Raw genomic sequence first — 115,343 nt, forward strand, 5'->3', positions numbered from 1 at the left:
AGACCGGCCTTGATCCGAGCCACAGCGCGAGTGATCTTGCGCGTCACGAACGTCTCACCACGACGCGGCGACTCATGGTTGAACAGGATGCCATTCACGGCGAACATGCCATAGGCCTCGCGGTAGTTGCGGGTCACCCAGTAGCTGTAGACCTTCGCCGCCCCGTACGGGGAGCGCGGCCAGAACGGCGTCTCCTCGTTCTGCGGCGGCGGCGTCGCCCCGAACATCTCGGAGGACGACGCCTGGTAGAAGCGCGTGTGGATGCCGGACATCCGGACCGCTTCCAGCATGCGCATCGAGCCCACGCCCGTCACGTCCCCGGTGTGCTCCGGCTCATCGAACGACACTCGAACATGCGATTGCGCCGCCAGGTTGTACACCTCGTCGGGCTTCAGCTCACCGAGCAGGCTGACCAGCCGCGCACCGTCCCCGAGGTCCCCGTAGTGCAGGAACAGCTTCGCGTTCGGATCGTGCGGATCGACGTACAGGTGATCGATCCGAGAGGTGTTGAACGTCGAGGCGCGCCGGATCAGCCCGTGCACCTCGTATCCCTTGCGAAGGAGCAGCTCGGCCAGGTAGGAGCCGTCCTGCCCGGTGACCCCGGTGATCAGCGCTTTTCTCGCCATAGTCTCCCCTAATAATGATACGAGTAAATTTGAAGTATTAAATGCTGGTCGCGTTCACCGGCCCGAGGGCGCGGACCACCCCACCCGTGAACCGAGCGCGGTACGCACGTTCGTTATTCGAAACGCTAGCGCACCCGCTTTGACTGGCGTTGATTTCCGGGAGCGCGAACATCCGGGCCGCGTGTCTCCGACGCTCGAATCCGCTGCGACCCACGACGCCCAAGTTCGCAGCACCGTAGGGGGCCGACCTGCCTAACTGGCAAAACGACGAGGGCATGGCTATTCGAATAAACTCGCACGAACCGCACCACGATTCCACGATCCGATCGCGGCCCAGGGGGGTATTCCATAGCGGAGTACCCGAACACGGTGCCGAATCGCACGGTAGGTGACATCGCCCAACCGAGCACAGGCCGGACCTTGACCCGCGGTGAGGCGCTCGACAAACAAGTCGGGACAACGACGATCGACCAAGCAACTGTGGACCGCCTAATACTGATGAACCTCTTCAACCGCTTCTCGCAGAGCTTGACCGGCACGCAGCATGCGTGCCGATGCCGCGCCCGACTCGTCCTTGCTTAGTCTGAAACCGCGACGTTCTGCCACCTACCGGTCCGCGCTAGCCCCCATACCCGACCCCATCTGGACCTGGCGTCACCCACGCCGCAGTGGTTCTGGCCCCCCAGCGTCTCGCACAGCCCCAACGACGGATCTCACTTGCCAGCTCGTACGTGAAGCTTCCCCTGCAAGACCTGACCATTGCTGTGCCTGAGAGGAGCGAGGTGAACACCTTGGGTTCCAGGGCTAGGAGGATCGTCACCTCGGCGGACTCTCTTCAGTACGTCTAAGATGACAGCGAAGCGAGGAGCAAATCATCGGCACTAGAACAATAGTTACAGTGACACCAACACGTTTCCTCGCGGGAACGGCAGCCCTCGTATTGATCATGGGCGCATCTAGGTGGGGCACTCAAATTGGACACTCGCCCTTTTACATATCGGACGCGATCCTCGCGTTATCAATAGCACATCTTCTCCTCACCCGCTCCCGACTCGCAACGCGCCCGACGGTGCAACTAACCCCCACGCTTCCCAGTCGGACACCAGGCACACTGCTCGGGGTGTTCCTGGGCTACTCCCTGCTCCGGATGGCATTCTCGTTAGGACAGTCATCGCTCGTTGACTGGGCTCGGGACTCCGCACCTTTCGCTTACGCCGTTCTCGCATTCATCGGAGCGTACTCGGTGTCTACTTCAACTCGCCGCGCACGCGAGGCAACGATGAAGCTCGTTTGGATCGCCTTGATTTTTCACTTGCTTTGGGTTGCAACAATGGTCATCACAAAGAACAATGCTGGAATCGGATTCACTCCACCGCTTTTCGGAGTAGCGCCATTCCAACTTCGTCACGACTTCGACGGCGCTCTCATCGCAATTCTGGCTGGCCTTAGTCTGCGCAGGATGATGCTCGGCCAACGGCCCGTCCTGATGCTTCTTCTGCTCGCTTTCTGCGCCGCGGTGGTTGCAGGGCTACCATCAAGAGCGGGTTTCATCAGCCTGTTCCTCTCACTTTCCGTGGTTGCAATCCTTACATTTTCTGTGATCCCACGGATCTCGAACAAGCGCGCTCTCTTTGTAACAGCGGTACCCGGAGTTGCCCTTGCTGGGCTCTGGACTCTCGTAAGCACGACGCCGGGCCTACGCCTTATCGCGACCATAAACCCATCGCTTGCGACCAACGCAGCGCAGATCAACGCGCTCGGCACACGTAATGCTCGAGAGCAGGCTTGGGCACTGGTAATCGACTGGACGAACCAGTCAGCAACTCGATCAATCTTCGGCGGAGGGTTCGGGAACGACTTCCTCACACAATCCGGAGCGGTGCAAATCATTGAAGGCACTGACTACACCGGCGTTCGCAGTCCGCACGATTACTTCATCGGAGTATTTGCGCGCCTAGGATGGGTTGGCGTAGTGCTGATTGCCCTCATCGTTCTACGCTTGATAGGGGTAATCGTGCGGTCCAGACGCTTGATCGCGCGGGAGCCCATCCTCGCCCTGGCGGCGTTGATTATCGTCACTATTCTTCCGGTAGCGTCTTTCGGAGTGGTGCTGGAAGCACCCTTCGGCGCGATCCCATTCTTCTGGGCAGCCGGGGTGTTGCTAACACTCCGCGGGGAACGCAGGGCTCTCACCTTTGAGATGCACGCACGTGAAGCTCACCATCGATGAATGCGGCAGCACAGCCCTAGATCAGGGGAAGTTGCAACCCATCCCAGATGCTCGCATCAATCTCTTGTTCCACTCTCCGGTGCGACTGAACCTTACAGGACTAGCTACAAAGTGCGCCTTTGACGTCTTCGACCTATCAGACGTCGCAACTGGACGGCGAGCACTACGACCTCCGCCACAACCTCTCCCACAACAGCGCCAGATGCACCCAGGTAATGCGCAAGAATTAGAATGGCGGGGAGTCCTACGACTGCACCAAGAAGAGCACTACGAGTCAAACTTCGTACCTCGCCAAGCGCAACGAGTGCTATGCCACCCGTCGCCCTAGAGGTACAGGTTACAGCGATCACTGCAGCACAAAGCCAAGTCAGATGCATGGGGAGTGGAGTCTCCCCGCTGAACAAAATATCTGCGGCGATCGGGGCCAAGAGGGCAAACGACACGCCGGCCACCAACCCATAGCTCAATGAAGCCCAGATGGCTATTTTCATTCGCCGGACTCGCTCCGGCAGAGGCACAGACCCAACCCAAGGTTGCATCGAGGTTGGAACTGCGTTCAAGACCTGGAGAGTCATGCGTTGCAGTCTCTCAGCAGACGCAAAAATGGCCAGCGAACCAGGGCTCGCTACCCCGACCAGAACGGTAGGCAAGGAGATGTATCCCGCCGTCGCCGCACGACCGCCGAGGGCAACAAGTTGCGCTCTGACAACAAACAGGATTCGTCCCGCTGAGAGCTTGGCGAAATCGCGCTTTCGTACACCGGACCCTACGATCGCCAGCAGGGGCGAGAATAGCGACCCTGCAAGCATGACCAGAGCGATAGCGAGGAGCGAATGAGTACCGTAGCCGACCGCCACTGCCACGACGGAGTAAAGGAACTTCCCTGCGGGATCCGTGAGTACGGCTATCCAAGGCTTCCCGGCGCCGGCGAAATACCAGACAGATGAAAGCCCCCCGAGGGTACTCGCCGCCGCCATAACCGCACTTGCCAAAGGATAGCCCTTGGCCACAGAGAAAGCCAAGATGCCCGCAATCAACACCAAAGGCAATCCTACCACGGCCTTAGAAACAATCGAGATCGCGAAAATACGACGCCGAGCTCGAGCGCTTGCACGCGCGACTCGCATTGGGCCGGTCACTCCCCATCCGAGTTCCAGGACAACTGAAATGGCCATGCCCGAAGAGAGTCCGACCGCGACGCTGCTCCATCCGAGCGACCCAAACAGTGAACTCACTGTAGGGAAGAGGGCGAGCGAAACAAGACCGCTTGTCACCGGTATAGCAATGTAGCCCGCGAGACGTATCGCTCGTCCCTTAGCCGCGCTTGACATTACACTCCCACCCGGCCTCACTCGTCCGATTCACAAAGTTCAAGGAGGGCATCGGCGAATACTCGTAAACGATCGTCGCGTCTTCGCCAATCGATAGACGTAATGTAATGGAGAATCGTGGCGGTCGGCCCGGCCGGACTTAACTCACTTGTCAGCAACTCGCGTAAAACACCTCCGTGTTCAATCAGGTCAAGAAACACGGATCGCGGAGACGCCCCGGTAACTAGCGCCGCAACTGACACCTCATGGTGGATCAAATCGAAACCAGGCGCGAGAGTTCCACTGGCTGACTCCCAGTCGATTAACCATACCTGACCCTCGCTACCGAGAATATTCCAGGGGGTCAAATCGCCGTGCGTGATACGCAGACGAGCAAGCTCCCGCACGAGGCTCGCGATGTCGTAGCGACTGAGAGATGGCCCGTCATCCGGGACAGCACGTGTAATCAACACCTGAGAATTGTTTTCGTGTTCAAAGCTGACAAGCTCGGGGACGCGAAAAACGTCCGAACCACCTTGAAGGCGAGTCAGAAAGTCTGCCTCGCTAGCCAAAGCGCTATCAGCCTCGTCCCCCACCTTTGCAACAAAGACTAGGCGTCGAGATTGATATAATCCGATGATCCATCGCGACATTTTTGACGACTGGTATAAGAAGGCAGAGTCCGTCGATAGCTTCCGCATCATCCGCGTCATCTCCAAGGACGTGTGCATTCTTCTTCTTGCGCCCCAGATGAATAACGATATGACCTTGAGTCGGAGGAGAAACCGGCCTCGCCTCGTCGACGGACGATAAATCGTCAAGGCACTGCGAACACCTGCTTGACCAATTCGCCGTATGTCGCGGCCGAGGGGTACCCTCGAGGACCAAGTAGCTTCGGGTTTCATCTAGATTGATTTCCATCCAGCGAATCGAGCTAGAGCGTCTTCGACGCCCAGCCCGAACGCCTCGCTGACCCTATGCTTCAATGATCCGTAGGTACGACCATTAGTGCCGGACTGGCCCCTAATCGCGGGTCGAGGGTTGAAACGTTCAACCTGTATCTGCTTCATAATCGCCGGTGAGGCAAGGCGGGCGGCGACCACATTTCCTAGGTCTATGCTTTTGTTCTCATTGACGTCACGGCCCATGTCCGCTAGCAGTTCGCGCCAAAGCGAAGCGGTCGTCCCGACTACGCGCATATCTACGCGGGTACGGTCTAGAAAATGTCTCGCCCGCACCACGTCCGCTGACACCGGTACGATAACTTCTTCAGCATTACCCACAATCAAGCGCCCAGTCACTTTATAAAATTGAGCTGTTGGCTCACTTAAAAATCTCGACTCCGCAAGCGCAAAATCGATGAGCTCGGCCTCAGCGGCACCCTTACCGCGCGCGAGAGTTTGAGTATCCGGTGAGTGTCTCAGCACTTCAACCTGCGCCGTGGGCAGAGCAGACAATGCCTCAGCGAACACCGTTGGGTCTGCGCCAGATGATTCGATGATGCATAATTGGCTACCCCGGTCGGCGCAAAACTGAGCCCAAAAGCCGAACGCGTGCAAATATTGCACGAGACGTTCCGACCGGTCCTGAATGGCTACTTGGATACCTGGGTTCGGTTGTATGGCAGCCGTGAGTAGTATCACTGGCTTTGTCTCTTTAAACACCACTTCTACAGCCTTCCTTCCCGCGTCCCGACACCAGGCAATAGCTCCGCGCTGCTCATCGTTTAGTCTCCCGCGTCGATGCAATTAGCTCCGACCAAGCCCGTCGAAACGTTTCTCTTGAGTGGTTCCGCTCGAACGTCAGACGCGCCCCTCGGGACAGTTCAGGGATCGTGAGAGCGTCATCTAATACCTCGGAAACTGCGCGAACCGCATCGGCAATCGCGGGGATAGGCAGGAGCCTCCCATTTTTCGCGTCCACAATCTCCCCGATTGCTCCTACGTCCGACGCCACCACCGGTAAACCGAGGCTAAACGCTTCAAGGATCGTAAGCGGCTGCGCCTCATACCTGTACCGGGACGGGAAAACCAAGAGCTGGGCGCGAGCGAGGATTGCCCACTTGTCGTCACCGAACAACGAACCCAAGAACCGAATACGGTCGCTGTGGCCGGCTTGTGCGACGAGTCGTTCGAGCCGCCCCTTCAGCGATGGATCGGCGGATGCGCCGACAAGAGCGAAGTCGAGCGCCGGATACCGCTTACAGAGCTCGATAGCCATCCCAACGAATATATCAGCGCCTTTTTCCTCTAGGAGATTGGAAAGGAAGAGGATTAACCCTTCAGGATCTCTGACAACGGGGACCAGCGGACTTTCGATCGTGTTGCCAATGATAATCGTGCCGCCGCTGCCGACGAACGGAGAAACGTCTGATATAAGGGCTTCGCTCAAGCAAACAGTCCGCTTCGCATGGGAGAGCAAACGCTTGGTCAAAAAGCGCCAAATGCGCCCCCGGGAAGCCAGACTCGTATAGCCCCTCGTATGGACATAGTTCACCGTTGGAACCCTGAATGCTCGCAAAATCTCACCGAGGATGACATCGACTAAAAACGAAAAAGGGCGACTCGTGCAGAAGAATATGCACATCGAGGGACGACGAGTTAAGGCCATCGCGAGACGCAGTGCGAGCGATGGCGCGGCGATTATCTTGCGTAGCGACAGCGCGCCGATCTGACCGACTTCTCTGCTGAACCGACGCTCAACAATGCAAGTATCTTCTCCAAGCTCATCCAGGACTTCAAGAAGTATCTTCGTCATGATTGTTGACCCGTGCGTGGGCGGAGGCAATTGACTTATAATCACGATGCTTTGATTAGGCATTATCAATGATCCCTTAAAATCGCGCGTAGGAAAACGAAATTCCCGATTAGATAGCGCTTCCAGAGCCGACGGGGTTCGGAGAGTAGCCGGTAGAGCCACTCGAGCCCGACGGACGTCATCCAACGCGGTGCCTCCCGCTTCGTCTTGGCTGTGAAGTCGAACGCAGCGCCAACAGCGCAAGCAACAACATGAAGTTCCGCCGCAAGCCGCTGAACCTCGAAGTCCTGTTTCGGCGTGCCCAACCCGACCCAAACAATATCCGCTTCGGACTCTCTGATCAGTGCGTCCTGCGCCAGAATTTCTTCCGCCGCTAATTGCCTGAAAGGGGGGCTGAAAGAACCGACAAGGAGCACCCCCGGGAATAGGTCGGTCAAGTTCCGCTCGAGCTTGTCTAGCAGGTCCTGCGATCCCCCGAGAAGGAAATGACGGACATCTGACGCGCGACCCTTATTCATCACGTCGAGGAAGAACTGGGGGCCTCGTACTTGATGAAGCGGTTCCGCTGACCAACGTGTTACCCAGCTGAGTGGTTTTCCGTCGGGGAAGTTATGCGCTTCGGTCTGCAGGGTGCTTCGGAACTCTCCGTCGCTCTGTGCCAGAGCCAGTGAGTACGCGTTGAGGAAATGCACCGCTCTCCCTCCTCCGCCCGCTTTGCTCGCTTCAATCACCGCTCGAGAGGCTTGCTCCGGTCTTGCAGCGATAAGTGATAGGCCGCCGAGCGGACGTCTGCGCATCTCCTGAAGATGAGAAGAAGACTTAGCAGTCATTGAGCATTCATACTTTCCATAACAAGGATCCGGTCGGGTGGTTGGTCAATACGCGCCATCACTCTGAGCGACCGCCTTCATGGTCCGCCACAGAATCACAAGATCCCCGACCAGAGACCAGTTCTCGACGTAGAAGAGGTCGAGTCGAACTGAATCGTCCCATGACAAATCCGACCTTCCACTGACCTGCCAAAGCCCGGTCATACCTGGCTTCACCAGAAAACGGCGGTGAACGTGCGAGTCGTAGAGGGCCACTTCCTTCGAAAGCGGTGGCCGGGGGCCGACGAGCGACATGGTGCCCAGCAGCACGTTGAAGAGCTGGGGCACCTCGTCGAGGCTGTATCGACGCATGAAGGCGCCGACCCTCGTGACGCGGGGGTCGTTCCGCATCTTGAAGAGGACGTCGTTGCCCTCCGCGCGGTCGAGGGTGCTGAGCTCCTGCAGGCGCTCCTCGGCGTCCACCACCATCGAGCGGAACTTGACCATGTGGAACCTGCTGCCGTTCAGGCCGACGCGCTCCTGGCGGAAGAAGACCGGACCAGGGGACGTCGTCTTGACGATGAGCGCGAGGACGAGCAGCACCGGCGACAGCATGATGATGAGCAGGCCGGAGCCGATCACGTCGAACGCTCGCTTCGTGTAGAGCTTCCGTCCCGAGTAGGTCGGAGTCTCGACGTGGATCAGCGGGAGACCCTGCACCGGCCGCGTGTGGATGCGCGGACCACCGATGTCGGTGAGGCTCGGCGCCACGACCAGGTGCTGCCGGCCCGGCTCCAGGGACCAACTGAGCTGCCGGACGCGCTCCGGTGGCAGGTCGTCGGAGCTGGTGATGACGACCGTGTCGGCACCGGTCTGGGCCAACGCGTCCGCCAGGTCGTCGAAGCCGCCGTGACTCTCGATGGTCGAGTTCGGCAGGAGGCCGCGGTGTCCGTTCGACACGGCGGCACCGACGACCCGGTAGCCGGCTTCCGGGGAGCGGCCGAGCTCCCGTCCGGTGTGCAGGACGCTCGCGGTCGAGCCGACGAGCAGCACCTTCGCCGAGTACGCCCCCTGCTTGCGCTGCGCGACGAGCCACTGCCGCCACATCCAGCGCGAGAGCAGCAGGACTCCGATCCCCAGGGGGAACGCGATGAGCACGTACCCGCGGGCGAGGTCGACGTGGAAGAGGAACGCGGCGATCGCCAACAGCCCGAACACCCGCACGCTCGAGTCCGCGATGAGTCGGTACTCCACACTGCCGACGCCGATCACCCGGTCGCCACGAGTGTCGTAGAGGGCGAGGGCGCTCATCCACACGATGATCACGACGACGGAGATCCCGAAGTAGCTCAGGCGGACGTCTGCGGTGTTCGTGGCGAGGTTCGACTCCAGCCCCAGCCAGGCGATCTGCACGCCGAACACGACCCAGATCAGGGCGAGCAGGTCGGTGAAGAGCACACGACGGGAGTACGCACGACTCCAGTCCTCGGTGGACCCGAGCGCGGCCGAGGATCGGGTGGTCTCGGCGGTCATGCCCGCCGCCTGGTCACCACGTGACACCACCGTCCGCAGACACCGTCACGTCGTCCCCCGCCCACAGCCAGACGTCCTCGCCGGCGCGGTCGATGGAGACGGGGCCGGAGCTGTCGGCGTCGTCGACGCAGCCGACGGCAGTGGTCGCCGTGGAGGGCGTCACACCGATCGCAGACATGGTCTCGATCGCGACGCCCTGGCACTGGGCGGTGCGGACACGAGCCAGGGTGTAGTCGTTGCCGTCGACGGCGAGTGAGCGCACCCCGCCGACCGGGACGTCCACCCACGCACTGGTCCCCGTCCGCCACTCCAGCTGACCGTCACAGACGACGACGGCTGTCCGCTGCCCCTGGAAGGCATCGATCGGGTCCGAGCACGGTTCGTCGACCGTGCCGGTGGACAGCACGATGCCGTCGGCGGCGATCCCGGCGCCGGCGGCGCCGGACGCGCCGGCGATCCAGGTGGCGCCGTGGTCCGTGCTGGTCCGGACGGTGGTGGTGCAGCCGTCACCGACGCCGGCCAGTACCGACAGACCCGTACTGGAGGCTCGGATCGCCATGAGCGAGCCGACATCCGCCCCGAGATCCACCGGGACCCACGTCGCCCCACCGTCCACGGTGTGCTCGAGCACCGGCTCGTCGACGCCACATGTCCCTGCGGACGCGCGCCATGCCTCCAGGCCGTCCACTGCGGACAGCAGACGGCGAGCGGATGAGGTGGCCGATGCGGGATCCGCGCTGGCGGACGGGGCCGACGTCGACGACGCGCTCGGCGACGGGGCCTCGGTCGTGTCCGGAGTGCTCGTGAACGTGGGGATCGGACCCGCGGGACCGTTCTGCTCCGGCGAGGTGCGGCCGAGCGCGAGCGAGACGAGCACGACGTCGATCACGACCAGGGCCACGACCGCTGTCGTGACCCAGATCAAGGTGGTCCGCGGTAGCCCGCGGCCGAGGTTTCGGGTCCCCCGGCGATTGCTCATGTCCCCCTCAGCCCCCTCAGTGCTCGGCTCGACGCAGGACGCCGGCCTTCTTGCCGATGCGCTTGGACGTCCGAGCGCCCTCCGACGCTGACTCGTCGTCCTCACCGAGGCCGTACCCGTAGCCGTAGCCGTACCGGCCGTAGCCGTAGGCACCCGGCCCCTTGACCGGCATCATCGTGATCACGAAGCCGGCGATCGGGGCGCCGACGTTCTCGAGCGACGTGACCGCGGCCGCGAGCTGGCCCTTGTGCGTCTTGCCCGCCGCGACCGCGAGGATCGCGCCGGACGCCTTCTTCGCCAGGATCGCGGCGTCGGTCACCGGCAGCAGCGGCGGGGCGTCGAAGAGCACGTAGTCGAACTGCTGCTCGAGAGTCGTGATGAGGCCCTCCATCGCCCGGGAGCCGAGGAGCTCCGACGGGTTCGGCGGGATCGCGCCCGACGGCAGCACGACCATGTTGCCGCGCCCCCACGGGTGCGCGACGTCCTCGAGGCTCGCGCGACCGATGAGCACATCGGTCAGTCCGACGCTGCCGTCGACGTCCATGTACTCGGCCACGCGCGGACGGCGGAGGTCGGCGTCGATGAGGATCACGCGGAAGCCGGCGCTGTCGAGGGCGATGGCGAGGTTCGCGACGGTGGTGCTCTTGCCCTCCGATTGCACCGACGACGTCATGACGAACGTCCGCGCACCCGTCCCGATGTCGAGGAACTGCAGGTTCGTGCGCAGGGTGCGGAAGGACTCGGCACGCGGGCTCCTGGGGTCCACCTGCACGATGAGCGGACGCTCCGACGCCTTGTTGTCGAAGGCGATGCCACCGACCACCGGCTTGTCACTGATCTTCTCGACGTCGAGCTCGGTGCGGACACGGTTGTCCAGCGTCTCGCGGAGGACCGCGATGCCGACACCGAGTGCGAGCCCGACGAGCAGTCCGAGTGCCACGTTCACCGGGACGTTGGGGCTGACCGGCGTGCTCGGGACCTGGGCTTGCTTGACCCGGGTGAGCTTCACGGTGCTGGTGCCGTTCGCGTCCGTGGCCTCGATGTCCTGCACGACGTTGGTCAGGCTCTGCGAGGTCGCGTTCGCGATGTCCGCCGCCTGCACCGGGTCGGTGTCGTCCACCGAGATGGAGATGAGCGTCGTGCTCGTCGGCGCGGTCGCGGTGACCATCGTCGCCAGCTGATCGGCGTTCATGTCGAGCTTGAGCGACGAGATGACCGGCAGGAGCACGATCGGCGTGGAGACCAGGTTGGAGTAGGTGAGGACGCGCTGCTGCGTGAACGTGTTGCCCTGGGCGAGGTCACTCGCGCTGCCCGTCGTCTCCGTCGACACGAAGACCTGCGCGGACGCGGAGTAGACGGGCTTCTTGAGGAGGGAGAACCCTGCTGCGGCGGCGACGCCGACGAGTGCGAGCACGAGGATGAGCACCCACCCCTTGCGCAGCACGGTGATGTAGTCGCGGAGCTCCACGCGCTCGCCTTCCCCGATCCGGTCCGTTCCTGTGGTCCCATCACAGGCGCGCCAGGGTAGTCCTGGCGCACGGCATTCAAATACTGCCACAGGTTCGAGCACACCTCGGCTCGCGGCACCGAACTCGGCTACCGGTCCTCTACGGTTGCCCCATGCGCTCCGAGACGGCCCGACCCACCGCCGAGCCAGACACCACACGCCAGCGCGACCTCGTCGTGCTCCTCGTCGGACTCGGGGTGGCCGTCCTCCTCGCCCGGGTCGTGGCCGGGGTGTCGCGCTCCGGGGGCATCCCGTCGCCGGTCCTGCAGGTCCTCGCCGCCGACGCCGCCGTGTGGGTACCGCTGGTCGTCGGCGCCGGGTGGGTCCTCCGGCACACGAGCCGCTCGGCGATGACGGCACGGCTGCGGATCGACCTCGGCGACGTGGTCTTCGGCATCGGGATCGTCATCATCTGCCGTGTCGTCGACGTGGCACTGTCGATCGCCCTCACCGGGAGCACCGGGCTCGCTCCGGCCCCGTCGCTCGGCACGCCCGACACCGGGTTGCTCGTGGTGTCCGCGATCGGGGTCGTCCTGGTCAGCCCCTTCCTCGAGGAAGTGGTCTTCCGCGGGCTGTTCCAACGCCGCCTGGCCGCGGAGCTCACGCCGCGGAGCCGGTTCCTTGCCGTGCTCCTGACCGCCTTCCTGTTCGCGCTCCTCCACCTCCTGCTCGGCGCAGCGTCGACCCCGGTCGGTGGCTTCCAGGTCTTCGTGACGACGTTCCTCCTCGGCGCGCTGACGGGCACCCTCGTGGCGATGACCGACCGGATCGGCGGAGCCGTCCTGGCACACGTGCTCTTCAACGCGGTGGCGGTGGTCGCCACGTGGCCGCGGTGACCTCGCACTGGGGGTGCCACGTCCCGGAACTCCGACCTAGCGTGGACGACGGAGGCGTCGGGTCAGGGCGTGGAACGGAGGTCCGGCGGTGGGCACGGTGAACCGTCTCCTCGAGCGGTGGTCGCTCACGCCGCTGGTCAAGCAGGCGCCGTTCGCACTGCTCATCGGCATGGCCACGGTCCTGTCCGTCACCGTTCCGCAGCTCCGCGTCAGCAACGGCGGCGGGCTGCTGACCGCGATCGCCCTGACCGTCGTCGCGACGATCTGGGCCGCTGCCGTGACGGCCCGTCCGACCGCGGTCTCCGCCCTGGTGCACGTCGTCCCGGCGCTCGACTTCATCGCGCTCGGTGTCCTGCGGTGGGCGACCGGCTCGTCGGCGTCCGTCTTCACCGCCCTCGTCGCGCTGCCGGTCGTGTGGCTCGCGGCGCAGGAGGCTCGACGCTTCGTCCTGTACGCCGCGCTCGGCACCGCGGTCGTCATCCTCACCCCGATCGCCCTCGGCGACGGACTCATCGACCCCACCACGGAACTCATCCGCCTCGGCGTGGTGCTGGTGTCATACGGGACACTCGCCGTCGTGGTGAACCAGCTCAGTCGGCTGCACGGTGCACAGCTGCGACGCTCGCAGCGGCGCGAGGAACGGGTCCGCGCCGAACTCGAGCAAGCGGCCGCGGTCCAGCGGTCACTGCTCCCGAAGGCGCTCGGTCCCGTCCCGGGGTACAGCGTGGCCGGCACCTGTCTCCCTGCCCGGACGGTCGGCGGAGACTTCCTGGACTGGTACGAGACCGACGAAGGCCTCGCGATCACCCTGGGCGACGTCATGGGCAAGGGCGTCGGGTCCGGCCTCCTCGCTGCCGCCGTGCGCGCGGTGCTGCGCAGCTCTCGTGCGGATCCCGATCCGGCTGCCGCCGTCGCACGCGCGTCCCAGGGGCTCGCGATCGACCCGGACGGTAGCGGGACGGTCGCCGGGTTCACGACGCTCTTCCACGCACGGGTCGACGGGGACCGGCTGCTCTGGGTCGATGCCGGTCACGGGCTCACCGTGATCGCCCGACACGACGGTTCCGCGGAACGACTCGCATCGGCACAGCTGCCGATCGGGCTCGGCCTGGGGCTCGAGGAGCACTGGACCGCGAACGAGACCCGACTCGAACCCGACGACGTGCTCGTCTGCATCAGCGACGGCGTGCTCGACCTCTTCGGCGGCGAGCTCGATGCTGTCGACCACGTCGCGGCGATCGCACTCGAGGACACCGACCCTGACACGATCGTGGAGCGGCTCATCACCCTCGCCCGGTCCGTCGACCACGATGACGACGTCACAGTGATGGCGCTCCGACGATCGGCGGTGACGGCGGAAGCAGATCCGCACAGCGCCGGACGGTCGGGGTCGCAGTTGGCCGACAGCCGGTAGCGCACGTGCGAACGCCCCGCCGGAGTGCGACGGGGCGTGGCTGGTCGGGTTCAGGCGACCGGACGGACGACGCCCGGCAGGATGCGGCGCAGGCGCTCCGCGAGGGCCGCCTGTGCCTCGTCGAGGGAACGGAAGTCCCCGACGTACTGCCCGAAGGTGTCAGAGACGAAGAAGTGGGTGCCCTGCCGGTCGACCGTGCCGCCGTAGTACCCGGCGTAGTTCGCGGCCCAGAGGCCGGCGTCCGGACGTGTCCAGGTGAGGTGGGCGCGCTGCTCGGGAGCGACGACCTCTGCCTCGATCGCGGTGATCACGCGGATGGTCTCGGTGTCGAGGGTGACCTCGGCCGGTGCGTGGTGTGTGTCGGTCATGCTCGTGGTGTTCCTTCGCGACGCGGTGCCCTGCCCGGGCGGTTGCTGGTTCTTACGGCCGACTACTCGACGGGGCGGATGACGGTCGGCAGCATCACGTGCAGCCGGTCCGCCAGGTTCGCCTGGGCGTCTTCGAGCGAGACGAACTCGCCGACGACGAGGCCGAAGGTGTCCGAGGCGACGTACCGGCCGTCGCGCTTGTCCACGGAGCCGCCGAAGTAGCCGCCGTAGTTCGCGATCCACTCGCCGGCGTCTTCCTGGGTCCAGGTGAGCTTGGCCCGCGCGGGACGGATGCCGCTGGTCGCTTCGGCTTCGAGCACCGCGATCGTGTCGACCGTGTCGGTGTCGAGGGTCAGTTCACGCTGCGGCTTCGTGCTGCTGGCGGTCATGCTCATGGCGCTGCTCCTGTCGCGTTCCGGGGTACATCGTGCGGTGGTACGACCGTATGGCGTCACCGACCTCGCTCGCCATGGGGCCGCGTCGATTCACGGCTTCCGTTCATGCCGAGCATCGGCTGCTCCCGGTTTCCCGGGGTGGTGCGACGCACTTCCGGGGTACACGTCCCCCGATCGCTCCCGCGCTCAGCGGACAGTCCTCCCGCACTCCCGGAACGGACGAGCCCCTACGCGATCGCGCGGAGCGCGTCGGCGATCGTCGCGACGGCGCGGTGGATCTCGGTCGCCACCCGCTCGTGCGTCGACTCGGACCGTCGGTAGGGGTCGTCGACGTCGTCGTCGGCGGGGTCGGCCGGCGGTGCGACGGTGCCGCGCAGCCGTGCGACCCGCTCGACCAGCTGCTCCGGGGACGTGACGTCGGCGAGGTCGTCGGGCTCGAGCCCGTCGAGCACGCGGGCGAACTGCTTGATGGTGAACGCCCGCTTCGACGCCCGCGGCGACAGGCGCACGACGTCGGCCCGGTGCGAGCGCTCAGCAGTCAGCACGAGGTCAGCGGACGCCGCGATCGACTCGGTGAGGTAGCGCGACGCATGCGGCCCGGGATCGCCACCCAGACGCACCGACTGCGACGCGGCGAAGCCGTCCATCGCGGCGCCGTCCTGGGCGATGGTGCCCGCCGACTCGACCGTGACCGAGTCGACGGCACCGAGCTCCGCGCGGAGGAGCTGTTCCCCGAGCGGCGACCGGCAGATGTTGCCGCTGCAGACGAACAGGATCCGCATGGTCAGGACTCGTCGGTCCCGAGCAGGTCGTGCCGGACCACGATCGCGTCACGGCCGGGGCCGACGCCGATCGCCGAGATGCGGGCCCCGGACATCGCCTCGACGGCGAGCACGTAGTCCTGCGCGTTCTTCGGCAGGTCGTCGAACGACCGCGCTCCGGTGATGTCCTCGGTCCAGCCGGGGAACTCCTCGTAGATCGGCTTCGCGTGGTGGAAGTCCGACTGCGAGACCGGCACTTCCTCGACCCGCTCGCCGTCGACCTCGTACGCCACACACACCGGGATGGTGTCGAGGCCGGTGAGGACGTCGAGCTTCGTCAGCACGAAGTCCGTCACGCCGTTGATGCGCGCCGTGTAGCGCGCGATCGGGGCGTCGTACCAGCCGCAGCGGCGCGGACGCCCGGTCGTGGTGCCGAACTCGAAGCCGTTCGCGCGGAGGAACTCCCCCGAGTCGTCGAACAGCTCGGTCGGGAAGGGCCCGGCGCCGACACGCGTCGTGTACGCCTTGACGATGCCGATGATGCGCTCGAGCTTGCCGGGGCCGATGCCCGAACCGGTCGCGGCGCCGCCGGCGGTGGCGGACGAGGACGTCACGAACGGGTAGGTGCCGTGGTCGACGTCGAGCATGGTGGCCTGGCCGGCCTCGAACAGGACGGTCTCGCCCCGCTCGAGTGCACGGTGGATCTCCAGCGCGGTGTCGGCGACCATCGGGCGCAGACGCTCGGCGAAGGACAGCAGCGACTGGACGACCTCTTCGGGGTCGATCGCGCGGCGGTTGAAGACCTTGACCAGCAGGTGGTTCTTCTGGTCGAGTGCGGCTTCGACCTTCTGGCGCAGGATGTTCTCGTCGAAGATGTCCTGGATCCGGATGCCGACGCGGTTGATCTTGTCCGCGTAGGTCGGGCCGATCCCGCGACCGGTGGTGCCGATCTGACGCTTGCCGAGGAAGCGCTCGGTCACCTTGTCGATGGTGCGGTGGTAGTGCGTGATGACGTGGGCGTTCGCGGAGACGCGGAGCTTCGAGACGTCGACGCCGCGGGCCTTCAGCGCGTCGAGCTCCTGGAACAGGACCTCGATGTCGACGACGACGCCGTTGCCGATGACGGGCGTGACCCCGGGGGTCAGGATGCCGGAGGGCAGCAGGTGCAGCGCGTACTTCTCGCCGCCGACGACCACGGTGTGCCCGGCGTTGTTGCCGCCGTTGAACTTGACGACGTAGTCGATGCGGCTGCCGAGGAGGTCGGTCGCCTTCCCCTTGCCTTCGTCGCCCCACTGGGCGCCGATGATGACTGCTGCGGGCATCTGGTTCTCCTCACGTTCGCGGAGGACCTCACACGGCCTCGGGCCGGTGGTCCACCCGAGTCTATCGAACGGCCGCATGAGCGCGCTTTTGGGACGATCGCTGCCAGACCTCCCCAGAACGGGGGCCAATTTCATTCCATTGTTGTACTAAAGCCGATCCACCGACGTAGCCTCGCCCCACACCCCGCGTTCCCGGCGGAGTGTCCTGCAATGGTCCCGCGTCCCTGCGTGTGGACCATCGTCGCGTGAGATCCGCGCGGCTCAGCTGGCGTGCCCGCACGCCGGCCGCGTTCGGTGTGCCCGCCAAACCAGCGGTCCTGCATGTCCGCATGCCCGAACGCACCACACCGTGCCCGTCGTGGCACAGGAAGAAGTTCGACGATGAACAAGGCTCTCTGGAGCAAGAAGGTGCTCGCCGTTCCGGCCTGCGCCGCGATCGTGCTCGGTGGCGTCATGCTGACCGCGCTCCCCGCCAACGCCGCCGCCGCGGACCTCTCCGTCACCAACACGTCCGTCGACGGTCGTGTCCTGACGGTCACCGGGACCGGCACCCCGGGCGAGAACATCCAGCTCGACGAGAACTTCCGGACGTCGCGCCACGTCATCGGCGACTCGGGCACCTGGACGCTCACGTACACCATCCCCGGCACGGACTACGACTCGCACACCTACACGGTGACGCAGACGCTGCCCAACGGCCTCAACCAGGACGGTCAGACCACGGTGACCGCCGCTGCCGAGAACCCCGTCCCGGACTTCGCGATCACGTCGCACTCGGTCTCCGGCCGCACCGTCACGGTGTCCGGCACGGGCAACCCGGACAACACGGTGCAGATCGACCCGCAGTCAGCGCCGATCGTCCGCCACCAGATCGCGGACGACGGCACCTGGTCGTTCACGTTCGACATCGCCGGCACCGACACCGACTCGCACGAGTACACGGTCCTGGAGGAGAACAACAACTTCCAGATCCAGGCGCAGGGCACGTTCACCGCTGCGGCTGAGGCGACGACCCCGGCCTTCGCGATCACGTCCCACTCGGTCTCCGGCCGCACCATCACGGTGTCCGGTACCGGCAACCCCGCCGACACCGTGCAGCTCGACGTCGGCTACCCCGTCGTCCGTCACGACATCGCCGACGACGGCACCTGGTCGTTCACGTACGACATCCCGGGCACCGACACCGACTCGCACACCTACACGGTGCTCGAGGAGCGCCCGAACCTCTCCATCGAGGAGCAGGGCACCTTCACCGCTGCAGCCGAGGCCGCGACGCCGGCGGCCGAGCTCACGCTGACCACGCCGAAGGACGGCGACACCGTCGCGTCCCGCACCGTGACCTTCACGGGCACCGGCACGCCGGGTGACGCGATCGGCGTCCTCACCGCCGACGGCACGACCCTCGCCGCCCCGGCGACGGTCGTCGACGCGGACGGGAACTGGACCACCACCGGGACCTTCTCCGACTCCGCCAGCACCACGCAGGACCTGACCGTGGCCGAGATCGGCGAGGACCTGACGGTCGTCGACTCGATCGACTTCACGATCACCCTGCCGGCCGTGGCCACCACCCCGGGCGGCGGCACGAGCGACCCGGGCACCGGTACCACCCCGGGCGGCGGCACGAGCGACCCCGGCACCGGCACCACCCCGGCCGACACCACCCCGACTGCGAGCGGCACCTCCACCGCCACGAGCGCGGGCACGACCGTCGGCACCCTGCCGGTCGTCAGCGGCTAGTCGATCCGGTTCCACGACGGGAGCGCGACCATCGGTCGCGCTCCCGTTCACCGTTCCGCGATACCCGTTCCCCTCTCCCCTTCCCCCACGGAGGCACGATCTTGACCACCCGCGTCCGCGTTCGCACCGCCATCGCCGTCGGTGCCGCAGCGCTGCTCCTCGTGCTGACGGGCTGCACCGCGACGAGCTCCGACCACGCCGCGAAGCCGACGACCAGCGCGACCGCGACTCGGTCGGCCGCTCCGTACGAGGCTCCGAGCCGCGCAGCCATCGCAACCCTGCCCGAGGCGAAGTACAACGCCGTGATCGGGGGCCTGCTCCCCTATTACCAGAACGACATCCCGAAGGTCGCGGACGAGTCCTACACGATCAACGCCGACGCCCCGCTCTACGGCGACGAGCACCGCACGCCGGTCGCGCGGTTGGCGGCGAAGAACTTCCTCGGTGACCCGACCGTCGTCGTGCCCGTGCGCGTGTCCGGCGACTGGGCCCTCGTGATGACCCCGGCCCGTCAGCAGCTGCCGTCAGCGGCACCGAGCGGCGCTGCAGCGCAGACCGCCGCCTGGATCCGCCGGGACCTGCTGCACAAGCGCACGACCCTGCAGGACCACCTGGTGATCTCGGTGAGCAAGCAGACCGTGTCGATCGTCGGAGCGGGCGGCAAGGTCGCACACGAGTTCCCCGCGGGCGTCGGCGCCGGCGGCACCCCCACCCCGACCGGCGTCATCGGGTACGTCCAGGCGCGGTACCTCGACCCGGCGCAGAACCAGACGGTGCACAAGATCAACCTGACGACCCTGCACTCCGCAGCCGCGGACGAACCCTACGGCGGCGAGGACGGCGGCCTGATCGGGGTGCACTACGAGGCAGCCGCACGAGGAGCGGTGTCGCACGGATGCGTCCGGCTCGACGGCGATGCGGTCGACGCGGTGAACGCACTCCCCCTGGGCACCGTCGTCCAGATCGTGGCCTGACCACTTTCCGCCAGCGGGCGGGCGGATCCTGACGGGCTTGCCCGAGGCGCCTCGACGAGGCCGAGAAGACCGCGGACGACAAGATCGGGAACGAGACCCGGGACACGACGAACGGGAGGCACGGTGCCCGCTGGCACCGTGCCTCCCGTCGGTCTGTCTGGTGACGTCTCGCGGATCAGCCGCGGAAGAAGTCCGCGTAGCTGGGGTCGCCCACCGGGGCGTGGTGGCCGGGTTCGGCCAACCGGCGCTCGACCATCGCCTGGATGACGTCGGGCGGCGTCAGACCGCGACGGCGCCATTCGGCGGGGTTCTGCCGGAGCTGCGTCAACGTGTTCTGCATGAGGACACCGTGCCACATTTTCACTAGTTCCCCTAACTACCTATCCGTCAGACGCACCACGAGCGGCTACCGCTTGGTCACCTTGGCCGTGGCCTTCGACGTCGCGGTACCGTCCTCGTAGCCCTTCGCCGACGCGGTCACCCGGACCTGGAAGCGGTGACCCGCGTCCGAGGAGCCGAGCTTGTACGTCGCCGCCGTTGCACCCTTGACGGCCGCGCCGTCCCGGAGCCACTGGTACGAGTAGCGGACCCCGCGGGCGTCCCACGAGCCGTGGTGTCCGGTCAGCTTCTTGCCGACCTGCGTCACCCCGGAGACCGTGACAGCGCTGCCCTTGCGGAGCGTCACCGTCGGTGCAGCCACGGTCGCGCTGACCGTGTCGGCCTGGTCACCCGCGGCGTTGTGCAGGTGCAGGAGCAGCACCTGCGCACTCGACGTGGACGCCGCACGCGTGACCGCGAGCGAGCCGCTGTCCGGGTGCAGCACCGACGACCCGAAGGACAGTGCCGGGGCGGACGGGTCGAACGTCGCGGTCTTCGTGTCGTCCACCACGTAGGAACCGCTCGTCGCGAGCGCCGGTGCGTAGGACGACTCGGTGAGCACCGAGTAGTCGAACGCGCCGGTGACGCCGATCGCCTCCTGCGAGACGGTCAGGACCTTCACCGCGCTGTCGAACGTGTTGACGTCCTGGCCGGGCGCCCCGCCGTTCAGCGGCTGCGAGTCGAGCGTGTCGCCGGTGGCGAGGTCGATCGTCGTCGCGAACGTCGCGTCCACCGTCGCCGACTTCGCGTCGTACACCAGGTAGTCCGGCGTGCCGTCACGGTCGGCGTCGATGAGCACCTCGACGTTGGTCACGGCGCCGGGGTTGGCGTCGGGACCGGCCGTCTGCACACCGAACGCGAGCGTGCCGTCGGCGACGTTCGCCCCGTAGGCACGGACGTCAGCGGCCTGCAGGGACTGCTTCGCCGAGCCGTCCGGGAACGACTCCTGCGGGTCCGTCCCACCGAGCACGAACGGCGCCACGAGCGCACCGGTCACACCGCGTCCGGCGAGCGCGATGCTCGCGGTGGTCGCGGAGGCCGGGAACGTCACGTCCGAACCGTGCACGGCGCTCACCGCCTTCGGCGCGGCGTAGGTGCCGAGCCGCAGCGGGTTGAGCTTCTTGTCGGTCGGGGTGAAGGTCACCAGGCCGGTGGCTGCCGAGACGAACTCGCGCTGGTAACCCAGCTCGGTCGACTCCTGGGTCGGGTCGATCGTGCGACCGATCTTCGTCGGGTCGGCGATCCGCATCGTCAGGGTGACGGTGGCGGTGCCGTGCGGGACGACCGTGACGCGCTTCTTGTCGACCGAGAACGCGACGCCGGCCTGTGCCACGCGCGACTCGTACGCCACGTCGTAGGTGTGCGGTCGACCGTCGGTGTTCTTGATCTGCAGGGTGCGCTTCTCGGTGGTCGGCGAGGCGACCTCGACGACGCCGAAGGAGGCCGTGACGAGCTGGTCGTTCTCCACGCTCCGCACCGTGGTGCCGGCGGTGACCGCCTGGAGCGCATCGACGCGGCCGGTGCCCTGTCGCAGCAGGGTCGCGTTGCCGTCACCGTCGAGCACGTCGTGCGTCGCGGTGTTCATCAGGGTCGCCTTGACGTCCGGCGCCGACCAGGTCGGGTGCGACTGGAACGTCAGCGCGGCGATGCCCGCCACGTCCGGCGTCGCCATCGACGTGCCGCTCATCGAGAGACGGCCGTCACCGGTGCCGTTGGCCGCGGAGATCACGTTGACCCCCGGGCCGGCGATGTCCGGCTTGACGATGTCGTCGTACGAACCGTGGACACCCCGGCTGGTGAACTGCGCGAGCGTGTTCACCGCCTCGGCGTCGGTGGCGAGCTCGAAGCCCTTGAGCTCGTCGGCGAAGCGCACGTGCAGCGTCCCGGCCTGAGCAGCGGACTGGAGGCTCGACACACTGTCCGCGGTCAGCTCGGCACCCGGGATGGTCGCGTTCCCCGCGATGCCGGACGCGAAGGTGTTGATCGTCCCGGCGAGGAGGACGCCGACGCCGCCGGCGGCCTCGACGTTGGTGAAGCGGACGCCGGAGCCGCACTCGAGCGCGGCGTCGGTCCACTTCAGCCAGACCACCTTGCCGGCGATCTTCGCGGCCTCGTCGGCGCTGAACGCGGCGCAGCCGTCGACGTTCGTCGTCGGGACGACGACGTCGCCCTCGACGGGCAGCTCACCCTGGTAGTTCTGCGAGTACTGCGCACGCCAGGTCTTCGCGACGTCCGCCGGGGCGGTCGCCTGGACACCGTCGTAGAGGCTCTGGCCGGTGGCGCTCGCGGCGACCGTGAGGGCACCCTCCGCGTTCCCCGGCGAACCGCCGATGTCGGTGAAGTCGTCGGCGTTGCCCGAGGCGATGACGGGCAGGACACCGCGGGCGGTGAGCGCGTCGATCTTCGCGTTGTCGGGGTCGTCCGGTGCGCCGTAGTCGGAGCCGAGCGAGAGGTTCAGGACGTTGATGTCCTTGCCCTCGGTGAGCGCCTGGCCGACCCAGTCGAGCGCGGCACCGGTGAGGTCGGTCGAACCGCCGCCGTCACCGAAGACCTTCAGGGCGTAGAGACCCGCCTCTGGTGCGGTGCCCGGACCGACCCACATGTCCTGGACCTGCTCGGTCGTCAGCTTCGTGTAGTCGCCGTCGAAGGTCTGCTTGTCGGCGTCGAGGCCGTACCCGGCGATCGTGCCGGACACGTGCGTCCCGTGGTCGCCGCCCTTGCCGTCGATCGGGTTCGCGTCGGGGGCCGGCGTCGGGTCGTAGGCGGGGTCGCTCGGGTCCGCGTTGTAGGTCGCACCGGCGAAGTCGTAGCCTCCGAGGAACTTCTCGGGGTCGTAGGAACCCGTTGCCGGGGCGCTCGTGCTCGCCAGGGCTGCGTCGTACGCGGCCGTGGTGCCGGGGCCGCCGAAGTCCGCCTGGGTGTAGTCGAGGCCGGTGTCCAGCACGGCGACGTTGACGCCCTTGCCGGTGTGCCCGGTCTGCTGCCACGCGTCGAGCGAGCGCGTGTAGACGTCGCTCGCCGCGTTCTTCGGGCTGACACCGTCGACGCCCGGCTTGACGGCGTCGGGGTCGACACCGCTCGGGGCCGCGTCGGCGCTGTCGCTGACGCTCGGGTCGACGATCTTCTTCGGGGTGAGCGGGATGATGCTCTCGACGTCCGAGCGGTCCGCGATCTCCCGGAGCGCGGCGACGTCGGCGACGACGGCCACCCCGGGCACGGTGTACTCGGTCGTGTACAGCTCGGTCGCGTCGCTGTCGACGGACTGCACGGCATCGCTGACGTCCGACGTCGTCGACTCGATCGCCGAGACACGCTGCTTCGCGGCGGTCGACGGGGTCTTCGACTTCGTGAGGTCGCCGCCCTTCGCCTTCGCGTCCACGGCGAGCGCCCCCTCGCCCGTGGTGCGGACGAAGGCGGCGACGGTCGTCTGCGACTTCGCGTCCCGCAGGGGGGCCGCGAGCTTCAGGTCCGCGGAGCCGACGCCGGCCGACGCCGCCGATGCCGCGCCGCCGACGGCGAGACCGCCGCAGGCGAGGGCTCCGGCAGCGACGAGCGCCGTCGCGATGCGCGTGAAGCGATGTGGACTGTGGTCGTTCGGGGTGTTCGGTGTTGCACGGTTCACTGGGCGCACCTGGAGCTCCATCCGTGTTGCTTTGGGAATTGCTCAGAAGCTATGTGGTGGTTCACAGACGCGGGAGTCGGCACTTTGGGGGACGTCCCCCGAACGGGGGTACCCCGATCCGGTTAACTTGCACAGGCGTGTGCACGTTATTACGATGGTCGTGTGAGCACCCCCACCACACCGATCCGCGCCCCCCGGCGCGACGCGACCGAGAACCGGGCTGCCCTGATCGACGCCGCGAAGACCGTGCTGCAGCGGGATCCGGACGCCTCGCTCGAGACGATCGCGACCGCGGCCGGGCTCTCCCGCCGCGCGGTCTACGGGCACTTCCCCTCCCGCGACGACCTCGTCCGCGCGGTCGTCACCGCCGGCGCCGCACGCGTCGCCGCAGCCATGCCGACCTCCACCGATCTCGGCGACCTCCCGCCGGCAGCGCGCATCGCGGCCATCGCCGTCACCCTCTGGTCCGAGGTCTCCCACGTCCGCTCGATGGCCCGGATCGCCGTCCGGAGCCCCTACGGGGAGTCCGTGGCCGAGGTCTTCGCGCCGCTCCGTGCCCAGGTCCGTGACGCGTGCGCGCTCGGGATCGCGGACGGATCGATGCGCACCGACGTCGACGCGGCCACACTCGGACGTCTGGTCGAGGGCGCGTGCATCGCCGTCCTCGACGAAGCCACCCGCTCCGGTACCCCGGACCAGGCCGGCCGACGCATGGTCGTCCTCTCCGCACTGGGGATGGCCGGCATCGACTGGCGCACCGCCGCACTGACCGACCCACTCGACCCCGCCCAGGGAGCACCAGCATGAGCACGCTCGAGATCGACACCGCCGGCATCGGCGACGAACCGGGAGCACCGCTGCCCGTCGTCTCCGCCGTCGCCGGGCCGCACCGCCCGGGCATCGTCGCCGTCGAGACCGAGCAGGCCCCCGTGCTCGCCTCCCTCGTCGCCGGCGGCCGGATGAAGCCGGACCGCGGGCGGGTGCTCCTCGACGGGCACGACGACCCCGCGGCGCTCCGCCGGGCGTTCGCGCTCGTGGACACCCCGGGGGTCGCCGAGCCCTTCCCCGTCATGACGCTCCGACGCATCGTGCGTGAAGAGCTCGCGTTCGCCGGGCAGCGCCCCTCCCGCGAGCACATCGACACCGTGCTCGACGAACTCGGCGTGAGCGCGTACGCCGACACCGCCGTGCAGCGCGTCCCCACCGACGTCCGGGTCCGGCTGCTCGTCGAGCTCGCACTGCTGCGGGACGGCGTCACCGGCCTGGTGATCACCTCCCCCGAACGCCACGGCGGCTCGGTCGCGAGCTGGTTCGCCGTCGTCCGCGACGTTGCCCAGCGCGGCATCACCGTGCTCCTCGTCACTTCGAAGGCCGCGGCGGAGACCGCCGAGCGCCTGCTGGCGACCATCCCCGTGCCGAACGACGACCTGCCCGACGAGGGCGCATCCGCAACTGAGGGTCCCGATGACGCGACCTCCCCCACCGGAGGCGAGCAGCGCCTCCCGTCGGACACCCTGGAGACCCGCTCGTGACCACCACCTCGCTCGTCCGCGCCGAACTCGCGCGCCTCACCGCGACCCCGCTCGCCCGCCTGGCGTTCATCGCGCTCATGGTCGTCCCGCTGCTCTACGGCGGCGCGTACCTCTGGGCGAACCGCGACCCCTACGCCAAGCTCGACCAGGTCCCCGCGGCGATCGTGAACCAGGACGCCGGCGCCACGCTCGACGGCGACACCGTGAACTACGGCAAGGACGTCACGAAGCGCGCGATCGACGGCGGCGACTTCGGGTGGGTGAAGACCACCGCGGCCGACGCCCGCTCGGGTGTCCGGAACGGCACGTACGACTTCGTGGTGACGATCCCGCACGACTTCTCGGAGTCGCTGGTGTCGGCGCAGACGAACGACCCGAAGCGTGCCGAACTCGTCATGACGACGGCGGACACGAACTCCTACCTCGCGTCGACCATCGCGGAGCAGGCCGGCAAGACCATGCGCACCGCCGTGGCCGAACAGGTCGGGAAGAAGGCGGCGAAGACCCTGCTCGTCGGGCTGGCCGACGTGCGCGACAGCCTCGGCGACGCGGTCGACGGGGCCGGCGACCTCGCTTCCGGAGCCACCACCGCGTCGAACGGCGCCGACCAGCTCGCCGACGGCACCGGCAAGCTCGAGAGCGGCGCGGCGCAGCTCGCTGCGGGCACCGCGGACCTCCCCGCGCAGACGACGAAGCTCAACGACGGCGCGCAGCAGGTGGCGACGGGAGCCGGGTCGTTGTCGTCCGGGCTGTCCACGCTGCAGCAGTCCACGGCGTCGCTGCCGTCCCAGACCACGCAGCTGGACGACGGTGCCACGAAGCTGCAGAGCGGGCTCCACCAGCTCCGCGACCAGACCGCGACGCTGCCGGCCGACACGAAGACGCTCGCCACCGGTGCCGCTGCAGTGGCCTCCGGGAACGCGACGCTCGCGACGGACGCGCAGCCGCTCATCGACGGGGTCGAACAGCTCGCCGCCGACTCACCGCAGCTCGTCGCGACGCTGAAGCCCGTCGTGCAGGCGTCGACGGTGCTGACCGCAGCGCAGAAGACCGAGCTCCTCGCCACCCTGGACACGCTCCAGACGCAGAGTTCGCAGCTCGGCGCCGGCGGCGCCGCGGTGTCCGAGGCGCTCGGCAAGCTGCAGACCGGCAGTGCACAGGTGTCCGACGGCGCGTCGAAGCTCGCGACCGCCGCGCCGCAGCTGACGTCCGGCGTCCAGCAGCTCTCCGATGGGTCGGACTCGCTGGCCGCCGGCACCGGGAAGCTCGCGGCCGCGGCACCGGCGCTGACCAACGGCATCTCCTCCGCAGCCACCGGTGCGTCCACGCTGTCGAACGGCGCCTCGCAGGTCGCAGCAGGCACGTCGAAGCTGGCGTCCGCCGCACCGACGCTGTCGAACGGCGCCGCGACGCTGGCCACGGGGACCGCTTCCGCCGACGACGGCGCGAAGTCGCTGGCGAGCGGGCTGCACACGCTGTCCTCCGGTGCGTCCACGCTCGCGTCGAAGCTCGACGAGGGCCGGACGAAGATCCCGGCGTCGACCGCGTCCCAGCGATCGGCACAGGCGTCGGTGATCTCGAACCCGGTGAAGGTCGGTGACGACAACGTCGCCGCGGCCGACAACTACGGAGCCGGCCTCGCGCCGTTCTTCATCTCGCTGGCGGCCTGGATCGGCATGTACGCGCTGTTCCTCATCCTCAAGCCGATCTCGAAGCGGGCGATCACCGCCGTGCGGAAGCCGCTGCAGATCGTCCTCGGCGGGTGGCTCACCCCCGTGGTGCTCGGCATCGTGCAGATGGTGGCGCTGTTCTTCATCGTGCGGTTCGCGCTCGACCTGAACGTGGTGCACGCCGGAGCGACGATCGGGGTGATGGTGCTGGCATCGGCGACGTTCGCGGCGGTCCTGATGGCGCTCAACGTGCTCCTCGGGTCCGTCGGACAGTTCCTCGGCCTGGTGCTCATGCTGGTGCAGCTCGTCACCGCCGGTGGCACGTTCCCCTGGCAGACCCTCCCCGGGCCGTTGGCGGCGCTGCACTTCGCCCTGCCGATGACGTACTCCGTCGACGCCCTGCGGCAGACGATGTACGGCGGGTCAGCGGGTGCGGCGTGGTCGGACGCGGGCGTGCTCGCATGCTGGATGCTCGGCGCGCTGCTGGTCACCTTCGTGGTGGCTGCCCGGCAGGGCCGCTCCCGGACGCTGCGCGACCTGCGCCCGAGCCTGATCGGGTAGCGCCCGGCGCCAGCGAGCGCCGCCGCGGCCGGGCGCCGGGCGCCGGCGCCGCCTGCCTTCGCACAATCGAAAGCACTCCGCACCACGTGATCCCGTGGTGCGGAGTGCTTTCGGTTGTGCGAAGCCGCGCCGCACCGCGCTCGCCCGGCGCCCGCGAGCGCCGCGACCTCGGCGCGCGTAGCGTCGCGGACATGGCGACGCTGCTCATCACCGGGGCGGCCGGACGCATCGCGACGGCGTTGCGTCCCCGGCTGCTGGACGCTGGACACGACCTCGTGCTGCTCGACGAGCGGCCCCCGGACCCACCGGTCGGGGATCGCGAGCGGTTCGTCCCCGGGTCGGTGAACGACCGCGCGGCGCTCGAGACCGCGCTGCCCGGGGTCGACACGGTCGTGCACCTGGCCGGCATCCCGACCGAGGACACCTGGGACGCGCTCATCGACGCCAACGTCACCGGGACGAAGAACGTCCTGGAGGCCGCTGCCGCCGCCGGGGTGCTCCGGGTCGTCCAGGCGAGCTCGATCCACGCCGTCGGCCGGGTGCCCGAGGAGACCGACGCACCCGCGAGCGTCCCCGGCGACCGGCTCCCCCGGCCCGACTCGTACTACGGCGTGACGAAGGCGGCGATGGAGCTCCTCGGGAGCCTCTTCGCCGACCGGTACGAGATGTCCGTCGTGTCCGCCCGGATCGGCGCGTTCGGGGAGCGTCCGGACTCGCGCCGGGCGCTGCTGATGTGGAGCTCGCCGGACGACCTCGCCCGGCTGGTGTCGGCGACGGTCGAGCTGACCGAACCCGGGCACCACGTGGTGTGGGCGGTGTCGCGGAACAGCGGCGCGCCCGCGGACTTCACCGCCGGCGAGCGGATCGGCTTCCACCCCGTCGACGACGCGTCCACGGTGCTCGACGCCGACGAACGGGCGGCGCTCCCGCCGGAGGACATGGCGTTCCTCGGCGGCGGCATGGCGGACATGCCCCTCGGACACCCGCGCGACTGACCCGCCCCGTACCCCAGGCACGCCCCGCTACGATCGGGGGACGCAAGCCGGAGGTCGATGCTGACAATGGGAGACGCGAAACCCGCGACGATCTACGACGTCGCTGCCCGGGCGGGGGTGTCGAAGTCGCTCGTCTCGCTCGTGCTGCAACGGTCCCCGCGCGTGAGCGAGCAACGCCGAGCAGCCGTCCTCACGGCGATCCAGGAACTCGACTACCGGCCCTCCACCGCAGCGGTCTCGCTCGCCGGCACCCGGAGCCGCACGATCGGCGTCGTGCTCGACGACTTCCGCAACCAGTGGTTCGTGGACCTGCTGACCGGCCTCCGGGAAGCCCTGCAGGACCAGGGCCACCGGCTCGTCGTCGCGGACCGGTTCCTCAACACGGGACTCGACGCCTCCCCGGTGGAGGGCTTCCTCTCGATGCGCGTCGAGGGCATCGTCATCGCGGGTGAGCCCGACACCGACCTCGCCATCCCCGCGTCCACCCCGCTCGTCATCGCCGGGGGCCGGCTGTCGATCCCCCGCGCGGACACGGTCGCGAACGACGACCGTGCCGGCGGCCGGATGGCGGCGCAGCACCTCCTCGGGCTCGGGCACACCCGGCTCGGCTTCGTCGGCGCGCAGTCCGCAGCGGCCGTCGAGCGGCTCGCCGGCTTCCGGGACGGTGTCGGCGAGTCCGCTGCCGTCGCGGTCTCCAGCCTCGCGGGCGAGCTGACCGAGGACGCCGGAGCACGCGCCACCCGGGCGCTCCTCGACGAGCACCCCGACGTCACGGCCGTGTTCGCCGGCAACGACGTGATGGCGCTCGGCGCGATGTCCGCCCTCGCCGAGCGCGGACTCCGCGTCCCCGAGGACGTCTCGGTCATCGGCTACGACGACACCCCGATCGCGGCCACTCGGTACGTCGGGCTGACGAGCATCGACGACCGCAGCGTCGAGATCGGCCGCGGGTCCGGGGAACGCCTGCTCGCCCGCATCGCCGATCCGGACATCGCGGCGACGGAGACGCTGGTGGAACCCCGCCTGGTCGCCCGGCGCACGACCGCCAGGCGCTGACGCCACCCCGGCCGGGAGGCCCACCGCACCCCCGCCAGACCGGCACCGGCCCGGCACTCAGCGCGCGGGCGCCGCGTGCCGGACGATCCAGGCGTGCATGACGATGGCGGCCGCCGCCGAGGCGTTGATGCTCCGCGTCGACCCGTACTGCGCGATCTCCAGGTGCCCGTCCGCGCCGGCGACGGCCTCGTCGGTGAGCCCCGGCCCCTCTTGCCCGAACAGGAACACGCACCGCTCCGGCACCTCGGCGGTCTCGAGCATCGCGGCTCCGGGGGTGTTGTCGATCGCGATGACCGGCCGCCCCTCGTCGCGCATGGCCGCCAGGAACGACGCCACGTCCGGGTGGTTCCGCACGTGCTGGTACCGGTCGGTGACCATAGCGCCGCGGCGGTTCCACCGACGACGCCCGATGATGTGCACGGTGCCCGCCAGGAACGCGTTGGCACTCCGCACGATCGATCCGATGTTGAGGTCGTGCTGCCAGTTCTCGATCGCCACGTCGAAGCCGTGCCGGCGGGTGTCGAGGTCCGCGACGATGGCCTCCATCGACCAGTAGCGGTAGTGGTCGACGACGTTGCGGGTGTCCCCGTGCTCCAGCAGCTCGGGGTCGAGCCGGGGGTCGTCCGGCCAGGGCCGTGGGTGCGGGCCGACCCCGTGCGTCGTGCGCTCGTGCGTCGGCGCGGGCAGGTCGGTCGGAGCGGGCGACTCGGTCGGGGCGGGCTCGTCGGTCACGACTCCAGGGTAGAGCCGCGGCGGTCAGGCGCGGGCCGGCCCGGACGAGCACGCCCCGGCCGACGCTCAGTACGAGTACGACGGGGCGGGAGCGTTCGCCGCGAGGACCGCGATCAGCACGAACAGCCCGATGTACAGCAGTGTGATCGCCCCGCCGACGATGACCGCGGCGAGCGCGAGACCGCGGCCACCCTCGGACCGCTTGCGGGCCTGCGACATCGCGACGAAACCGAGGACGAACCCGATCAGCGGTGCGACGAACGCGGCGACGAGCGCGATGATCGCGAGTGTGTTCGTTCGCTGGGGGACGGATGCGGAGGGCTGCTGCGTGGCGGGCTGGGGAAACTGGTACTGAGTGGACATCGCGAAAGACGGTATCTCAGATCTTTTTTTGTTGGGAACCGTATCGAAATTCAGCGCACGCGCGACTCGATGCCCGCGAGCAGGACGTCGAGCCCGAGCTGGAAGCGGTCCTCGTACGAGTGCGTCCCGACGAGCTCACTGACGAGGGCGTGCCGTTCCGGTCGTCCGGCATCCGCGTCGCCACGGCCGACCTGCACGCCGGCGTGCCCCACGACGAAGTCGTAGACGACGAAGAACGCGTACATCGCCTCGGCGTCGGGCAGTCCGCCGGTGCGCAGGGCGCCGACGACCGTCCGGACCACGCCGTCGGACTCGTCGGACACGAGCGGCCCGCGGCGGCTGTGCGACTCGAGCACGAGCGGGTGGGTGCGCATCAGGTCACGGAAGGTGGTCGCGAAGGTCCGCACCACCGCCTGCCACTCCGACGGCCAGACGAACGTCGACGCGAACTCGTCCACGGTGCGGCGGACGATCTCCGCGTGCAGGTCGTCGAGGCCGCCGATGGTCCGGTGCACCGTCATCGGTGCGACGCCGAGCCGCTGCCCGAGCGCCCGGAAGGAGAGCCGCTCGAGCCCGTCCTCGTTCGCGATCACCGTGGCGGCGTCGATCACCTGCTCGCGGCTCAGCACGTTGGGGCGTCCCCGGCGTCGTCGCGGCGCCACGACCTCACCCGCGGCGGAGGCCGCAGCCGACACCGCGGCCGCAGCCGGTCGGGGTGTCACGGTCGGGTTTCCGGGTTCGACGAGCACGGGTGGCCTCCTTGTTGCGGTACGTGTCCCGAAAAGCCTAGGGCAAAGCCGAGTGGCATTCGGTGTCTCGACCTTCTCGGGTCCGGAAGCGGCGCGCAAGAGCCGATCGGAGCCTCCCGGCCCTTTCGAAGCCCACCCCGTGCCGGGCCGCCACGCACGCGCACTAGGGTGAGGCCATGGCATCCCGCGACGACGTCGAGTGCTGGCTGACGGACATGGACGGCGTGCTGGTCCACGAGAACCAGGCGCTCCCCGGTGCACCCGAACTGATCCAGCAGTGGCTCGACGAGGGCACCGAGTTCCTCGTCCTCACGAACAACTCGATCTTCACCCCGCGCGACCTCAGCGCCCGGCTCCGCTGGTCCGGTCTCGAGGTGCCGGAGGACCGCATCTGGACCTCCGCACTCGCCACGGCGGACTTCTGCAAGTCCCAGATGCCCGGCGGCTCCGCGTTCGTCATCGGGGAAGCCGGCATGACCACGGCGCTCCACGAAGCCGGCTTCATCATGACCGAGACCGCGCCCGACTACGTCGTCGTCGGCGAGACCCGGAACTACTCGTTCGAGGCGATCACGAAGGCCGTCCGGCTGATCCGTGACGGCGCCCGGTTCATCGTCACGAACCCCGACGCGACCGGCCCGAGCGCCGAGGGTGTCCTGCCCGCCACCGGCGCGATCGCCGCGATGATCGAGAAGGCCACCGGCAAGCAGCCCTACGTGGTCGGCAAGCCGAACCCGATGATGTTCCGCTCCGCGATGAACCGGATCGGTGCGCACTCGGAGAACACCGGGATGATCGGCGACCGGATGGACACCGACGTCCAGGCCGGCATCGAAGCGGGGCTGCACACCGTCCTCGTGATGACGGGCATCAGCGACCAGGCCGAGATCGACCGCTACCCGTTCCGGCCGAGCGAGGTCATCTCCGGCGTCCACGAGCTCGTGCGCACGGAGCCCGTCGAAGTCGAGATGTAGGCATGCGCTGGGACCCGGCGCGGTACGCCGCGTTCAGCGACGAGCGGTCGCGCCCGTTCCACGACCTGGTCGCGCAGATCGGCCAGGAGGCCCCTCGTCGCGTCGTCGACCTCGGCTGCGGTTCCGGGGCCCTCACGGCCACCCTCGCGGAACGCTGGCCGTCGGCCCGCGTCGTCGGGATCGACTCCTCCGCGGAGATGCTCGAGGACGCGTCTCCCCTGACCCAGCGCTCCCCGAACCTGTCGTTCGCGCTCGGCCCCATCGAGGACTGGGCTCCCACCGCGTCGGACGACGTCGTGGTCACCAACGCCGCGCTGCAGTGGGTCCCGTCACACACATCGCTGCTGCCCGGGTGGCTCGCCGCGATGCCGACGGGTTCGTGGTTCGCGATGCAGGTCCCCGGCAACTTCGATTCCCCGTCGCACGCGCTGATGCGTGCCGTCGCGGCCGAGGGCCCATGGGCGGCGGCGCTGTCCGGCGTGCTCCGGGCGGACCCGGTGCTCGACGCGGCCGGGTACCTCGACCTGTTCGAGTCGAACGGCTTCCGTGCGTCGGCGTGGGAGACCACGTACATGCAGCTCCTGCAGGGCGAGGACCCGGTGCTCGACTGGGTCCGGGGCACCGGGCTCCGACCGGCCCTGGCTGCGCTCGACGTCGCCGACCCGTCCGGCTCCCTGACCGCCGAGTTCGAGGCCACCTACGCCGCACGCCTGCGGCACGCGTACCCGGCGGGTCCGCACGGCACCGTCTACCCCTTCCGCCGCGTCTTCACGGTCGCCCGCAAGCGCTGACGCGCGCGCGGCGCCCCCGCGCGGCGCGCCCGCGCGGGTGCGCCCGCGCGGGGCGCCCGCGCGGGGCGGGCGAGGCGCGTCGTCCCCGTCCGGTGAGATCGCACTTCGTGTCGCGTCCCCCGGACGCCGACCGACACGAAGTGCGATCTCACCGGGGCCGGCGGCCGGCGCGCGGCGCGCGGCGCGCGGCGCGCGCGGCGCGCGCGGCGCGCCTACTCGACCGTCACCAGGGTGCCGAGCGGCAGGGCGTTCACCGCTGCCACGGCGTCGGCGTCGAGCCGGACGCACCCGTGCGAGACGGCACCCGAGGTCGCGGCGTTCCAGTGCATCCCGATCAGCCCGCCGTCGTGCCCGCCGTACGGCTCGTCGGCCGCCGCGGAGTGCAGCGAGGTGAGCTGGATCGGGTGGTCGCCGGTGCCCTGGCTCGGGTCGACGTAGCGCTGCTCCAGGTAGCCCGTCACGCCGGTCGGGGTCGGGGTGTCCGCCGTGCCGACCCCGGCCGAGAAGCGCTGCTGGACGGCGCCGGAGGCGGACACGATCGAGACGGTCTGGTCCTTCGTGGAGATCACCACGCGCGACGACGGCGTCGACACCCGCGTCAGCGACGCGGCGGGCACCCAGGCCGAGGTCTGCGCCGCGGCTCCGGACACTCCGGCCGCGGACGGCAGCTGCCGACGGGCGGGGGTGAGCACGAGTTCCCACGCGCCCTCGCGGCGGAGCCCGACGACGGTCGTCGGCTGCTGCAGGAAGTCCTTGCTCGCGAACCGGGCGACGGCCGTGTGGCGGTCCGCACCGAACAGGGGCGCATCGGCGCGCAGGTGGAAGACGGTGTCCTCCGTCACGGTGTGCTCGACCGGGACGAGTCCCGCGATGACCGCGGAGTACTGCGCCTCGGGCAACGCGGCGAGGGCGGCGGCGGAGACCGACGGCACCGCCGGGATCGCGGCGGCCGACGCGGACGGGGACGTGGGCGTGGCCCCCGGAGCAGCCGGGGTGCTGCCGAGCAGCGGGACGGCGAGCGCGCCGGCGGCGACGACGGCCGCTGCCGCGATGCTGACGGAGGTCCAGAGCGTGCGCTTGTGCAAGGGAACGGTCTCTCTCGGGGTGCGAGCCGGCGGGGCGGCGGTGAGCCGAGCCTCCCGGCCGGGTGGAACGGGACCGGTCGGCCGACGTGCCGTGCACGCCGGCCGACCGGTGGTGGTGCGTCAGCCGCTGACGACGGGCAGGTGGATGCCGGTCGTCGGGACGACGGTGGTGCCGGTGCCGTTCCCGCTGCCTGCCGGGGCGGCCGCTGCCGTCACGGTGATCGCGAGCGGGTCGACGAGCGCCGAGGCGCCCGTCGCGTCGACCACGTCGATCGTGTGCGAGCCTGCGGTGGTGGCGGCCGGGATCGCGACGTTGCCGGACAGGGCGCCCGAGGCGTCCGCGGTGAGCGTGCCGACCACGACCGGGTCGCTGTGCAGCACGACCTGGTAGCGCGCGCCGGCGGTGAAGCCGGTGCCGGCGAGGGCCAGCTCGGTGCCGGCCTGGACGCTCGTGCCGTTCGGGGCGGTGATGACACCCGTGACGACCTTCGCCGTGCCGCCGGTCGAGACGACCTGCACGGAGCCGTCAGCGGCGACCGCCACGGTCGCGCTCGTGGCGGCGGCGAGGTCGAGGCGCTGCCACGAACCGTTCGCCGTGCCCGACTGGTCGAGCGGGGAGCCCGATGCGATCTCGGTCTGCGCGAGCACCGCGGTGCGCTGCGCGTCGGTGAGGGTCGGGAACGTGGTGAGCAGGAGGTTCTCCGCACCGGTGGGGACCGACGGTGCGAGCCCCGTCGTGCCGGTCGCCGCGAAGCCGTACGTCATGCGCTCCTCGTAGACCTTCACGGCCGAGGCGCGGTCGGTGATGACCTGCGACGTGCCACCAGGGATCGCCTTGCCGCCGTAGGGGTCGTTCTCGTAGGGCTGCTCGGCGGCGATGCAGTTCGCGAGGGTGTCGCCGCACTTCGCCTCGAGGTAGCTGACGAGCTCCTTGCGGGCCGGCTCGAGGACGTCCGTCCGGTACGCGGTGTCCGACCAGCGGGCCGCCAGGGCCGCCTCGCCGTCGATGCGCCCGCCGATGATGTCGAGCGGGTAGTGCACGCCGAGGACGATGCGGTCGTTGCCGTTCTCCGAGGTGCGCGCGAGGATCTCCGGCGCGAGCTCCGGGACGAGCGTGGCCAGCGTGATGCCCGCCTGGTACGCCGTCGTGGTGTGCCCGCTCGGGTAGGAGCCGCCGGTGCAGATGCCGGCCGTGCCGTACCCGGCGTCGAGGACGACGTCGTTCGGCGAGAACTCCTTCGTCGTGTCGGTGGCGACCGGGACCCGCGTGATCTTCAGCGTGCCGTCGGCGCTGGCGTAGGACTTCCCGACGCGGTTCGGCGTGACGGACGAGGCGTTCACCGTCGTCGGTGCGCAACCGGTCTGGTCGTCGCCCGCGGGCAACGTCGCCGTGGTGGTGGCCGGGAGGTACGGGCGCGGGTAGCTGAAGTGCGCCTTCGCGTCGCCGGTGCTGACGTACGCGCCGGTCGTGCCGTTCGAGCTGTTGATGAGCGCGCTGGTGAGCGGGAGGTCCCCGTCGGTACGGCCGTCGACGTAGATCTTCTCGAGTGCGGCACCGAGCCCCTGGGACACCGTGAACGACTGGTCGTAGGCGGTGTTCGTCGCGTTGTTGTACTCCGAGTCCTGCAGCGCCCGGAACTGTTGCGCCGTCGTGGCGTTCTGGTTGATCCAGGACGCCAGCTCGTCGTTCTTCGCGAGCGTCGCGGCGCCCACGACCGTGCCGTGCAGGTCGTTCGTGCCGCTGGACTTCCAGAACGAGTCGTAGCCGCCCAGGAGCGAGGTCAGGTCCGGCTTGGTGGTGTCGCTCGGGTAGCCGGCGGCGGAGGCCGCGAGCGGGGTGCCGATGACCAGGGACGTCGCGATCGCCGCGACGGTCACCCCCGTGGCCACGGCGCGTGCGGATGTGCGCATGCGTGGTTGCCGCCCGGGGACCCGGGCGGCGCTCCTCTCTGTGTACCGACCGTCAGTTGCTGACGAGAACGGTCAGACGGTAAGGAGGCCCGGTGTCGGTCCGGCGAACGGCCAGCGTCAGGAAGGTGAACCGGACGGGGTGTCTGTGGAGTCTCGCAGGTCGCGCCCGCCGGGAACGGCCCGGCGTGCGTAGACGCCGGGCTGCGGCACGCCGTCACGCTGCGGCACGTCGTTCGGCGGCACGTCCTCGGGCGGCACGTCGTTCGGCGGCACGTCGTCGGGCGGCACGTCGTTGGGCGGCACGTCCCGCCAGCGTCGGCGCAGTCGGCGCGGCCGGTCGTCCCGCCACGCGATCACCCCGCCGGCGACGATGCCGAGCACGAGCACCGCGAACGCCACGAGGCCGAGCAGCCCCGCGAGCGCGATGTCGCCGAAGCCCCGGTTCGCGGTCGCGGACACCGCGATCGACCCGAAGTCCCACACCGCGTGCAGGAGCACCGGCAGGAGCAGGTTCCCGCTGAGCCGACGGGCGACGTACAGGACGGAGCCGAACGACGCCGCGAACACGACCTGGATCAGCGTCGGGCCGATCCCGGCGCCGGCGAGGGCGTTGAGCAGGTGCAGCAGCCCGAACAGCACGCAGGAGACGAGCCACACGCCGAACTCGGGCAGCCGTCGGCGCAGCCCCACGAGCAGCACGCCGCGGGTCATCAGCTCCTCGAAGAACCCGACGAAGAGCACCCCGACCCCGAGCAGCGCGAAGTAGTGCCACGGCAGCGCGGTCCAGTCGACGAGCGGCAGGCGCGCCAGGCAGACGGCGAGGATCAGCGCGGGCGCGGTCCAGGCCCACCGTGGGCGTCCCCGGGTCGGGTCGACCGTCGCGATCCGCCACCAGCCGAGGACCGTGACGACGACCGCCAGCCCGAGTGCCGCGATCCCCTCCGGGATGACGAGCGCCTGCACGACGCTGTCGACCGTGAGCCCGAGGGACGGGTAGTCGTCGCTCGGTCGCGCACGCCAGGCGCTGATCGCGGCGAACACGAGCATCGGTGCGAGGCCGACCAGGAGCGACGGCGGGACGGGCCAGCGCCGTCTCTGTTCGGTCATGCCTGTTTGTACCATTGGGACATGCGCCTTCCTTCGCTCTCGACCATGGCCCGTAGTAGCCACAGCACTACGGCGGCGTGATGCGACTCCCTTCTCTGTCGACCATGGCGGAGGACTACGTCAAGCTGATCTGGAAGGCCCGGGAGCGCGGCGACACCGGCATCGCGACCAGGGACATCGCCGCGTCGCTGAAGGTCTCCGCCTCGACCGTGTCCGGCAACCTCCGGAAGCTCGACCGCGACGGCCTCATCGAGCACACCCCGTACTACGGCGTCGTGCTCACCCCGCTCGGACAGCAGGTCGCCGTGGCGATGGTCCGCCGGCACCGGCTCATCGAGTCGTTCCTGGTGTCCCGGCTCGGCTACACCTGGGACGAGGTCCACACCGAGGCCGAGGCGCTCGAGCACGCGGTGTCCGAGACGTTCCTCGACCGGGTGGACGCCGACCTCGGGCACCCGACGCACGACCCCCACGGCGACCCGATCCCGCGCACCGACGGCACCCTGCCTGATTCCCCCGGGGCGCTCCTCGGCACGATCGCGCCCGGGTCGTGCGGCACCGTCGACCGGGTGTCCGACGACGACCCGTCGCTGCTGCGGTACTTCGACGAGCTCGGCGTGGGGCTCGGCACGCACCTCCGGGTGGAGCAGGTCCGCGACTACGCGGGCGTCATCGCGGTGGCTCGGCGGGCCGCCGACGGGACGGAGTCCCTCGTCGACCTGCCGGCTGCGGCGGCCGACGCGATCTGGCTCGCTCCCGACGCCGACTGAGCCCCGCGCGCGGCGCGCACCCCGCTGAGATCGCACTTCGTGTCGGCTCGCGGTCGCCGCAGGCGACCCGAAGTGCGATCTCAACAGTGATGGATCGTGTGGGGAGGTGGGGGCCGCCCCCGTCGGACTGGAGGCTCGGTGCGGACCCGCGCCGAGCCTCCAGTCCAGAACGGGGCCTGGACCCGGGGCCGAGATCGCACTTCCTGTCGGCTCGCGGTCGTTGCGGCGACACGAAGTGCGATCTCACCGGCCCGCAAGGGGCGCGCGGCGCGGCGCGGCGCGGCGCGCGGCGCGGCGCGGCGCGCGGCGCGGCGCGGCGCGCGGCGCGGCGCGGCGCGGCGCGGCGGGGCGCGGGGCGCGTCGCGGCGCGGCGCGGCGCGGCGGGGCGCGGGGCGCGTCGCGGCGCGGCGCGCGGCGCGGCGCGGCGCGGCGCGGCGGGGCGCGGGGCGCGTCGCGGCGCGGCGCGGCGGGGCGCGGGGCGCGTCAGCGCAGGGACGGGGACGACGGGCGGCGGAAGGGGGCCGCGAGCGTGGGGAGGATGTCCCGGCGGTTGATCCAGAACACCACGAGCGCCGCGACGACGTGCACGATGCTGAGCACCCAGCGCCCGTTCGTGTCCGTCACGGCGAACTGCACCGCGAACAGCGCCGCGAGGGCGATCGCCGACCACCGGTGGAACCGCAGCGCGATGATGATCGCGACCCCGAGCAGGGTCTGCGACGCGGTCAGCATGAACTCCTCGACCTGCCGGCCGTCGAGCGGCAGCCCACCGGTGGTGCCACCGCCGAGCACGTGCGCGATCGGCAGCGAGCCGACGAGCAGCGACCACTGGTTCACCTTCGACGCGATGAGCGTCCCGATGGCCGCGCCGCCCATCCCCCGCAGGGCGAACAGCGCCGCGACGATGAACTCCGGCGCCTCGGTCGCGAGCGGCGCGAGCCACTGCACGAGGAAGTAGCTGTCGATCCCGAGCGCGCTGCCGGACTGCACGAGGGCATCGGCGAAGGGCTCCGCGGAGGACAGGATGACCGCCGCGGCGACGACGAAGAGCGCCACGATCGTCCACCGCCGGGAGCTCTGCGACATCGACGCGATGTTGCCCGCCATCCCGACGAGCTCCTCGTCGTCTTCGTCCCCGTCGTCCGACACCTTCGATGCCCGCCACAGGTACAGCACGAACGCCGCGAGCAGCACGAACCCGAACCACATCGGGATCGACCCCATCAGCGGGATGAGGAACGCGACGAGCGCCAGGAGCGCCAGGAACCCGACGTCGAGCCGTGCGGACCGCTCGAGCTCGAGCACCTTCGTGGCGATCGGGGGCATCGCGCCGGTGCGGACGAACCGCCGGGCGACGAGCAGCGAGATGATCACGACGAGGGGCCAGCCGAACCCGAGCAGCAGCCGGTTCGAGCCGGTCATGTTGGCGGCCGCGAACTGCTCGTACGCGGGGTCGGACCCGGAGCGGAACGCGTAGTACAGGTCGACCGCGTACTCGGGCAGCACGGCGATGAGCGCGAGGATCGCGATGGCGAGCGCGCCGGCGATGTCCTTCTGCGCCGCCTCGGCTGCCCAGGCGAGCAGGAACGACGCGGCGACGACGGCCGCACCGAACACGAGCAGGTCGACGACGGGGTTCGGCGCGAACCCGCCGATCCGGAAGACGACGGCAGGCAGGGCGACGGCGATGCAGATCGCGATGCGTCCCCAGGCGCTGGCGCCCATCCGCGACACCGCGACGGCGGTCGCCGGTGCGGGAGAGAGGGTGTTCGTCATGGTGGTCCTCGTGGTCGAGCCATGACGCTGCACACACCTGAGCGGCTTCGGCCATGGCGGAACGGCCGAAGGTCTCGCTCGCCTCTGCCGTGCTGTGGGCACGGGCCGAGGTGGTGCACCGGGCCGATCGTCGTGATGGCCAGTGTGTCGATGCACGCGCTGGGAGCTACTCCCCTTCGACACCCACCTTGGCGCGCTCCGATCGGCATGCGCAAGCCGATCGGGCTTGTTCGGCAGCCCGAATCCTGAGTGTCGACAACCCGCCCCGCCAAGCCGCGGAGCGGTTCAGCCCTTCGCGGACCGCGTCCGGCCGAGTGCGACCTCGCGCCGCGCCCGCTCCCGCGCGAGCTCCGACCCGGCGGACGGGTCGTGCAGCAGGCGCTCGGTCTCTGCGGCGTGCGCGCGGACGTCCTCGTTCCGGTGCGACGCCGCGTCGCCCAGCACCGGCTCGACCACGTCCGCGCCGAGTCCGACGAGCGCCCGGCTCAGCGACAGCCGCATCTCGGGGTCCGCCTGCCCGAGCTGCACGGCGAGTGCACGGGCGAGCGCGGAACGGGAGTCGTCGGGCACGAGCACCACCGCGGCCCGCCAGGCCGTCCGGACGACGCCCGGGTCGAGGTCCTCGAGCCGCGCTGCGACCTGCGGGTACACCGACCGGTCGTGGATCTTCGAGAGCGTGTGCAGCGCCTGGCTCCGCGCCTTCGCCTCCGGCCGGTCGAGCTCCCGCAGGACGCGCGGCACGACGAGCTCCGCCGGCAGCCGGATGAGCGCCCACGTGAGCATCTCGCGGACCTGCAGGTCCGGCTCGATCGCGCACTGGTCGACGAGCGTCTCGAGGTCGTCCGCCGTCGGCGTCGTCCCCGCCGCCATCACGGCGCGCAGCCGCACGGTGGCGCGGGGGTCGGTGAGGTACGTGACCAGTGACGTCATGTTCCGATCATGCCAAGGGTCGCGGCCTAGCGTGGGCCCGGAACCGTACCGATCTGAAAGGAATCCGCATGCCCCGCATCGGAACCAGCGACCTCACCGTCTTCCCCCTCGCCCTCGGCGGCAACGTGTTCGGGTGGACGGCGGACGAGGCCACCTCGCACCAGGTCCTCGACGCCTACACGGCCGCCGGTGGCGACTTCGTCGACACGGCCGACGTCTACTCGGCGTGGGGCGACGGCAACTCCGGTGGCGAGTCCGAGACCGTCATCGGGTCGTGGTTCGCGAAGTCCGGCAAACGGGACGACGTCGTCATCGCCACGAAGGTCTCGCAGCACCCGGAGTTCCCGGGGCTCTCCGCGGACAACGTCGCGAAGGCCGCCCGCGCGAGCCTGCAGCGACTCGGCACCGACCGGATCGACCTGTACTACGCGCACTTCGACGACCAGGACACGCCGCTCGAGGAGACGGTCCGCGCGTTCGACCAGCTCGTCCGCGAGGGCCTGGTCCGGTACACGGCGATCTCGAACTACTCGAAGGACCGCGCGGCGGAGTGGATCCGCATCGCGGACGAGCACGGCCTGGCGAAGCCGGTGGCGATCCAGCCGCACTACAACCTCGTCACCCGCGAGCCCTACGAGTCCGAGATCGCGCCGCTCGCGCACGAGGCCGGGCTCGGCGTGGTGCCGTACTTCTCCCTCGCCGCCGGGTTCCTCACGGGCAAGTACCGCACGAAGGACGACTTCGCCGGCAAGGACCGCGAGGGGCAGGTGTCGGGGTACTTCACCGACGAGGGCCTCGCGGTCGTGGACGCGCTGTCCACCATCGCGGGCGCGCACGACACCGAGATCGCCACCGTGGCGCTCGCCTGGCTGCAGGCGCAGCCCGACGTCGTCGCGCCGATCGCCTCCGCCCGGAACACGGAGCAGCTGCCGGCGCTCCTCGCCTCCGCCGAGCTCGAGCTGACGGCGGACGAGGTGCGGACGCTCTCGGACGCGTCGGCGAAGGTCCCGGCTGCGGCCTGAGTCACGACCGATGACAGGACGGGAGGCTCCCCACCGGACCGGTGGGGAGCCTCCCGTCCGTCCCGTGGTGACTACGCGGACGGCGCGAGCGACCCCGTCATCGTGCCGCCGCCGGAGCGGGTCACGAAGCAGGACCAGAACCGGTCACCGGCCTGCCAGGACGCGGCGTCCGGCGGGTACACGCTCTGGACCTGGACGTCGCCGTAGGACGACGCGGCGGTGACGTTCAACGCCCCGGTCGACTGGCACTGGTCGGTGGCGATCCGCTGCGCCTCGGCGGTGCCGGGGTAGGCGTCCGCCTCGATCGCGCCGCGGCTGGTCAGCTGTGCGAGGTGCGCGGCGGAGCAGTCGACGACGGTGAAGTCCTCGGCCCAGGCGTTCGTGAACGGCGTCAGGTACTCGCCACCGGCGAGCTCGTACCAGGCGTGCTGCCCGGCCGACGCGGTGGTGGTCGCGAACGAGATCGTCGGGGCCGATGCAGGCGTGGGCGCTGCCGCGGGGGCTGCGGAGGACTTCGTCGTGATCGAGGCGGACGCGGCGGCCGGCGACTTCGTCGGCGTCGTGTGCTCCTCGATGTTGTTCCCGATGATCCACCGGGTGAGTGCGAACACGGCGACGAGCATCACGAGGATGATCACGATCGCGCCGCCGATGAGCAGCTGCTTGCCGCGCTTGCCCTCGCCCCGGAGCTTCGCGAAGCCCTCGTTGATGAAGTTGCCGCTGTCCGCGGGCGGCGGGACCGGCGGACCGGCGGCGTACGCGGAACGGCCGGGCGCCGGCGCGTGTGCCGGGGTGATCGCCGCCGGCATCATCCGGGTCCCCGTGTCGTGCGGGTCGTACCCGGTGGTGCCGAGCTGGTTGACCGCCTGCGTGCCGAAGAGGTCCTTGATGGCGCTCGTGTCGCTGGTCTCGCGACCGTCCCACTCGGACTGGTCGAGGTCGTCCGGCGCGGTGCGCGGCAGCGTCGTGTCCTGCTGGCCGGTGTCCGTGGCGCCGCGGATGCCGAGGATCGCGTCGAGGTCCTCGCCGACGGCGGGCGGGAGGTGCGCCGGGTACACGTCGTTCGCGGACGCCGGCTGTGCGGGCGTCGGCTCGACGAGGGGCGGCACCTGCGTCGTCGGGGTCGGCTGCGCGGCGTCGGGCTCGGCCCACCACGGGGTCTCGCCGGTGCGGACGGCATCGTCGACGAGGGACCAGCTGCCGCTGTCGGTGTCCGGAGCCGACTCGGTGGCCGGCGCCGACTCGGTCTCGGGTGCCGGGGCCGGCGTGGGTGCAGGGACCGCCATGGGTGCCGGGGCCGGGTCGGTGCGCTCCGCCGACGGGATCGGCGTCGCGGTCGTCGTCGTGTCGAACGGGTTCGACGTCAGGGTGGTCGGGACCTCGCCGGTCACGTCGTCCTGAACCGCCCAGTCGAACGGACGGTCGACCTGCGGCGGCTCGGCCGTCGGCGCGATGCGCAGCAGGTCGGTGAAGCTCGGCGGTTCCTCGGTCGGGGGCAGCGCGTTCGGCACGCCGACGGGCTGCGCGATCGGACCGGTCGGTGCGGGGACGCCCGCGATGCCGGCAGGCGGCAGCGGTGCGCCCGTGGCGCGGCCGAGCCAGTCGACGTCGTCACGGCCCTCGCCGCGGGGGTCGGTGCGGCGCCGCTCGTCCTCGATCGCGCGGGTCTGCGCGGCCCGTTCGTCCCGGTGCGCCTGCGCGGTGGGCAGCACGATCGAGCTCGGGTGCGGGGCGGTGGTGTTCGGGGGGACCGGCGCTGCCGCGGGGATGCGGCTGCCGAGGAGCGAGCGGTCCGGGTCGGAGGCGGGCTGCGCCGGCTGCGAGGGACGGGCGAGTTCCTCGGGCATCGAGATCGCCTGGGTGGACTCGTCCAGCGGCGCATCGGGGATCGGCTGCTCGGGCGCTGCCGGTGCTTCGGGTACCGCCGGCGCTTCCGGCGCTTCCGGCGCTTCCGGGGCCGACGGCACCGTCGGCGGCTCGAAGGGCTCCGGGAGCGGCGCGCCGGTCTCGGCGGCGGCACGTTCGGCCTCGCGCCGTTCACGGCGGGACGGCCACTCGTCGGCCGACCGCGGCGCACCGAAGATGTCGGCAGCACTGCGGAGTCCGGGGAACCGAGCGTCCGAGGCGGACGCGGGCGGGGCCTCCTGACCGTCTGCCCCCGTTGCGGGGCGGGCGGCGTCGTCAGGCTCGCGCGCGTCGTCCGGACGCTCCCCGGTCACGCGGTCAGCCCCAGATCAGCCAGCCCGATGGCTGCGAAGTACGGGTAGCCGGCGGCCTCGATGGTCTCCTTGGCGCCGGTGTCGCGGTCGACCACGACGGCGACGGCCGCGATGATCGCGCCCTCGCGCTCGAGCGCCTCCGCGGCCTTCAGCGGGGAACCGCCGGTGGTGGAGGTGTCCTCGAGCACGACCACGCGCTTGCCCGCGAGGTCCGGACCCTCGACCTGCTTGCCGCGGCCGTGGTCCTTCGGCTCCTTGCGGACGACGAAGGCGTCGTAGGCCTTGCCCTGCGCGGCGGCCTGGTGGAGCACGGCGCTGGCGATCGGGTCGGCGCCCATCGTGAGCCCGCCCACCGCGAACACGTCGGGGACCTGGTCCACGAGCTCGGTCATGACCTGCCCGATGAGCGGCGCGACACGGTGGTCGAGGCTCACCTTGCGGAGGTCGATGTAGTACGTCGCCTTCTTCCCGCTGGTCAGGGTGAAGTCGCCGTGGAACACCGCCTCGGCCTTGATGTGGTCGATCAACTGCTCGCGCGCGTCCGTCACAGCGCACAAGGGTAGCCGGTCCCGCCATGACGGCGCTCATCGGGTCCGTCCGGAGCCACGATCGGTACGCTCCGTCCATGCCCTCCGCCCGTCTCCGCTCGCTCGGGCACGAGGCGCTGGGTGGGCTCGTGGCGCTCGCCCTGGCCGTGATCGCCCTCCGCCACGTCATCGCCACGGCGCGGGTCTCGCTGCTCTGGTACGACGGCGACTCGGTGCTGCTGCCGATGGTCGTCCGGTCGATGCAGGCGGGCGAGCCCTTCGAGTGGGCGATGTCCCCGGCGCTGTTCTTCTTCCCCGAGCTGCCGGTCTACCTGCTGTGCTCGCTCGTCACCGGGACCCCGCAGCAGGCCCTGGCGCTGAACGGCGTGCTCGTCCTCGTCGCGGTGTACGCACTCCTGCGGGCGGCGGCGAACGAGCTGATGCCGGCTGCCGGACGCCCGGCCCGCATCGCGGTGTCCGCGACGGCGCTCGGGTTCCTGACCCTCGTCGTCCTCACCGAGTCGAGCGCCACCGCGACCTCGCTCGAGCTCGCGTCCCTGCTGCTCACGACCACCTACTACTACGGGGTGGCCCTGGCGCTGCTCGCGACGGCCGTGCTGGTGCTCCGAGCGGTCCGGACGGGCCGGGCCTCGACCACCGTGCTCGTCGTCCTCGGGCTCGTCGCCGCGTGCACGACGGCGTCGAACCCGCTGTACGTCCCCTGGTCCGGCGCTCCCGTCGTCGTCACGCTCGCCCTGCTCGTGCTCGCCCGGCGGGTGCCGTGGCGGCTGGCGTCGTGGCTCTCGGGCGTGGTCGTCGCGGGCGCCGTCGTCGGGTACCTGGTGCGGATCCCGCTCCGGCCGTTCGTCTCGCTCGACCCGTCGACCTACGTCCACCCCGAGCACGCGGTGACCACGCTCGGCTTCTTCGCGTCCCTGACCGACGTGCGAGCGGGCACGGCCGCGGGCGACGCGGGCCTCGTGCTCATGCTGATCGGTGTGCTGCTCTCGGTCGGCGGGACGGTGTGGGCGTGGCGGGTGCGGACCTCGCGCACCGTCCTCGTGGCGACGCTCCTGCCGCTCGTCACGGTCGCCGCCGTCTCGGTCGGGGTGATCGCGGCCGGGTCCGAGACCCCGCGGTACCTGGAGCCCGTCGTCGTCGCACCGCTCCTCGCCCTGGTCGCGGTGTGCGAACTCACCCGGTCCGCCGTCCGGAAGACCCGCGTGCACCGGCCGCTCCGCGGGGTCCGCGTCACGCTGGCGATCGGCGCGGCAGTGGTGCTCGCCGCCGGGGTCGCCGTGACCCCGAGCACCGTCCGCACCGTCCGCACGGCCGCGTACGAGCCCGCCGACTGCCTCGACCAGTGGGCAGACGGGCGCGACGTGGTCGGCGTCGGTCAGTTCTGGACGGTCCGACCGCTCGCCACCTACGCGGCGACGAACGTGGACATGCTGCAGGTCCGGGACACGTTCCAGGTGTACCCGTGGCTCGTCGACCTCGGTGCCTACCGCGATGTGGCCCCGACCTTCGTCGTGGTGGGGTCCGGCGACGTCTGGTCCACCCCGGTCGAGGACTCCCTCGGCGCCCCGGTGTCGGTGACCCACTGCAGCGGCTTCGACATCTGGGACTACGCGGGCACCGACGGGGCGGACGTGCTCCGGCGGGACGTCGTCGGCAGCGCGACCGCGGTCCTGCAGGAGCGCGGGTTCGCGGCCGGTTCGTAAGAGAGTTCTCCACAGTGGTGCGTCGGCATCGCGCGGTTCCTGTGCGGATGTATAGGCTCGCCGGGATGACTCGCTCCGCCGCCCGCTCCCCGCATCCCCGACCGTCCGCGCGGATGCCGCTCGCCGTGCGGTCGCCGCTGGCCGTGCGGTCGCCGCTGGCCGTGCGGCTGCGCGTCGCCGTGGCCGCGTTCTCGCTCGTCGGACTCGCCGGGGCACTCGTCCTCGACGCTCCCCCGGCGCAGGCGGCGACCTACCCGTCGTGGGACGACGTGATGGCCGCCCGCGGGCAGGAGTCGAAGAAGAACGACCAGATCGCCGACATCGAGACCCTCATCGGCGACCTCGCCTCGAAGGCCGATGCCGCCGTGGCCGAAGCGGAAGCACGCGGCAACGAGTACTCCGCCGCCCAGCGGAAGGCCCAGCGCGCCGCCGAGAAGGAACAGACCCTCCGCGCCGACGCCGAGGAGCACGCCGAGATCGCCGAGCAGAGCGCCGCGCAGGCCGGCCAGTTCGCCGCGCAGATGGCCCGCTCCGGTGGGGCCGACGTCACGACGAGCGTGCTCACGGGTGGTGAGGACGCCAGGGACCTCCTGTACGACCTCGGTGCGCTCAGCAAGCTCTCCGAGCAGGCCGAACGGGTCGAAGCCGTGGCGAGCGCCGACGCCGCCGTTGCTCGGGCCCTCTCCGGGCAGGCGGACCGGGCTGCCACCGCCCTCGCCGAACTCGCCGCCGAGGCAGAAGCCCGGATGGCCGACGCGCAGGCCGCGTCCGACCGGGCACAGACCGCCTACGACGAGCAGCAGGACAACAAGGCCCGACTCGACGCCCAGCTCGCGACCCTGACGTCCGGCCGCGTCCGGACCGAAGCGGAGTTCGCCAAGGGCGAGGCGAAGCGGAAGGCCGACGAAGCACGTGCCCGTGCCGCGGCTGCGGCGGCCGCCGCGGCAGCAGCGAACAGCGGTGGCGGGGGCAGCAGCGGTGGCGGCGGCGGGTCCGGCGCGGTCGGCTCGGGCTCCGGCTCCGGCTGGGTCCGTCCCGCCGGCGGCTGGATCACCAGCGGGTACGGCTCCCGCGTGCACCCGATCACCGGCGCAGTGACCTTCCACGACGGCATCGACCTCGGCAGCGGCTGCTCGACGGCCATCGTCGCGGCGGCAGCGGGGACCGTCGAGTACGTCGGCTGGTACGGCGGCTACGGCAACTACGTGCGGATCGACCACGGTGGCGGGGTGAAGAGCGCCTACGGGCACATCGTGAGCGGCGGCTTCCGGGTCGCGCCGGGGCAGCGGGTCGCTGCGGGCACGCTCGTGGCGCTCGTCGGGTCGACGGGCAACTCCACCGGGTGCCACCTGCACTACGAGACCCACGTCGGCGGCGGCACGACCAACCCGGTCTCCTTCATGGCGGCCCGCGGCGTCGCGTTCTAGCGCGGCACCCGCCGCGTCAGACCTCGTCGACGTCCAGGTTCCAGAGCGCCCGGTACCAGGCGGTGCGCTGTTCGTCGGGTGCGATCCCGTACGCGTCGTGGAACACCGCGTCCCACCCCGGCCCGTAGTTCCACCCGAGCGCCATCGTCGCCACGGCGATGTCCGCCCACCGGTCCGCGACCCCGAGCGCGCCGAGGTCGACGTGCGCGTTCCACCGGCCGTCCGCCCCGAGCAGCGTGTTCGGCGAGCAGGCGTCCCCGTGGCAGACGACCGCCAGGTCCGGCGCCGGGGCGGGTCCGATCACGTCGACGTCGACACCGGCCGCTCGTGCCCGGTCCAGGCGCGCGTCGTCCGACCAGTCGAAGGGGCACTCCGCGACCGGCAGTGTGTCGTGCATCGCCCGCAGCCCCTCGGCGATGCCCACGACCGCGGTGCGCGGTTCGTCCCGCCAGCGCGGGTCGACGGCGCTCCACCCCGGCACGGCCCTCGTACGGAGCCAGGCGCCGTCGTCGTCGACCCCGTGGTCGAGCACCTCGGGCACGCGCAGCCAGCGACCGGCCCACTCGAGCCGTTCCGCCTCCGACGTGATCCACCCCGCGTACCGGCTGGGCACCCACTTCAGGTACTCCTCAGCCGTGTCGGCGCCGCCGGAGCCGCCGACACGGAACGTCTTCCCACCGATCTCGTTCAGCCACACCGGCACGAGCGGCCGACCGGCAGCGAGCGTGGCGACGACCGCCGGCACCGGCACCGCGGCGTCCGGTGCGGGGATGCTGCTGCCGATCGACACCACGTCAGTGCACGCGGTCCGGGCGGGACGAGCCGGCTCCGCCGCGCGCGATCTCCAGCAGCACCGGCAGCTCGTCGCCGAGCAGGGCGTCGAGGTCGGCGACGATGCCCTCCACCCGCTCGGTGATCTCCCGCGGTGCGGCCCCCTTGCGCGGCCGGACCTTGATCCGGACGGCGCGACGGCGGCGGACGCGGTACACGTCGACCGCGAGCGAGGCGACCTGTGGCAGGTCACCGATCGCCGACGAGAGCGCGTGCTGGACCGCGGCGGCGTCGATGCGGACCGCGCCGGGGAGGCTGTCCGACGCGCCGTCGTCCTCGACCACGGTGCCGACCCGTCCGCCACCGAGCGTGGTCAGGACGACGAGCGCGAGGACCCCGAGCACCACGGCGCCGCCGAGGACCCACGTCCACGCGGCGATCGAGGCACCGCGTCCCGCGTCGACCCCGAGGTCGCCGAGGGTGGCACGGGCTGCGCCGTGCCAGAGGTCCGCCGCCTGCGGGACCGTCTGCACGAGGACCGCCCCGACCCCGGCGACGAGGAGCGCGACGCCGACGACGATCAGCGCGATGCGGCCGAGCGCCCGGTTCGTGGCGTTCATCCGTCGACCCGTCCCGTCGGCTGGACCCGGACCCGCGCGGTGACCGCGGGCACGGTGGCGATGTCGGCGAACTCGCGCTCGACCGCTTCGGTCGCGGCCACGGCGGGCACGTCGACGCCCGCAGCGGGACGGAGCACCACGTCGACCGTGCGGCGACCGACGGTGCCGACGGCCGCGTCCGGGCCGAGCCGGGTCGCTCCGCGCGCGGCGCGGGCTGCTGCGGAGGCGAGGACCTCGTCGTCGACCACGACGGCGAGGCGGCGCGAGGCCATCTGGTGCCGCGGACGGCGCTGGGGCAGGACGCCCTGCAGCAGGAACACGAGCCCGACGAAGCCGACGACGGCGCCGACCCCGATGACGACGGCGTCGATCAGCCCTCGAGGGGCACCGGCGGCCGCGTCGACCACCGCTCGGGGGTCGATGCCCGCGACGTTCTGGTCGAGGAACACGAGCGTCGCGGCGAACACGGCGGCAGCGGCGACGACGAGCACGACCACCATCGCGACGACGACCGTCCCCGAGCGGGACACGTGCGTCTCGCGCCGGAGCACCCGGCGGTACAGGGCGTCGTGTTCGGAGGTCATCGGACCCTCCTCGGGGTGTCGATCACGGACGACGAGAACGTCACGTCGACCCGTTCGACCTGGCGGCCGGTGATGGCCACCATGCGCTCGGCGATCGTCGCACGGGCTCGGTGCGCCGTCCGGACCACCGGTTCGTCGGGGACCGTGTGCGAGCCCAGCACGGGCACGGCGAGCGGGGCGGTGATGGTGACCGCGAGGGAACCGCGGCCGTCGTCGGCGACCCGGGCACGGACCTCCCGGAGGGGTGCACGGAGCGCCTCGGCGGCCACCGCCTGCGCGGTCCGGACCAGAGCGGTGGTGCCGATCCGGTCGTACCCGGCCACGCGCGGAACGGGGACAGGACCGGCGGGAACGGGGGCAGGACCGGCGGACGGCAGCGTGGGCGCTCCGCTCACGACGAGCTCCGACGACCGCGGAGCACGTCGAGCAGTCGGCGGAAGTCGATGTCACCGGTCGCGATGCGTGCCACCACGCCGCCGACGAGCATGAAGACGGCGACCACGACGAACGCCCAGAACCCGAGGGTCAGCGCGACGATCGCGAGGAGGGCGCCGACCCCCATCCCGACGACGGTGGCGGTCACCGGACGCGACCCTCGGCCTCGTCGGGAGCCTGGTTGAGCGCCGGGATGTTGACGTCGTTGATGGCGATGTTGACCTCGGTCACCTCGAGTCCGACGAGCTCGGTGACGGCCTTCGTCACGGACGCCCGGACGGCGGAAGCGACGTCCATCATCGGCGTCGGGTAGTCGACGACGATCGTCAGGTCGACGGCGACCTGGGTCTCGCCGACCTCGACGCGGACGCCCTGGCCGAGCGCGCTCGACCCGATCGCGTCACGGATGGCGCCGAACGCGCGTGCCGCGTTGCCGCCGAGGGCGAAGACGCCGGGGACGTCCCGGGCGGCGATGCCCGCGACCTTGGCGACGACCTGGTCGTCGATGATGGTCCGTCCGGCGCTGGTGACCTGCGTGGTGACGCTGCCGGTGGACGTGGTCCCGTCGACGCGGTTGCTCGTCGATGCCATGGTGGTGCTCCTCACATCTGCGCTGTCTGCTCGCTGCTGTTGCTCGCTCCAGGGAACACCATCTGCCCGCACGTCGTCCGGAGCCCCGACCGGTAGGTTCGATCCCATGCGCGTCGCGACATGGAACGTCAACTCCGTCCGCACCCGAGTCGGTCGGGTCGTCGACTGGCTCGTCCGGGAAGACGTCGACGTCCTCGGCATGCAGGAGATCAAGTGCAAGCCGGAGCAGTTCCCGGTGGAGGCCTTCGAGGCAGCCGGCTACCACGTCGAGGCGCACGGCCTGAACCAGTGGAACGGCGTCGCGTTCGCCAGCCGGCTCCCGATGGACGACGTCACGCGCGACTTCCCCGGCCAGCCCGGGTTCCTCAAGGGGCACGAGGGCCCGGAGCTCCCCGTCGAGGCCCGCGCCATCGGCGTCACCGTCGACGACGTGCGGCTCTGGAGCCTCTACGTCCCCAACGGCCGTGAGGTCGGGGACCCGCACTACACGTACAAGCTCGACTGGCTCGCGCAGCTGGCGGACCGCACCACCGAGTGGCTCGCGGAGGACCCGTCGCTGAAGCTCGCGTTGATGGGCGACTGGAACGTCGCGCCCCTCGACGAGGACGTCTGGGACATGCGCGTCTTCGAGGGTGCCACCCACGTCAGCGAGCCGGAGCGCGCCGCGTTCCGGGCGTTCGAGGAGCGCGGGCTGCAGGACGTCGTCCGGCCGCTGGTACCGACCGGGTACACGTACTGGGACTACAAGCAGCTCCGGTTCCCGCGGGGCGAGGGCATGCGCATCGACTTCGTGATGGGGTCGCAGGCCTTCGCGGACGTGGTGACCGGGGCGACGATCCACCGCGACGAGCGGAAGGGCGACGCCCCGAGCGACCACGTCCCGGTGGCGGTGGACCTCGACCTCGAGACCTCGCTCGACGACGACCGCCCGATGATCTTCTGAGCCGCGGGCACGCGCGGACCGGTCGCGACACCGGACGGGAGGCTCGTGGCGGCCCCGCACCGAGCCTCCCGTCCGGTGTGGGGTCACGACACCCCGCTCATCGCTACGGGTGCAGCAGCGCCGCGATCGCGACGAGCACCGGCACCGCGCCGAGCGTCGAGATGAGCACGACGTCGCGGGCCACGGGCACCGCCGCGTCGTACCGCTGGGCGTAGTTGAACACGTTCTGCGCCGCCGGCAACGCCCCGAGGGTCGTCAGCACGAACACCTGCTGCCCGTCGAGCCCGAACACGAACCGCGCCAGCACGAACGCCACCGTCGGCATCACCACGAGCTTGATCGAGGACGCCACGATGACGTCGGTCCGGATCGCCGGGTCCTTGAGCGGCGCCGCCCCGTGCAGGCTCATCCCGAAGGACAGCAGCACGACCGGGACGGCCGCGGCCCCCACCAGTGCGAACGGTTGCAGCACCGGATCCGGCAGCTGCACGTGCAGCGCGGAGAACAGCAGCCCCAGCAGCGACGCGATGATGAGCGGGTTCGTCACCGGTCCGAGCACCCGGCGCCGCCATCCGCCTCCTGATGCCGTCGCGGCGTCGAGGATCGTCAACGCGATCGGTGCCATCACGACGAGCTGCAGCAGGATGACCGGCACGACCGCGGTGGCCTGGCCGAGCACGTACACGGCGACCGGCAGACCGATGTTGTTGGCGTTGACGTAGCTGGCGGCCAGTGCCCCGACGGTCGTCACCGTGATCGAGCGCCGCAGCACGAGCCCGAACACGAGCGCGGTGCCGACGGCGACCAGGACGGCGCTGAGCAGGGAGACCCAGAGCATCGGCGACACCAGCGAGGCGATGTCGGCCGTGGCGATGGTGTGGAACAGCAGGCACGGCATCAGCACGAAGAACGCGAGCCGGCTCATCACGAACTGGGCGTGCGGCCCGAGGAGCCCGACGCGGCCGACGACGTACCCGGTCGCGATGATCGCGCCGATGATCGCGAAGCCGATCAGTACGCCACCCATCGGGTCCATCCTGGCAGACGCGCGAGCCGGCGCGGCGGGCGTGCCGCAACGTCGGCGACATGTGACGTCGTTCAGGGCGGAAATGCGTACGCATCGAATAGCGTTGACGGCATCATGACCAACGCCACGACGCTCACCCGTTCGACCGACTCGAGCCAGCCCCTCGTCCCCCTGCTCGAGGAGCGCTGGAGCCCGCGCTCCTACGACGAGACCGCGACGGTCTCCGACGACCAGCTCGACGCCGTCCTCGAAGCGGCTCGCTGGGCCGCGTCCGCGAACAACTTCCAGCCGCGCCGCTTCATCGCCGGCCGCCGTGGCACCGAGACCTTCCGCAAGATCAACGAGAACCTCATCGGCTTCAACGCCGGCTGGGCCTTCCGCGCGAGCGCACTCGTCGTCGGTGTCCTCGAGACGCAGTCCGAGGAGGGCGACGTCCGCCGCTTCGCCGAGTACGACCTCGGCCAGGCGATCGCCGCGCTGACCGTCCAGGCGCACGCCGAGGGCCTCCACGTGCACCAGATGGCGGGCATCGACGCCGCCGGCCTCGCCGCCGCGTTCGGTCTGCCGGAGCGTTTCGTCCCCTTCACGGTGACCGCCATCGGCACGGTCGCCGACCCGTCGCAGCTCGACGAGAAGGCCGCCGAGCGCGAGGTCGCACCGCGCACCCGCATCCCCCTCGACGAGGTCGTGCTCGTCAAGGAGTAGCTCGCGTAGAATGTCGTGACATGGAGCAGCACGACGAACCCGAGATGAACTTCTACACCCGCAAGTGGGTGCGCCCCGAGGACCTCAACGCCAACGGCACCCTGTTCGGTGGCAGCCTCCTCCGCTGGATCGACGAGGAAGCCGCCGTCTACGCGATCATCCAGCTCGGCAACGGCAAGGTCGTCACGAAGTACATGTCGGAGATCGAGTTCGTCTCCTCCGCGAAGCAGGGCGACATCGTCGAGATCGGCCTCGTCGCGACGCGCTTCGGCCGCACGTCCCTGACGATGCGTGCCGAGGCGCGCAACCTCTTCACGCACCGGAGCATCCTGACGATCGACGAGGTCGTGTTCGTGAACCTCGACGCCGACGGCAACCCCGCGCCGCACGGCTACACCGACATCACGTACGCACGCGACCGGGTTCCCGCACACATCGCGTGAAGCCATGCGGCTGGTTGGAGTCTCCGAGCAGCCGCCTGACAGAATCGGGGACATGACCGCACCTCGCCTCGTCGCCTTCGATCTGGACGACACGCTCGCCCCGTCGAAGTCCTCGCTCGACCCCCGCATGCTCGAGACCTTCGCCGCCCTGCTCGAGGTCGTCCCGGTCGCGGTCATCTCCGGCGGCAACTTCGAGCAGTTCGAGACGCAGCTCGTCACGCCGCTCCGGCACCGCGAGGGGCTCACCCTCGACGACCTGCACCTGCTGCCGACCTGCGGCACGCGCTACTACCGCTGGGCGGGCGACGACTGGGCCCTGCAGTACGCCGAGGACCTCACCGACGACCAGAAGGCCCGCGCCCTCGCCGTCGTCGAGGCGCAGGCGAAGGACGCCGGCTACTGGGAGTCGGAGACCTGGGGCGCGATCCTCGAGGACCGCGGCTCGCAGATCACGTTCTCCGCGCTCGGCCAGGCGGCGCCGGTCGACGTCAAGAAGGCGTGGGACCCGACGGGTGCGAAGAAGGACGACCTCCGTCGTCGCGCCCAGGCGGAGCTCCCCGACCTCGAGGTGCGCTCCGGCGGCTCGACGAGCGTCGACATCACCCGCAAGGGCATCGACAAGGCGTACGGCATGCAGCGTCTCGCGGAGCTGACCGGCATCGCGCTCGACGACATGCTCTTCGTCGGCGACCGGCTCGACCCCGAGGGCAACGACTACCCGGTGAAGGCCCTCGGCGTCCCCTGCCACGCGGTCGAGGGCTGGGAGGACACCGACGCGTTCCTCACGGAGCTGATCCCGACGCTCGGGCGCACGTCCGCCTGACGGCCGGTTCGCACCCCGCCGGGAGGCCCGGTGCGGCTCCGTCAGCCGATGCTGCGGACCGCTTCCACGAACGCCCGGATCTTCGCGGCGTCCTTGACGCCGCGCTCGGACTCGACACCGCTCGACACGTCGACCCCGTCCGGGTCGAGGCTCTCGACTGCAGCGACGACGTTGGCCGGGGTGAGCCCGCCCGCGAGGATCCAGGCTTCGTCGATGCCGTCGGCGATGACGGACGGGTCGATCAGTCGGCCGCTGCCGGGGACGGCGGCGTCGAGGAGCAGCAGGTCGTGGTCGTAGGACCCGCGCTGCTCCGGGGTCTCGCGGAGGTAGTCCTCGGCGGCGACGGCACGGATCGTGAAGAACCCGGCGTCACGGGCGCGGGCGAAGTCGGTCGCCGACTCGCCACCGTGGAGCTGGAGCGTGGTGAGCCCCACCGCGGAGGCGATGCCGACGATCTCGTCGATCTCCTGGTCGCGGAACACCCCGACCGCGTCGATGCCGTCCGGGACCCGCTCGACGAGTTCCTTCGCGAGGTCGGCCGTCACGGTCCGGGGGCTCCCCGCGGCGAAGACGAACCCGACCGCGTCGGCGCCCGCGTCGATGGCGGCGTCGACGGTCTCCGGCGTCGAGAGTCCGCAGATCTTGATCCAGCGCTGGTCGGTGCTCATGCGTTCCATCCTGCCCGACGGGACCGGCGGTCGGGTTCGCTCGGCGCGATCAGTGCAGGGTGCCGGCGACGTAGCTGAGGGCACAGGCGAGCAGCACGCCTGCCGCGGCGAACGACCCGGTGAGGATGTTCCGTCGCCGCCACCGCCGGACGGCCACGAACGTGCCGCGCTTGGCGTGCCGGTGCGCCGCCCGGTGCATGCGGTGGTCGCGCTTGTGCGCGACCCGCTGCGGGCCGAGCGGGACCGGGCCGGTGACCTGGGTGGATCCCCCGCGGAGCGCACGGGCGACGGCCACCGCGGTGGGTCGTCGTGCCGGGTCGCGGTCGGTCATCCGGAGGAGCAGGTCCCGCCAGTCCGGGCCGACGGCGTCCGGGATCTCCGGGCTCCGGCGGAGTCGGGCGAGCGCTGCTTCGACGAGCGTGCCGGAGTACTCCTGCTTGCCCGTCAGCGCCTCGAGCAGGACCAGACCGAGGGAGTAGACGTCGGTCGCGTAGCTGATCGGCTCCCCGGCGACCTGCTCGGGGCTGAGGTAGGCGGCGGTGCCGATGATCGTGCCGTCGTTGGTGAGCCGGGAGCCGTCGACGAAGTGCGCGACCCCGAAGTCCGTCAGCTTCACGGTGCGGGCGAACCCGGAGGACCCGTGGTCGCTGATCAGGATGTTCGCCGGCTTCACGTCCCGGTGCACGATCCCGCGGGAGTGCACGTACGCGAGCGCGTCGGCGAGCTGCGCGCCGAGGTCAGCGGCCTCGTAGTTGTGGAGAGCCCCCTCGGCCAGGCGGCGGAGCAGGGTCGTGTCGGCGATGAGCTCCATCACGATGTACCGGTGCGGTCCGTCGGAGAACTCGTGCGTGCCGGCGTCGTAGAGCGGGATCAGCCCGGGGTGCGAGAGCATGCTGAGCAGCCGGATCTCGCGTTCCTGGCGCACCCGGTCGGCCGTCGTCATGGCCTGCGGTGTCGCGAAGAGCTTCACGGCGACGAGCCGGTAGGTGTGCTCGTCGCGGGCTTCGTAGACCGAGCCCATCCCCCCGGTGCCGATGAGCCGGGACAGCCGGTACCGACCGGAGAGCACCGTCTCGGTCCGTTGGTTGTCGACCAGGGTCATCGTGCGTGTCGTTCCGTCGGGAGCCAGGAGGAGGCGATGGTTGCTCGCGTGGTGGCTCATCCAGTACGGTACGCGTTCGCGAGGCTGAAAGCGCGGGTGTTATGCCTTCGTGACCAGGGGTACATCCCTGTGTTCATGCGGATGTATCGGGGTTTAGGCTCTGCCCACATCACCCGGAGAGGATGACTCATGGCGCTGACGAAGGGCGACGAGGTGCACTGGAACACCTCGCAGGGGAAGACGACCGGCAAGCTCGTGCAGAAGCGCACGAGCGACTTCGAGTTCGACGGTCAGACGTTCAAGCCGACCGACGACGACCCGTACTGGATCGTCGAGTCGGAGAAGTCCGGCAAGCGGGCCGCGCACAAGGAGTCGGCGCTCACGAAGGCGTGACGCCGGACCGCCGGCGGTCGGCCTTCTCCGCCCGCGAGCGACGGACGCGCCGCACCACGAAGACGATCACGACGCCGGCGATCGCCGCGTACATCCCGCGGTCGATCCACTCGGTGTAGCCCTCGATCTTCTCGTACTGGGTGCCGAGGGCCGCTCCGCCGAGGACGAGCAGGCTGTTCCACACCCCGGACCCGATGATCGTGAACACCGAGAACGACACGAGGTTCATCCGGTCGGCGCCGGCGGGCAGGGAGATCAGGCTCCGGACGATCGGCACGAGGCGCCCGAAGAGCACCGCGCTCCGTCCGTGCCGGTGGAACCAGCCGGCAGCCTTCCGGAAGTCGTCCTCGTCGACGAGCGGCAGCTTGCCGAGCCACCGAACGGTCCGCTCGAAGCCGATCACCCGGCCGAGCCAGTAGAGCACGAGCGCCCCGACGTACGAGCCGAGGGTCGCGAGGACCAGCACGAGGACGAGGTTCATGCGTCCCGCGCCGGCGAGGAAGCCCGCGAGCGGCAGGATCACCTCGGACGGGATCGGCGGGAACACCGTCTCGACGAAGAGCATCAGCGCGACGCCCCACTCGCCGAGTGCGTCGATGAGCCGGAGGACCATCCCCGACAGCCCGCCCATCTCCGCGTCGGATGAGGAGGACGACGCGACGGACGTGGCGGCGGCGAGGGCAGTCGTCATGCCGCCATGGTCCCTGAACGGCCTGACAGGTCGCGCAGAGCGACCTGGGGATCAGCCGCCGAGACCCATGTGCGTCGCGCGCACGTGGGTCAACGACCGCGCCAATGCTCCCCGCGCGACGGCGTCCCGTCCGAGCGTGGACGGCACGATCGCGACGGGGTGGCGCAGCTGGGGCCCGACCGCCTCGGCGAGCGCCGCGCAGAACACCTCGGCCGCCGGGGTCACCTCTCCCCCGACCACCACGACCTCCGGGTCGATGGTCGCCACGAGCTGCGCGACGCCGGTCGCGACGTCGGCAGCGAGCGCCCGGACCACGTCCGCGGCGGCCGCGTCGCCCTGCCCGGCCGACACCATGACGGACTCGAGGTCCGCGCCGGACGGGATCCGTGCCTCCAGTCGGGCGGGTGCGCCGGGCCAGCCCGTCGATGCCAGGCCACCCACCTCGCCCGCCGCGCCGCGGGCTCCGCGGGCGAGCGCGCCGTCGATCAGGTACGCGGCGCCGATCTGGCGGCCCATCACGAGGTAGAGCGCGTCCCGGACCCCGCGGAACGATCCCCACATCGTCTCCGCGGTGGCGGCGAGCTTGGCGTCGTTGTCGAAGAAGGTCGTCGCCGTCGGGAAGAGGTCCTGGATGCGGCCGGGCATGCGGCCCTCGACCCACTGCGGCACCGCGATCGTGTAGTCGATCGAGCCGTCCCGGTCGACCACGGCCGGGACGCCGAAGGTCGCGGCGAGGAGCCCGCCGGCCCCGGGCGTCGAGGTGAGGCGTGTCACGACGTCCTGCACGCTCGCCCATGCCTGATCTGCCGATGCCAGGTTCGGGTAGACCTCGTCGACGCGGGCGATCTGCTCGCCACGGAGGTCGGCGAGCACGCCGACGATGCCGTGCAGCCCGAGGTCCACCCCGAGCACGGATCCAGCGGCCGCGTCCGCACGGAACCGCTTCGCCCGGCGGCCGGCCTTGTTCGGCGTCGCGATCGCGTCCGCCTCCCGCACCCAGCCCTCCGCGACGAGGTCCGCCAGCGACGCCTCGACGGTGGGTCGGGACAGCCCGACGAGTCGGCTCAGCTCGGTGACGGTGAAGGTCTCGGTGGCGGACGAGCCGTCGCCGCGGAACAGCTCGTCGAGGATCGCGCGGGAGTTGATCAGCCTGAGCGTGCCGGGCGAGCTTCCCACGACCCCACTCGGGATCGTTGACAGGGTCTCGCTCACAGCCATAGCCTCCACATTACGAAAGATCATTGAGGAATGGTGGACGCCGACATGCTCATCCCCCGCCCGCGCCTGTCGACACCCGGTGTCGGCTCGTTCGAGATCACCCCGACGACCCGCATCGCCGCAGACGACGCGAGCGATTCGGTCCGACTGTACCTGCAGCAGACACTGCGCGGATCGACCGGACTGCCCGTGCGCGACGCCGAGACCGCAGGGCCCGACACCATCGCGCTGCGCGTCGGTGCCGACGACCTGCTGGCCGGCCCCGCCGGGTCCGTCGAGGAGTCGTTCCGGCTCACCGTCACGACCGACGGCATCGAGATCGTCGGCGGGGGCGCCGCCGGGGTCTTCTACGGCGTCCAGGCACTCCTCCAGCTCCTGCCGGCGGACGTGTACCGGAAGGGCCGTGTCGACGCCGGTCCGTGGACCGTGCCCGTCCAGGAGATCGCGGACGCCCCGGCGTTCGCGTGGCGCGGGGTGATGCTCGACGTGGTCCGGCACTTCCGGACCAAGGCCGAGGTCCTCCGCGTGATCGACCAGCTCGCCGCGCACCGCATCAACACGATGCACTTCCACCTCACCGACGACCAGGGCTGGCGGATCGAGATCCGGAAGCACCCGCGCCTCACCGAGATCGGGTCGTGGCGACGCGAGTCCCAGGTCGGCGCCCACGTCACCGACGCCGACGGGGTGCTCCGCCCGCAGGCCTTCGACGGCCGTCCGCACGGCGGCTACTACACGCAGGACGACATCCGGGAGATCGTGGCCTACGCCGCGGACCGGTTCGTCACGGTCGTGCCGGAGATCGAGAGCCCGGGGCACGTCCGCGCCGCGCTGGCCGCGTACCCGGAACTCGGCGTCACCCCGGACCAGCCCGTGGAGGTCTGGACGGAGTGGGGCATCGCCGACGACGTCCTGAACGCCGAGGACGCCACGATCGACTTCTTCAAGGACGTCCTCGACGAGGTCATCACCCTCTTCCCGTCCGCGTACATCGGCGTCGGCGGCGACGAGTGCCCGAAGGTGCAGTGGGAGGGCGACGCCCGCACGCAGGCGCGCATGCGCGAGCTCGGCCTCGCCGACGAGGAACAGCTCCAGGCCTGGATCATCGGCCAGCTCGCGGCGCACATCGAGTCACAGGGCCGCCGTGCGTTCGGCTGGGACGAGATCCTCGAGGGCGGGACCCTCTCCGAGTCCGCCACCGTCGTCTCCTGGCGCGGGCTCCGTGGCGCCACCACCGCGGCCAAGCGCGGGCACGACGTGATCTCCTCCCCGGACGACCAGGTGTACCTCGACTACCGGCAGAGCGACCTGCCGAACGAGCCGATCCCGGTGTCGATCGTCCTCACCGTGGACGACGTGTTCCGGTTCGACCCGGTCCCGGCCGGCCTGACGGACGCCGAGCGGGCGCACGTCATCGGCGGCCAGGGCAACATGTGGTGCGAGCACGTCGACTCCGTCCGGAAGCTCGACTACCAGCTGTTCCCGCGCGTCGCGGCGCTGTCCGAGGCCCTCTGGTCCGCGGACGTCACCGGCCCGCGCGACCTGGCGGACTTCTCCGGGCGACTGGCCGAGCACCTCGCGCGGCTCGAGGCCATGGGCATCGAGTACCGCCACGAGACCGGGCCGTTCCCGTGGCAGGAGCGTCCGGGCGTGCCGGGCCGTCCGCACTCGCGGGAGGAACGTGCGGCCTACATCGACGCGGTGACGGCCAACATCGCGGAGTGACGCCCTCGACATCTGATGTATCAATGTCGTAGGGTCGCAGGCATGCCCATCCCCAGCAGCCCCGGCCTCGACGGCGTCGACATCGAAGCGCTCCTCGGGGACCGGCCGCGGCACGACGAACTCGAACTCGCGGTCGACTTCGTCCGCGGGCAGTCGGTGCTCGTCACCGGGGCCGGGGGCTCGATCGGCAGCGAGCTGTGCCGGCAGCTCATGCGCTTCGAGCCGGCGGAGATCATCATGCTGGACCGCGACGAGACCGCCCTGCAGCACGTGCAGGTGTCGGTCGCGGGGCACGGCCTCCTCGACACCAGGGACGTCGTCCTCGCCGACATCCGGGACGCCACGACGATCCGGGACATCATGCTCGATCGGCGCCCCGACGTGGTGTTCCACGCCGCGGCGCTGAAGCACCTCCCGATGCTCGAGCAGTACCCGGACGAAGGCTGGAAGACGAACGTCCTCGGCACCCGCAACGTCCTCGCCGCCGCGGCCGGAGCGGGCGTCGGGACGCTCGTGAACATCTCCACGGACAAGGCCGCGAACCCGACGAGCATCCTCGGATCCACCAAGCGGATGGCGGAACGGCTCACCGCCTGGACCGCGGCCGAGACGGGCCGCGCGTACGTGTCCGTCCGGTTCGGCAACGTCCTCGGCAGTCGCGGGTCGATGGTGCCGCTCTTCGCGGACCTGATCCGCGCGGGCCGGCCGGTGACCGTCACGCACCCCGACGCCACCCGGTACTTCATGTCCATCCCCGAAGCGTGCCACCTCGTGATCCAGGCGGCGGCGGTCGCGCAACCGGGGGAAGTCCTGGTGCTCGACATGGGGCAGCCGGTGCGGATCCTCGACATCGCGCGCCGGATGGTGTCCGCGCTGGGCGGGTCCTCCGACATCGTGTTCTCGGGGCTCCGGCCAGGCGAGAAGCTGCACGAGGACCTCATCGGCCGCGGCGAGACGGAGCGGCGGCCGGTGCACCCGAAGATCTCGCACGCCTCCGTGCCCCCGCTCGCACCGTCGGCCCTCGACGCCGCGCCGCGCGCGAACGTCGCGCCGGTCCTGCTGGCTGCCTGACACGGCGCGGGCCGCACTGCGGCGCGAGACACCGCTCTGTCCGCGAGACGCCGCTCGGTCAGCGAGACGCGGCCCGGTCCGCGAGACGCCGCTCTGTGCACGAGACGCCGCCGACTCCGGCGGCGTCTCGAGCACAAGGCGGCGTCTCGGTGACCCGGCGGTGCCCGGCCAAGCCAGACCACGGACGGGAGGCCCGGTGCCAGCTGGCACCGGGCCTCCCGTCCGTGGCATGGTCGCGTCCGACACGCTGCGCCGCACGCCGCGCGAGACGCCGCACGCGGTGCGAGACGCCGCCGATTCCGGCGGCGTCTCGCGCACACGGCGGCGTCTCGACGAAGCAGCGGCGCCCCGACGCGGCCCCAGCCGCGATCGCGCTATGCGGCCACCGGCGTGCGCTGGTCGACGGCGTCGCCGGCGAGTGCCGCCTCCTCCGCCCGAGCCGCATCGGCGGCCGGCGCGCGGCGCACCCACTTCTTCAGCCCGACGAGCACCAGCGCGGAGACCACGGTGCCGGACAGGATCGCGACGATGAACATCCCGACGTCCCCGATCGCGAAGAACACGAAGATCCCACCGTGCGGCGCCCGCGAGGTCACCCCGGCCGCCATCGAGATCGCACCCGTGACCGCGGCCCCGACCATCGATGCCGGGATCACGCGGAGCGGGTCGGCGGCGGCGAAGGGGATCGCCCCCTCGGAGATGAAGGACGCGCCGAGCAGCCACGCGGCCTTGCCGTTCTCGCGCTCGGGCTTGGTGAACCCCTTGCGGTAGAGCAGGGTCGATGCGAGCGCCAGGGCCAGCGGCGGGACCATGCCCGCAGCCATCACGGCCGCCATGATCTCGAACGGCACCACGTTCGTCGCGGTCCCGGCTCCGAGCCCGGCGACGGCGAACGCGTACGCCACCTTGTTCACGGGTCCGCCGAGGTCGAACGCCATCATCAGGCCGAGGATGATGCCGAGGAGGACTGCCGACGCGCCGGACAGCGAGTTCAGCCACGCGGTGAGCTCGGTCATCACCCAGGCGATGGGTCCGCCGAGGACGAGCAGCAGCAGCCCGGACGCGATGATCGACGCGAACAGCGGGATGATCACGACGGGCATCAGGCCCCGCAGCCAGCGCCAGACCGGGATGCGACCGATCCAGTACGCGGCGGCACCGGCGATGAGGCCACCGACCAGACCGCCGAGGAACCCGGCGTTCATGAAGACGGCGATCGACCCGGCGACGAAGCCCGGTGCGATACCTGGACGGTCGGCCATCGCGTAGGCGATGTACCCGGCGAGCGCCGCGACCAGGAAGCCGAGGGAGACGCCGCCGATCTGGAACGCGGCGGCACCGAGGTAGTACGCCAGACCCTGGGGCGGCAGGTGCAGCAGCGTGTAGTTCGTCAGCGTGTAGACGGCGTTGTTCTGGCCGGAGTCACCGTGCGCGAGCGCGATGCCGTACCCGGCGAGCAGGAAGCCGAGCGCGATGAGCAGGCCACCGCCGGCGACGAACGGGATCATGTAGCTGACGCCGGTGAGCAGCCAGCGCTTGAGCGACTGGCCGAAGTGCTCGTCCTTGGCGGTGCTGCTGGACGCGTCGCCGACGGCGCCGGAGACGCGGGCGGCGTGCGGGTCGTCGGCGGCTCGGAGCGCCTCGGCGATCATCGCGTCGGGTTCGTCGACGCCGCGCTTGACCGGGCCGGACACCAGCGGCTTGCCGGCGAAGCGGGAGCGGTCGCGGACGTCGACGTCCACCGCGAAGACCACGGCGTCGGCGCGGGCGATGAGCGCGGGGTCGAGGGGTTCGACCTGCGAGGACCCCTGCGTCTCGACGTGCATCTCGGCGCCGGCCCGCTGGGCGGCGGCGACGAGCGCGTCGGCCGCCATGTAGGTGTGGGCGATGCCGGTCGGGCAGGCGGTCACGCCGACGATGACCTTGCGACCGCCGTCCGCGGCGGGGTCCGCCGGTCCGGGCACCGCGGTGGAGGCTCGGGGTGCGCCCGTCACACCGGCGTCGGCGACCTCGCCGGTCACCTCGCGGTCGACCAGGTCGACGATCTCCTGCTGGGTGGTCGCGGCACGGAGCGCGGCGGTGAAGTCGTCGCGGATGAGCGCACGGGCGAGGGTGGAGAGGACCGTGAGGTGGTCCTTGTCCGCGCCTTCGGGCACGGCGATCATGAAGACGAGGTCGGCGTCGCCGTCCGGGGCGCCGAACGGCACCTTCCGGGCCAGCCGCGACATCGCCAGCGTGGGCTCCGTGACGGATGCCGAGCGGGCGTGCGGGATGGCGATGCCACCGGGGACGCCGGTGCCGACCGACGCCTCGCGCTTGATGGCGTCGGCGGCGAGGGTCTCGCCCGATGCGGCGCGGCCGCTGGCGGCGACGCGGTCGGCGAGGACGCGGATCACGTCGGCGGACGTGGCGCCGAGGTCCTCGTCGAGGCCGACGAGGGGGACGCTGATGAGTCCCGGACTCGTGGTGCGCTCAGCGGTCATGGTGTGCTCCTTTGCAGTGACGCAGTGGGTTCAGGTGTGGGGGTCGTGGCGGTGACGGGTTCGTCGGTGGTGAGGCGGACGACGGTGACCGCGTCCGGGTCGGTGTGGTCGAGGGCCGGGACGTCGCTGCCGGGCAGTGCGGCCGCGGCGGCTCCGGTGGCGACGGCCTGTGCGAGCCGTTCCTCGGGTGAGCGTCCGGCGACCTCGGCGAGCAGGTAGCCGGCGAGGGAGGAGTCCCCCGCGCCGACCGTCGACCGGGCCGTGATGCGCGGTGCGGCGGCGAAGAACGACCCCTCGGGGCCGATCAGGATCGCGCCGGCACTGCCGAGGGTGAGCAGGACGGTCTCGACACCGCGGTCACGGAGCCGTTCGGCCGCCGCCGCCGCGAGTTCGTGGTCGCGCTCGTACTCGTCCGGGTCCCCGCCGACGATCTCGGCGAGCTCCTCGGCGTTCGGCTTCACCAGATCGAGGTGCGCTCCGGACTGCAGCAGCGCCGTGAAGGGCACGCCAGAGGAGTCGACCGCGATCCGCACGTCCGCGCCGTGACGGGCACGGACGGCCCGGACCAGGACGGCGAGCGCATCGTCCGGCAGGCCCGGCGGCAAGGAGCCGGCGAGGACGACCCATCGGGCGCGCGGCCCGGTGGGCGTGACGTCGGCGGTGTCGGCGACGAGGGCGGCGAGGTCCTCCAGGCGTCCGGCGAGCGACGGGCCCGGTTCGTTGAGCTTCGTGGTGGTGCCGGTCGGCTCGGTCACGGTGACGTTCGAGCGGAGCGGGGCGCCGATCGGCAGCGCGGCGGTCGGGATGCCACGAGCCGCGAGGCCGAGCAGCACCGGGTCGAGTTCGTCCCCGGGCAGGACCGCGACGGTGTCCCCGCCGCTGGCGACGACGACGCGTGAGACGTTGACGCCCTTGCCACCGGGCTCCGCCGTGGACCGGGTGGCGCGCTGGACCGAGCCGCGCTGCAGTTCGCCGGCGAGCTCGATGGTGCGGTCGAGGGACGGGTTCGGGGTGACGGTGACGATGCGCCCGCTCATGCGACGACCACCTCGACGTCGGCTTCGGCGAGCGCCTCGGCGAGGTCGGCCGGTGGCTCCTGGTCGGTGACGATCGTGTCGACCTCGTCGAGCCGGGCGAAGCGCATCAGGGCCTCGACGCCGTGCTTGGCGGCGTCCGCGAGCACCACGCTGCGGCGAGCGGCGAGGACGTACGCGCCCTTGACCGCGGCCTCGTACTCGTCCGGGGTGCTCAGGCCGAAGCCGGCGGAGAGACCGTTCGTCCCGATGAAGGCGATGTCCGGGCGGAGCGCGCCGATCTGCTCGACGGTTGCGGTGCCGACCGCGGCGCTCGTGACCCCGCGGACGCGTCCGCCGAGCAGGTGCAGTTCGACGTGCGCGCTGTGCTGCAGGGTCGCGGCGATCGGGACGGAGTTCGTGACGACGGTGATCGTCGCGCCCGGCTCCGCGGGCTCCCACGCGGCGAGCTCGGTGGCCACGGCGGCGCAGGTGGTGCCGGCGTCGAGGGCGATCGACCCGGTGAAGGTCGGCGGGACCAGGCGCATCGCGGCTCGGGCGATCGCGGACTTGGCGGTGCCGTGCTGTCCCTCGCGCTCGGCGACGCTGAGCTCGACGACGCTGGAGCGACCGACGGGGACCGCTCCCCCGTGCACCCGGCGGAGGACCCCGGCGGACTCGAGCTGGTCGAGGTCACGGCGGACGGTCTCGGTGGTGACGTCGAAGTGCTCGGCGAGGTCGGCGACGGAGACCCGACCGGCGCTGTGCAGCTGTGCGGCGATGGCGTCGTGGCGCTCCGTTGCGTACATGCCCGAAATCCTTCGTTCCCGTTGGTTTCGAGAACGATACGCCGCGATCCCACACAATCGCAACCGTTTCGCCGCGGAACCAACACAACCGAAGACGCCGAGATCGCACTTCGTGTCGGTCCTCCCCGAAGGCAGGCGACACCAAGTGCGATCTCGGCGGGAGTGTGAGAGGGGTGCGGGGGGGGCGCGGGCGGGGCTAGCCCTTGACGGCGCCGGCGGTCATGCCGGACACCAGGCGGCGCTGGACGATCAGGAAGAAGACGACCACCGGCAGACTGAACAGCACACTCGCCGCCATCAGCCCGCCGAAGTCGGTCCCCTTGTTCGTCGAGAACCCGGCGAGCCACACCGGCAGCGTGTACATCCCCTGGTCCTTGAGCATCACGTACGCGGTGAGGTAGTCGTTCCACGCGGCGATGAACGCGAAGACGCTCGTGGCGATCACCCCGGGCATCACGAGCGGGAACAGCACGCTCCACAGGATGCGGAAGGTCCCCGCCCCGTCGGTCTTCGCCGCTTCCTCGATCTCGATCGGCACCGCGACGAAGAACCCGCGCATGACCCAGATGGAGAACGGCAGGACACTCGCGACGTACGCCAGGATCAACCCGATGTAGCTGTTCAGCAGCCCGAGCGACTGGAACGACAGGAACAGCGGGATGAGCAGCGCACCCGACGGGATCATCTGCACGAACAGGATCGCGACGAGGATCGCCCGTCGTCCCTTGAACCGGAACCGCGAGAGCGCGGCCGACGCCAGGAACCCGACGACGATCGACAGCACCACGGCTGCCACGACGACGATCGCGGAGTTCCGCAGGTAGACCAGGAAGTCGTTCTGCGTGAGCGCCCGGGTGAAGTTCTCGATCGTGGGGTGGAGCGGGAACCATATCGGGGTCATCGTGGTGACCTCGTCCGCGGGCTTGAACGCGGTGTTCACCATCCAGTAGATCGGGAACACCCACACCAGGCAGAACAGCACCGCCAGGGTGTTGGCGAGCACGCGCGGCTTGCGCTTGCGAGCACGCACCGGACCCGGTACCGGAGCCGGTGCCGGGGTCCGCACAGTCGGAGTCGTCACAGGTCTTCCTCCCCGCTCCGGATGAGCCGGCGGATGTAGTAGCTGGTGAGCACGCCGAGGATCGCCGTCGAGATGACCGCGATCGCCGCACCCTGCCCGTAGGCGTTCGAGACGAACGACTTGACGAAGGTCCAGATGCCGAGCGTCAGGGTGGCGTCCTCGGGGCCGCCCCTGGTGAGGAGCCAGATCTGGTTGAAGACGTTGAAGTCCCAGATCACCGAGAGGATCGTCACGAGGAGGAGCGTCGGTGCGAGCGCCGGCAGCGTGATCGATCGGTACATCGCCCACGTGGAGGCCCCGTCGAGCGCCCCGGCCTCGTAGTACTCGGGCGCGATCTGCGACTGCGCCGCGTAGAGCGTCAGTGCGACGAAGGGCACCGCCTGCCAGATCACCAGCGTCAGCACGATCGTGTACGCCTGCCCCGGGTGCGACGCCCAGTTGTCCTGCGTGTGGTTGCCGAACACCCGCACCGAGGTGATCAGCCAGTTCAGCACGCCGTAGAACGGCTGGAACAGCCACTGCCAGACCAGGCTGGACGCCACGTTCGGCATCGCCCAGGCGAGCACGAGCACGACACTGACGACGGTGCGCATCACGACTCCGAGCCGCGTGAGCAGCTGCGACACGGCCATGCCGATCACCAGGGTGCCGAGCACCATCGACGCGGTGACGACGATCGTGCGCAGGATGACCGGCCAGAAGCTGGCGTCGGTCAGGACGTTCGTGTAGTTCGTGAACCCCGCGAACCCGGCCTGCCCGGTGAAGATCGCCCGGAGGCCGTACTCCTGGAACGAGATGACGACGAGCCGGACGAGCGGGTAGACGACGAGCGCGAGCAGGATGACGGCGGCCGGGGCGAGCAGCACGAGCGGTGCACGCGATGCTCCGACGGGACGTCGACGCGGGCGGGGCGGTCGTCCGGACCGCCCGGGGCGGCCGGGTCCGGGGACCCGGCCGGCCACGGGTGGCTGCCCCGCGCCGGCGACCGGCCCGGCCGCAGCCGAACCGGTCGCCGTGTCAGCGGTGGACGCCATCGACTACAGACTCGCGTTGAGCGCCGAGGTGAGGTGCTTCGAGAAGTCCGTGGCGGACTCCTTCGGCGACTTCCGGCCCGTCGCGACGTCCGCGAACATCGACTGGAAGCTCGCGTCGCCCTCGATGGTCGCCCAGCCCGGGGTTGCCGGGGTCGGACGGCTGGTCGATGCGGCCTCGAAGTACGGCTTGTGCAGCTCGTCGACGTCACCGGCGACGGACTTCAGCAGCTGGGTCGAGTTCGGCTCCCAGCCGTCCACGCCGAACACCTGGTCCTGCTGGAACTTCTTCGAGGTCAGGATCTTCAGGTAGTACAGCGCGAGGTCCTGGTTCGCCGCCTTCGCCGGGATGCCGAGGTCCGAGCCGCCGAGGAACACCGGCTGCGTGCCGCTGCCCGATGCGGACGGCATCGGGAAGGTGCCGATCTGGTCCTTGAGCTCCGGCTTGGCCGTGGTGACCGAGCCGATCTCCCACGCGGATCCGAGGAACGCCGAGGTGTTCCCCTGGGCGAAGACGTCGCTCTGCGACGGCTTGTCGGTGTTGATGTCCTGCGTCGACTTCGCCGAGTACGCGTTCTGGAAGTCCTTCCAGGCGGTGAGGCCCTTCACGGCGTCCGCGGAGTCGAGCGTGCCGGTCCACTTGCCGCCCTTCTCCGTCGCGATCTGGCCGCCGGCGTCCCACACCCACTGCAGTCCGCCGTACCAGTACTGGCCGGGCATGTAGAACGCGGAGAAGTCGCTCGCCGTGTTCTTCGCCTTGACCTTGTCGAGGTCCGCGGTGAGTTCTTCGTAGGTGGTGGGCGCCGTGGTGACACCGGCGTCCGCCCACACCTTCTTGTTGTAGACGACGGCGCGGTTGCCGGCGAACAGCGGCGCACCGTAGAGCTTGCTGTCGACGGTGGCCGGTCCCTCGAGCCCGGAGAGCCAGGTCTGACCGCCCTTGAGTTCCTTCTCGTAGGGGGTGAGGTCCATCAGCCCGCCGGTCGCCGCGTACACGGGGACCTGCGTGTTGCCGAGGTCCACCACGTCCGGGGCGTCCTTCTGCGCGAGTGCCGTGGTCAGCTTCGTGGTGATGCCGTCCCACTGCTGGAGCTGCACCTTCACCTTCGCGCCGGTGGCCTTCGTGAACTGCTGCTCGGCGGCGCTGAGCACCTTGTCGCTGAGGTCGCCGTTCATCATCCAGACGGTGATGGTCTTGCCCTTGCCATCGGGTGTGCCGATGGACTTCGTCCCGCTGTCGGAAGCGGCGTTGCTTCCGGCGGAGCACCCGGTGAGGGCGAGCGCGGCTGCCAGGCCGAGCGCACCGAGTGCGGCGAATCGCGTGCGTGTCACGTTGACTCCCTTGGTCCGACCTTTATGAAAGGACGTTGCGTATTCGCAATAGAAGACCTTCGAGCGCCCCTTGTCAACCGTTGGATCGGTCCCTGTGGAGACATTCGATCCGCGTGTTTCCGGGGGATCACGGATGCCGAACGGATCGGGAACATCTCTTGACGAACTGGTCATGACCAGGCATCATCACCGACCCCTGACGACCGCCATCCCGCTTCGTCCATAGCTCGTTGACATGCTGATGTTCTGGGTATTGCATGCTCGCAACCACTCGTCGCACCGACGCGACGGGGAGAAGGAGACGTGATGCGCAAGATCCTGCTCGCCCTCACCACCACGACCGCAGCGCTCATCGCCGTGGGCGCCGTGCCCGGGGCCGCCGCCGCGGACGCACCGGACGGCGAATGGGCCGTCCTCGGTGACTCCTACACCGCTGGCTACTTCGCCGGCGACCAGCTCGAGCCGCGCGACGGGTGCCTCCGCACGAACGGCTCGTACCCGGTGCTCGCGCACGCCGCGGCCCGGCCGGACCTCGTCCTCCGCAACGTCTCGTGCGTCGGCGCCGAGACGAGGAACGTCTGGGAGAGCCAGGTCCCACCCGCGGGCACCGATCCCGTTGCACCGCAGATCGAAGCGCTGTCGGACCGGACCGAGGTCGTGACGATCGGTCTCGGCGGGAACTCGTTCGGCTTCGGCCCGGTCCTCACGAAGTGCCTCGCGCTCGGCATCGCCGTCTCCGAGAAGCCGGCACCCCGTGCACGACCTCGTACGGCGCGGACGTCGCCGGCGGTCGACTCGGGGACGAGCTGGAACAGCGGATGCAGCAGGTCCTCACCGAGTACGGCACCATGCTCGAAGCCGTCCACGACGCCGCACCGAACGCCCGCATCGTCACCGTCGGGTACCCGCAGTTGGCGCCCGCGGACCCGTCGACGTGCACGTGGAAGGAACCGACGCAGTTCTCCTTCGTGACCCGGTCCGACCTGCCGTTCTTCAAGCTCGCCGAAGACCGCCTGAACCTCGGCATCGCCGCGCAGAGCATCGCGCACGGCATCACCCACGTCGACCCCACGGCGGCGAGCACCGGCAACGACGTCTGCGCGGACCCGGCATCGCGCTGGATCGAGGGCCTGCGCTCCGCCGACGGCACCGACACCCTCGTCCACCCGACCCTGCGTGGCCACGCCGGCATGGCGGACCTGGTCGCGGACGCGGTGCTGGCCGGCTGAACCGCGGCACCGGACGCACCGACGGGAGGCCCGGTGCCGGTCCCGCAGACCGGCACCGGGCCTCCCGTCCGGGTCCAGAGCCGTGGTCCCTAGACCGCAGCCAGCGCGCTGGTCGGCGGGATGCGCGCTGCGCGCGCCGCCGGGTACAACCCGGACACCCCACCGATGACGACCGTCGCGCCGAGTCCGCCCGCGACCGCCCAGGCGGGGATCGTCACCGGCCACCCCTGGCCGATCGCGAAGACCATCGTCACCCCGACACCGATCACCACCCCGGCGACACCGCCGAGGAACGAGAGCAGCAGCGACTCGACGAGGAACTGGTCCCGGATGTTGCGTCGTCGGGCACCCAGCGCTCGCCGGACACCGACCTCGGCGCGCCGCTCGAGCACCGTGATCACCATCGTGTTCGCGACCCCGATCCCGCCGACCAGCAGCGCGACACCGCCGATGCCCACCAGCAGCCCCGTGAACGAGTCGTCCGTCGCGTTCTTCGCGGCGAGCGCCTCGGACGGCCGTGTGACTCCGACGTCCTGCGGCGCGTCGGACCGGATGGCTCCGGCGAGGACGTCGCGGGCCTGCGCGACCCGTTCAGGGTCGACCCGCGTGTAGACCGCGGTCGGCGACCCGTCGAACCCGAGGTCCGACGCGAGGGAACGCGGGACGAACACCTGGTTGTCGAGGTCGTCCGCGAGTTCGAGCCGCTCGAGGATGCCGACGACCTGCACCCACCGGCCGCCGATCCACACGCGGGTGTCGTCGCGCACCCGGTCGATCCCGAGCGCCGCCGCGGCATCGGCACCGAGGACGACCTGCGCCGGCGCGTCCGCGGACGAGTCGATCCACCTGCCGGACGCCACGGCTCCACCGAGCACCTCCGGGACGTCGCCCCACGCGGCCGAGACTCCGATGCCCTTCGTCTCCGGAGCGGGGATGAAGGGGTTCCGGTAGACGGCGGTGTCCTCGACCGTACCGACGGCCGCTGCCGACTGCACCTCGTCCTGCCGCAGGGCGGACTCGAGTGCCGACGGAGGAAGGGGCGGGACCTCGCCGAACCCCTGGGCCTGGGTCGCGGTGAGCACGTTGGTGCCGAGCGCGTCGAGGACCTGGTCGAGCTTGGCCTTGCTCGAGGACGAGATGCCGACCACCGCGATCATCGCCGCGATGCCGATCGCGATGCCGAGGGCGGAGAGCACGACGCGGCCAGGGCGGGTCCGGAGGCCGAAGACCCCGAGCCGGAGGAGGTCCGCGCCGCTGACTCCGGACCGGCGGCTCATCGTCCGCCCCGGATCGCGGTCGCGAGGGCCGCCGCGTCGGCCGGAGCGCCGTCGGCGTCCGGTCCGGAGTCCTGTTCCACCCGGCCGTCGCGCATCCGGACCTGGCGCGGGAGGGAGGCGGCGAGCTCGAGGTCGTGGGTGATCACCAGCACCGTCGTGCCGGCAGCGTTCAGCGCGCGGAGCAACTCGAGGATCGCGGTCCCGGACGCCGTGTCGAGCGCTCCGGTGGGTTCGTCCGCGAGGAGGATCGTCGGATCCCCGACGAGTGCCCTCGCGATCGCCACCCGCTGCTTCTCACCGCCGGAGAGCTGGTTCGGGCGGTGGTCCACACGGTGTGCGAGTCCGACCGTGCCGAGCGCATCGACCGCACGTCGATGGCGCTCCTGCCGCCCGGTCGCGGTGTACAGGAGCCCGTCGGCGACGTTCTCCGCCGCGGTCGCGCCGGCCTGCAGGTGGAAGTGCTGGAACACGAACCCGATGTGGTCCGCGCGGAGGAGCGAGAGCGCGTCGTCGGACATCGTCGCGACGTCGTTGCCGGCGATCGTCACCGTGCCCGAGGTCGGGCGGTCCAGGGTGCCGACGATGTTGAGCATCGTGGACTTCCCGGATCCCGAGGGCCCGACGACCGCCACGAGCTCGCCGGCGGCGACGTCGAGTGAGACGCCGCGGAGGGCGCCGACGTCCCCGTAGGTCTTGGTGACTTCCCGGAGCGCGAGGACCGCTGCGCCGGTCATCCCGGCACCACGACGCGGTCGCCTTCGGCGATCTCGCCGGTGATCGCGACCCGACCGTCGGCGATGAACCCCGGGTCGACGGCGACCCGATCGCTCGTGCCGTCCTTCCGGACCACGTCGACGGCGTACCGCCCGTCGCCCCGGGCGACCAGGGCCGAGACCGGCACCGAGAGCACGTCGCGTTCGGTGGTTCCCTTCGCGTCGATCTGCGCCGACGCTGCCGCCGGGAGCTGCCGGTCGCCCGGCTCGAACGACACCTGGACGTCCACCTTCGAGCCGGAGTCCTCCCCGGCACTCGGCTGGACGTCCGTGACCTCCCCGGTCATCGGGTCGCCGGTCCCGTTGATCCGCACGTCGACCTTCGTCCCGACCGCGAGCCGTTCGGCGTCACGCTGGGAGACCGTCGCGGTCACGATGCGCTTCGTGCTCGTGACCGTGACCACGTCGCCGCCCGCCGGCTGACCGAGTTTCCCGGTGACGGACGCGACGCGGACGTCGCCGTCGACGAACACGACGTCGTTCGCGGTGAGCACCCCGGTCACCTTCTGGCCACGGTCCTTCTGCCACTGCCGCACGGCGCGCTGCGTCCGGGGACCGAACGTGTCGTCCTGAGCGACGTCGTAGCCGAGTGCTGCCAGGTTGTCGTTGAGCTGCCGCACGTCGGTGCCCTTCCTCCCACGCTGCAGTTCCCGCCAGAGCGGGACCGTGCCGTGCATGCTGCGCACTGCGCGCTCGTCGACCGCGTAGAGGGTCTCGTCGCGGTGGATGACGGTGCCCGGCTTCGGCAGCCAGGTGAGCGTCCCGGCCGCCGCTCCCGGAACACCGACCGGGGCACCGTAGCCGAGCGTTCCGGCGAAGACCTTCGAGTCCGTCAGGTCGCCCTTGACGACCGGGGTGGTGGGGCGGCGCTCCTTCGTCCCGTCGTCAGCGGCGGCAGGAGGACTCGACGGCAGATCGACGATCGCCCACGTCCCCGTCCCGGCCGCGATCACCGCGACGAGGCAGACGCCGGCGACGGTGGCGCGCTTCCGCGTCCTGGTGTTCACCGCTGTTCCGCCACTCCACCGTCGCCGAACGCCTCGGTGCCGCACTTGTGGGCGACGTCGTCGAACGTCGATTCGTCATCGGGCGTGAACTTCGCCATCGCGGCAGGGTCGTCCGGGTAGTCTTCGAACCCGTTGTCGCGGATGCACTCTGCCATCTTGCGCATCTGCTTCTCCGTGCCGGGCGCCTCCTTGGCCTCCCCTGCCTGCCCCGCGCCGCTCTCGGCGCCGCTCTCGGCGCCGAGGCAGGCTCCGAGATCCTGCACCCACTGGTCTTTGTCGACGCCCTCGGGAACCTGCATGTCCACGCCTTTCGACGTGTCCGGGTCCGCCATGTCGTAGCCTTTTCCCCGCATGCACTCCGCTGCGTTCGCACTCTTCGCACCGGGGGACGTCTCGTCGCTCGTCGGCGATCCGCTCGAGCACGCCGCGAGGAGTCCGGGAAGCAGCAATGCCGCTGCGACGATGGTGGTGAGTTTCGTGGTCTTCTGCATGGTGATCTCCTTGCGTGGTTCCGGCATCAGCCGAGGTCCTGGGTCTGGGTGTCGGGTGCGAACTCGTCCGTGCACTCCTGCATGACCTCCTGGAACGCCGGCTCCTGAGCGCGGGCGTAGCCGTTCAGGTCGATCACGCCCGGCTTCTGCTCGGGGAAGTCCGCGTAGCCGTTCTCGCGGAGGCAGCTGGCGACCTCGGCGGACTCGCGCTCCCACTTCTGCATGTCCGCCTTGCTGTGCCCGGCGATTCCGGCCTGCTTCCTGCACGTGGCACCGGCCTCCGTGAACTCGTCGCCGTCGGCGCCGGACGGCGCCTGCATCATGCCGGACTCGGCCGCGGCGTCACTCGGGTCCTTGACGTCGAACCCGGCGTCGCGCATGCAGGAGCCCCACTTGGCCCCGATGCCGGCGCTCGCGTCGGCGACGGTGTCGGTCCCGGTGGACGTCGAGCACGCCGCGACGGTGAAGGGCAGGGTGCAGATGACGAGTGCGGCCGCGACCAGTGCGGTGCGGTGGCTCCATGGTGTGTGCTTCATGTGACCAGCACACCGGAGAGGCTGTTTCGGCCCGTGTACCCGCCGCGTTACAGCGGCGAAACGTCGACCCGCACGCGCAGCCCGCCGTCGTCGCGAGCGGCGATCGCGAGTTGCCACCCGTGCGCCTGCGCGATCGAGGCGACGATCGAGAGGCCGAGGCCGCTGTGCCGGCCCGAACCGACTCGACTCGGGCAGCGACGGAACGGTTCGACCAGCAGCGGCGCGATCTCGCGGGGCACTGCCGGCCCGGAGTTCTCGACCATGAACCCGCGGTCGTCGGTGACGACCAGGACGAACCCGCCGGGCTCGTTGTACTCGACGGCGTTGCCGACGAGATTGGTGAGGAGCTGGCGGACGAGCGTCGGCTCACCGGTGACACACCGGACGGGAGGCTCGGATCGCGCGGTGTGGGTCAGCGTCACCTCGTGCTCCCGGCCGGTCTCAGCGAGGGCGGTGGTCACCTCGTCGGCGAGCGCTCGGAGGTCGATCGCCGATCCGGCGTCGGTCAGTCCGCGGTCCGCCTCCGCGAGGACCAGCAGCGACTCGACGAGGTGCTCCGTTCGGCGGTTCTGTGCCAGGAGCTCCTCGCGCGTGGCCCACAGCTCCTCGGGGCCGGCATGCTCGTGCAGTCCGATCTGCACCGCCGCTCGCTGAACGGCGAGCGGGGTCCGGAGTTCGTGCGAGGCCTGGGCGACGAAACGCCGCTGGCTCTCGAACGCGGTCTCCATGCGGTCGAGGAGATCGTCGACCGTCCGCGAGAGGCGCCGGAGCTCGTCGTCCGGACCACCGAGGTCGATGCGCTCGTGCAGGTTCGACGCGGTGATCCGGTTCGCGGTCGCCGTGATCCTGTCGATGGGGCGGAGCATCCGCCGGCTGACGAGCCACCCGAGCCCACCGGCGAGGACGCCCGCGCCGGTGACCCCGACCGCGGACCATCGCCACTGCCGAACGGCCACGACGCTCACCACGGTCGCGGCGGTCGTGCCTTCCGTCGCCGACGTCGTGGGTCCGGACCCTTCGGATTCCTCGCGCTCCACCGCCACGGAGGAGACGGCGCCCACTCCCGCGAGGGACATCACGTTCGTGAACACCACGACCCCGGTCGCAAGGGCCATGGCGGCGAGCGCGAAGACGAGGGCGGTGCGGGCACGGATGCTCCACATGCGTCTCACAGGGCGTAGCCCCTGCCCGGCACCGTCCTGATCGGGTCCGGTTCGCCGAGCTTCTTGCGGAGCTTCGACATCGTCACCCGGACCGCCGCGGTGAACGGGTCGATGTTCATGTCCCAGACCTTCTCGAGCAGCTCCTCGGCCGAGACGATGCGACCGTCCGCGCGCAGCAGGGTCTCGAGGACCCCGAGCTCCTTCGAGGTGAGGTCGAGCAGCCGACCGTCCCGGGTGACCATGCGGCGGTTCGTGTCGACGACGAGCCCGACCCGCGACAGCACCGGCGCGACCGGAGCGACGGTGCGCCGTCCGAGGGCGCGGACCCGTGCGACGAGCTCGGGGTACTCGAAGGGCTTCGCGAGGTAGTCGTCTGCCCCGAGTTCGAGTCCGTTGACCCGGTCGGCCAGGGCAGTGGCCGCGGTGAGCATGAGGATCCGCGTGAGGCTCCCCCGTGCTGCGAGTCGACGTGCGACCTCGTCGCCGTGCATCCCGGGGATGTCACGGTCGAGCACGACGACGTCGTAGTCGTTCACCGAGAGGAGCTCGTCAGCGTGGTCGCCGCGGTAGGTGACGTCCACCGCCATGTCCTGCCGGGTCAGTCCCTTCGCGACGAGGTCCGCGAGCGGGACCTCGTCATCCACCACCAGTACGCGCACTCGTATATTGCACGTGATGTTCCTAAGCGTTGGCTGGATCGACATGCACGGCACCGGCCTGTTCATCGATCCGGACCACGAACTCGACGCAGCGGACGCCGGGGACGAAGGAGAACGGGACGGTGTCGATCGTGAGCTGGTCCATGCGCCGAGCTTCGCGAACCGACTGTTTCGCTGGCGTTACGCGGACGGCGTCAGACGTCGAACGGGACCTCGCCGGACCGGCTGACCCCGGCTCGCTGCCGGTACGCCAGGTGCCCTCCGAGGTAGCCGCCGACGCCGACGACCGCGAGTCCGGCGAACCCGAGCAGCTTGCCGGCGCCGTGGTTGCCGTGCTTCCGCTGCAGCCAGGACAGCCCGTACAGCGAGATGCCGACCCAGTTCACCGCCTGGTGCACCCATCCGGTCCGGAGCTGCTCGCGGTCGAGCTCGGACCAGTCGGCGTACCCGGCGGCCGTCGCGCTGCCCGAGGAGACCAGCCCGACGCCGACCAGCGTCTTCGCCGCCCTCGCGTTGCCCTTCCCGCCGAGCAGGTCGAGCACGGCGGCGGAGATCCATGCGCCGAGCGGGACCTGCACCATCAGCGGGTGCAGCGGGTGCCCGAAGGGGACGCCGTGCAGCAGCTTCCGCAGGCCTCGGGGGCGGACGAGGGCGTCGACGACCTTGCGGTCGATGTCGACGGCCTTGTCGAGCACGCTCGCGTGCTCGATGGACTCGGTGACGCGACGGATCGCGGGGATCTCCGGCATGCGCTGGACGCTACTCCTCGACGATCTCCGCGAGTTCGAAGGGTTCCACGACCAGCCCGTTGCCATCCTCGGCGACGTCCACCCGGACGGTGTCGCCGTCCCGGACGTCACCGGCGAGGATCGCGCGCGCCAGCTGGTCGTCGATCTGGCGCTGCATGAGCCGGCGGAGCGGACGTGCGCCGTAGACCGGGTCGTACCCGCGCTCGGCCAGCCAGCCCCGGGCTTCGGGGGTGACCGCGAGCTCGAGCCGGCGGTCCGAGAGCCGTCGTGCGAGCCGGTCGACGTACAGCGACACGATCTGCCCGAGGTCTTCCGAGGTGAGCGCCTGGAACACCACGATGTCGTCGAGCCGGTTGATGAACTCGGGGCGGAACGCCTGCTGCACGAGTTCGCGCACGGCCTCTTCGCGCTGCTCCTCGGTCAGCGACATGTCCGTCGTGAACTGCGAGCCGAGGTTCGACGTGAGGACCATGATCGTGTTCCGGAAGTCGACCGTGCGGCCCTGCCCGTCGGTGAGCCGCCCGTCATCGAGCACCTGCAGCAGCACGTCGAAGACCTCGGGGTGCGCCTTCTCGACCTCGTCGAGCAGGATCACGGAGTACGGGCGCCGCCGGACGGCCTCGGTGAGCTGGCCACCGGCCTCGTACCCGACGTACCCGGGCGGGGCACCGATGAGCCGTGCGACCGAGTGCTTCTCGCCGTACTCGCTCATGTCGATGCGGACGAGGGCCTTCTCGTCGTCGAACAGGAACTCGGCGAGTGCCTTCGCGAGCTCGGTCTTGCCGACACCGGTCGGCCCGAGGAACAGGAAGGACCCGGTCGGACGGTCCGGGTCGGAGATGCCGGCGCGGGTGCGGCGGACGGCTTCGGACACGGCCTGCACGGCGGTGCGCTGCCCGATGATGCGGCGGCCGAGTTCGCTCTCGAGGTGCAGGAGCTTCTCGGTCTCGCCCTGCAGCAGACGCCCCATCGGGATGCCCGTCCACTGCGCGATCACGGCGGCGATGTCCTCGTCGGTGACGCTGTCGTTGACCATCCGGTCGGCCGACTCGGCCTGCTCCGCTGCGGCCAGTTCGGCCTCGATCCGGGGCTTCTCGCCGTACTCCAGCCGCGACACCGTCTCGAAGTCGGCTTCGCGCTGGGCTCGCTGCGAGCGCATGTTGAGCTCGTCGAGCTGCTGCTTCAGTTCACCGATGCGGTTCAGCGACGCCCGCTCCGCCTGCCACCGCGCCTCGAGTTCGGCGAGCCGTTCCTCGCGCGTGTGCAGCTCGTTCCGCAGGATCTCGAGGCGCGCCTTGGACGCGTCGTCCTTCTCCTGCTTCAGCGCGAACTCCTCCACCCGGAGCCGGTCCACGTTCCGCTTCAGCTCGTCGATCTCGACGGGGCTGGAGTCGATCTCCATGCGGAGTCGGGACGCTGCTTCGTCGATGAGGTCGATCGCCTTGTCCGGCAGCTGTCGCCCGGAGATGTACCGGTTCGACAGGCTCGCCGCGGCCACGAGGGCGGAGTCGTTGATCGTCACCTTGTGGTGCGCCTCGTAGCGCTCCTTGAGCCCGCGGAGGATCGCGACCGAGTCCTCGACGCTGGGCTCCCCCACGTAGACCTGCTGGAAGCGGCGTTCGAGTGCGGCGTCCTTCTCGATGTACTCGCGGTACTCGTCGAGCGTCGTCGCACCGATGAGTCGCAGTTCGCCACGCGCCAGCATCGGCTTGAGCATGTTCGAGGCGGCGACGGATCCTTCTCCGCCGCCCGCGCCCATCAGCGTGTGCAGCTCGTCGATGAAGGTGATCACCTGGCCGTCGGACTCGTTGATCTCCTTGAGCACGGCCTTCAGCCGCTCTTCGAACTCACCGCGGTACTTGGCGCCTGCGATGAGCGCGGAGATGTCCAGCGACACGAGGCGCTTGTCCTTGAGCGAGTCGGCGACGTCGCCCGCGACGATGCGCTGTGCGAGTCCCTCGACGACGGCGGTCTTGCCGACGCCCGGCTCACCGATGAGCACGGGGTTGTTCTTGGTGCGGCGCGTCAGCACCTGGGAGACGCGCCGGATCTCGGCGTCGCGGCCGATCACGGGGTCGAGCTTGCCGCTCCGGGCGATCGCCGTGAGGTCGACGCCGTACTGCTCGAGGGCGGTCTTCTGCTGCTCCGCAGAGTCAGGAGCGCCCTGGAGGTTCGCCATGCGTTCTGTCCTTTCCTTGCGTTGGTCCTGAACTTGAGTCTACTGCACTCAACTTACGCCCGGCGGGCCGTATTCCGGGATACGTCCGCGAAACACCGGGAGCGGTGTGCTCTCCACATGATGAACCTCAACACTCGTCCACGGGTCGACGGGCTGGACGTCGCTCGTGGAATCGCCGTCCTCGGCATGTTCGCCGCGCACGTCGGTGCCGCTGCCACGCCCTTCACCTGGGCCGACCCTGCCTCGTGGTCCGCGCTCGTGCACGGCCGTTCGTCGATCCTGTTCGCCTTCTGTGCGGGCGTCTCCCTGGTGCTCGCCACCGCCGGTCGTGTCGACGGGCCGCTCGCGAGGGTGACGGACCGTCGACGTGTGGCCGGCCGGGCCATCGCGGTCTTCGCCCTCGGGGCGGTGCTGATGGTCCTGCAGACACCCATCAACGTCATCCTGCCCACCTACGCCGTGCTCTTCGTCGCCACTGTGCCGTTCCTGCGGGCCCGGCTCCGCACCCTCGTCCTGCTGGCGGGCACCTCGCTCGTGGTGGGGCCGGTCGTGGCCGTCGTCGGCGAGGCACTCACGGGTCCGGGGTCCGGATTCGTCGGCGACGTCCTCGTCCGTGGGTACCCGGCGGTCTCCTGGTGGGGCATCGTGCTCGCCGGGGTCGTGGTGGGCCGGGCCGGCCTCGAGCGGGGCCGTGCGCTCGCGCTCTTGCTCGTCGCCGGCACCGGGTGCGCCCTCGTCGGGTACGGCGGCGGGTTCCTCCTGTGCCTCGGCCTCGGGCTGGAGCCCCCGGCGCCGTCGACGTCGGTGAACGCCGCCGACCTCGGGGGTGACTCCGCAGGCGGCTCCTCCGTCGCCGTGCCCCCGGACGGCTCGGTCGCCCCCATCGGACCGACGGGTCCGCGGGCGTCCACCTGGACTGGGAGCGACTGACCGGGCTCTTCCCGCACGCCGGCTCGACCGCCGAGCTGCTCGGCGGACTGGGCGTCGCGATGGCAGTGCTGGCGATCTGCTGTCTGCTCACCCGCCGTCGACGCCACGTCCTCGGCCCGATCGCCACCGTCGGCACGCTCGCGCTCACGCTGTACTGCGCCCACGTGGTCGCCTTCCGGATCTGGACGGCATTCGGGACCCTCGGCGCCGCGGAACCGGGCGGGCCGACGGGCGGTGACCCGGCGCCCCCGCTCGGCGGGTGGGTTCCGTTCCTCGTGCTGGCCCTCGCCAGCACTGTGCTCGCGGTCCTCTGGCGACGGCTCCGCGGGAGCGGGCCGCTCGAACGACTCACACGGTGGGCATCGCGGCGGTTCGACGACCCAGCGCCGTCAGGGCCGCGGCCGGTCCGGGTTCCGGATGCCGATCGCACTGACGACGGCCCCGGCGACCAGCAACAGCGCCATCACGACCACCGCGCGGTGCAGACCCGCGACGCTCATCTCGCCACCGAGCACCACGCCGGCGAGCGCGACCATCACGAGACTGGCGATCCGGGCGATCGCGTTGTTCACCGCTGACCCGACGCCCGCCTCGGTCTGCGGGACCGATCCGAGCACCGCGCTCGTCAGCGGTGTGACCATCAGGGTGATCCCGAGGCCGACGAGGACCAGCCCCGGGAACACCGCGGGCCAGTACCCGTCCGGCTGGCTCCCCACGGTCACCATCAGCAGCGCACCGATCGCGGCGATCGCGGGCCCGGCCGCCATGAACCACCGCGGCCCGTACCGCCCGGCGAAGCCGCCGACGGTGGTGGAGAGCAGCAGGAGCACCACGGTCGGCGGCAGCGTCGCGAGACCGGCGAGCCAGGCCGGGAAGCCCCAGACCTCCTGCAGGAAGAGCGTCACGACGAATCCGACCATCCCGAGCGCGCCGTAGATCGAGAGCGTGGCGATGTTGCCGACCGCGAAGTTCCGGGCACGGAACAGTCCGAGGGGCACCAGCGGGGCGCCGGTCGTCCGCGTCACGCGGAGCTCCCACGGCACGAAGGCGGCGAGCGCCACGGCGCCGAGGACGAGCGCCACGACGACCACGGGCGAGCCCCACCCGAGCCGCTCCTGCTCGATGAGCCCCAGCACCACGCCGCCGACCCCGACCACCGCGAGCACCGCCCCGACGACGTCCACTCGGGGGTGGTCCCCGGCGACGACGTCCCCGGAGATGCGCCGGACCAGCGGGATCGTCACGGCGATGGGGATCGCGGTGAGCACGAAGATCCAGCGCCACCCGATGCCGTCCACGATCAGGCCGCCGATCACCGGTCCGACGATGATCGCCGCGCTCGACCACGCCGTCCACGAGCCGATCGCCTTCGACTGGGCCGCTCCCCGGTACGCCGCGATGATCAGCGCCAGCGAACTCGGGGTGACGAGGGCACCGCCGACGCCCTGCAGCGCCCGGGCGCCGATGAGGACCTCGCCGTTCGGTGCGATCGCACACACGATCGAGGCGATCCCGAACACCACGAGGCCCCACTGGATGATCCGGACGCGGCCGTACAGGTCGGACAGCGAACCCGCGACGAGGATCAACGAACCGAGCGTCACGAGGTACGCGTCGACGGTCCACTGCTGCACGACGAGCCCGCCGCCGAGCTCCTGCCGGATAGCGGGGAGCGCGACGTTCACGACACTCGAGTCGAGGCCGACCACGAACGACGCCAGGATCGCGACGACGAGCACCACACGCCGGTCGTCACGGAGCGGTGCGGTGTGGACGGGAGCAGTCATGCGCTCATCATGCGCGTTCCGGGCGCTGCGCACACGACGAAGCCCCCGTGTGGGATCACGGGGGCTTCGAGCCCGAAGGCTCGGTGACGGGGCGGGACCGGATCAGTTCCGGTGGTCGGTGGTGGCGTTCGGCTGAACCGACGGGCCCGGGTTCACGACGGGGGCCTGGTTCACGACCGGCTCGGCGGGGGCTGCCGGAGCGGCGGTGTTCTGGACCGTGGTGTCGGTGCCCTTGGCCTTCTTGTCGTCGATGTCCATCTCCTTCTTGAAGATGTTGATCGACTGGCCGAGCCCCTTCGCGAGGGCCGGGAGCTTGGTCGCACCGAACAGCAGCACGACGATGCCGAGGATGATCAGCAGGTGCACACCGGTGAGGTTTCCGAGCATCATGACTCCTTGGTTCTGGAAGTGGTCGCCGTCAGCGGGTCGTCATCGATCCGCCCGGCGGAAGCCGAGTTCGTCCCATCGTAACTCCCGCGGGCCGGGATGCCCAGGCCGCACTCCTGAACGGACACCGTTCGCACAGGAATTCACCCTCAGTACGCCCCGCGCGATCGCAGCACCGAGGGAATCGTCCTGGCGAGGATCACGACGTCGTGCACGAAGGACCAGTTCTCGACGTAGTGCAGGTCGAGCCGGACACCGTCGGCCCAGTCCAGGTCCGAGCGGCCACTGATCTGCCACAGGCCGGTGATCCCGGGGGTCACGAGCAGCCGTCGGTCGGCGAAGTCCTCGTAGAGGGCGACCTCACGGCGCAGCGCCGGGCGGGGTCCGACGAGGCTCATCGACCCGACCAGGACGTTCCAGAGCTGCGGCAGCTCGTCGAGCGACGTCCTGCGGAGGAACGCCCCGGCCCGGGTGACGCGTGGGTCGTCCTGCATCTTGAACAGCGGGCCGGCGCCCTCGTTCTGCGACTGCAGGGCGGCCATCCGACCCTCGGCGTCGACGCACATCGTCCGGAACTTCAGGATCGAGAAGTCCACGCCCCCTCGCCCGACGCGCGTCTGCCGGAAGAGCACCGGTCCACCGTCGTCGAGCCGGATCAGCAGTGCGACGGCGGCCATCACCGGGGCGAGCAGCACCAGCCCGAGGCCCGCTCCGGCGACGTCGACGAACCGCTTGCCGAAGCGACGCCGGTACTCGGGCGTCTCGACGTGCATGAGCGGGAGCCCGTCGACCGGGCGCTCGTGCACCCGGCCCGCTGCGATGTCGGCGAGCGGCGAGGACACGACCAGCTCCACACCCCGGTCCTCGAGCTGCCATCCGAGTCGACGGAGTCGCTCGTGGCCGCCCGGCACCGCCCCGGCGATGACGACCGCCGGGACGCCGGTGGCCTCGGCCAGGGCCAGCACCCCGCCGACACCACCGAGGACCGGGACGACGGCGTCCCCGAGCTCGATCTCGGTCCCGACCGGCAGACAGTCGGTGACGACCGCGCGCACCCGGTAGCCGGCCCCCGGGCTGGCGGCGATGCGGCGCCCGACGTAGCGGGCGTCCTCGGCGTCGCCGACGAGCAGCACGTCCATGAGTTGCTCGCCGGATGCCCGGCGGCGTGCGAGCGCGGCCCGGGTGCTCTTCCGACCGAGCGCGAGCAGCAGGACGCCGAGCGGAAGGGCGATCGCGACGTACCCGCGGGCGATGTCCACCTGGAGGGCGTACGCGACCACGGCGACCAGCGCCCCGGTCAGGAGGCTCGCGGTGAGGAGCCGGCGGTACTCGTCGCCGCCGACCCCGGCGATGCGTGGGTCACGGGTGCGGAACGTGGAGAGCAGCAGCATCCAGAGGACGATGATCGCCGGAGCGACGACGACCTCGAGCCAGCCTTCCCCTGCGATGCCGGTCGCCGCGTCCCAGGGGAAGCGCAGCAGGTGCGCGCCGCCGAACGCAGCGAGCAGCAGTCCGAGGTCGAGCGCGGCGACACCGAGCGCGCGACTGCCTCGGAGTTGAGCACCCCCGGCACGGGCGGACGCGGGGGCGGGTGACGGAGCGGGCGACGGGGTGGGGTGGAGCGCGAGTGACAACGGAGACCTCCTGCTGGCCACCGGCGCGACAGAGTCGCACCGGACGCCGGGTCATCACGGGTCACGACACAGGTCGGCGTCTCCCCAATATATCAAATTGTATGTTGTATATCAACGGTCGAGGACGCGGTCCAGACTCCAGAGCACCGCGGTGCCGGTGAGCTGCGGGACGTCGGCCTCGGTGACCCCGCGCAGCCGGTAGGCCACCCGCTCCCCCGGCAGCAGCGTCATGAAGCCGCGGTCGACCGTGCCCTCGGGCCGGACCCGGTCCGGCTGCAGCAGGAGGTCCCGCACGAGCGACTCGGCCTCGACGACCAGGTCCAGGCCGTCGCCGTCCGCCGCCGGCGAGAACGCCGCCCGGTAGTGCGCCGGCTCCCATCGCATGTCCTTGTCCGGCGCCGGTGTCCAGACGGCGCGACGCCAGTCCATGTCGGCGACGACGAGTTCGGCCGTCGGGTCGGCCACGACGCCGACCGACGACGGCAGCGCCACCACCGCGACCCCGGCACCGTCGAGGTGCACGGGGAGCCCGACCTCGGCGAGCGTGCGCCCGGACATGTCGATCCGGCGGATCCGCACCACGCTGTCCAGCCCGCGACGCGTCGACCGCACCGCGACCTCGATCGGCGACGCACCGGACGTCTCGATGACCGCGGTGTCCCCAGCGGCCGAACCCGCGGCAGGACCCGCGGCACCGGACCCGGCCATGTCGGGGACGGGAAGGGACGCGGTCACCTGCTCCGAGCCTCCCGGCCGCCCTGCCGTGTCCGCGACCGGACCACCCACCGCGACCGTCACGTCGGACGCCGGCCGGATCGTGAGCAGCACGTCGTCGTAGAGCCGACGCAGCTCGTGCGCCAGCGGCTTCAGCCGCCCGGCGGAGTCGATCGCCGACCACGACGAGACCGGCCACAGGTCGTTGAGCTGCCAGACGACGACCCCGGTGTTCCGCGGCCAGTGCGTCCGCCAGTGCTCCACGCCGGTCGCGATCGCACGCGCCTGCTGCAACTGCGTGAGGTAGTGCCAGCGGTCGAAGTCGGTGTCCCAGCCGGTGCCGAAGCGGGGCGCCAAGCCGTTCGCGAGCTTCGCCATGCCGGAGGCGGCCTTCTGGTGGTGCACGACGCCCGGCGAGGTCGGCGTCATCGGTTCGTCCGACACGGCGTCACGCAGCGTGCGCCAGGCCGGCGGCGCCTGCCAGCCGAACTCGGAGACGAAGCGCGGCACGGAGTCGCGGTAGTGGTCGTCGGACTCGCGGTTCCAGACGTCCCACGAGTGGTGCGTCTCGTGGTCGACGTCGTTCGCGAACAGCGACTCCGAGCCGGACCACGGCGATGCGACCGTGTAGAAGCGCGACGGGTCGACCGCGTCGACGATCGTCGGCAGCAGGTCGAGGTAGTAGTCGAGACCCCAGCCTCGGTCGCCGAGCGCCTCGCCCCAGCCGTCGGCGTCGTGGAGCCAGATGTTCTCGTTGTTCCCGTTCCACAGCACCAGGGACGGGTGCCGGGACAGCCGGGCGACGTTGTCACGCGCCTCGGCGACGACCTCGCTGCGGAGCGGTTCGTCCTCGGGGTAGGCCGAGCAGGCGAACGGGAAGTCCTGCCAGACGAGCAGCCCGAGCTCGTCGCAGACCTCGTAGAAGTCGTGCGACTCGTACACGCCGCCGCCCCAGACGCGGACGAGGTTCGTGTTGAGCGACGCGGCAGCCGTGAGCCGGTCCTCGTAGCGCGACCGGTCCACCCGGGACACGATGACGTCGTCCGGGATCCAGTTCACGCCGCGCACGTCGATGAGCGTGCCGTTGACGTGGATGTTGAACGGGCGGCCGATGTCGTCGACCGCGGTGTCCACCCGGGTCGACCGGAAACCGGTGCGGAAGGTGTGCCGGTCGAGGACCTCGCCCTCGACCGTCTGCAGCTCGACGAACACGTCGTAGAGGGGCTGCTCGCCGTACCCGCGCGGCCACCAGAGCCGGGCCTCCGGGATCCGGACCGTGACGACGGTCTCGTTCTCCTTCGGGGTCACCTGCGCCCGCGAACGCTGCCGGGTCTTCGTGCCGTCGGCGGTCTCCCCCGCGACCGTCACGACGAGCACGAGGTCGTCGTCCTCGCCGTCCTGGTCGAGGTCGTTCATGCCGGAGCGCTCGAACGCGATGTGCGCGTCGAGGACGCCCTCGCCGGCCTCGACGTCCACGAGCGGGCGGACGTCGCGCAGCCGCGCGGTGGACCAGCGCTCGATCGCGACGGGACGCCACGGACCGCTCGTGACGGCGGTCAGCCCCCAGTCCCAGCCGAAGTTCGACGCCATCTTCCGCACGTACGGGAACGGCTCGTCGTACGGGCCCGGCATCGCGCCGGCCCGGGCGGCGACGCGGCCGGCCTCGCGGTACGGGGACTCGAAGAGGATCTCCAGGTCGCGCTCCGTCCGCGCGTTGCTGCCGTCCGTCACGTCGCGGAGGTCGAAGCGGTAGCGGCGGTGCATGTTCCGCGTCGCGCCGATCTGCACGCCGTCGAGGGTCAGTTCGGTGACGGTGTCGAGGCCGTCGCAGACCAGGTCGACGCGCTCGTGGCCGCGCGGGTCCACGTCCACCGAGCGGCGGTAGGTCCAGTCGGAACGGCCCACCCACTTCGCGGCGTCCTCGTTGCGGTCGAGGGTCGGGTCCGGCAGGAGTCCCTCGCGCTGCAGGTCGGTGTGGACCTGGCCGGGGACGGTCGCGGGGATCCCGGCGGCAGCTCCGGCCGGTGCGCCGGCCGGCGCGTTCTCGCGCACCATGGACACGGTCCAGCGGTCGCGGAGTTCCTCGCGGTCGAGGGTCATTGCGGTCCTTCTCTTCAGCGGGCCGCTGGTGCGGTCAGCCGCGGTCGGGGTCCGGCGCTCGGTCCGTCCCGGGGCCGGTTCGTACGGCCTGGAGGCACGGCACCGGTCGTCCGGGCGTCGTCGCGTCGCGCGCGCGGAGCGTCGGGCGATCCGCGCACGAGGGGTGCCCCGCGATGCTAGTACGGGTTGCTTTCCGGAACATATGCACGGGCGACCGTGGCAGGTTGGGGTGGTGATCACCGTCGAACTCGCCAAGACCCTCCGCGACGCAGGACTCCGCTGGCACCCGGCGACCGGCGACCGGTTCGTCATCGACAAGCCCGGCGTCGACGACGACGTCTACACGGTGTCGGAGATGACCGTCGAGCGGCACGACCACCCGACGGGCACGACGCTCGGCTTCAACGGGACGACCGAGTGGGCGCTCGACTCGGTGTCCGCGGAGGAGTCGCTGTGGCTGCCCCGCGAGGACCAGCTCCGCGAGCTCCTCGGGCCCTCGTTCGTCGGGCTGACGCGGGTCGCCGCGGCGTCCCGGGTCGTGTACACCGTGACGATCGCGCTGCGGGGCGAGGACCGGACGTTCGCGGCGGCGGACCCGGCCGTGGCGTACGGGGAGGCGTTGGCGGCGTACATCGCGGCGGCGCTGGACTGACACCACGACGGAGGACACCCGCTCGGGGTGCCCTCCGTCGTCAGTCGATCAGGAGCGCGGCGTCGTGGTGTCGTCCCCCTGTCGACGACGCCGGACGTACACGAGCAGCGTCAGTCCTGCCAGCAGGAGCACGATGCCCGCGGGGAGCACCACCGCGGTGATCTCCGACCCGGTGAACGCGAGCTCGTCCGGTTCCGTCCCCTCCGCCTGCTGTGGTTCCAGCTCGGCCTTCGCCACGGTGCGGAGCTCCTGGGAGAACACCCACATCCGGCCGTTCGCCACGGCCGCGGCACGCGTCCGCACGCCGGACTGCGTCGTGTCTGCAGCACCAGGAGCTTCGACGGTCTCGCCGTCAGCGCGCGTGACCGAGCCCTTGACCTGACCGACGGTGACGACCTCGCCCCGCTCGGCGTCGCCCGCGGTGACGGTGTGCGCGGCACTGCTCGCACAGGCGGTGCTCGCGCCGGGCTCGAGCGTCGTCAGCTCGCACGTCAACGGCCCGGTCGAACCGGTGCGCTGGACGTCGTCCACCGTCGTGTTCCCGGTGTTCAGCACCTCGTAGCGCATCGCGACCTGCTCGCCCGGACGGACCGCGCGGCCCTCCGGGATCGGGGACGGCTCTCCATCGGATCCGAGGAGCACCGCTTCGCCCGTCAGGTCGAGCGCGCTGCCGGCCGTGAGGCCGACGCGGACCTCGGCGCGGTCGGTGACCCGTCGCCCGTCCGGCCCGGTGGCCTCCAGCACGGCCGCGATGGTGACCTGGCCGTGGTCGATGTCCGACTGGGTCAGGACGTGATCGGGCACCGTGCAGTCGATCGTGGCTCCCGGCGTCACCGACCCTGGTGCGCACTCGACCGTCATGTCAGCGAGCTCGACGACCTCCGTGGCGGCGTCACGGAGCGTGACGTTCCCGCTGTTGGTGCCGCTGATCGACGCCGAGACGTGGTCGCCCGCCTTCGGGTCGTCGGTGCGCGCACGCTCCGTGTCCGCCAGGTGCGCCGTCAGGTCGAGCGTGACCGCAGCCGACCGCTCGATCGCGACCGACGCGTCCGACTCGGCCGTGACGCGGCTCCCACCGGCACCCGTCGCCGTGGACCGGACGGTGAACCGCGCGGTGCCCGCGTCGACCTCGTCCTGCGTCACCGTCGTCGACGAAGCGCACTCCGCCGAACCGCCCGGAGCGATCGCGTCGGCCGGGCAGGTCACGACCATGCCGTCGCGCCCCTCGACCAGGCCGTCGAGGTCCGTCGCCGTGACGTTCCCGGTGTTCCGGACCGCCACCCGGAGCGCTGCCGTGTCACCGGCGACCGGGTGTTCCCGCCCCGTCGGCTCGAGACGGGCCGAGGTGCTCGCGGCGATCGAGGCCGCTCGCACGATGGTCGTTTCGGTCGACGCGGTTCCCTCGACCCGGGTGCCACCGGCACCGGTGGCCGACCCGACGGCCTCGAACCGGACGGTGCCGGCGTCGACGTCGTCCTGACCGAGTTCGTACGCGGTCACCACACAGGTCAGTTCCTCGCCGGGTGCCAGCGCACGACCGGGGCACGTGACGTCCATGCCCTTCCGGTCGCGCACCGCGGCGTCGACGTCGTCGACCGTGACGTTGCCGGTGTTGCGGACCGTGATCGCCACGGTGACGCCGTCGCCGGCCCGCGGGACCTCGTGCTCGGAGGCGTCGAGGACACTCGTCGCCGAGACCGCGACCTGCGGGGCGCGGGCCAGCTGGACCTCGGTGCCGTCCGTGGCGGAGGCAGTCCCACCGGACGGGGTCGCCGCGGTCATCGTGACGTCGAAGCCCACGTGCCCACGGTCCACGTCGGCCTGCCTGAGCCGGTGGTCGTCGACGGTGCAGGTGACCTCGGCACCGGGGGCGATCGCGCCGTCGGCGCACTCGACGTCCATCGACCGGCCGTCCACCTCGCCGGTCAGGTCGCGGAGGGTGACGTTGCCCGAGTTCCGGACGGCCACGTGGAGGCCGACCGCGTCACCCGCGACCGGGGCGGCTCCGTCGTCGGCGAGGGCCGCGGTGACGGTGGCCACGATGCCGTGCTGACGGTCGAGCGTCACGGTGGCGGAGTCCGACGCCGACACTGCCTGTCCCTTCGGCCCCGTCGCCGAAGCGGTCGCCTCGAACTGGATCTCCCCCCGGTCCAGATCGTCCTGCGTCAGGACGTGACTCGGCAGGGTGCAGGTCGCAGGAGCACCGGGCGCGAGTGCGCCGGCGGGGCAGTCCGCCGCACCGTCGCGGCCGCGGAGGACGCCGCGCAGGTCGGTGAGGGTCACGTTCCCGCTGTTGCGCGCCGCGATCGTCAGCGCGACCTCGTCGCCGACGGCCGGAGCCTTCCCGGCCGTCTCGAGGACGGGCGTGATCGTCGTGGCGAGCGCCGGAGCCTGCGTCTGCGTCTCCTGGGTCGCGGTCGCGGCAGCGGCGACCGGCTTCCCGGCGGTGTCGACGGCGGTCATCGCCGCGTGGAACACGACGGTTCCGGCGTCGACGTCGCCCTGTGTCACGCGGTGCGCGCCCTCGAGCGCGCAGGTGATCGTTGCTCCAGGAGCGAGCTTGCCCGTCGGGCAGTCGACGGTCATCGTCGGTTCACCGTCGACCCGGACCGCGATCCGGTCGAGGGACACGTTCCCGTGGTTCCGGACCTCGACCGCGAGCCGGACGTCGTCGCCGAGCGCGGGTGCTCCGCCGGTCGTCACGGGCGTGACGGTGAGTTCGGCAGCTGATGCGGACGGGGTCGTGGACACCGTCGCCGCGGCGTTGGCCGAGACCGGAACGCCGAGCCGCGAGGACGCGGACGCGGTGACGGCGTCCTCGACGGATCCTCGATCCACGTCCGCCTGCGTCACGGGCCGGGCAGCGGTGACACAGGTCGCGGAAGCGCCGGGGGTGAGTTCCGAACGATCGCAGCGCACGGCGCCCTGCGTCCCGGAGACGCCGAGGTCGTGCACGAGCACGTTCCCCGCGTTCTCGACGACGGTGCGGAAGGTCATGGTCTCACCGAGGTCCGCGACGGCGTCTCCGTTGCCGCCGCCCAGGGTGATCTGCTCGTCGGCGCGCAGCTCGTTGCGCTCGGGAGCGAAGGTCACGCTCGACGCGGCGGGGGCGTCGAGCCCGACCCGCTTCGTGACCGCGTCCGGGGCGACCGTGTAGGTGCCAGCGGTGGCGGCGGTCACGTCGAAGGTCACCGTGCAGTCGGGCGCGTCGATGGCGAGGCCACCGCTCGCGCCCACCGCGCTGGCACCCGCGTCGACGTCGAGGGTCGGCGCCGCGCACGTCGTGGCGGTCTTCGGATCGGCCGCGACGGTCAGGCCGGCGGGCAGGGTCTCCGCGAAGGACCACCCGGGCTTCGCGCCGTGCTCGCTGGTGTTCACGACGCGGACGGTCATCCGCGCGGTGTCGCCGACGATGGTGCCGGTGGAGAACTCGTTCGCGAGGGTCGGGGTCGAGTCGACGATCGTCACGCGGTCGAAGGCGCCGTCGTTGCCGTCACCGGAGCCCTGCGCGTTGCGCAGCCGCCAGCGGAGGCTGTCGCCGGAGAACAGGACGCCACCGCTCGAGACGAACTCGCCGCCTCGCACGGATCCGTGGTCGCTCGACCGCGGGTCGGTACACGGGTCGAGCGGCCGGTCGGACACCGGACGCTCGGTTCCGTCATCGACGAGCAGGAAGTCCAGGAGCGGATGGTTCGAATGGCAGTTCTGAGCCGCTGCGGACACCCCGAACGACACGAACCGTCCGGACTCGCCGAGGGAGAACGCTTCACGGGACTCGATCTGGATCCGGTTCGCGCCCGGACTCGAGCCGTCGGTGTAGGCACTCACGGCATGGTTCGTCGCGGGATCGGTTCCGCTGATCTCCCCGAGTGCACCGGCGAGGGAGCGGAGGCCGGCGTTCGCGGAACAGCCGGCCGTGTCGGAGCTCGACCGGCTCGTGATGATGCCGTTGCACCACGCCGACGAGAGCCACTGGGGATCGGCAGCGTAGGTCTCGCCCGTCGCGCCGACGTACTTGTCGAGCATCCTCGGGGAGGACCCCATCCCGTGCTCGAAGTCCTCCACGAACAGCACCCGCGGGTCCTTCCCCGTGATGGCGCCCGCGGCGGATGCACCGCGAACGGCCGACGGGTTCGGTGCGGCAGCTGCGGTGAGCGGGGTACCGAGGGCCGCGAGGAGCCCGAGGGCGGTGGCCGCCGAAGCGGCGCGAGCAAGCAAGGGCAGAGCGAGTGCAGTCATGGGTCCTTCGTCCGTGGGCAACCTCAGAAGAATATCAGTATTCTGCATACGAACGCGCCGCGCCCGGCTGAACGTCCCCGGAATGACACTCGGGGGTGCGCTGGTTGTCTGGGGTCATGACCGTTCCGAACATCACCCTCAACGACGGCAAGACCATCCCGCAGCTCGGCTTCGGCGTCTTCCAGATCGACCCCGCCGACACGAAGGACGCGGTGCTCACCGCGCTCGAGGTCGGCTACCGCCACATCGACACCGCCGAGATGTACGGCAACGAGAAAGAGGTGGGCGAGGCGATCGCGTCGTCCGGCATCCCGCGCGATGAGATCTTCGTCACCTCGAAGCTGAACAACGGCTTCCACGCCCCCGAGGCGGCGCTGGAGAACGGCAAGAAGTCCGCCGAGCTGCTCGGCGGCTACACCGACCTCTTCCTCATCCACTGGCCACTCCCGACCGTCTCGGACTTCGTCCCGACGTGGAAGGCCTTCGAGGAGCTCTACGCCGCCGGCACCGCGCGCTCGATCGGCGTCTCGAACTTCAACGCACACCACCTCCGCCGCCTCATCGCGGAGACCACCGTCACCCCGGCGGTGAACCAGATCGAGGTGCACCCGTACCTCGCGCAGGACGACCTCCGCGCGGTGAACCGTGAGCTCGGCATCGCGACCGAGGCCTGGTCCCCGATCGCGCAGGGCCTCGTGCTCGACGACGCGACGATCACCCGCATCGCCGCGGCCACGGGCAAGTCCCCCGCGCAGGTCGTGCTCCGCTGGCACATCCAGCGCGGCGACATCGTGTTCCCGAAGTCGGTCACCCGTGCCCGCGTCGAGGAGAACTTCGCGATCTTCGACTTCGAGCTCTCCGACGAGGACATGACCGACATCACGACGCTCGACAAGGGGCACCGGACGGGTCCGGACCCGGACACGTTCGACTACGTCCCGGAGTAGTCCCGCCCTTCGTCATACCGTGTCCACGTCGATCAGGACCGGCGGGACGCCGTCACGGTGAAGCGGTCGGTCCGGGTGATCTGCCGCGTCGGGCCGACGGTCTTCTCCAACACCGGCCGGTACCGCAGGTGCGAGTTCCAGACGCACCACAGTTCGCCACCGGACTGGAGGATCGTGGCCGCGTTCCGGAACATCGCCTCGGCCGCGTCGGTGCTCACGGTGGTGTCCGCGTGGAACGGCGGGTTGCACAGCACCAGCTGCGCGGACCCCTCGTCGAGCTCGTCACCGGCGTCACTCCGCACGGTCCGGACGCGGTCTCCGACCCCGTTCAGGTCCGCCGTCATGCGGGAGCTCGCGACGGCGACCGCGGAGACGTCGGTCGCGATGACCCGGAGACCCGGGCGGCGCCGGGCGATCTCGGTCGCGATCACGCCGTTGCCGCTCCCGAGGTCGACCGCGACCCGGGCGGTGGGGACCGCGGCGTCCATCTCCCCGAGGAGCACGCGGGTCCCGAGGTCGAGCGACGCCCCGGCGAAGACCCCGCCGTGCGCGGCGATGGTCATCCCGAGCTCGTCGAGGTGCACACGCCGCGGCCACGGGTCGGTGATCGCCGCGCGGTTCGCAGCCGCACGGAGCGGGTCCTGCGCGACGAGCAGCCGGGACTTGCCACGACCCCGGGACGCGGCGACCTCCCCGAAGGACCGGCGGAGCACGTCGTTCTGGGAGAGCGTCATGTACTTCGTCCGGCCGCCGCAGAGCAGCACGACGTCGGGCGCGGCGAACCGGGCGACGGCCCGGGCGACCTCGTCGAGGCGGTCGTGCGACTTCGAGAGCCGGAGCAGCACGAGTCGGGCGTCCGTGAAGGCGTCCTCGTAGGTCTCCGGGTGGTGGAACCCCCGTCGTCCGAACGTGCCGGCGATGGACTCGAGCGCACGCTCGCTGACGAGCGAGTCCTGCACGACGCGGACGTCGTCAGCACCGTGCACGGCGAGGACTCCGAGCGTCAGCACGCCGCGCTGGTCGTCGACCACCGTGACCGCACCGGGGTGCCGGAGCGCGTCGCCGTGCACGTGGGGCGCCTCGTCGAGGAGGAACCGATCGGTGCCGTCGATGGTGATGAGGTCGGGCCCGTCGTCGTCGGGCGTCCGTCGGAAGAAGTCGGCGAAGTCGAACGCGGGCACCGGTGCAGCGTAGCCCGTCGAGCCTGGCCTCCTCGACGGCATTGTCAATATGTGAAATACTGAGTGAATGCCGATTTTCTTGCTCCGTCGCGGTGCCACCGTCGCGCTCGTCGCCGCCGTGACGGCGGCGGTCGTCTCCACGATCGTCGTCACCGTCGCGTCCGCGAGTGCAACGGCGTCGCTGGAGTCCGCCGAGGACGGCCCGCTGCCCACCTCGATCACGCGGAGCGAGGACGGCCGGTCGACCACGATCCTCGTCCACGGACTCGGCGACCCGGAAGCCGAACGGATCCGGGAAGGCCGCGGAATGCGGCACAGCGCGCTCCAGCCGACGGGGCGGTTCGTCCGGCACGGCCAGCCGGTCACGGTCGACGTGCCGGTGGGATCTCCTGCGATGCACGTCGTGATCGGCCTCGACGGCAGGTACGCGGCGTTCAACGACGGCGCGGACCGTGGGATGGAGTCGACCCCCCTGTCACCGGGCCCGAACACGGTCACGGCGGATCGAGACGGCATGGTCTTCCTCACGAGTACCGCCACGTCGGGCTCGGCGGACGTCGAGGTCACTGGCGGCCAACCCGTCCCGGTGTTCATCGCGGGACAGACGTCGAACGAGGACTTCCTGCGCGACCTCGAACGCTTCCCGGACGCCCCGATGGTGACGATCATCGGGGAACGGGTCTTCGGTGACTTCCAGGCGAGGACGGCTTCCGCGATGACGGCGTCCGACCTGGCGTCACGAGTCCACGACTGGGACCGGGTGATCGAGGTCACGAACGACCACCACGGACTGCTCGACGAGGGTGTCGGGTCGGCGCGCAAGGCGCCCCACCACATCTACGTCGCCTCGCCGGACTCGGGCGCCGGGTACGCGAGCGCGAGCCACGACCGGATCGTGTTCCAGGTCGACACGGGCGCCGCCGCCGAGCTCTTCACGATGCGCGCGGGAGACCTCTGGGGGTTCTGGCACGAAGTCGGACACACGTACCAGCCCCCCGCCTACAACTGGAAGGGCATGGTCGAGGTCGTCAACAACGTCTCCGCGCTCGATGTCCAGGCGACGGTGTTCGGCGCGAATCGTCTCGACGGTCAGCAGAGCGCCATCACGCGGTTCTTCGCACAGCCCGTCGAGACCCGGAGCTTCGCGGCCGAGGAGGACGTCTGGGTCCGGCTGCTCATGTTCGACCAGCTCCGCCGCGCATTCGGGCAGGAGTTCTACCCGTCACTCGACCAGGAACTCCGCGTCCGACTCCGGACCGGCGAGGTGGTCCTCCGCGACGACGCTGCGAAACAGCAGCACTTCGTGAGCATCGCGGCGCAGATCGCCGACCGCGACCTGCGCCCGTTCTTCCGCCAGTGGGGATTCCCGCTCGACGCGGACACCGCGGCGTCCATGGCCCGGCTTCCTGCCCTCACGACGCCGATCTGGCACAACACGCGGTCGGCGGACACCGTCCGTGAACGGGATCTCCCGACGTACGGTGCGCCGACCGGCACCGCCGAGCCGGTCACCGAGCGCGCGACGGTCGGACAGCGGCAGCTCGGCACTGCGCCGAGGGCCGCCGACCTCGGCAACACCGACGGGACCGGCGCGACGCGGGTCGTCGGCCATGCACTCGAGGCGGACGAGCCGGGCGTCGGGCACGCGCTCGTCGTGCTCCGCAACGACCGCGGGATCCGAGAGACCGTGTCCACGCCCGTCGACGTCGGCGCCGGCAACGCGTTCCGCTTCCGAGGCCTCAGCGATCGGACGATCGGATGGCTCGCACTCGACCCGCTCGCCGGAGCGCTCCGCTTCGTGCAGATCACGGGCTCCCAGGCGCACACCGGGTTCACCGGCGAGGAGTACGTCGGCTTCACCCTCCGTGACGCCGACGAAGCGCAGGTCCTCGGGGAGTGGACCATCCGCGGCGACGAGTCCGGCGCCGTCGTGGCGGCGTCGTTCGCGCAGCGGTACGAGGACGGACAGGTGCTCGAGATCCGACATGCCGAGCCACGGTCCCGACTCACCGCGTACCGCGACGGCGACGAGCTCCCCGGCCGTTCGGATCGCGTCCAACGCTTCCGCATCGTCGACGACCGGATCGAGCCGATCGTGGACGCGGCCGTGCGCGTCCTGCCGGTCGACGCGGTGGAGCTCGCGCGTGGAGCAGACACCGCAGTGCCCCTCGGCATCGTCGCCGGGCGGGAACTCACCGAGCTCCGGGCAGACCTCGTCGTCGTCGCCCCGGACGGCACCGTCTTCACAGAAGCACAGTCGACCCTGACCGGGGAGTACCGGAACCCCGGCGAGGGATGGCGCCCCGCGTCGTCGATGACCCTCCGGAACGGAAAGCGCTCCCCCGACGGGCGCACGATCTCGTTCCGGCTGGACACGGCCTCCTCGTTCCGACTGACCCAGGGAGCCGCGGCGCGGTGGAGCCCGCAGGTGCACACGCCGGAGGACGCCGTCGCGGGCGAGTTCGGCATGCGGTGGGAGCTCAACGGCACCGCTGGCGGCGGATCGGTCCGGCTCGGCGTGTGAAACCGATCACCGGGTGATCCGGGCTCGACCGTCCGCCTCCGGGACGTCGGCAGCGCGCAGGGCGTTCCCCCGGACCACGAAACGGTTGTCCGGACTGCCGAACCGCAGCCCGATGCGCACCCGCGGCGACGTCGAGTCGATGCGGTTGGCCACGATCGAGCCGTCGTTCGCACCGGCGGCCACGTCGATGCCCACGGATTTGCCGGACACCTCGGCGATCCGGTTGCCACGAACCGTGACGGATGCGTTCGAGTGCTCGACCCGGATCGCTTCCCCGACGCTCGACGTCACGGTGTTGTCGGCGACGAGCAGCCCGCGGGTGAGCTTCACGAGGATCCCGGCAGCATCCGGTCCACCCGCGCCCGTGACGGTGTTGCCCGTGACCGACCCGGTCGCCCGGGGGGCCGTCGACCCGACGGTGCTGCCGGCTCCACTGACCACGATGCCGGAACCCGCAGGGAGCGCGGCCGTGCGCGTGATGCGGTTCCCGGCGATCACGAGGCCGGTGGGAGCGACGTCGGTCTGCGCCCGGTTCGTCGCCGACTTGCTCGGGACTGCCGCGATCCCGACGCGACATCCGGTCACGACGTTGTCCCGGATCTCGACGCCGTCCCCGGCGTGGGTGTCGATGCCTTCCCACGCCGGCACGCCGCTCACGTGGTTGCGGAGGATGCGGACGCGGGCGGACCGGCGTGTGACGCTCACCACTGCGGTGGCGTCCCGGGTCACCGTGATCCCGTACGAGTTGACCCGGCCTGCCGGTTGACGGACGTCGGAGATCGCGGTGTCCTGCACGATGGCGTCCTGCACCCCGAGGAGTGCGACGCCCGCGTACCCGACCGCGGCGATCGAGGTCTTCTCGAGCAGGAACCCCGAGCAGTACTCCACGTGGACGCCGTCGTGGGGCAACTGGCGGAGCCGCCCCCCGGACACCCGGACGTCGCTGATCGGTGCGGCACGGGTGCCCATCACCGCGATCGCGTGTGCGTCCCCGCCCGTCGAGGCACCGACGCCGTCGATGACCGGGTCGGTGATCCGCGCTCCCGAAGCGGTGACGAGGATCGCCGTGGCGTCCGCACCCATCCGCAGCGCACCGCTCCCCACGAAACGGATCGTCACGGCGCGACGGACCACGAGGCTCTTGGTCCGGGCTTGCGGGGTGCTGATCGTGAGCACGCCACCGGCTGGCAGGGTGTCGAGCCGACGTTGGAGCGCATCGACGCCCGGCTCCTCACCATCGGCAACGAGCGGGACGAACCCACCGACGAGCGAGGCGGCCCCGACCACGGCCACCACCCCGGCACCGATGAGCAACTGCCTGCGGAGCAAGCGATGTCGAGCATCCATCTCGGTCTCCCTCTCTGGAATCTCAGAATACCGCTCATCACCATGGCGATATTCGCTGAATAATGCGAGGAGAAATGTTGAATGCAAATCCTCGCGACTCGGCGTGTGAATGTGATATGTTCCCTGCGCATTCATCCTTGACGAAGAGAGAGCACCAATGCAGAAGTCCCAATCGTCCCCGCGCGCACCGCTCGCTCTCGGCATCGGGGCGGTGGTGATCGCGACCGTTGCGAGCAGTCTCACCGCCGGTGCCGCCTGGGCGGGCGAGTCCCGCGCAGCCGATGCGCAACAGGTCGGCCCGCTGGTCACCGAGACGTCGTCGTTCGCCGACAGCCCGGCGTTCAGCGCCCCCTCCGCCGGCACCGTCGGCGGAGCGGTCGCCGCGAACCGTGCCAGGACCCTGGCGGAAGCGCGGGCAGCGGCCACACGCTGGTTCATCCCGGCGCCCGGGTCCACGACCAACGTCCGGCCGGTCTCGGCTCCGGGCCTGTGCCTGACGGCTGGCTCGACGACGATCGAGAACTCGTCGCCGGTGACGCTCCAGAACTGCGTCGCCGGCGCCCCCGCCCAGCAGTTCACGCTCGCCGCCAACACCGGGTCGAACAACCCGATCGGCACCGGTCTGCAGTCGACGTACAACGGTGGCTTCCTCGGTCTGTACAACACCGACAGCGTCATGCGCCTGCAGTCCCAGACGGTCGCCGACCGGATCCCCACGCTCGACGACTTCGTCGGGGCGTTCAGCGCCGACCTCGACCGCGTGGACGTCCTCACCAGGACGGCGTACATCTCCGGCTCGGGCACCCCCGACGCCACGATCCTCGTGAACGGCGGGTCGCCGGTGACGGTCGCGAAGGACGGCAGCTGGTCGACGTCGGTCCGCGGACTCGACCTCGGGAAGAACACGATCCAGGTGGAGCAGTACGAGGGCTCCGTCAAGACCGGCGACGTGGTGCTCGACGCCGACCTGGTCGCCGACGCGCTCACCTTCGACGCGACGTTCTCGGGGAACCGCGATGCCCCGGTGATCGCCTCCGGCAAGGCGCACCCCGGCGCCGAGGTCTCGCTCTTCGACGCGTCCGGCAAGCAGATCGGCAGCACAGTGACGGCGAACCCGATCACCGGCGCGTGGACGACGACCATCCCTGCGCCCAACCGGGGCGGCGGGTACGCGGTCACGGCGGCGCAGTTCATGGACGGCGTCCGCGACTCGGCGCACGACCGTACGCGGTCCGTCGAGTACGGTGCCGCCGTCACCGTCACGACGCCCGCTGACGGGTCCTCGCACGCCGGTGGTCCGCTCAGGATGACGGGCGCCGGTGAACCCGGTTCCGCGATCGAGGTCCGCGACGTCACGAACGGCGGGAACTCCTTGGTCGGCACGAGCAAGGACGGCGTCCTGCCGAACAAGAACTGGTCGCTCGACACCACGGACCTCGACCGTGCGGAGCACGTGCTCCGTGTGGTCCAGAAGTCCAAGGGTGCGAACACGACCGTGGCCGAGGTGACGATCAACCCCGGCGAGACCGGCGGACTCGCGCCGGTGACCCTGGTCGCACCGACCACCGTGACACCGGGCGTCGTGAACACCTTCCGCGGCACGGCCGAACCGGACGCCACCTACGAGGTGGTGAACGTCTCGGGCACCCCGATCGTCGATGGTCCACTCAGGGTCGCCAGCGATGGCACGTGGACGTTCGACCGCACGATCAGCTGGGATGCGAAGCAGTTCCAGTTCCGGATCGTCCAGACGAAGGGCGACCAGACCGATCGGTCAGAGCTGTTCGTCATCGCTGCGAACGCCGGATTCGCCCCGGTGACGGTCACCAACAAGACGGTCCTGCCCGGTGAGCTGAACACCTTCACCGGGACCGGCCCCGCGGACGCCGAGTACGAGGTCCTCAACGCCTCGGGCAGCCCACTCCTGCCGGGCAAGCGCGACATCGACAGCAACGGCAAGTGGTCGTTCGATCGTGACGTGTCGAAGGGCCAGCTCGGCTTCAGCTTCAAGTTCCGCATCACGGTCGACGGCTCGTCCTACACGACGAAGCTCTTCACCCTGCCCGCGAACACCCGCTGATCCCACCACCCACCCCGGGGCCGCCGTCCGACCGACGGCGGCCCCGTCCCACGCTCGGAGCACCTCATGACCCTTCTCCTCCGGCGGCGGCTCGCCACCGCGGCCCTCACCGCGCTCGTCTCCATCACGGCCCTCGCGCCCCCGGGTTCGGTGTCGACGTCAAGGACGTCACCACCACCAGCGGGTACTGCGTCCCGTGGCCGTCGACCTGGCGTGAGGGGCAGACCGTGACGGTCAAGTCCCAACTCCTGACGATCCCCGTCGGCTGAGGAACGGGACATGTTCGTCGTCACCGTCGCCCGCGCCGTGCTCGCCGGCTGGTGGATCGTCATGGCGACCACTGCGCTGGGAGCAGGCGCCGCACTGCTGGTCACGAACGCGACGACCCCGGTCTACCGGGCGAGCACTTCGTTCTACGTCTCCGTGACCGGTCAGGACGCCCTGTCCGCCGGCGAGATCGCCCAGGGATCGACGGCGGCGCAGCAGAAGATCACGTCGTACATCGCCCTCGTTTCCTCACCCCGCGTGCTCCGTCCGGTCGTGGAGCGGCTCGGGCTCCACACCACGGTCGCCGACCTGGGCAGCCGGGTGTCCGCGACGACCCGCACCGGGACCGTGATCATCGTCATCACCGCCAGCGATCCCGACGCCCGCGCCGCGAAGACCCTCGCATCCGCGGTGGGCTCGTCCCTGGCCGAGGTCGTCTCGGACATCGAGCCAGCGGCCGCGAGCGGTGTGGCCTCCGTCACGCTCGAGCCCGTCATGCCCGCGACGGTGCCGACCACGCCGTCGTCGCCACGGCCCGCCGCCGATCTCGCACTCGGGATCGGCGCCGGCCTGGCCGCCGGCGTCCTCCTCGCGCTCGTCCGCGCCGCGGTCGACACGCGGGTCCGGACCGCCGAGGACCTCGACGTCGACGTCCCCGTGGTCGGTGACGTCGCCTTCGACCCGGACGTGGAGCGCCGCCCGCTCATCGTCCGCGACGACGGCTCCAGCGCGAGATCGGAGGCCTTCCGCAGCCTCCGGACGAACATCCAGTTCCTCCGGTCCGGCGGCGCTCCGACGATCGCCGTCACGAGCGCCCGCCAGGCCGAGGGCAAGACCACCACCGTCGCGAACCTCGGGATCGCGATGAGCACCGGCGGGCTCCGGACCGTCATCGTCGACGCGGACCTCCGTCGGCCCGCGATGGCGCAGACGATGGGACTCGAGGGAGCGGCCGGGCTCACCGACGTGCTGGTCGCCCGGGCGGAACTCGAGGACGTCCTGCAGCCGTGGGGCGACGATGGCCTGCACGTCCTGCCGGCTGGGACTGTCCCACCGAACCCGAGCGAGCTCATCGGCTCGGAGGCGATGGAGCGCGTGATCGCCGAGCTGGCGAGGCGGTTCGACGTCGTGCTCGTCGACACCCCGCCGGTCCTGGCGGTCACGGACGCCGCGCTGATGAGCACCCTCGTCTCGACGACCCTCATCGTCGTCGCGGCCAACCAGGGGCGCCGCTCCGACGCGCGCGCGGTCGTGGAGGCACTCGCTCGCGTCGGCGAGCACGCCGACGGGATCGTCCTGACCAAGACCCGGCATGCCATCTCGCGGCGGTCGTACTACCGCTCGGAGTACGGCGCGCGGCGCACGACGGAGCCGGCGCGGTGAAGCGCGCCCTCGACGCACTCGGCGCCGGCACCCTCCTCGTGCTGCTCGCCCCGGTCCTCGCCGCACTCGCTGCCCTCGTCGCGATCCGGCTGGGCCGCCCGGTGCTGTTCCGGCAACAGCGGCCGGGCCTCGGCGGCGTACCGTTCACGATCCTCAAGTTCCGCACCATGCGCGAGGTCGACCGGGCAGCCGGACGGATCTCCGACGCCGATCGACTGACCCCCTTCGGCGAGCGCCTCCGGTCGACGAGTCTCGACGAGCTGCCGAGCCTCTGGAACATCCTGCGCGGCGAGATGAGCTTCGTCGGACCGAGACCCAGCCTGTGCCGGTACCTCGACCTCTACACCGCCGAAGAAGCACGACGGCACGATGTCCGGCCGGGTCTCACCGGCCTGGCACAGGTCCGGGGCCGCAACGCCCTCCCCTGGCCGGACCGCCTCCGCTCGGACGTGGAGTACGTCGACACGGCCACGCTCGCCCTCGACGCCCGGATCCTGGCGCGCACCGTGGTCGTCGTCGCCAGACGCGAGGGCATCACCACCCCCGGCCACGTCACCTCCGACCGGTTCACCGGATCGGCGAACAGCGCGAGGAGCACGCCGTGAAGCACCAGGAGCACCCCGTGAAGACCGTCTGGATCGTGAACCACTACGCCCACCACCGTGAGCGGGACGGGCGGGCGACGCGGCACCAGCACCTCGCCGCGGGGCTCCCGGACTCCGGCTGGCACGCTGTCGTGATCGCGGCCGGCACCGACCACCCGACGGGCCGGGCGCACCTCCGCGGCGTCCGGCTGCGCGAACGGTGGGCAGGCGACGACCACGAGTTCTGCTGGCTCCGCGGGGTCGACCACCGCGGACACGGCATCCGACGGACGCTGCGACGGCTCGCGGACATCGGGCTCTTCACCGCCCTCCTGCTCGTGCCCGGGATGCTCCGCGGGCTCCCCCACCCCGACGTCGTCGTCGGCGGTTCCTTCCACCCGCTCGCCGCATGGGCCGCCTCGGTGCTCGCGCGACGGCACCACGTCCCGTTCGTGTTCGAGCCGCGCGACCTCTGGCCGGAATCCGCGGTCGCGCTCACCCGGATGTCCGAGCGGCATCCGGTGGTCCGCGTCCTCCGCCTGATCGAGCGCACCACGATCGCACGGGCCGTGCACGTCGTCTCCCCGCTCGACGGTGTCGGGCGGTACTACGCAGATCGTGGGCAGCCCCGGCCGTTCACGTGGGTGCCGAACGGGGTCGACCCCGACGAGCCCACGCAGCCCGGTCCGCAACCGCGCCGACCGAACCAAGACCAAGACCAAGACCAAGACCAGGCGCCGTTCACCGTCGCCTACATCGGCTCGATGGGCACCGCGAACGCCCTCGAGACCGTCATCGACGGCTTCGCCGCCGCCCACCGCCGGAACCCCACCGACGGACCGCAACTGACCCTGCGCATGGTCGGGGACGGGCCGGACCGCGACGCTCTCCGACAGCGCGTGTCGCGCCTCCCGGCCGGTGCCCGCGTGATCTGGGACGGACGCGTGTCACAGGACGAAGCCCGCGACATCGGACGCAGCGCAGGCTGCCTCGTGGTCGCCGTCCACGACCTGCCGCTCTACCGTCACGGCGTCTCGCTGAACAAGCAGTACGAGTACATGCTCACGGGCCGGCCGCTGCTGGTCGCCAGTCCGGTGGTCCTCGCGCCGGTGGCAGCAGCGCGGTGCGGCGTGCACGTCGCGCCCGACGCACCCGACGCGCTCGCGGACGGCATCCTCGCGCTCGCCCGCATGCCCGAGCACGAGCGTGCCGCGATGGGCGCACGCGGCCGCGAGCACGTGCTGCGGGAACACGACTACCGGGCGCTGGCCCGGCGGTACGGAGCAGCGCTGGACGCCGCGTGGTCAGCAGGACGGAGCCGCGCGTGATCCCGGACATCGTCCACGTGTCGAGTGCGCACCCGTGGGTCGACAACCGGGTGCACCTGCGCGAGGCGGCCTCCGCGGCCGAGGCCGGGTTCCGCGTGCGCCTGATCGCGGTGGACTCCGACCTCGGCGCACCACCGACAGGGGTGGACGTGGTCCGGATCCCGCGTCGGCGACGGCTCCGCCGGATGACCGTCTCCACGACCCAGGCGCTCGTCCTCGCGCTGCGTTCGCGGGCCCGCGTCGTCCACCTCCACGACCCGGAGCTCATCTGGACCATCCCCGTCCTGCGCGTCGCCGGGCGGCGGGTGGTCTACGACGCGCACGAGGACCTCCCGGACCAGGTCTGGGGCAAGGACTACCTGTCGCACCGCCAGCGCGGGGTGTTCGCGATGCTCTCCCTCCTGCTGCTGCGGGTCGCCGGGACCGCGGACCGCATCGTGACCGCGACCGCCTGGACCGGCCGGCGGTTCCCGGCGACCCGCCGGATCGCGATCCACAACTTCCCGACGGCGCGTGCCGAGGACGACGGACAGGTCGGCCTGGAGGCTCGCCCCACCCTGGTCGCGCACGTCGGGCTCCTGAGTCGTGACCGTGGGATCGACGTGGTCGCGTCGGTCGCCGACGACCCGTCGTTCCCGCCGACGTGGCGGATCGAGCTGGTCGGTTCGATCGACGCCGCCACCGACCGCACACGACTCGACGCCGCGGCACGAACAGGACGGGTGCACCACGGCGGCGCGGTCGGACCGACGGCGGCCCGGGACCTCCTCCTGTCGGCGCGGATCGGACTCGTGCCGTTCCGGCGGACGCTGGTGACGGACCAGATCTTCCCGACGAAGCTGTTCGAGTACCTCGCCGCGGGCCTCGCGGTGATCGCGACCGACGTGCCGCTGTGGCGGCACCTGCTCGACGGCGTGGAGTGCGTCACCTTCGTGCCGGGCGACGATCCGGGCGCGATCGCGCGGGCGATCCGGCGCTACGCGGACGACCCGGAGCTCCTCCGGCGGCACGGTGCGTCGGCGCGGACCGCGGCCCAGCGGTTCCGGTGGGAGCCGGAGGCCGAACGGCTCGTCGCGATGTACGACGAGCTCCTGCCCGGTGTCCGCGACGGGCGCCGGTGAAGCGGGCCGAGCGCGCCCTGCTCCGGGGGCTGCTCCGCCGCCTGGTGTTGGTGGGGGTCACCGTCACCGTGCTCGCGACGACGACGGACTGGATCGCGGCGCACCTCGTCGCGCCGCTGTTCTCGTACAGCGGGTTCACACACGTCGTTGCCCCGTGGCCCGCGCGGTTGGTCGTCGTGGCGTTGACGATCGGCGTCGCGATGTGCCTGCCGGCGACGATCCGTCGCGCGTCGCACGTGGTGCTCTGGACGATCTTCGTCGTGTGCGTCGCGCCGGCGATGCTCATGAGCCCGTCGACGGGGTACCTGTCGATCGGGACCGCCCTCGCGCTGAGTGCGACGATCGGGGCGTCCTTCGCGGTCGTCGGGGCGTCGTTCGCGGTCTGCGGGGCGTCTGCCGCTCGGTCCGTGCCGACGTCCGATGGACCTGAGCGCGACGTCATCCGCCTCGGCGCACGGTCCGTCGACCGCGGAGCCCTGACCTGGACCGTGTGCGCGGCGTACTCCGCCCTCACCTACGCGGTGATGACGGCCACGGTCGGCGTGCACGTCCGGTTCCTCGCCCTCGACGACATCTACGACGTCCGGGCCGCGTACACCGCCGACGTCGGCTCCGGCGGCACGCTCGGGTACCTGCTGACCGGCCAGGCCTACGTCGTCAACCCGCTCCTGCTGGCCAGGGGGATCGCCCGTCGTCGCCCGGCACTCGTCGTGCTCGCGTCGGCCGGCCAGTTCCTGCTCTACTCCAGCACCGGGTTCAAGGCGGTGCTGTTCTCGTTCGTCGCGGTGCTCGGCGTTGCCCTGCTGTTCCGTGGCCGCGCGCAACGCGCGTCGTTGTCCTTCCTCGTGGCACCGATCGCGATCATGATCGTCTCCGCGGTCGCAGACGCGCTGCAGGGCGGGATCACCTGGACCTCGGTGTTCACGCGTCGTTTCATGCTGACGCCCGGGCTGCTCACGTCCGTGTACGTCCAGTTCTTCTCCGACAACCCGGTCGCCGGGTACGGCTACTCGTTCCTCCGGAAGTGGGTCGACTACCCGTACGACCTCCCGCCACCGAAGCGCATCGCGGCGTTCCTGGTCCCGGGGTCGAACGGGTACGCGAACGCCAACCTGTTCGCGGACGGGTTCGCGAACCTGGGGTGGGTCGGCATCCCGGTCGCCGCTGCGGCGCTGTTCGTGTGGCTCCGGTTCCTGGACCGCGCCGCCGCCGGGCTGCCGCTGCGGGTGGCGGCGATGACCGTGGTGATGCCGAGCATCATGCTGAGCAACACGTCGGTCTTCACCGCGATGCTCTCGCACGGGCTGCTCGTGGGGACCGTGATCCTGGCGATCGCGCCGAGGTCGGGGTGGGACGGACAGGCGGTGCCCCCGTCGTCCGGGCGGCGCCGGTCCGTGTCTCCGTCGCGGCGCGACCGTCAGTCCTCGCGGTAGCGGACGACCACGCCCGTCGTCGCCACGACCGCCGAGGTCGTCGCCGCCCAGTCGTTGGCGACGAGCACCAGGTCGTTGCCCGCCTGACGACACATCACGCCGTAGACCGCGCCGCCGCGACCGCCGGCGTCCGCCGAGTACCGGTTGTCCAGGAGCACCGCGTCGTTCGCCCCGGCGCGGACGTCGATCGCCACCGACGTCGCCGTGCCCTGCTGCCGGAGCCCGTCGACGGTGTTGCCGATCACCGCGAGGCGTTCGTTCGAGTGGTACAGCGACAGACCCCGCCGGACTCCGCCGTCGCACCGGTTGTGCGCGATGGTGAGGTTCCTCGTCAGGTACACCAGGATGCCGGCGTCCCGGTCGCCGTCCCCGTACCCGGTCACGGTGTTCCGGAGCACCACGCCCGTGGCGCGTTCGGCTTCGGACCCGACGACCTCTCCGGCTCCGCGCACGACGATGCCGGATCCCGGGCCGTCCTCGGATCGGGTCACCAGGTTGTCGACGACCGCGCAGTCGATCGGCGCGTACTTCGTCGCGGTGGCATCGGCCTCGTCCTTGGACGGGACGACCGCGATGCCCACCCGGCAGTTGTCCACACGATTGCGAAGGATCGAGATCGCCTCACCGCCGTGCGTGTCGATGCCCTCCCACTGTGGGACGTCGGAGACGTGGTTGTCCGCGATCGTGATCCGACTGCTCCGTGGAGCGCCGGCCAGACCGTCGGAGGTGGCCCGGACCGCTTCGATGCCGTAGGAGTTCGGGTACGGCGACGGCTGCAGCACCCGCGCGACCCGGTTCCGCAGCACGCTGCCGCCGACGCAGGAGAACAGCAGGACGCCCGCGTACCCGACGTCCGTGATCACACAGTCGGTCACGGAGAACCGGGTGCAGTGGTCGAACAGGACGCCGTCGTGCGAGAAGCCGCGGATCTCGGCACCGGTGACGTGCACGTCGGTGAGCGGTTCCCCGACGGTGCCGACCGCGTGCACGCCCCGGCCGAGTCCCGAGTGCGTCGCCCCGGAGCCGACGAGCCGTGCGTCGACGACCCGGACGCGCGGCGCCCTGACGAGCACGAGGTCGATGTCGCGGTCGGTCGACAGCGCGCCGCCGACGAACCGGAGCGTCATCGGCCGTGCCACGACGAGCGGTGCGGACAGCGACCACGCGCGGGTGATGTCGACGACGGCGTCCTGACGCGCGGCGTCGAGGACGTCCTGCAGCCGTGCCGCGCCGACGTCGTCGCTGTGCGCGACGCCCTCGGATGCCGATGCCGATGCCACGGGCACGGACGCAGGCGCGGCGTCGACCGTCGACGCGCCGGCACGCGCCGAGGCGACCGCGAGTACGAGTCCCGGGACGGTGCTCGCCGCGCCCAGGAGCGCGGCACGTCGGGACACGGGCAGGAGCTCACCGCGCGCCATGGACAGGCTCCCCTCGGAGTCCGAGCGAGCGCTCGGTCGACGTCAGGGACTCGCCGGGGTCCCCTTCGTGACGAGCAGCACCAGGACGAGCATCGCCCCGTACGACGCCGTCATCGCGGCGGCGAGCACCGCCAGCACGACGGGCATCGGGGCGCCGAGGACCGAGGGCACGAGGACGGCCCCGGTCGTGCTGACCAGCCGTGCGACGTCCCACACGAGCTGCGTGGTCTGCCGCCCGAGCATCGAGAGCACCTGACTCACCGGTGACACCGCGACCTGGATCGCGAACGCCGGGACGAGGATCCGTGCGTAGGACCCCGCTGTCTGCCACTCCGCACCGAACACCGCACCGAAGAGGACCGGGCCCGCGAGCAGCACGACGAGCGCTCCCGCTCCCCCGGCGACGAGCAGCCGCCCGGTCAGCCGGACGAGGAGCGGCCGGATCGGCGAACCCGAGCGGGCCCGCTGTCCGAACGCGCCCGCTGCGTACTGCGACACCGCGTCCGCGACCATGCCCACCGGCGACCCGAGCACGCGCATCGTGAGAGCGACGAACCCGGCGGCAGCACTGCCGTGGACCGCCGCGATCACGATGCCCGGAGCCTGCTGCCCGACGACGTTCAGCATCGCGGACCACGGGGTCAGCGTGAGGAAGCGACGGTGTTCCGACGCCGCCTGCGCGACCTGCCTCCGTGACGGCAGCCCGGCTGCGGGCCGGAGCATCCCGAGCACCGCGGCGAAGCGCCCCGCTGCGAGCCCGCCGACCAGACCGATGGGTCCGGCGAACGCCATCGCGAGGTTCCAGGCCGTCTGACCGAGTCCCTGACACGCGTTCCGGACCGCGAGCGCGCGGTGCGCTCGACGTCGGGCGAGCACGGCGGAGCAGATGCGCTGCACGGCGATCGCGATCGTCGTGACCGGCAGGACCCACCAGAGGTCGGCCAGCGCCGGCGCCCGGAACCATGCAGCGAGCGACTCGCGGAGCGCCCAGGCGACGCCTGCGGTGAGCAGCCCGGCCAGCAGCGTCGCTCCGAACCCCACGGTGATCAGCGACCGGACGTGGTTCGGCTCGGCGACCGCGAGCGCTCGGTCGGTCCCGAGGGCGGCACCGGCACCGAGCACCGATGCGATCGCCGTGACCACGGTCAGCGTCCCGAAGTCCGACGCGGAGTACGTCCGGGTGAGCACCGGCGAGACCGCGACGACGGCTCCCTGGCCCAGGACGGTCCCGACCAGGATCGTCAGGACAGCTGACGGAGCGCGCGGGGGTCTGCGCATGCGGACCGCCGATCGTCGTGGGGTGCAGGGTGAACATCAGTACATCACATTTCTCTCACGCGTCGAACGGGGCGACGCCCCACACAGAGCGGTAGACGGCGAGGAGCGCCGTCGCCTCGTGGTCCCAGCGGTAGCGGTCCGCAACGAGCGCGCGACCGGCGGCGGCGTGTGCGCGCAGGAGGTCCGGGTGCTCGGCGTACCGGCGGACGGCGCGGGCAACGGCGTCCGGGTCATCCGCCGGCACCCACGTCGCACAGTCCGCGCCGGCCAGCAGTTCGCGCCAGAGCGGGACGTCCGTGGCGACGACGGCGGTGCCGGCGGCGAGGTACTCGAACAGCTTCGTCGGGATCGAGGCCGCGTACGCCGGGGTCGGCCGGAGCGGGAGGAGCCCGACCCGGGCCCCGAGCAGCAGGTCGCGCGCGGCGTGCGGCGCGAGGGTCCCGCGGTGGTCGATCCGACCGGCCGCGACCAGCCCGTCGAAGCGGGACCGGTCGACGGCGGAGTCGATACGCCCAGCCGTCACGACCCGCCAGGCATCGGGAAAGTCGGGCGACGACGCCGCACCGCTGATCACGTCGATCCCTCGGTCCCGGCTCAGCGCACCGAGGTACACCGCGACGAGGGGCCGATCGGTCACCGGTGGTGCGTCGAGGTCGGCGGGACGGAGTACCGGCAGGTTGCGCACGACGGTCGTCCGCGCCGCGGGGAACCGAGCGGCGATCGTCGGCGTCGCAGCGACCACCGCGTCGGCGCGCCCGGCGACCAGGACGACGAGGTGCGCGAGCGCGACGGCCGCCCGCCGCGCCCATCGACCGAGGTACTCCTTCCCCCGGACCTGGTCCGGCAGGTCCTCGTGCGCGTCGTAGACCACGACGCGTCCGACCGCACGGAGGAGCAGCACCGCCCAGACGAGTTCCGGGTCGTGCAGGTGCACCACCGTGGCTCGGGACGACAGCGCGGCAGTGATCACCTGTGCGGACGAGCGGACCACCCGTGCCCGGCGACGGCGTGCGGGGACGCGGCGGACGAACACGCCGGTGGCGAGGTCCGGGCGCCCCCAGTCGGTGTCGCCCGTCGCAGCGACGTCGTCGCCGTCGACCGCCACCGCGACCAGCGCCGTGCGGTACCCGGCGGCTGCGGCGCTCGCAGCCGACCGGAGGTGCACCCGGTTGTCGGTCCACGGGTGCGCACTGGACACGTGCACGATGTCGAACGGACGGGATCGGTGGCGCATGCTGCGAAGCTATGTGCCGCCGAGCCGAGCGCGCGAGTTATTCACATCTTGTGTTTCGCAGCCCGCCGCCGAGGGCGATCACCGTCACCGACGGCCACCGCGCCGGGTCCAGGACCCGCCGCCCGTCGAGGATCGTCCGCACGCCGGGAAGGCGTTGCGGTCCCCACGAGGCGTACTCCGCGTGGTCGGCCTGCACCACGGCAGCGTCGACCGCTGCTCCGGCGACGGACGGCGCGAACCCGAGGGTCCGGAGCTCATCCGGCCCGTAGAGCGGGTCTGTGACGGTGACCACGGCACCCCGCGCTATGAGCGCCGCGACGGTGTCGAACACCCCGGAGAACGCGGTTTCCTTGACCCCACCGCGGTACGCGGCGCCGAGCACCACGATCCGCTCACCCCGGAGGTCGCCGTGCACCCGGGCGAGCACGTCCACCGCGTGCGCGGGCATCGCGGCGTTCCGGGCACGAGCGGCCCGCACCACCGATGCATCCGGGTCGTTCCAGAGGTAGAGCTGCGGGTACACCGGGATGCAGTGCCCACCGACGGCGATGCCCGGACGGTGCAGGTGGCTGTACGGCTGGGAGTTGCACGCTTCGATGACCCGCTCGACGTCGATACCGGACCGGTCGGCGAACACCGCGAACTCGTTCGCCAGGGCGATGTTGACGTCGCGGTAGGTGGTCTCGGCGAGCTTCGCGAGTTCGGCGCCCTCGGCGGACCCGAGGTCCCAGACCCCGTTCGGCCGGTCGAGGTCCGGTCGGTCGTCGAACTGCAGCACCGAATCGTAGAACCCCGCGGCGCGCTCCGCACCGCGTGGGGACAGCCCGCCGACCAGCTTCGGGTACCGTCGCAGGTCCGCGAACACCCGCCCGGTCAGCACCCGCTCAGGCGAGAACACCACGTCGAAGTCCCGCCCCTCGACGAGCCCCGAGCGGGCTTCGAGCCGGGGTGCCCACCGCGTCCGCGTCGTCCCGACCGGGAGCGTGGTCTCGTACGCGACGAGCATCCCCGGCCGCAGGTGCGCGCCGATCACGTCGGTCGCCGCGTCCATCCAGCCGAAGTCCGGCACGCCGTCCGACGACACGAACAGCGGCACCACGACGACGACCACGTCCGCGACGGCGAGCGCCCGCTCGGGATCGGTCGTCGCTGTCAGCCCACCGGAGGCCACCACGGCCGACAGCTCCTCGTCGAGCCCGTGCTCCCCCGGGAACGGCGGGACCCCGGCGTTCACGGACTCCACGACCGCGTCCGCGACGTCGAGCCCGACCACCGTGGCGCCCGACCGCGCGTACTGCACGGCGAGCGGCAGCCCGATCTTGCCGAGCCCGACCACCGCGACCCTCACGCTGCGACCCCGATGCGGACGGTCTGCCGCGTGTGCGCCGACTCGAGCACGGCCTCGGCGACCTCGACGGTCCGCAGCCCGTCCCGCAGGGTGACGATGTCGGCCGGCAACCCGAGCACGGCGTCCCGGAACGCCTCGTGCTCCACGACGAGGGGCTCGCGTTTCGGGATCGCGAACCGCGTGCTCGCTCCCTCGGCGACCCCGCGGAACGCGGCGACGCGCTCCCAGCCCGTCGGGACCGTGCCGTTCTCGTGGAACGTCAGGTCCGCGCTGAGCGTGTCCGCGACGAACGTGCCGTGCTCTCCGGTCACGACGAAGAGCCGCTCCTTGAAGGGGGTGAGCCAGTTCACCAGGTGCGAGGTCAGCGTGCCGTCGGCGAGCTCGCCCGTGACGGTCACCAGGTCCTCGTGGGCACGCCCGCTCTTCGTGCACGCGAGCGCCCCGATGTGCACGTACTCCGACCGCGCGATCCACGCCGTGGCGTCGATGTCGTGGGTCGCGAGGTCCTTGACGACCCCGACGTCCGCGATCCGCGACGGGAACGGACCCTGTCGCCGGGTGGCGATCTGGTGGACGGCACCGAGCTCGCCGGCGTCGAGCCGATGTCGGAGTGCCTGCAGCGCGGGGTTGTACCGCTCGATGTGCCCGACCGCTCCGACCAGCCCGGCGCCGTCGAACGCCGCGACGAGCCGCGCGGCGGCGCCGGCATCGGCCGCCACGGGCTTCTCGATGAGGGCGTGCACGCCGGCGGCGGCGAGGAGCAGGCCGACGGGTTCGTGGAGCCCGGTCGGGACGGCGACCACCGCGGCGTCGATCCCGATCCCGATCAGGTCGGAGGCCGTCCGCACGACCGGCAGCCCGTCCGCGGCACCGCGGGGGTCGCCGAGCGCGTCGGCCGCCCCGACCAGGTCGACCCCGTCGAGCGACCGCAGCACGCGGACGTGGTGCGCCCCCATGACCCCGAGCCCGACCACGCCGATCCGCACGCCGCTCACCGTCCTGCTCCGGCCAACGCGTTCACGGCCGCGACGATCCGGTCGAGCTGCTGCAGTGTGAGCGTCGGGTACACGGGGAGCGCCAGCACCTCGGCGGCGGCCCGCTCCGTCTCCGGCAGGTCGCCGCACACCGGACCGCTCGACCCGACGAAGGAGGGCAGCCGGTGCACCGGCGTCGGGTAGTAGACACCGGCGCCGATGCCGTACTCCGCATCGAGCGCCGCGACGAAGCCGTCCCGGTCGTCGGGGACCCGGACGACGTACTGGTGGAACACGTGCTCGGCGAGCGGGTGCACGGTCGGGATGGTCACACCCCGGAGCTCACCGGTCAGGTACGCGGCGTTCGCGACCCGCTGCGCCGTCCAGCCGAGGACCTTCCGGAGCTGCGCTCGTCCGATGGCCGCGTGCACGTCCGACATCCGGGCGTTGAAGCCCACGATCTCGTTCTCGTAGCGGGTCGCCATCCCCTGGTTGCGGAGCAGGCGGACCGTCCGCTCGACGCCGGGCGACGGCGTCGAGACCATCCCGCCCTCCCCCGAGGTCATGTTCTTCGTCGGGTAGAGACTGAACGCCGCGGCGTCCCCGAGCGTCCCGACGCGCGCGCCGGACCACCGCGCACCGTGCGCCTGCGCCGCGTCCTCGAGCACGAGCAGGTCGTGCGACCGGGCCACGTCGACGAGCTCGTCCATGTCCGCGGGGTGCCCGTACAGGTGCACCGGGACGACCGCCCGGGTGCGGGACGTCACCGCGGCGGCGACCGCGCACGGGTCGATGCAGAACGACGCGGGGTCGATGTCGACGAAGACCGGGACGGCCCCGACGAGCCGCACGGCGTTCGCGGTGGCGGCGAAGGTGAACGACGGCACGATGACCTCGTCGCCCTGGCCGATGCCGAGCGCGAGGAGCGCCAGGTGCAGCGCCGCGGTCCCGCTGTTCACGGCGACGACCGGTGACGCCTCGACGAGCAGACTGCCGAACTCGCGCTCGAACGCCGCGACCTCCGGGCCCTGCGCGAGTGCGCCGCTCGCCAGCACGGCATCGACCGCCCGGCGTTCCTCGACGCCGATGAGCGGCTTCGCCACCGGGATCGCATCGGCCATGACGGCTCTCACCGGAGTTCCTCGAGGAACGCACCGTCGTCCGTGAACCGGAACCGGTCCCCGGTGTCGGGACACACCAGGTGGTGGTGGTCGACACGGCCCAGGCGTGCACCGGTCCGGCCGACCCAGCCGATCCGCCGGGCCGGCACGCCGGCGACGAGCGCGTGGTCCGGGACGTCGCGGTTCACGACGGCTCCTGCGGCGACCATCGCCCAGCTGCCGATGTGCACGGGTGCGACGCAGACCGCACCGGCTCCGATCGACGCCCCCTGCTCGACGACGACGGCCGAAGCCCGCCAGTCCCCCGCCCGCACCACGGACCCGTCCGGCGTGATCGCGCGCGGGACCGTGTCGTTCGTCAACACCACCCCGGGGCCGACGAAGACGCCGTCGCCGAGGACCGCGGGCCCGTAGACGAGCGCCGCGTTCTGGATCTTGCAGCGGGCCCCGATCCGGACACCGCCGCCGATGGTGACGTTCCGTCCGACCAGGGTCTCGGCGCCGATGACCGCGTCGGCTTCGACGTGGCTGTGGTCCCAGACGCGCACGCCCGGGTGGAGTCGTGCCGAGTCGGCGACGACGGCGGAGGGCGACACGAAGGGGTCGCCAGGAGCTGTGCGTGTGGTCATCGAGCCGCACGCTACACGAATCTGGAATACCGGTGCGAAGTATACACATTTCGCGGATATCGCACTATTCCGCGGGGTGATCGCCCAGCAGCAGGATCAGTGCGGCGGCCGCCAGAGCACGATCTGCGTGTTCCGCTGCGGTCGAGCGCCAGCCCGCAGGGACACCGCAGCCCCGGTCGTCGTCGCCGCGAACACCCGCGCCCCGGGTCGACTGATGAGCTGGTCGGCCAGAGCCGTCTCGAGCTCACGGACGCGCTCACGGAGCGCGCGGGTCTCGTTCTCGAGTTCGAGCACCCGCCGGATCCCTTCCAGCGACACCCCCTCGGAGCCGAGTCGCGCGATCTCCCGCAGCTGCGCGACGTCGCGCATCGAGTACCGGCGGGACCCGCCACGGGTCCGCCCCGGCACGACCAGGCCGAGCCGGTCGTACTGCCGCAGGGTCTGCGGGTGCATCTCCGCCAGCTCCGCGGCGACCGCGATCGCGAAGACGGGCGAGTTCTCGTCCATGTCGGTCATGGCGTGTTCCTTTCCGTCGTTCGCGTGGATCGAAAACCAGCCTGGAGGCTCGGCGGGCGTCCGTCAGGAAGCCGCGCCGAGCCGCTCCCCACCGGCACGGCCGGCCCGCCGCTTCGCGACGGGCCGGTACCGGCTGCGTGGGCCCAGGCTGGGTCTGTTGCTGATGGCGCGCGAGCGCACCGGCGCGCGTTCTAGCTGCGCGCCTTGGCGAGGAGGTCCTCGCGCGGGTCTTCGTCGGGCAGGGCCGCCGCGAGTGCCTCGACGGCCTCCCGCGCCTTGTCCGACAGGTGCGACGGCACCGCGACCTGCACGGTGGCGAGCAGATCGCCCGTCCCGTTCTTGGTCGCGACCCCGCGCCCCTTGACGCGGAGGACACGACCGGAGGGCGTGCCGGGCGCGACCCGGAGCTTGACGGGTTCGCCGCCGAGGGTGGGCACCTGGATCGTCGCGCCGAGCGCCGCCTCGACGAACGTCACGGGGACGTCCACACGGAGGTTCTGCCCGTCACGCTCGAACACCGGGTGCTTGCGGACGTGCACCGTGACCACCAGGTCACCCGCGTCGCCGCCGTCGGGCGATTGCTCGCCACGACCGCGCAGCCGGATCTTCTGGCCGTCGGCCACGCCTGCGGGGATGCGGACGTTCACCGGTCGGCCGTTGCCCTGGGAGAGCTTGACGGTGTCGCCGGCGATGGCCGTCGTGAAGTCGAGCGTCGTCGTCGCGGTGACGTCGCGCCCCTTCGTCGGGCCACCGAAGCCGCGGTAGCCGCCGGAGGGCTGGCCGAAACCAGCACCCCCGCCGCCACCGAACATGCCCCCGAGGATGTCCTCGAAGCCACCGCCGCCACCCTGGCCGAAGCGGACACGCTGCCCGCCACCGCCCTGCTGACCGAACATCCCGCCGAAGACGTCCTCGAACCCGCCACCCTGGCCTGCGCCACCCGCCGTGAAGCGAGCACCGGAGCCCATCGCGCGGACCTGGTCGTACTCGGCCCGCTGCTCCTTGTCGGAGAGCACCGAGTACGCCTCGCTGATCTCCTTGAAGCGGTTCTCCGCCGCGGTGTCACCCGGGTTGGAGTCC

103 protein-coding genes and 1 pseudogene (2 of these 104 running past the window's edge) are annotated in these 115,343 nt (G+C 70.8%); 36 read left to right on the top strand and 68 right to left on the bottom strand.

The annotated features are described in order from the left end of the window. Positions 1–626 carry the 5' portion of a GDP-mannose 4,6-dehydratase gene (gene gmd, locus EDF55_RS08425; RefSeq protein ID WP_123654440.1) on the bottom strand. 403 nt of this gene lie to the left of the window's left edge, so the window shows 626 of its 1,029 coding nt (coding positions 1–626); the start codon lies at positions 624–626; the stop codon falls past the left edge of the window. Positions 627–1,905: 1,279 nt separating this feature from the next. Here gmd and EDF55_RS08430 point away from each other — a divergent pair. Continuing rightward, on the top strand, positions 1,906–2,856 hold the full coding sequence (locus tag EDF55_RS08430) for an O-antigen ligase family protein (RefSeq protein WP_123654441.1): 951 nt from the start codon (positions 1,906–1,908) through the stop codon (positions 2,854–2,856). Positions 2,857–2,960: 104 nt separating this feature from the next. On the opposite strand, the gene EDF55_RS19225 is transcribed toward EDF55_RS08430, so the two are convergent. From EDF55_RS19225 to EDF55_RS08470, 8 genes are all read right to left on the bottom strand, one after another. Further along, positions 2,961–4,187 (bottom strand): polysaccharide biosynthesis C-terminal domain-containing protein, encoded by a 1,227-nt coding sequence (locus tag EDF55_RS19225; protein WP_123654442.1) that lies wholly within the window; start codon positions 4,185–4,187, stop codon positions 2,961–2,963. Between the two features lie 17 nt (positions 4,188–4,204). Further along, positions 4,205–4,819 carry an RIO1 family regulatory kinase/ATPase gene (locus EDF55_RS08440; RefSeq protein ID WP_185017243.1) on the bottom strand — a complete coding sequence of 205 codons (615 nt, stop codon included), beginning with the start codon at positions 4,817–4,819 and terminating at the stop codon, positions 4,205–4,207. Between the two features lie 252 nt (positions 4,820–5,071). Continuing rightward, on the bottom strand, positions 5,072–5,734 hold the full coding sequence (locus EDF55_RS08445; RefSeq protein WP_123654444.1) for a hypothetical protein: 663 nt from the start codon (positions 5,732–5,734) through the stop codon (positions 5,072–5,074). A gap of 151 nt (positions 5,735–5,885) precedes the next feature. Continuing rightward, complete coding sequence (locus tag EDF55_RS08450) at positions 5,886–6,923, bottom strand: glycosyltransferase family 4 protein (protein ID WP_185017245.1); 1,038 nt, start codon at positions 6,921–6,923, stop codon at positions 5,886–5,888. A gap of 65 nt (positions 6,924–6,988) precedes the next feature. Next, the gene (locus EDF55_RS08455) at positions 6,989–7,753 is read right to left on the bottom strand and encodes a WecB/TagA/CpsF family glycosyltransferase (RefSeq protein ID WP_123654446.1); all 765 of its coding nucleotides are present in this window, start codon (positions 7,751–7,753) and stop codon (positions 6,989–6,991) included. Between the two features lie 45 nt (positions 7,754–7,798). Further along, positions 7,799–9,265, bottom strand: coding sequence for a sugar transferase (locus EDF55_RS08460; RefSeq protein ID WP_123654447.1), 1,467 nt, complete (start codon positions 9,263–9,265; stop codon positions 7,799–7,801). Between the two features lie 13 nt (positions 9,266–9,278). Continuing rightward, complete coding sequence (locus tag EDF55_RS08465; RefSeq protein ID WP_123654448.1) at positions 9,279–10,190, bottom strand: hypothetical protein; 912 nt, start codon at positions 10,188–10,190, stop codon at positions 9,279–9,281. A 70-nt stretch (positions 10,191–10,260) separates the two neighbouring features. Continuing rightward, positions 10,261–11,712, bottom strand: coding sequence for a polysaccharide biosynthesis tyrosine autokinase (locus tag EDF55_RS08470; protein ID WP_123654449.1), 1,452 nt, complete (start codon positions 11,710–11,712; stop codon positions 10,261–10,263). A 152-nt stretch (positions 11,713–11,864) separates the two neighbouring features. On the opposite strand from EDF55_RS08470, the gene EDF55_RS08475 reads away from it, so the two are divergent. Both EDF55_RS08475 and EDF55_RS08480 read left to right on the top strand, forming a co-directional pair. Further along, entirely contained in the window at positions 11,865–12,587 is a 723-nt protein-coding gene (locus tag EDF55_RS08475; RefSeq protein ID WP_123654450.1) for a CPBP family intramembrane glutamic endopeptidase, read from the top strand. A 97-nt stretch (positions 12,588–12,684) separates the two neighbouring features. After that, complete coding sequence (locus EDF55_RS08480; protein WP_123654451.1) at positions 12,685–14,001, top strand: PP2C family protein-serine/threonine phosphatase; 1,317 nt, start codon at positions 12,685–12,687, stop codon at positions 13,999–14,001. A 50-nt stretch (positions 14,002–14,051) separates the two neighbouring features. Here the strand turns inward: EDF55_RS08480 and EDF55_RS08485 are convergent, their stop codons facing one another. The 4 genes from EDF55_RS08485 to EDF55_RS08500 all read right to left on the bottom strand — a co-directional run bounded on the left by EDF55_RS08485 (position 14,052) and on the right by EDF55_RS08500 (position 16,847). Then, positions 14,052–14,369, bottom strand: a complete 318-nt coding sequence (locus EDF55_RS08485) for a hypothetical protein (RefSeq protein WP_123654452.1) — start codon at positions 14,367–14,369, stop codon at positions 14,052–14,054. A gap of 62 nt (positions 14,370–14,431) precedes the next feature. Continuing rightward, positions 14,432–14,764: a hypothetical protein gene (locus tag EDF55_RS08490; protein ID WP_123654453.1), complete on the bottom strand. Its 333-nt coding sequence runs from the start codon at positions 14,762–14,764 to the stop codon at positions 14,432–14,434. A 227-nt stretch (positions 14,765–14,991) separates the two neighbouring features. Next, positions 14,992–15,546, bottom strand: a complete 555-nt coding sequence (locus tag EDF55_RS08495) for a low molecular weight phosphatase family protein (protein WP_123654454.1) — start codon at positions 15,544–15,546, stop codon at positions 14,992–14,994. A 2-nt stretch (positions 15,547–15,548) separates the two neighbouring features. Next, positions 15,549–16,847 carry an adenylosuccinate synthase gene (locus EDF55_RS08500; RefSeq protein WP_123654455.1) on the bottom strand — a complete coding sequence of 433 codons (1,299 nt, stop codon included), beginning with the start codon at positions 16,845–16,847 and terminating at the stop codon, positions 15,549–15,551. 381 nt (positions 16,848–17,228) lie between these two features. Between EDF55_RS08500 and EDF55_RS08505 the strand changes: the two genes are divergently transcribed. Beyond that, positions 17,229–18,587, top strand: coding sequence for an isopeptide-forming domain-containing fimbrial protein (locus tag EDF55_RS08505; protein ID WP_123654456.1), 1,359 nt, complete (start codon positions 17,229–17,231; stop codon positions 18,585–18,587). 101 nt (positions 18,588–18,688) lie between these two features. Next, positions 18,689–19,561 (top strand): L,D-transpeptidase, encoded by an 873-nt coding sequence (locus tag EDF55_RS08510; RefSeq protein ID WP_123654457.1) that lies wholly within the window; start codon positions 18,689–18,691, stop codon positions 19,559–19,561. 175 nt (positions 19,562–19,736) lie between these two features. Here the strand turns inward: EDF55_RS08510 and EDF55_RS18760 are convergent, their stop codons facing one another. After that, complete coding sequence (locus tag EDF55_RS18760) at positions 19,737–19,901, bottom strand: hypothetical protein (RefSeq protein ID WP_165931285.1); 165 nt, start codon at positions 19,899–19,901, stop codon at positions 19,737–19,739. 66 nt (positions 19,902–19,967) lie between these two features. Beyond that, positions 19,968–23,561, bottom strand: coding sequence for a S8 family serine peptidase (locus EDF55_RS08515; RefSeq protein WP_123654458.1), 3,594 nt, complete (start codon positions 23,559–23,561; stop codon positions 19,968–19,970). Between the two features lie 162 nt (positions 23,562–23,723). Here EDF55_RS08515 and EDF55_RS08520 point away from each other — a divergent pair, with 162 nt between their 5' ends. The 5 genes from EDF55_RS08520 to EDF55_RS08540 all read left to right on the top strand — a co-directional run bounded on the left by EDF55_RS08520 (position 23,724) and on the right by EDF55_RS08540 (position 29,375). Beyond that, positions 23,724–24,368: a TetR/AcrR family transcriptional regulator gene (locus tag EDF55_RS08520; protein WP_123654459.1), complete on the top strand. Its 645-nt coding sequence runs from the start codon at positions 23,724–23,726 to the stop codon at positions 24,366–24,368. Then, complete coding sequence (locus tag EDF55_RS08525; protein ID WP_123654460.1) at positions 24,365–25,093, top strand: hypothetical protein; 729 nt, start codon at positions 24,365–24,367, stop codon at positions 25,091–25,093. The genes EDF55_RS08520 and EDF55_RS08525 overlap by 4 nt, the downstream gene beginning before the upstream one ends. Then, entirely contained in the window at positions 25,090–27,324 is a 2,235-nt protein-coding gene (locus EDF55_RS08530; RefSeq protein ID WP_123654461.1) for a YhgE/Pip domain-containing protein, read from the top strand. The genes EDF55_RS08525 and EDF55_RS08530 overlap by 4 nt, the downstream gene beginning before the upstream one ends. Before the next feature lie 191 nt (positions 27,325–27,515). Beyond that, positions 27,516–28,319, top strand: coding sequence for an NAD(P)-dependent oxidoreductase (locus tag EDF55_RS08535; protein ID WP_185017247.1), 804 nt, complete (start codon positions 27,516–27,518; stop codon positions 28,317–28,319). Between the two features lie 66 nt (positions 28,320–28,385). Further along, positions 28,386–29,375: a LacI family DNA-binding transcriptional regulator gene (locus EDF55_RS08540; RefSeq protein ID WP_123654464.1), complete on the top strand. Its 990-nt coding sequence runs from the start codon at positions 28,386–28,388 to the stop codon at positions 29,373–29,375. A 57-nt stretch (positions 29,376–29,432) separates the two neighbouring features. Here EDF55_RS08540 and EDF55_RS08545 read toward each other — a convergent pair whose 3' ends face one another. The 3 genes from EDF55_RS08545 to EDF55_RS08555 form a co-directional block, all read right to left on the bottom strand. Then, positions 29,433–30,107 (bottom strand): TrmH family RNA methyltransferase, encoded by a 675-nt coding sequence (locus tag EDF55_RS08545; RefSeq protein WP_207909540.1) that lies wholly within the window; start codon positions 30,105–30,107, stop codon positions 29,433–29,435. Between the two features lie 66 nt (positions 30,108–30,173). Next, positions 30,174–30,470: a DUF4190 domain-containing protein gene (locus EDF55_RS08550; RefSeq protein WP_123654465.1), complete on the bottom strand. Its 297-nt coding sequence runs from the start codon at positions 30,468–30,470 to the stop codon at positions 30,174–30,176. A 50-nt stretch (positions 30,471–30,520) separates the two neighbouring features. Further along, positions 30,521–31,219 carry a TetR/AcrR family transcriptional regulator C-terminal domain-containing protein gene (locus EDF55_RS08555; RefSeq protein ID WP_132046724.1) on the bottom strand — a complete coding sequence of 233 codons (699 nt, stop codon included), beginning with the start codon at positions 31,217–31,219 and terminating at the stop codon, positions 30,521–30,523. 176 nt (positions 31,220–31,395) lie between these two features. Between EDF55_RS08555 and EDF55_RS08560 the strand changes: the two genes are divergently transcribed. Next, positions 31,396–32,193, top strand: coding sequence for an HAD-IIA family hydrolase (locus EDF55_RS08560; RefSeq protein ID WP_123654467.1), 798 nt, complete (start codon positions 31,396–31,398; stop codon positions 32,191–32,193). A 2-nt stretch (positions 32,194–32,195) separates the two neighbouring features. Next, positions 32,196–32,984, top strand: a complete 789-nt coding sequence (locus EDF55_RS08565; RefSeq protein WP_123654469.1) for a trans-aconitate 2-methyltransferase — start codon at positions 32,196–32,198, stop codon at positions 32,982–32,984. 212 nt (positions 32,985–33,196) lie between these two features. Here EDF55_RS08565 and EDF55_RS08570 read toward each other — a convergent pair whose 3' ends face one another. The 3 genes from EDF55_RS08570 to EDF55_RS08580 all read right to left on the bottom strand — a co-directional run bounded on the left by EDF55_RS08570 (position 33,197) and on the right by EDF55_RS08580 (position 37,087). Continuing rightward, positions 33,197–34,069 (bottom strand): L,D-transpeptidase, encoded by an 873-nt coding sequence (locus tag EDF55_RS08570; RefSeq protein ID WP_123654472.1) that lies wholly within the window; start codon positions 34,067–34,069, stop codon positions 33,197–33,199. 120 nt (positions 34,070–34,189) lie between these two features. Beyond that, the gene (locus EDF55_RS08575) at positions 34,190–35,980 is read right to left on the bottom strand and encodes a phosphatase PAP2 family protein (RefSeq protein ID WP_123654474.1); all 1,791 of its coding nucleotides are present in this window, start codon (positions 35,978–35,980) and stop codon (positions 34,190–34,192) included. Positions 35,981–36,097: 117 nt separating this feature from the next. After that, positions 36,098–37,087, bottom strand: coding sequence for a CPBP family intramembrane glutamic endopeptidase (locus EDF55_RS08580; protein WP_185017249.1), 990 nt, complete (start codon positions 37,085–37,087; stop codon positions 36,098–36,100). 80 nt (positions 37,088–37,167) lie between these two features. Here EDF55_RS08580 and EDF55_RS08585 point away from each other — a divergent pair, with 80 nt between their 5' ends. Beyond that, positions 37,168–37,857, top strand: a complete 690-nt coding sequence (locus tag EDF55_RS08585; protein ID WP_123654476.1) for a metal-dependent transcriptional regulator — start codon at positions 37,168–37,170, stop codon at positions 37,855–37,857. Between the two features lie 483 nt (positions 37,858–38,340). Here the strand turns inward: EDF55_RS08585 and EDF55_RS08590 are convergent, their stop codons facing one another. Together EDF55_RS08590 and EDF55_RS08595 are read right to left on the bottom strand one after the other, a co-directional pair. Further along, positions 38,341–39,633, bottom strand: coding sequence for a sodium:proton exchanger (locus EDF55_RS08590; RefSeq protein ID WP_260235866.1), 1,293 nt, complete (start codon positions 39,631–39,633; stop codon positions 38,341–38,343). A gap of 285 nt (positions 39,634–39,918) precedes the next feature. Further along, complete coding sequence (locus EDF55_RS08595) at positions 39,919–40,563, bottom strand: HEAT repeat domain-containing protein (protein ID WP_123654478.1); 645 nt, start codon at positions 40,561–40,563, stop codon at positions 39,919–39,921. A gap of 68 nt (positions 40,564–40,631) precedes the next feature. Here EDF55_RS08595 and EDF55_RS08600 point away from each other — a divergent pair, with 68 nt between their 5' ends. Continuing rightward, complete coding sequence (locus EDF55_RS08600; protein ID WP_123654480.1) at positions 40,632–41,585, top strand: aldo/keto reductase; 954 nt, start codon at positions 40,632–40,634, stop codon at positions 41,583–41,585. Positions 41,586–41,656: 71 nt separating this feature from the next. On the opposite strand, the gene EDF55_RS19170 is transcribed toward EDF55_RS08600, so the two are convergent. Together EDF55_RS19170 and pyrE are read right to left on the bottom strand one after the other, a co-directional pair. Next, positions 41,657–43,804 carry a septum formation family protein gene (locus EDF55_RS19170; RefSeq protein WP_123654481.1) on the bottom strand — a complete coding sequence of 716 codons (2,148 nt, stop codon included), beginning with the start codon at positions 43,802–43,804 and terminating at the stop codon, positions 41,657–41,659. After that, on the bottom strand, positions 43,801–44,352 hold the full coding sequence (pyrE, locus tag EDF55_RS08610) for an orotate phosphoribosyltransferase (protein WP_123654483.1): 552 nt from the start codon (positions 44,350–44,352) through the stop codon (positions 43,801–43,803). The genes EDF55_RS19170 and pyrE overlap by 4 nt, the downstream gene beginning before the upstream one ends. Before the next feature lie 77 nt (positions 44,353–44,429). Between pyrE and EDF55_RS18765 the strand changes: the two genes are divergently transcribed. Beyond that, positions 44,430–46,055 (top strand): hypothetical protein, encoded by a 1,626-nt coding sequence (locus EDF55_RS18765; RefSeq protein WP_185017251.1) that lies wholly within the window; start codon positions 44,430–44,432, stop codon positions 46,053–46,055. Between the two features lie 65 nt (positions 46,056–46,120). Further along, a complete protein-coding gene (locus EDF55_RS08615) occupies positions 46,121–47,482 on the top strand; it encodes a M23 family metallopeptidase (protein ID WP_185017253.1) in 1,362 nt (453 codons plus the stop codon). Positions 47,483–47,498: 16 nt separating this feature from the next. Here EDF55_RS08615 and EDF55_RS08620 read toward each other — a convergent pair whose 3' ends face one another. The 6 genes from EDF55_RS08620 to EDF55_RS08645 form a co-directional block, all read right to left on the bottom strand. Continuing rightward, complete coding sequence (locus tag EDF55_RS08620; RefSeq protein WP_311317148.1) at positions 47,499–48,272, bottom strand: aminoglycoside 3'-phosphotransferase; 774 nt, start codon at positions 48,270–48,272, stop codon at positions 47,499–47,501. Between the two features lie 4 nt (positions 48,273–48,276). Further along, positions 48,277–48,873, bottom strand: coding sequence for a hypothetical protein (locus EDF55_RS08625; RefSeq protein ID WP_123654485.1), 597 nt, complete (start codon positions 48,871–48,873; stop codon positions 48,277–48,279). Continuing rightward, positions 48,870–49,457: a hypothetical protein gene (locus EDF55_RS08630; RefSeq protein WP_123654487.1), complete on the bottom strand. Its 588-nt coding sequence runs from the start codon at positions 49,455–49,457 to the stop codon at positions 48,870–48,872. The genes EDF55_RS08625 and EDF55_RS08630 overlap by 4 nt, the downstream gene beginning before the upstream one ends. Next, a complete protein-coding gene (locus EDF55_RS08635) occupies positions 49,454–49,780 on the bottom strand; it encodes a hypothetical protein (protein WP_123654489.1) in 327 nt (108 codons plus the stop codon). The genes EDF55_RS08630 and EDF55_RS08635 overlap by 4 nt, the downstream gene beginning before the upstream one ends. A gap of 68 nt (positions 49,781–49,848) precedes the next feature. Next, the gene (locus EDF55_RS08640) at positions 49,849–50,040 is read right to left on the bottom strand and encodes a DUF2273 domain-containing protein (protein WP_123654490.1); all 192 of its coding nucleotides are present in this window, start codon (positions 50,038–50,040) and stop codon (positions 49,849–49,851) included. After that, the gene (locus tag EDF55_RS08645) at positions 50,037–50,483 is read right to left on the bottom strand and encodes an Asp23/Gls24 family envelope stress response protein (protein WP_123654492.1); all 447 of its coding nucleotides are present in this window, start codon (positions 50,481–50,483) and stop codon (positions 50,037–50,039) included. The genes EDF55_RS08640 and EDF55_RS08645 overlap by 4 nt, the downstream gene beginning before the upstream one ends. A 106-nt stretch (positions 50,484–50,589) precedes the next feature. On the opposite strand from EDF55_RS08645, the gene EDF55_RS08650 reads away from it, so the two are divergent. Beyond that, positions 50,590–51,426 carry an exodeoxyribonuclease III gene (locus tag EDF55_RS08650; protein WP_123654494.1) on the top strand — a complete coding sequence of 279 codons (837 nt, stop codon included), beginning with the start codon at positions 50,590–50,592 and terminating at the stop codon, positions 51,424–51,426. Between the two features lie 103 nt (positions 51,427–51,529). Here EDF55_RS08650 and EDF55_RS08655 read toward each other — a convergent pair whose 3' ends face one another. Then, positions 51,530–52,453, bottom strand: coding sequence for an AEC family transporter (locus tag EDF55_RS08655; protein ID WP_123654496.1), 924 nt, complete (start codon positions 52,451–52,453; stop codon positions 51,530–51,532). A gap of 114 nt (positions 52,454–52,567) precedes the next feature. Between EDF55_RS08655 and EDF55_RS08660 the strand changes: the two genes are divergently transcribed. The 3 genes from EDF55_RS08660 to EDF55_RS08670 are packed head-to-tail and all read left to right on the top strand — an operon-like array spanning position 52,568 to position 54,424. Next, positions 52,568–53,158: a nitroreductase family protein gene (locus EDF55_RS08660; protein ID WP_123654498.1), complete on the top strand. Its 591-nt coding sequence runs from the start codon at positions 52,568–52,570 to the stop codon at positions 53,156–53,158. 20 nt (positions 53,159–53,178) lie between these two features. Beyond that, positions 53,179–53,601: an acyl-CoA thioesterase gene (locus tag EDF55_RS08665; protein ID WP_123654501.1), complete on the top strand. Its 423-nt coding sequence runs from the start codon at positions 53,179–53,181 to the stop codon at positions 53,599–53,601. A gap of 52 nt (positions 53,602–53,653) precedes the next feature. Beyond that, entirely contained in the window at positions 53,654–54,424 is a 771-nt protein-coding gene (locus EDF55_RS08670) for an HAD-IIB family hydrolase (RefSeq protein ID WP_123654503.1), read from the top strand. A gap of 41 nt (positions 54,425–54,465) precedes the next feature. On the opposite strand, the gene EDF55_RS08675 is transcribed toward EDF55_RS08670, so the two are convergent. Together EDF55_RS08675 and EDF55_RS08680 are read right to left on the bottom strand one after the other, a co-directional pair. Beyond that, the gene (locus tag EDF55_RS08675) at positions 54,466–55,092 is read right to left on the bottom strand and encodes a phosphoribosylanthranilate isomerase (RefSeq protein WP_123654505.1); all 627 of its coding nucleotides are present in this window, start codon (positions 55,090–55,092) and stop codon (positions 54,466–54,468) included. A 49-nt stretch (positions 55,093–55,141) separates the two neighbouring features. Further along, complete coding sequence (locus EDF55_RS08680) at positions 55,142–56,194, bottom strand: serine/threonine-protein kinase (protein WP_185017255.1); 1,053 nt, start codon at positions 56,192–56,194, stop codon at positions 55,142–55,144. Between the two features lie 189 nt (positions 56,195–56,383). On the opposite strand from EDF55_RS08680, the gene EDF55_RS08685 reads away from it, so the two are divergent. Beyond that, on the top strand, positions 56,384–56,587 hold the full coding sequence (locus EDF55_RS08685) for a DUF2945 domain-containing protein (RefSeq protein WP_123654508.1): 204 nt from the start codon (positions 56,384–56,386) through the stop codon (positions 56,585–56,587). On the opposite strand, the gene EDF55_RS08690 is transcribed toward EDF55_RS08685, so the two are convergent. Next, positions 56,574–57,278, bottom strand: coding sequence for a DedA family protein (locus EDF55_RS08690; RefSeq protein ID WP_123654509.1), 705 nt, complete (start codon positions 57,276–57,278; stop codon positions 56,574–56,576). The genes EDF55_RS08685 and EDF55_RS08690 overlap by 14 nt on opposite strands. A gap of 51 nt (positions 57,279–57,329) precedes the next feature. Then, positions 57,330–58,490, bottom strand: a complete 1,161-nt coding sequence (locus EDF55_RS08695; RefSeq protein WP_165931288.1) for an ROK family transcriptional regulator — start codon at positions 58,488–58,490, stop codon at positions 57,330–57,332. 36 nt (positions 58,491–58,526) lie between these two features. On the opposite strand from EDF55_RS08695, the gene EDF55_RS08700 reads away from it, so the two are divergent. After that, positions 58,527–60,221, top strand: a complete 1,695-nt coding sequence (locus tag EDF55_RS08700; protein ID WP_123654512.1) for a beta-N-acetylhexosaminidase — start codon at positions 58,527–58,529, stop codon at positions 60,219–60,221. Positions 60,222–60,263: 42 nt separating this feature from the next. Continuing rightward, positions 60,264–61,292, top strand: coding sequence for a UDP-N-acetylglucosamine 4,6-dehydratase family protein (locus EDF55_RS08705; RefSeq protein ID WP_395870060.1), 1,029 nt, complete (start codon positions 60,264–60,266; stop codon positions 61,290–61,292). Positions 61,293–61,666: 374 nt separating this feature from the next. Here the strand turns inward: EDF55_RS08705 and EDF55_RS08710 are convergent, their stop codons facing one another. From EDF55_RS08710 to EDF55_RS08735, 6 genes are all read right to left on the bottom strand, one after another. After that, a complete protein-coding gene (locus EDF55_RS08710) occupies positions 61,667–63,775 on the bottom strand; it encodes a fructose-specific PTS transporter subunit EIIC (RefSeq protein ID WP_123654515.1) in 2,109 nt (702 codons plus the stop codon). After that, positions 63,772–64,812, bottom strand: coding sequence for a 1-phosphofructokinase family hexose kinase (locus EDF55_RS08715; protein WP_123654517.1), 1,041 nt, complete (start codon positions 64,810–64,812; stop codon positions 63,772–63,774). The genes EDF55_RS08710 and EDF55_RS08715 overlap by 4 nt, the downstream gene beginning before the upstream one ends. Further along, positions 64,809–65,597: a DeoR/GlpR family DNA-binding transcription regulator gene (locus tag EDF55_RS08720; protein ID WP_123654519.1), complete on the bottom strand. Its 789-nt coding sequence runs from the start codon at positions 65,595–65,597 to the stop codon at positions 64,809–64,811. Before EDF55_RS08720 ends, EDF55_RS08715 begins: the two co-directional genes overlap by 4 nt. A gap of 196 nt (positions 65,598–65,793) precedes the next feature. Continuing rightward, positions 65,794–66,678, bottom strand: a complete 885-nt coding sequence (locus tag EDF55_RS08725; RefSeq protein WP_221180733.1) for a carbohydrate ABC transporter permease — start codon at positions 66,676–66,678, stop codon at positions 65,794–65,796. Continuing rightward, the gene (locus EDF55_RS08730; protein ID WP_123654521.1) at positions 66,675–67,712 is read right to left on the bottom strand and encodes a carbohydrate ABC transporter permease; all 1,038 of its coding nucleotides are present in this window, start codon (positions 67,710–67,712) and stop codon (positions 66,675–66,677) included. Before EDF55_RS08730 ends, EDF55_RS08725 begins: the two co-directional genes overlap by 4 nt. Before the next feature lie 3 nt (positions 67,713–67,715). Further along, positions 67,716–69,041: a sugar ABC transporter substrate-binding protein gene (locus EDF55_RS08735; protein ID WP_221180734.1), complete on the bottom strand. Its 1,326-nt coding sequence runs from the start codon at positions 69,039–69,041 to the stop codon at positions 67,716–67,718. 306 nt (positions 69,042–69,347) lie between these two features. On the opposite strand from EDF55_RS08735, the gene EDF55_RS08740 reads away from it, so the two are divergent. Both EDF55_RS08740 and EDF55_RS08745 read left to right on the top strand, forming a co-directional pair. Beyond that, a complete protein-coding gene (locus EDF55_RS08740) occupies positions 69,348–70,013 on the top strand; it encodes a GDSL-type esterase/lipase family protein (protein WP_123654524.1) in 666 nt (221 codons plus the stop codon). After that, positions 70,010–70,270 (top strand): hypothetical protein, encoded by a 261-nt coding sequence (locus tag EDF55_RS08745; protein WP_123654526.1) that lies wholly within the window; start codon positions 70,010–70,012, stop codon positions 70,268–70,270. The genes EDF55_RS08740 and EDF55_RS08745 overlap by 4 nt, the downstream gene beginning before the upstream one ends. Before the next feature lie 89 nt (positions 70,271–70,359). Here the strand turns inward: EDF55_RS08745 and EDF55_RS08750 are convergent, their stop codons facing one another. From EDF55_RS08750 to EDF55_RS08790, 10 genes are read right to left on the bottom strand one after another with little or no spacing between them, the layout of a single operon-like run. Beyond that, entirely contained in the window at positions 70,360–71,547 is a 1,188-nt protein-coding gene (locus EDF55_RS08750; protein WP_123654528.1) for an ABC transporter permease, read from the bottom strand. Further along, positions 71,544–72,281, bottom strand: a complete 738-nt coding sequence (locus EDF55_RS08755; protein WP_123654529.1) for an ABC transporter ATP-binding protein — start codon at positions 72,279–72,281, stop codon at positions 71,544–71,546. The genes EDF55_RS08750 and EDF55_RS08755 overlap by 4 nt, the downstream gene beginning before the upstream one ends. Then, positions 72,278–73,327 (bottom strand): peptidoglycan-binding protein, encoded by a 1,050-nt coding sequence (locus tag EDF55_RS08760; RefSeq protein ID WP_123654530.1) that lies wholly within the window; start codon positions 73,325–73,327, stop codon positions 72,278–72,280. Before EDF55_RS08760 ends, EDF55_RS08755 begins: the two co-directional genes overlap by 4 nt. Further along, the gene (locus EDF55_RS08765; protein ID WP_123654532.1) at positions 73,324–73,818 is read right to left on the bottom strand and encodes a hypothetical protein; all 495 of its coding nucleotides are present in this window, start codon (positions 73,816–73,818) and stop codon (positions 73,324–73,326) included. The genes EDF55_RS08760 and EDF55_RS08765 overlap by 4 nt, the downstream gene beginning before the upstream one ends. 26 nt (positions 73,819–73,844) lie before the next feature. Continuing rightward, entirely contained in the window at positions 73,845–74,354 is a 510-nt protein-coding gene (locus EDF55_RS08770) for a hypothetical protein (RefSeq protein WP_123654534.1), read from the bottom strand. A gap of 47 nt (positions 74,355–74,401) precedes the next feature. Then, on the bottom strand, positions 74,402–75,517 hold the full coding sequence (locus tag EDF55_RS08775; protein WP_123654536.1) for a HAMP domain-containing sensor histidine kinase: 1,116 nt from the start codon (positions 75,515–75,517) through the stop codon (positions 74,402–74,404). Positions 75,518–75,522: 5 nt separating this feature from the next. Then, the gene (locus EDF55_RS08780) at positions 75,523–76,176 is read right to left on the bottom strand and encodes a response regulator transcription factor (RefSeq protein WP_123654538.1); all 654 of its coding nucleotides are present in this window, start codon (positions 76,174–76,176) and stop codon (positions 75,523–75,525) included. Positions 76,177–76,198: 22 nt separating this feature from the next. After that, complete coding sequence (locus EDF55_RS19085; protein WP_260233355.1) at positions 76,199–76,321, bottom strand: hypothetical protein; 123 nt, start codon at positions 76,319–76,321, stop codon at positions 76,199–76,201. 49 nt (positions 76,322–76,370) lie between these two features. Continuing rightward, on the bottom strand, positions 76,371–76,925 hold the full coding sequence (locus EDF55_RS08785) for a DUF2231 domain-containing protein (RefSeq protein WP_185017257.1): 555 nt from the start codon (positions 76,923–76,925) through the stop codon (positions 76,371–76,373). A gap of 10 nt (positions 76,926–76,935) precedes the next feature. Next, complete coding sequence (locus tag EDF55_RS08790; RefSeq protein ID WP_123654542.1) at positions 76,936–79,104, bottom strand: ATP-dependent Clp protease ATP-binding subunit; 2,169 nt, start codon at positions 79,102–79,104, stop codon at positions 76,936–76,938. 117 nt (positions 79,105–79,221) lie between these two features. Between EDF55_RS08790 and EDF55_RS08795 the strand changes: the two genes are divergently transcribed. Beyond that, positions 79,222–80,034: a heparan-alpha-glucosaminide N-acetyltransferase domain-containing protein gene (locus tag EDF55_RS08795; RefSeq protein ID WP_123654544.1), complete on the top strand. Its 813-nt coding sequence runs from the start codon at positions 79,222–79,224 to the stop codon at positions 80,032–80,034. 59 nt (positions 80,035–80,093) lie between these two features. After that, a pseudogene (locus EDF55_RS19230) lies at positions 80,094–80,339 on the top strand (hypothetical protein); the annotation flags it as partial. A gap of 84 nt (positions 80,340–80,423) precedes the next feature. Here the strand turns inward: EDF55_RS19230 and EDF55_RS08805 are convergent. The 4 genes from EDF55_RS08805 to EDF55_RS08820 all read right to left on the bottom strand — a co-directional run bounded on the left by EDF55_RS08805 (position 80,424) and on the right by EDF55_RS08820 (position 86,656). After that, entirely contained in the window at positions 80,424–81,821 is a 1,398-nt protein-coding gene (locus EDF55_RS08805) for an MFS transporter (protein WP_123654548.1), read from the bottom strand. Between the two features lie 102 nt (positions 81,822–81,923). Then, a complete protein-coding gene (gene tatA, locus EDF55_RS08810; RefSeq protein WP_395867408.1) occupies positions 81,924–82,211 on the bottom strand; it encodes a twin-arginine translocase TatA/TatE family subunit in 288 nt (95 codons plus the stop codon). Positions 82,212–82,357: 146 nt separating this feature from the next. Then, on the bottom strand, positions 82,358–83,842 hold the full coding sequence (locus EDF55_RS08815) for a sugar transferase (RefSeq protein ID WP_123654549.1): 1,485 nt from the start codon (positions 83,840–83,842) through the stop codon (positions 82,358–82,360). Positions 83,843–83,953: 111 nt separating this feature from the next. Further along, a complete protein-coding gene (locus EDF55_RS08820; RefSeq protein WP_185017259.1) occupies positions 83,954–86,656 on the bottom strand; it encodes a glycoside hydrolase family 2 protein in 2,703 nt (900 codons plus the stop codon). Positions 86,657–86,888: 232 nt separating this feature from the next. On the opposite strand from EDF55_RS08820, the gene EDF55_RS08825 reads away from it, so the two are divergent. Further along, complete coding sequence (locus tag EDF55_RS08825) at positions 86,889–87,308, top strand: pilus assembly protein CpaE (RefSeq protein ID WP_123654551.1); 420 nt, start codon at positions 86,889–86,891, stop codon at positions 87,306–87,308. 48 nt (positions 87,309–87,356) lie between these two features. Here EDF55_RS08825 and EDF55_RS08830 read toward each other — a convergent pair whose 3' ends face one another. Further along, the gene (locus tag EDF55_RS08830; protein WP_123654552.1) at positions 87,357–91,547 is read right to left on the bottom strand and encodes a hypothetical protein; all 4,191 of its coding nucleotides are present in this window, start codon (positions 91,545–91,547) and stop codon (positions 87,357–87,359) included. Positions 91,548–91,663: 116 nt separating this feature from the next. On the opposite strand from EDF55_RS08830, the gene EDF55_RS08835 reads away from it, so the two are divergent. Beyond that, positions 91,664–92,494 carry an aldo/keto reductase gene (locus EDF55_RS08835; protein WP_123654553.1) on the top strand — a complete coding sequence of 277 codons (831 nt, stop codon included), beginning with the start codon at positions 91,664–91,666 and terminating at the stop codon, positions 92,492–92,494. 32 nt (positions 92,495–92,526) lie between these two features. Here the strand turns inward: EDF55_RS08835 and EDF55_RS08840 are convergent, their stop codons facing one another. Further along, positions 92,527–93,675, bottom strand: coding sequence for a class I SAM-dependent methyltransferase (locus tag EDF55_RS08840; protein ID WP_243698160.1), 1,149 nt, complete (start codon positions 93,673–93,675; stop codon positions 92,527–92,529). A gap of 67 nt (positions 93,676–93,742) precedes the next feature. On the opposite strand from EDF55_RS08840, the gene EDF55_RS08845 reads away from it, so the two are divergent. Beyond that, complete coding sequence (locus tag EDF55_RS08845) at positions 93,743–96,199, top strand: M60 family metallopeptidase (protein ID WP_123654555.1); 2,457 nt, start codon at positions 93,743–93,745, stop codon at positions 96,197–96,199. 6 nt (positions 96,200–96,205) lie between these two features. On the opposite strand, the gene EDF55_RS18775 is transcribed toward EDF55_RS08845, so the two are convergent. Then, positions 96,206–97,528, bottom strand: a complete 1,323-nt coding sequence (locus EDF55_RS18775) for a right-handed parallel beta-helix repeat-containing protein (RefSeq protein ID WP_185017261.1) — start codon at positions 97,526–97,528, stop codon at positions 96,206–96,208. 175 nt (positions 97,529–97,703) lie between these two features. Between EDF55_RS18775 and EDF55_RS18780 the strand changes: the two genes are divergently transcribed. From EDF55_RS18780 to EDF55_RS08880, 6 genes are all read left to right on the top strand, one after another. Continuing rightward, complete coding sequence (locus EDF55_RS18780; RefSeq protein ID WP_185017263.1) at positions 97,704–99,626, top strand: hypothetical protein; 1,923 nt, start codon at positions 97,704–97,706, stop codon at positions 99,624–99,626. A 279-nt stretch (positions 99,627–99,905) separates the two neighbouring features. After that, positions 99,906–101,276 carry a polysaccharide biosynthesis tyrosine autokinase gene (locus EDF55_RS08860; RefSeq protein ID WP_123654558.1) on the top strand — a complete coding sequence of 457 codons (1,371 nt, stop codon included), beginning with the start codon at positions 99,906–99,908 and terminating at the stop codon, positions 101,274–101,276. Beyond that, on the top strand, positions 101,273–101,881 hold the full coding sequence (locus EDF55_RS08865) for a sugar transferase (protein WP_123654559.1): 609 nt from the start codon (positions 101,273–101,275) through the stop codon (positions 101,879–101,881). The genes EDF55_RS08860 and EDF55_RS08865 overlap by 4 nt, the downstream gene beginning before the upstream one ends. Beyond that, positions 101,878–103,188 carry a glycosyltransferase family 4 protein gene (locus EDF55_RS08870; RefSeq protein ID WP_185017265.1) on the top strand — a complete coding sequence of 437 codons (1,311 nt, stop codon included), beginning with the start codon at positions 101,878–101,880 and terminating at the stop codon, positions 103,186–103,188. Before EDF55_RS08865 ends, EDF55_RS08870 begins: the two co-directional genes overlap by 4 nt. Then, complete coding sequence (locus EDF55_RS08875; RefSeq protein ID WP_123654561.1) at positions 103,185–104,309, top strand: glycosyltransferase; 1,125 nt, start codon at positions 103,185–103,187, stop codon at positions 104,307–104,309. The genes EDF55_RS08870 and EDF55_RS08875 overlap by 4 nt, the downstream gene beginning before the upstream one ends. Then, on the top strand, positions 104,306–105,742 hold the full coding sequence (locus tag EDF55_RS08880; protein ID WP_123654562.1) for a hypothetical protein: 1,437 nt from the start codon (positions 104,306–104,308) through the stop codon (positions 105,740–105,742). The genes EDF55_RS08875 and EDF55_RS08880 overlap by 4 nt, the downstream gene beginning before the upstream one ends. Here the strand turns inward: EDF55_RS08880 and EDF55_RS08885 are convergent. From EDF55_RS08885 to EDF55_RS08925, 9 genes are all read right to left on the bottom strand, one after another. Next, on the bottom strand, positions 105,727–107,163 hold the full coding sequence (locus EDF55_RS08885; protein WP_123654563.1) for a right-handed parallel beta-helix repeat-containing protein: 1,437 nt from the start codon (positions 107,161–107,163) through the stop codon (positions 105,727–105,729). The genes EDF55_RS08880 and EDF55_RS08885 overlap by 16 nt on opposite strands. A 42-nt stretch (positions 107,164–107,205) precedes the next feature. Then, the gene (locus EDF55_RS08890; RefSeq protein ID WP_123654564.1) at positions 107,206–108,441 is read right to left on the bottom strand and encodes a lipopolysaccharide biosynthesis protein; all 1,236 of its coding nucleotides are present in this window, start codon (positions 108,439–108,441) and stop codon (positions 107,206–107,208) included. Between the two features lie 55 nt (positions 108,442–108,496). Further along, positions 108,497–109,675 carry a glycosyltransferase gene (locus tag EDF55_RS08895; protein ID WP_123654565.1) on the bottom strand — a complete coding sequence of 393 codons (1,179 nt, stop codon included), beginning with the start codon at positions 109,673–109,675 and terminating at the stop codon, positions 108,497–108,499. A 37-nt stretch (positions 109,676–109,712) separates the two neighbouring features. After that, positions 109,713–111,023: a nucleotide sugar dehydrogenase gene (locus EDF55_RS08900; RefSeq protein WP_123654566.1), complete on the bottom strand. Its 1,311-nt coding sequence runs from the start codon at positions 111,021–111,023 to the stop codon at positions 109,713–109,715. Next, positions 111,020–112,018, bottom strand: a complete 999-nt coding sequence (locus EDF55_RS08905) for a Gfo/Idh/MocA family protein (protein ID WP_123654567.1) — start codon at positions 112,016–112,018, stop codon at positions 111,020–111,022. The genes EDF55_RS08900 and EDF55_RS08905 overlap by 4 nt, the downstream gene beginning before the upstream one ends. Continuing rightward, positions 112,015–113,118: a DegT/DnrJ/EryC1/StrS aminotransferase family protein gene (locus tag EDF55_RS08910; RefSeq protein WP_123654738.1), complete on the bottom strand. Its 1,104-nt coding sequence runs from the start codon at positions 113,116–113,118 to the stop codon at positions 112,015–112,017. Before EDF55_RS08910 ends, EDF55_RS08905 begins: the two co-directional genes overlap by 4 nt. A gap of 8 nt (positions 113,119–113,126) precedes the next feature. Continuing rightward, positions 113,127–113,747: an acyltransferase gene (locus EDF55_RS08915; protein ID WP_123654568.1), complete on the bottom strand. Its 621-nt coding sequence runs from the start codon at positions 113,745–113,747 to the stop codon at positions 113,127–113,129. 96 nt (positions 113,748–113,843) lie between these two features. Next, complete coding sequence (locus EDF55_RS08920; protein WP_123654739.1) at positions 113,844–114,254, bottom strand: heat shock protein transcriptional repressor HspR; 411 nt, start codon at positions 114,252–114,254, stop codon at positions 113,844–113,846. 200 nt (positions 114,255–114,454) lie between these two features. Beyond that, positions 114,455–115,343, bottom strand: the 3' portion of a protein-coding gene (locus EDF55_RS08925; RefSeq protein ID WP_123654569.1) for a DnaJ C-terminal domain-containing protein. It continues 116 nt past the right edge of the window; the window shows 889 of its 1,005 coding nt (coding positions 117–1,005); the start codon falls outside the window, past its right edge; it ends in the stop codon at positions 114,455–114,457.

It is taken from the genome of Curtobacterium sp. ZW137 (assembly GCF_003762905.1).
GTDB lineage: Bacteria > Actinomycetota > Actinomycetes > Actinomycetales > Microbacteriaceae > Curtobacterium.

Coding starts and splice junctions, on each gene's coding strand:
- EDF55_RS08430 (WP_123654441.1), top strand. CDS start 1,906: ATGAAGCTCGTTTGGATCGCCTTGATTTTTCACTTGCTTTGGGTTGCA.
- EDF55_RS19225 (WP_123654442.1), bottom strand. CDS start 4,187: ATGTCAAGCGCGGCTAAGGGACGAGCGATACGTCTCGCGGGCTACATT.
- EDF55_RS08440 (WP_185017243.1), bottom strand. CDS start 4,819: ATGTCGCGATGGATCATCGGATTATATCAATCTCGACGCCTAGTCTTT.
- EDF55_RS08450 (WP_185017245.1), bottom strand. CDS start 6,923: ATGACGAAGATACTTCTTGAAGTCCTGGATGAGCTTGGAGAAGATACT.
- EDF55_RS08455 (WP_123654446.1), bottom strand. CDS start 7,753: ATGACTGCTAAGTCTTCTTCTCATCTTCAGGAGATGCGCAGACGTCCG.
- EDF55_RS08460 (WP_123654447.1), bottom strand. CDS start 9,265: ATGACCGCCGAGACCACCCGATCCTCGGCCGCGCTCGGGTCCACCGAG.
- EDF55_RS08475 (WP_123654450.1), top strand. CDS start 11,865: ATGCGCTCCGAGACGGCCCGACCCACCGCCGAGCCAGACACCACACGC.
- EDF55_RS08485 (WP_123654452.1), bottom strand. CDS start 14,369: ATGACCGACACACACCACGCACCGGCCGAGGTCACCCTCGACACCGAG.
- EDF55_RS08490 (WP_123654453.1), bottom strand. CDS start 14,764: ATGAGCATGACCGCCAGCAGCACGAAGCCGCAGCGTGAACTGACCCTC.
- EDF55_RS08495 (WP_123654454.1), bottom strand. CDS start 15,546: ATGCGGATCCTGTTCGTCTGCAGCGGCAACATCTGCCGGTCGCCGCTC.
- EDF55_RS08500 (WP_123654455.1), bottom strand. CDS start 16,847: ATGCCCGCAGCAGTCATCATCGGCGCCCAGTGGGGCGACGAAGGCAAG.
- EDF55_RS08505 (WP_123654456.1), top strand. CDS start 17,229: ATGAACAAGGCTCTCTGGAGCAAGAAGGTGCTCGCCGTTCCGGCCTGC.
- EDF55_RS18760 (WP_165931285.1), bottom strand. CDS start 19,901: ATGCAGAACACGTTGACGCAGCTCCGGCAGAACCCCGCCGAATGGCGC.
- EDF55_RS08525 (WP_123654460.1), top strand. CDS start 24,365: ATGAGCACGCTCGAGATCGACACCGCCGGCATCGGCGACGAACCGGGA.
- EDF55_RS08535 (WP_185017247.1), top strand. CDS start 27,516: ATGGCGACGCTGCTCATCACCGGGGCGGCCGGACGCATCGCGACGGCG.
- EDF55_RS08540 (WP_123654464.1), top strand. CDS start 28,386: ATGGGAGACGCGAAACCCGCGACGATCTACGACGTCGCTGCCCGGGCG.
- EDF55_RS08550 (WP_123654465.1), bottom strand. CDS start 30,470: ATGTCCACTCAGTACCAGTTTCCCCAGCCCGCCACGCAGCAGCCCTCC.
- EDF55_RS08560 (WP_123654467.1), top strand. CDS start 31,396: ATGGCATCCCGCGACGACGTCGAGTGCTGGCTGACGGACATGGACGGC.
- EDF55_RS08565 (WP_123654469.1), top strand. CDS start 32,196: ATGCGCTGGGACCCGGCGCGGTACGCCGCGTTCAGCGACGAGCGGTCG.
- EDF55_RS08575 (WP_123654474.1), bottom strand. CDS start 35,980: ATGCGCACATCCGCACGCGCCGTGGCCACGGGGGTGACCGTCGCGGCG.
- EDF55_RS08580 (WP_185017249.1), bottom strand. CDS start 37,087: ATGACCGAACAGAGACGGCGCTGGCCCGTCCCGCCGTCGCTCCTGGTC.
- EDF55_RS08585 (WP_123654476.1), top strand. CDS start 37,168: ATGCGACTCCCTTCTCTGTCGACCATGGCGGAGGACTACGTCAAGCTG.
- EDF55_RS08590 (WP_260235866.1), bottom strand. CDS start 39,633: ATGACGAACACCCTCTCTCCCGCACCGGCGACCGCCGTCGCGGTGTCG.
- EDF55_RS08595 (WP_123654478.1), bottom strand. CDS start 40,563: ATGACGTCACTGGTCACGTACCTCACCGACCCCCGCGCCACCGTGCGG.
- EDF55_RS08600 (WP_123654480.1), top strand. CDS start 40,632: ATGCCCCGCATCGGAACCAGCGACCTCACCGTCTTCCCCCTCGCCCTC.
- EDF55_RS18765 (WP_185017251.1), top strand. CDS start 44,430: ATGCCCTCCGCCCGTCTCCGCTCGCTCGGGCACGAGGCGCTGGGTGGG.
- EDF55_RS08615 (WP_185017253.1), top strand. CDS start 46,121: ATGACTCGCTCCGCCGCCCGCTCCCCGCATCCCCGACCGTCCGCGCGG.
- EDF55_RS08625 (WP_123654485.1), bottom strand. CDS start 48,873: ATGAACGCCACGAACCGGGCGCTCGGCCGCATCGCGCTGATCGTCGTC.
- EDF55_RS08630 (WP_123654487.1), bottom strand. CDS start 49,457: ATGACCTCCGAACACGACGCCCTGTACCGCCGGGTGCTCCGGCGCGAG.
- EDF55_RS08645 (WP_123654492.1), bottom strand. CDS start 50,483: ATGGCATCGACGAGCAACCGCGTCGACGGGACCACGTCCACCGGCAGC.
- EDF55_RS08650 (WP_123654494.1), top strand. CDS start 50,590: ATGCGCGTCGCGACATGGAACGTCAACTCCGTCCGCACCCGAGTCGGT.
- EDF55_RS08655 (WP_123654496.1), bottom strand. CDS start 52,453: ATGGGTGGCGTACTGATCGGCTTCGCGATCATCGGCGCGATCATCGCG.
- EDF55_RS08660 (WP_123654498.1), top strand. CDS start 52,568: ATGACCAACGCCACGACGCTCACCCGTTCGACCGACTCGAGCCAGCCC.
- EDF55_RS08665 (WP_123654501.1), top strand. CDS start 53,179: ATGGAGCAGCACGACGAACCCGAGATGAACTTCTACACCCGCAAGTGG.
- EDF55_RS08670 (WP_123654503.1), top strand. CDS start 53,654: ATGACCGCACCTCGCCTCGTCGCCTTCGATCTGGACGACACGCTCGCC.
- EDF55_RS08675 (WP_123654505.1), bottom strand. CDS start 55,092: ATGAGCACCGACCAGCGCTGGATCAAGATCTGCGGACTCTCGACGCCG.
- EDF55_RS08680 (WP_185017255.1), bottom strand. CDS start 56,194: ATGACCCTGGTCGACAACCAACGGACCGAGACGGTGCTCTCCGGTCGG.
- EDF55_RS08685 (WP_123654508.1), top strand. CDS start 56,384: ATGGCGCTGACGAAGGGCGACGAGGTGCACTGGAACACCTCGCAGGGG.
- EDF55_RS08690 (WP_123654509.1), bottom strand. CDS start 57,278: ATGACGACTGCCCTCGCCGCCGCCACGTCCGTCGCGTCGTCCTCCTCA.
- EDF55_RS08700 (WP_123654512.1), top strand. CDS start 58,527: ATGGTGGACGCCGACATGCTCATCCCCCGCCCGCGCCTGTCGACACCC.
- EDF55_RS08705 (WP_395870060.1), top strand. CDS start 60,264: ATGCCCATCCCCAGCAGCCCCGGCCTCGACGGCGTCGACATCGAAGCG.
- EDF55_RS08710 (WP_123654515.1), bottom strand. CDS start 63,775: ATGACCGCTGAGCGCACCACGAGTCCGGGACTCATCAGCGTCCCCCTC.
- EDF55_RS08715 (WP_123654517.1), bottom strand. CDS start 64,812: ATGAGCGGGCGCATCGTCACCGTCACCCCGAACCCGTCCCTCGACCGC.
- EDF55_RS08720 (WP_123654519.1), bottom strand. CDS start 65,597: ATGTACGCAACGGAGCGCCACGACGCCATCGCCGCACAGCTGCACAGC.
- EDF55_RS08730 (WP_123654521.1), bottom strand. CDS start 67,712: ATGGCGTCCACCGCTGACACGGCGACCGGTTCGGCTGCGGCCGGGCCG.
- EDF55_RS08740 (WP_123654524.1), top strand. CDS start 69,348: ATGCGCAAGATCCTGCTCGCCCTCACCACCACGACCGCAGCGCTCATC.
- EDF55_RS08750 (WP_123654528.1), bottom strand. CDS start 71,547: ATGAGCCGCCGGTCCGGAGTCAGCGGCGCGGACCTCCTCCGGCTCGGG.
- EDF55_RS08755 (WP_123654529.1), bottom strand. CDS start 72,281: ATGACCGGCGCAGCGGTCCTCGCGCTCCGGGAAGTCACCAAGACCTAC.
- EDF55_RS08765 (WP_123654532.1), bottom strand. CDS start 73,818: ATGCAGAAGACCACGAAACTCACCACCATCGTCGCAGCGGCATTGCTG.
- EDF55_RS08770 (WP_123654534.1), bottom strand. CDS start 74,354: ATGAAGCACACACCATGGAGCCACCGCACCGCACTGGTCGCGGCCGCA.
- EDF55_RS08775 (WP_123654536.1), bottom strand. CDS start 75,517: ATGTGGAGCATCCGTGCCCGCACCGCCCTCGTCTTCGCGCTCGCCGCC.
- EDF55_RS19085 (WP_260233355.1), bottom strand. CDS start 76,321: ATGGACCAGCTCACGATCGACACCGTCCCGTTCTCCTTCGTCCCCGGC.
- EDF55_RS08785 (WP_185017257.1), bottom strand. CDS start 76,925: ATGCCGGAGATCCCCGCGATCCGTCGCGTCACCGAGTCCATCGAGCAC.
- EDF55_RS08790 (WP_123654542.1), bottom strand. CDS start 79,104: ATGGCGAACCTCCAGGGCGCTCCTGACTCTGCGGAGCAGCAGAAGACC.
- EDF55_RS08795 (WP_123654544.1), top strand. CDS start 79,222: ATGATGAACCTCAACACTCGTCCACGGGTCGACGGGCTGGACGTCGCT.
- EDF55_RS08805 (WP_123654548.1), bottom strand. CDS start 81,821: ATGACTGCTCCCGTCCACACCGCACCGCTCCGTGACGACCGGCGTGTG.
- tatA (WP_395867408.1), bottom strand. CDS start 82,211: ATGATGCTCGGAAACCTCACCGGTGTGCACCTGCTGATCATCCTCGGC.
- EDF55_RS08820 (WP_185017259.1), bottom strand. CDS start 86,656: ATGACCCTCGACCGCGAGGAACTCCGCGACCGCTGGACCGTGTCCATG.
- EDF55_RS08830 (WP_123654552.1), bottom strand. CDS start 91,547: ATGACTGCACTCGCTCTGCCCTTGCTTGCTCGCGCCGCTTCGGCGGCC.
- EDF55_RS08835 (WP_123654553.1), top strand. CDS start 91,664: ATGACCGTTCCGAACATCACCCTCAACGACGGCAAGACCATCCCGCAG.
- EDF55_RS08845 (WP_123654555.1), top strand. CDS start 93,743: ATGCCGATTTTCTTGCTCCGTCGCGGTGCCACCGTCGCGCTCGTCGCC.
- EDF55_RS18780 (WP_185017263.1), top strand. CDS start 97,704: ATGCAGAAGTCCCAATCGTCCCCGCGCGCACCGCTCGCTCTCGGCATC.
- EDF55_RS08860 (WP_123654558.1), top strand. CDS start 99,906: ATGTTCGTCGTCACCGTCGCCCGCGCCGTGCTCGCCGGCTGGTGGATC.
- EDF55_RS08885 (WP_123654563.1), bottom strand. CDS start 107,163: ATGGCGCGCGGTGAGCTCCTGCCCGTGTCCCGACGTGCCGCGCTCCTG.
- EDF55_RS08890 (WP_123654564.1), bottom strand. CDS start 108,441: ATGCGCAGACCCCCGCGCGCTCCGTCAGCTGTCCTGACGATCCTGGTC.
- EDF55_RS08895 (WP_123654565.1), bottom strand. CDS start 109,675: ATGCGCCACCGATCCCGTCCGTTCGACATCGTGCACGTGTCCAGTGCG.
- EDF55_RS08910 (WP_123654738.1), bottom strand. CDS start 113,118: ATGGCCGATGCGATCCCGGTGGCGAAGCCGCTCATCGGCGTCGAGGAA.
- EDF55_RS08915 (WP_123654568.1), bottom strand. CDS start 113,747: ATGACCACACGCACAGCTCCTGGCGACCCCTTCGTGTCGCCCTCCGCC.
- EDF55_RS08920 (WP_123654739.1), bottom strand. CDS start 114,254: ATGGACGAGAACTCGCCCGTCTTCGCGATCGCGGTCGCCGCGGAGCTG.